This is a genomic window from Aedoeadaptatus urinae (assembly GCF_900155585.1).
GTDB classification, from domain to species: Bacteria; Bacillota; Clostridia; order Tissierellales; family Peptoniphilaceae; genus Aedoeadaptatus; species Aedoeadaptatus urinae.
On sequence record NZ_LT707418.1, the window covers coordinates 456,859 to 572,201 of the forward strand.

The 115,343-nt window shown below is 51.3% G+C and carries 90 protein-coding genes, 1 tRNA gene, 1 pseudogene, 1 riboswitch and 1 other annotated feature (2 of these 94 only partly in view); of the genes and pseudogenes, 14 read left to right on the plus strand and 78 right to left on the minus strand.

The features are described 5' to 3' along the window. The 9 genes from glmU to BQ7397_RS07455 form a co-directional block, all read right to left on the minus strand. Window positions 1-1,099 carry the 5' portion of a bifunctional UDP-N-acetylglucosamine diphosphorylase/glucosamine-1-phosphate N-acetyltransferase GlmU gene (gene glmU, locus BQ7397_RS07415; protein ID WP_077075468.1) on the minus strand. Its footprint begins 275 nt before the window's first position, so 1,099 of the gene's 1,374 nt are visible here — the first part of the coding sequence; the start codon lies at window positions 1,097-1,099; the stop codon falls past the left edge of the window. Between the two features lie 124 nt (window positions 1,100-1,223). Further along, the gene (locus BQ7397_RS07420) at window positions 1,224-2,303 is read right to left on the minus strand and encodes a GTPase (RefSeq protein ID WP_077075469.1); all 1,080 of its coding nucleotides are present in this window, start codon (window positions 2,301-2,303) and stop codon (window positions 1,224-1,226) included. Beyond that, entirely contained in the window at window positions 2,304-3,719 is a 1,416-nt protein-coding gene (hydG, locus tag BQ7397_RS07425; protein ID WP_077075470.1) for a [FeFe] hydrogenase H-cluster radical SAM maturase HydG, read from the minus strand. It lies immediately after the preceding gene. After that, window positions 3,720-4,766: a [FeFe] hydrogenase H-cluster radical SAM maturase HydE gene (gene hydE, locus BQ7397_RS07430; protein WP_200801212.1), complete on the minus strand. Its 1,047-nt coding sequence runs from the start codon at window positions 4,764-4,766 to the stop codon at window positions 3,720-3,722. Next, window positions 4,763-5,017 carry a TM1266 family iron-only hydrogenase system putative regulator gene (locus tag BQ7397_RS07435; protein WP_077075471.1) on the minus strand — a complete coding sequence of 85 codons (255 nt, stop codon included), beginning with the start codon at window positions 5,015-5,017 and terminating at the stop codon, window positions 4,763-4,765. The genes hydE and BQ7397_RS07435 overlap by 4 nt, the downstream gene beginning before the upstream one ends. Before the next feature lie 219 nt (window positions 5,018-5,236). Beyond that, a complete protein-coding gene (locus BQ7397_RS07440) occupies window positions 5,237-5,659 on the minus strand; it encodes a PPC domain-containing DNA-binding protein (protein WP_077075472.1) in 423 nt (140 codons plus the stop codon). Window positions 5,660-5,670: 11 nt separating this feature from the next. Beyond that, window positions 5,671-6,609: an ABC transporter permease gene (locus BQ7397_RS07445; RefSeq protein ID WP_077075473.1), complete on the minus strand. Its 939-nt coding sequence runs from the start codon at window positions 6,607-6,609 to the stop codon at window positions 5,671-5,673. After that, window positions 6,602-7,714, minus strand: coding sequence for an ABC transporter permease (locus BQ7397_RS07450; RefSeq protein WP_077075474.1), 1,113 nt, complete (start codon window positions 7,712-7,714; stop codon window positions 6,602-6,604). Before BQ7397_RS07450 ends, BQ7397_RS07445 begins: the two co-directional genes overlap by 8 nt. Beyond that, window positions 7,707-9,236, minus strand: coding sequence for an ABC transporter ATP-binding protein (locus BQ7397_RS07455; RefSeq protein ID WP_077075475.1), 1,530 nt, complete (start codon window positions 9,234-9,236; stop codon window positions 7,707-7,709). Before BQ7397_RS07455 ends, BQ7397_RS07450 begins: the two co-directional genes overlap by 8 nt. A gap of 149 nt (window positions 9,237-9,385) precedes the next feature. On the opposite strand from BQ7397_RS07455, the pseudogene BQ7397_RS07460 reads away from it, so the two are divergent. After that, window positions 9,386-10,372 (plus strand): annotated as a pseudogene (locus BQ7397_RS07460) (IS30 family transposase). Between the two features lie 53 nt (window positions 10,373-10,425). On the opposite strand, the gene BQ7397_RS07465 reads toward BQ7397_RS07460, so the two are convergent. Together BQ7397_RS07465 and BQ7397_RS07470 are read right to left on the minus strand one after the other, a co-directional pair. Beyond that, on the minus strand, window positions 10,426-11,523 hold the full coding sequence (locus BQ7397_RS07465; protein WP_077075476.1) for a BMP family lipoprotein: 1,098 nt from the start codon (window positions 11,521-11,523) through the stop codon (window positions 10,426-10,428). A 108-nt stretch (window positions 11,524-11,631) separates the two neighbouring features. Continuing rightward, a complete protein-coding gene (locus BQ7397_RS07470; RefSeq protein ID WP_077075477.1) occupies window positions 11,632-12,660 on the minus strand; it encodes a hypothetical protein in 1,029 nt (342 codons plus the stop codon). Between the two features lie 125 nt (window positions 12,661-12,785). Here BQ7397_RS07470 and BQ7397_RS07475 point away from each other — a divergent pair, with 125 nt between their 5' ends. Then, window positions 12,786-13,256, plus strand: coding sequence for a hypothetical protein (locus BQ7397_RS07475; protein ID WP_077075478.1), 471 nt, complete (start codon window positions 12,786-12,788; stop codon window positions 13,254-13,256). A gap of 100 nt (window positions 13,257-13,356) precedes the next feature. Here BQ7397_RS07475 and BQ7397_RS09030 read toward each other — a convergent pair. The 10 genes from BQ7397_RS09030 to BQ7397_RS07530 form a co-directional block, all read right to left on the minus strand. Next, window positions 13,357-14,783 (minus strand): IS3 family transposase gene (locus BQ7397_RS09030; RefSeq protein WP_417874995.1). Its coding sequence is split into 2 segments (ribosomal slippage): window positions 13,357-14,213 and window positions 14,213-14,783, totalling 1,428 coding nucleotides; the frame shifts between segments, so codons are not numbered across the junction. Between the two features lie 80 nt (window positions 14,784-14,863). Further along, a complete protein-coding gene (locus tag BQ7397_RS07490) occupies window positions 14,864-16,057 on the minus strand; it encodes an NAD(P)/FAD-dependent oxidoreductase (RefSeq protein WP_077075479.1) in 1,194 nt (397 codons plus the stop codon). A gap of 29 nt (window positions 16,058-16,086) precedes the next feature. Beyond that, window positions 16,087-17,127, minus strand: a complete 1,041-nt coding sequence (locus BQ7397_RS07495; protein ID WP_077075480.1) for an ABC transporter substrate-binding protein — start codon at window positions 17,125-17,127, stop codon at window positions 16,087-16,089. Between the two features lies 1 nt (window position 17,128). Then, window positions 17,129-17,908 (minus strand): ABC transporter permease, encoded by a 780-nt coding sequence (locus BQ7397_RS07500; RefSeq protein ID WP_417875269.1) that lies wholly within the window; start codon window positions 17,906-17,908, stop codon window positions 17,129-17,131. Beyond that, window positions 17,898-18,731, minus strand: coding sequence for an ABC transporter permease (locus tag BQ7397_RS07505; protein WP_077075481.1), 834 nt, complete (start codon window positions 18,729-18,731; stop codon window positions 17,898-17,900). The genes BQ7397_RS07500 and BQ7397_RS07505 overlap by 11 nt, the downstream gene beginning before the upstream one ends. After that, the gene (locus tag BQ7397_RS07510) at window positions 18,731-19,765 is read right to left on the minus strand and encodes an ABC transporter ATP-binding protein (protein ID WP_077075482.1); all 1,035 of its coding nucleotides are present in this window, start codon (window positions 19,763-19,765) and stop codon (window positions 18,731-18,733) included. The genes BQ7397_RS07505 and BQ7397_RS07510 overlap by 1 nt, the downstream gene beginning before the upstream one ends. A gap of 10 nt (window positions 19,766-19,775) precedes the next feature. After that, the gene (locus BQ7397_RS07515) at window positions 19,776-20,315 is read right to left on the minus strand and encodes a helix-turn-helix domain-containing protein (protein ID WP_077075483.1); all 540 of its coding nucleotides are present in this window, start codon (window positions 20,313-20,315) and stop codon (window positions 19,776-19,778) included. A 128-nt stretch (window positions 20,316-20,443) separates the two neighbouring features. Further along, window positions 20,444-21,373, minus strand: a complete 930-nt coding sequence (locus tag BQ7397_RS07520; protein WP_200801213.1) for a pseudouridine-5'-phosphate glycosidase — start codon at window positions 21,371-21,373, stop codon at window positions 20,444-20,446. After that, on the minus strand, window positions 21,360-22,280 hold the full coding sequence (locus BQ7397_RS07525; protein WP_077075484.1) for a carbohydrate kinase family protein: 921 nt from the start codon (window positions 22,278-22,280) through the stop codon (window positions 21,360-21,362). Before BQ7397_RS07525 ends, BQ7397_RS07520 begins: the two co-directional genes overlap by 14 nt. Next, complete coding sequence (locus BQ7397_RS07530; RefSeq protein ID WP_077075485.1) at window positions 22,277-22,864, minus strand: thymidine kinase; 588 nt, start codon at window positions 22,862-22,864, stop codon at window positions 22,277-22,279. Before BQ7397_RS07530 ends, BQ7397_RS07525 begins: the two co-directional genes overlap by 4 nt. 126 nt (window positions 22,865-22,990) lie before the next feature. Here BQ7397_RS07530 and BQ7397_RS07535 point away from each other — a divergent pair, with 126 nt between their 5' ends. The 5 genes from BQ7397_RS07535 (at window position 22,991) to BQ7397_RS07560 (ending at window position 29,626) form a co-directional block, all read left to right on the plus strand. Further along, window positions 22,991-23,713, plus strand: a complete 723-nt coding sequence (locus BQ7397_RS07535; RefSeq protein ID WP_077075486.1) for an ABC transporter ATP-binding protein — start codon at window positions 22,991-22,993, stop codon at window positions 23,711-23,713. Beyond that, window positions 23,700-25,301 (plus strand): hypothetical protein, encoded by a 1,602-nt coding sequence (locus BQ7397_RS07540; protein ID WP_077075487.1) that lies wholly within the window; start codon window positions 23,700-23,702, stop codon window positions 25,299-25,301. Before BQ7397_RS07535 ends, BQ7397_RS07540 begins: the two co-directional genes overlap by 14 nt. A gap of 14 nt (window positions 25,302-25,315) precedes the next feature. Next, entirely contained in the window at window positions 25,316-26,194 is an 879-nt protein-coding gene (locus BQ7397_RS07545; RefSeq protein WP_077075488.1) for a DMT family transporter, read from the plus strand. Window positions 26,195-26,652: 458 nt separating this feature from the next. Next, window positions 26,653-27,984, plus strand: coding sequence for an IS3 family transposase (locus BQ7397_RS07550; RefSeq protein ID WP_077075489.1), 1,332 nt, complete (start codon window positions 26,653-26,655; stop codon window positions 27,982-27,984). A 488-nt stretch (window positions 27,985-28,472) separates the two neighbouring features. Beyond that, a protein-coding gene (locus tag BQ7397_RS07560; protein ID WP_470207156.1) for an IS3 family transposase occupies window positions 28,473-29,626 on the plus strand; the annotation gives its coding sequence in 2 pieces (ribosomal slippage) (window positions 28,473-28,751 and window positions 28,754-29,626; 1,152 coding nt in all). Window positions 29,627-29,989: 363 nt separating this feature from the next. Here the strand turns inward: BQ7397_RS07560 and tuf are convergent. From tuf to BQ7397_RS07610, 10 genes are all read right to left on the minus strand, one after another. After that, window positions 29,990-31,183 carry an elongation factor Tu gene (gene tuf / locus BQ7397_RS07565; RefSeq protein WP_077074718.1) on the minus strand — a complete coding sequence of 398 codons (1,194 nt, stop codon included), beginning with the start codon at window positions 31,181-31,183 and terminating at the stop codon, window positions 29,990-29,992. A gap of 29 nt (window positions 31,184-31,212) precedes the next feature. After that, window positions 31,213-33,288 carry an elongation factor G gene (gene fusA, locus BQ7397_RS07570; RefSeq protein WP_077075491.1) on the minus strand — a complete coding sequence of 692 codons (2,076 nt, stop codon included), beginning with the start codon at window positions 33,286-33,288 and terminating at the stop codon, window positions 31,213-31,215. 15 nt (window positions 33,289-33,303) lie between these two features. Further along, window positions 33,304-33,774, minus strand: coding sequence for a 30S ribosomal protein S7 (rpsG, locus tag BQ7397_RS07575; protein ID WP_077075492.1), 471 nt, complete (start codon window positions 33,772-33,774; stop codon window positions 33,304-33,306). Window positions 33,775-33,870: 96 nt separating this feature from the next. Further along, complete coding sequence (rpsL, locus tag BQ7397_RS07580; RefSeq protein WP_068457242.1) at window positions 33,871-34,287, minus strand: 30S ribosomal protein S12; 417 nt, start codon at window positions 34,285-34,287, stop codon at window positions 33,871-33,873. A 165-nt stretch (window positions 34,288-34,452) separates the two neighbouring features. Continuing rightward, complete coding sequence (locus BQ7397_RS07585) at window positions 34,453-34,995, minus strand: biotin transporter BioY (protein ID WP_077075493.1); 543 nt, start codon at window positions 34,993-34,995, stop codon at window positions 34,453-34,455. Between the two features lie 95 nt (window positions 34,996-35,090). Further along, a complete protein-coding gene (rpoC, locus tag BQ7397_RS07590; RefSeq protein ID WP_077075494.1) occupies window positions 35,091-38,630 on the minus strand; it encodes a DNA-directed RNA polymerase subunit beta' in 3,540 nt (1,179 codons plus the stop codon). A 46-nt stretch (window positions 38,631-38,676) separates the two neighbouring features. After that, window positions 38,677-42,372 carry a DNA-directed RNA polymerase subunit beta gene (gene rpoB, locus BQ7397_RS07595; RefSeq protein ID WP_077075495.1) on the minus strand — a complete coding sequence of 1,232 codons (3,696 nt, stop codon included), beginning with the start codon at window positions 42,370-42,372 and terminating at the stop codon, window positions 38,677-38,679. A 187-nt stretch (window positions 42,373-42,559) separates the two neighbouring features. Then, window positions 42,560-43,912, minus strand: coding sequence for a VanW family protein (locus BQ7397_RS07600; RefSeq protein WP_077075496.1), 1,353 nt, complete (start codon window positions 43,910-43,912; stop codon window positions 42,560-42,562). Further along, entirely contained in the window at window positions 43,912-44,553 is a 642-nt protein-coding gene (nth, locus tag BQ7397_RS07605; RefSeq protein WP_144019993.1) for an endonuclease III, read from the minus strand. The genes BQ7397_RS07600 and nth overlap by 1 nt, the downstream gene beginning before the upstream one ends. A 1-nt stretch (window position 44,554) precedes the next feature. Next, a complete protein-coding gene (locus BQ7397_RS07610; protein WP_077075498.1) occupies window positions 44,555-45,463 on the minus strand; it encodes an epoxyqueuosine reductase in 909 nt (302 codons plus the stop codon). Window positions 45,464-45,521: 58 nt separating this feature from the next. On the opposite strand from BQ7397_RS07610, the gene rodA reads away from it, so the two are divergent. Continuing rightward, a complete protein-coding gene (gene rodA / locus BQ7397_RS07615; protein WP_083703466.1) occupies window positions 45,522-46,763 on the plus strand; it encodes a rod shape-determining protein RodA in 1,242 nt (413 codons plus the stop codon). A 154-nt stretch (window positions 46,764-46,917) separates the two neighbouring features. Next, window positions 46,918-47,574 (plus strand): 50S ribosomal protein L25, encoded by a 657-nt coding sequence (locus BQ7397_RS07620; protein ID WP_077075499.1) that lies wholly within the window; start codon window positions 46,918-46,920, stop codon window positions 47,572-47,574. Window positions 47,575-47,695: 121 nt separating this feature from the next. Here BQ7397_RS07620 and BQ7397_RS07625 read toward each other — a convergent pair whose 3' ends face one another. The 4 genes from BQ7397_RS07625 to BQ7397_RS07640 form a co-directional block, all read right to left on the minus strand. Beyond that, on the minus strand, window positions 47,696-49,075 hold the full coding sequence (locus BQ7397_RS07625) for a Na+/H+ antiporter NhaC family protein (protein WP_077075500.1): 1,380 nt from the start codon (window positions 49,073-49,075) through the stop codon (window positions 47,696-47,698). Between the two features lie 150 nt (window positions 49,076-49,225). Continuing rightward, window positions 49,226-49,834, minus strand: a complete 609-nt coding sequence (locus BQ7397_RS07630; protein ID WP_077075501.1) for an ECF transporter S component — start codon at window positions 49,832-49,834, stop codon at window positions 49,226-49,228. Window positions 49,835-49,891: 57 nt separating this feature from the next. Beyond that, window positions 49,892-50,006: riboswitch (FMN riboswitch) on the minus strand. A gap of 109 nt (window positions 50,007-50,115) precedes the next feature. Continuing rightward, window positions 50,116-50,799, minus strand: coding sequence for a phosphoribosylaminoimidazolesuccinocarboxamide synthase (locus tag BQ7397_RS07635; RefSeq protein WP_077075502.1), 684 nt, complete (start codon window positions 50,797-50,799; stop codon window positions 50,116-50,118). Window positions 50,800-50,941: 142 nt separating this feature from the next. Next, on the minus strand, window positions 50,942-52,324 hold the full coding sequence (locus tag BQ7397_RS07640) for a L,D-transpeptidase family protein (protein WP_083703468.1): 1,383 nt from the start codon (window positions 52,322-52,324) through the stop codon (window positions 50,942-50,944). A gap of 139 nt (window positions 52,325-52,463) precedes the next feature. Here BQ7397_RS07640 and BQ7397_RS07645 point away from each other — a divergent pair, with 139 nt between their 5' ends. Then, window positions 52,464-53,228 carry an IclR family transcriptional regulator gene (locus tag BQ7397_RS07645; RefSeq protein WP_077075503.1) on the plus strand — a complete coding sequence of 255 codons (765 nt, stop codon included), beginning with the start codon at window positions 52,464-52,466 and terminating at the stop codon, window positions 53,226-53,228. A gap of 40 nt (window positions 53,229-53,268) precedes the next feature. Here BQ7397_RS07645 and BQ7397_RS07650 read toward each other — a convergent pair whose 3' ends face one another. From BQ7397_RS07650 to BQ7397_RS07680, 7 genes are all read right to left on the minus strand, one after another. After that, a complete protein-coding gene (locus BQ7397_RS07650) occupies window positions 53,269-54,003 on the minus strand; it encodes a cyclase family protein (protein ID WP_077075504.1) in 735 nt (244 codons plus the stop codon). Between the two features lie 117 nt (window positions 54,004-54,120). Further along, complete coding sequence (locus BQ7397_RS07655) at window positions 54,121-55,545, minus strand: NCS2 family permease (RefSeq protein ID WP_077075505.1); 1,425 nt, start codon at window positions 55,543-55,545, stop codon at window positions 54,121-54,123. Window positions 55,546-55,592: 47 nt separating this feature from the next. Beyond that, entirely contained in the window at window positions 55,593-55,922 is a 330-nt protein-coding gene (locus tag BQ7397_RS07660) for a branched-chain amino acid transporter permease (protein WP_068457196.1), read from the minus strand. Next, entirely contained in the window at window positions 55,912-56,589 is a 678-nt protein-coding gene (locus BQ7397_RS07665) for an AzlC family ABC transporter permease (RefSeq protein ID WP_077075506.1), read from the minus strand. Before BQ7397_RS07665 ends, BQ7397_RS07660 begins: the two co-directional genes overlap by 11 nt. Before the next feature lie 56 nt (window positions 56,590-56,645). Next, on the minus strand, window positions 56,646-57,038 hold the full coding sequence (gene rplL / locus BQ7397_RS07670) for a 50S ribosomal protein L7/L12 (protein ID WP_077075507.1): 393 nt from the start codon (window positions 57,036-57,038) through the stop codon (window positions 56,646-56,648). Between the two features lie 32 nt (window positions 57,039-57,070). Beyond that, window positions 57,071-57,607: a 50S ribosomal protein L10 gene (gene rplJ / locus BQ7397_RS07675; protein ID WP_077075508.1), complete on the minus strand. Its 537-nt coding sequence runs from the start codon at window positions 57,605-57,607 to the stop codon at window positions 57,071-57,073. A 17-nt stretch (window positions 57,608-57,624) separates the two neighbouring features. Then, window positions 57,625-57,741: a sequence feature (ribosomal protein L10 leader region), on the minus strand. 34 nt (window positions 57,742-57,775) lie between these two features. Next, window positions 57,776-58,987: an aminoacetone oxidase family FAD-binding enzyme gene (locus BQ7397_RS07680; protein WP_077075509.1), complete on the minus strand. Its 1,212-nt coding sequence runs from the start codon at window positions 58,985-58,987 to the stop codon at window positions 57,776-57,778. An 80-nt stretch (window positions 58,988-59,067) separates the two neighbouring features. On the opposite strand from BQ7397_RS07680, the gene pepT reads away from it, so the two are divergent. Further along, entirely contained in the window at window positions 59,068-60,285 is a 1,218-nt protein-coding gene (gene pepT, locus BQ7397_RS07685; RefSeq protein ID WP_077075510.1) for a peptidase T, read from the plus strand. Then, on the plus strand, window positions 60,285-60,641 hold the full coding sequence (crcB, locus tag BQ7397_RS07690) for a fluoride efflux transporter CrcB (RefSeq protein WP_077075511.1): 357 nt from the start codon (window positions 60,285-60,287) through the stop codon (window positions 60,639-60,641). The genes pepT and crcB overlap by 1 nt, the downstream gene beginning before the upstream one ends. Window positions 60,642-60,689: 48 nt before the next feature. Here the strand turns inward: crcB and BQ7397_RS07695 are convergent, their stop codons facing one another. The 30 genes from BQ7397_RS07695 to mgtE form a co-directional block, all read right to left on the minus strand. Further along, window positions 60,690-62,336 (minus strand): amino acid ABC transporter ATP-binding/permease protein, encoded by a 1,647-nt coding sequence (locus BQ7397_RS07695; protein ID WP_200801214.1) that lies wholly within the window; start codon window positions 62,334-62,336, stop codon window positions 60,690-60,692. Next, window positions 62,329-64,068 carry an ABC transporter ATP-binding protein/permease gene (locus tag BQ7397_RS07700; protein ID WP_077075512.1) on the minus strand — a complete coding sequence of 580 codons (1,740 nt, stop codon included), beginning with the start codon at window positions 64,066-64,068 and terminating at the stop codon, window positions 62,329-62,331. The genes BQ7397_RS07695 and BQ7397_RS07700 overlap by 8 nt, the downstream gene beginning before the upstream one ends. 58 nt (window positions 64,069-64,126) lie before the next feature. Beyond that, the gene (locus tag BQ7397_RS07705; RefSeq protein ID WP_077075513.1) at window positions 64,127-64,981 is read right to left on the minus strand and encodes a stalk domain-containing protein; all 855 of its coding nucleotides are present in this window, start codon (window positions 64,979-64,981) and stop codon (window positions 64,127-64,129) included. A gap of 11 nt (window positions 64,982-64,992) precedes the next feature. After that, window positions 64,993-67,272, minus strand: coding sequence for an S-layer homology domain-containing protein (locus BQ7397_RS07710; RefSeq protein ID WP_077075514.1), 2,280 nt, complete (start codon window positions 67,270-67,272; stop codon window positions 64,993-64,995). Next, the gene (locus BQ7397_RS07715; RefSeq protein WP_077075515.1) at window positions 67,269-67,784 is read right to left on the minus strand and encodes a flavodoxin family protein; all 516 of its coding nucleotides are present in this window, start codon (window positions 67,782-67,784) and stop codon (window positions 67,269-67,271) included. The genes BQ7397_RS07710 and BQ7397_RS07715 overlap by 4 nt, the downstream gene beginning before the upstream one ends. After that, on the minus strand, window positions 67,785-68,552 hold the full coding sequence (locus tag BQ7397_RS07720) for an ABC transporter ATP-binding protein (protein ID WP_077075516.1): 768 nt from the start codon (window positions 68,550-68,552) through the stop codon (window positions 67,785-67,787). It lies immediately after the preceding gene. Further along, a complete protein-coding gene (locus tag BQ7397_RS07725; RefSeq protein WP_083703469.1) occupies window positions 68,542-69,558 on the minus strand; it encodes a FecCD family ABC transporter permease in 1,017 nt (338 codons plus the stop codon). Before BQ7397_RS07725 ends, BQ7397_RS07720 begins: the two co-directional genes overlap by 11 nt. Further along, window positions 69,542-70,426, minus strand: coding sequence for a heme ABC transporter substrate-binding protein IsdE (isdE, locus tag BQ7397_RS07730; RefSeq protein WP_077075517.1), 885 nt, complete (start codon window positions 70,424-70,426; stop codon window positions 69,542-69,544). Before isdE ends, BQ7397_RS07725 begins: the two co-directional genes overlap by 17 nt. Beyond that, window positions 70,398-71,378, minus strand: a complete 981-nt coding sequence (locus tag BQ7397_RS07735) for a heme-binding Shp domain-containing protein (protein WP_077075518.1) — start codon at window positions 71,376-71,378, stop codon at window positions 70,398-70,400. The genes isdE and BQ7397_RS07735 overlap by 29 nt, the downstream gene beginning before the upstream one ends. Next, the gene (locus BQ7397_RS07740; protein WP_077075519.1) at window positions 71,375-73,237 is read right to left on the minus strand and encodes an NEAT domain-containing protein; all 1,863 of its coding nucleotides are present in this window, start codon (window positions 73,235-73,237) and stop codon (window positions 71,375-71,377) included. The genes BQ7397_RS07735 and BQ7397_RS07740 overlap by 4 nt, the downstream gene beginning before the upstream one ends. A gap of 20 nt (window positions 73,238-73,257) precedes the next feature. Further along, on the minus strand, window positions 73,258-73,635 hold the full coding sequence (locus BQ7397_RS07745) for a YbaN family protein (protein ID WP_077075520.1): 378 nt from the start codon (window positions 73,633-73,635) through the stop codon (window positions 73,258-73,260). 16 nt (window positions 73,636-73,651) lie between these two features. Further along, a complete protein-coding gene (locus tag BQ7397_RS07750) occupies window positions 73,652-74,485 on the minus strand; it encodes a helix-turn-helix domain-containing protein (RefSeq protein WP_077075521.1) in 834 nt (277 codons plus the stop codon). Between the two features lie 136 nt (window positions 74,486-74,621). After that, window positions 74,622-80,939, minus strand: a complete 6,318-nt coding sequence (locus BQ7397_RS07755) for a S8 family serine peptidase (RefSeq protein ID WP_083703471.1) — start codon at window positions 80,937-80,939, stop codon at window positions 74,622-74,624. Window positions 80,940-80,975: 36 nt separating this feature from the next. Then, window positions 80,976-87,239 (minus strand): S-layer homology domain-containing protein, encoded by a 6,264-nt coding sequence (locus BQ7397_RS07760; RefSeq protein ID WP_083703472.1) that lies wholly within the window; start codon window positions 87,237-87,239, stop codon window positions 80,976-80,978. Window positions 87,240-87,531: 292 nt separating this feature from the next. After that, window positions 87,532-88,248 carry a hypothetical protein gene (locus BQ7397_RS07765; RefSeq protein WP_077075524.1) on the minus strand — a complete coding sequence of 239 codons (717 nt, stop codon included), beginning with the start codon at window positions 88,246-88,248 and terminating at the stop codon, window positions 87,532-87,534. 137 nt (window positions 88,249-88,385) lie between these two features. Next, on the minus strand, window positions 88,386-89,084 hold the full coding sequence (gene rplA, locus BQ7397_RS07770) for a 50S ribosomal protein L1 (protein WP_077075525.1): 699 nt from the start codon (window positions 89,082-89,084) through the stop codon (window positions 88,386-88,388). Window positions 89,085-89,126: 42 nt separating this feature from the next. Beyond that, window positions 89,127-89,552 (minus strand): 50S ribosomal protein L11, encoded by a 426-nt coding sequence (gene rplK, locus BQ7397_RS07775; protein ID WP_077075526.1) that lies wholly within the window; start codon window positions 89,550-89,552, stop codon window positions 89,127-89,129. Between the two features lie 58 nt (window positions 89,553-89,610). After that, window positions 89,611-90,168, minus strand: coding sequence for a transcription termination/antitermination protein NusG (nusG, locus tag BQ7397_RS07780; RefSeq protein ID WP_077075527.1), 558 nt, complete (start codon window positions 90,166-90,168; stop codon window positions 89,611-89,613). A gap of 19 nt (window positions 90,169-90,187) precedes the next feature. Continuing rightward, entirely contained in the window at window positions 90,188-90,409 is a 222-nt protein-coding gene (gene secE / locus BQ7397_RS07785) for a preprotein translocase subunit SecE (RefSeq protein WP_077075528.1), read from the minus strand. A gap of 11 nt (window positions 90,410-90,420) precedes the next feature. After that, on the minus strand, window positions 90,421-90,570 hold the full coding sequence (gene rpmG / locus BQ7397_RS07790; RefSeq protein WP_077075529.1) for a 50S ribosomal protein L33: 150 nt from the start codon (window positions 90,568-90,570) through the stop codon (window positions 90,421-90,423). Window positions 90,571-90,705: 135 nt separating this feature from the next. Then, window positions 90,706-91,269 (minus strand): hemerythrin domain-containing protein, encoded by a 564-nt coding sequence (locus BQ7397_RS07795; RefSeq protein WP_077075530.1) that lies wholly within the window; start codon window positions 91,267-91,269, stop codon window positions 90,706-90,708. Further along, window positions 91,256-92,806, minus strand: coding sequence for an NAD(P)/FAD-dependent oxidoreductase (locus tag BQ7397_RS07800; RefSeq protein ID WP_077075531.1), 1,551 nt, complete (start codon window positions 92,804-92,806; stop codon window positions 91,256-91,258). Before BQ7397_RS07800 ends, BQ7397_RS07795 begins: the two co-directional genes overlap by 14 nt. 114 nt (window positions 92,807-92,920) lie before the next feature. After that, window positions 92,921-97,864 (minus strand): phosphoribosylformylglycinamidine synthase, encoded by a 4,944-nt coding sequence (locus BQ7397_RS07805; protein ID WP_077075532.1) that lies wholly within the window; start codon window positions 97,862-97,864, stop codon window positions 92,921-92,923. A gap of 9 nt (window positions 97,865-97,873) precedes the next feature. Beyond that, the gene (gene purH / locus BQ7397_RS07810) at window positions 97,874-99,400 is read right to left on the minus strand and encodes a bifunctional phosphoribosylaminoimidazolecarboxamide formyltransferase/IMP cyclohydrolase (protein ID WP_077075533.1); all 1,527 of its coding nucleotides are present in this window, start codon (window positions 99,398-99,400) and stop codon (window positions 97,874-97,876) included. Then, window positions 99,397-99,951: a phosphoribosylglycinamide formyltransferase gene (purN, locus tag BQ7397_RS07815; RefSeq protein ID WP_077075534.1), complete on the minus strand. Its 555-nt coding sequence runs from the start codon at window positions 99,949-99,951 to the stop codon at window positions 99,397-99,399. The genes purH and purN overlap by 4 nt, the downstream gene beginning before the upstream one ends. Continuing rightward, entirely contained in the window at window positions 99,948-100,982 is a 1,035-nt protein-coding gene (gene purM / locus BQ7397_RS07820; protein ID WP_077075535.1) for a phosphoribosylformylglycinamidine cyclo-ligase, read from the minus strand. Before purM ends, purN begins: the two co-directional genes overlap by 4 nt. 8 nt (window positions 100,983-100,990) lie before the next feature. Next, complete coding sequence (gene purF / locus BQ7397_RS07825; protein WP_077075536.1) at window positions 100,991-102,337, minus strand: amidophosphoribosyltransferase; 1,347 nt, start codon at window positions 102,335-102,337, stop codon at window positions 100,991-100,993. Between the two features lie 441 nt (window positions 102,338-102,778). After that, window positions 102,779-107,371, minus strand: a complete 4,593-nt coding sequence (locus BQ7397_RS09135; RefSeq protein WP_144019994.1) for an S-layer homology domain-containing protein — start codon at window positions 107,369-107,371, stop codon at window positions 102,779-102,781. Window positions 107,372-107,560: 189 nt separating this feature from the next. Continuing rightward, window positions 107,561-108,181: a hypothetical protein gene (locus tag BQ7397_RS07870; protein WP_077075537.1), complete on the minus strand. Its 621-nt coding sequence runs from the start codon at window positions 108,179-108,181 to the stop codon at window positions 107,561-107,563. A 66-nt stretch (window positions 108,182-108,247) separates the two neighbouring features. Next, window positions 108,248-109,573: a magnesium transporter gene (gene mgtE, locus BQ7397_RS07875; protein WP_077075538.1), complete on the minus strand. Its 1,326-nt coding sequence runs from the start codon at window positions 109,571-109,573 to the stop codon at window positions 108,248-108,250. Window positions 109,574-109,901: 328 nt separating this feature from the next. Between mgtE and BQ7397_RS07880 the strand changes: the two genes are divergently transcribed. Further along, entirely contained in the window at window positions 109,902-110,807 is a 906-nt protein-coding gene (locus BQ7397_RS07880) for a copper amine oxidase N-terminal domain-containing protein (protein WP_077075539.1), read from the plus strand. Window positions 110,808-110,854: 47 nt separating this feature from the next. Here the strand turns inward: BQ7397_RS07880 and BQ7397_RS07885 are convergent. Next, window positions 110,855-110,931: transfer RNA gene (locus BQ7397_RS07885), tRNA-Pro, on the minus strand. Window positions 110,932-111,065: 134 nt separating this feature from the next. On the opposite strand from BQ7397_RS07885, the gene BQ7397_RS07890 reads away from it, so the two are divergent. Beyond that, a complete protein-coding gene (locus tag BQ7397_RS07890) occupies window positions 111,066-111,536 on the plus strand; it encodes a hypothetical protein (RefSeq protein ID WP_077075540.1) in 471 nt (156 codons plus the stop codon). Between the two features lie 53 nt (window positions 111,537-111,589). On the opposite strand, the gene gloB is transcribed toward BQ7397_RS07890, so the two are convergent. The 5 genes from gloB to BQ7397_RS07915 form a co-directional block, all read right to left on the minus strand. Beyond that, window positions 111,590-112,282, minus strand: a complete 693-nt coding sequence (gene gloB / locus BQ7397_RS07895; RefSeq protein ID WP_077075541.1) for a hydroxyacylglutathione hydrolase — start codon at window positions 112,280-112,282, stop codon at window positions 111,590-111,592. An 80-nt stretch (window positions 112,283-112,362) separates the two neighbouring features. Beyond that, window positions 112,363-113,523: a double-cubane-cluster-containing anaerobic reductase gene (locus BQ7397_RS07900; RefSeq protein ID WP_077075542.1), complete on the minus strand. Its 1,161-nt coding sequence runs from the start codon at window positions 113,521-113,523 to the stop codon at window positions 112,363-112,365. Window positions 113,524-113,547: 24 nt separating this feature from the next. Beyond that, a complete protein-coding gene (locus tag BQ7397_RS07905; RefSeq protein WP_077075543.1) occupies window positions 113,548-114,315 on the minus strand; it encodes an acyl-CoA dehydratase activase in 768 nt (255 codons plus the stop codon). Window positions 114,316-114,319: 4 nt separating this feature from the next. Next, window positions 114,320-114,547: a putative Se/S carrier protein gene (locus BQ7397_RS07910; RefSeq protein WP_077075544.1), complete on the minus strand. Its 228-nt coding sequence runs from the start codon at window positions 114,545-114,547 to the stop codon at window positions 114,320-114,322. After that, window positions 114,540-115,343, minus strand: partial view of an aminotransferase class V-fold PLP-dependent enzyme gene (locus BQ7397_RS07915; RefSeq protein ID WP_077075545.1) — the 3' portion only. It continues 336 nt past the right edge of the window; only the last 804 of its 1,140 coding nucleotides appear in the window; the start codon falls outside the window, past its right edge — the gene reads right to left on this strand; it ends in the stop codon at window positions 114,540-114,542. Before BQ7397_RS07915 ends, BQ7397_RS07910 begins: the two co-directional genes overlap by 8 nt.

Genomic DNA, 115,343 nt, shown 5'->3' on the forward strand with positions numbered 1-115,343 from the left:
CCAAATGTCCCGCCTTCGTTCCCTTGCCGATGTGAGAATTTTTGACTTCGACGAAATTGCCGATGTGTACATTCTCTTCCAAGACGCAGTTGGGGCGCAGGTGGGCGAAGGGCCCCATGGTCACGCCGCAGCCCACCTTTGATTGCTCGATTACCGAGGATTCGATGGTCACCCCGTCTGCGACGGTGCTGTCGACGATTCTGGACGCTCCGCGAATCACGCAGCCCTCGCCGATAATCGTCGATCCTTCCAGGTGAACGTTGGGACCTAAAATCGTATCTCTTCCGATTTTCACGTCGAAATCGATTAAAGTGGCGTCTTTGTCCGTAAAGGTGACGCCGTTGTCCATGTGGTATCGGTTGATGCGGCGGCGCATAATTTCTTCGCAGGCAGCCAATTGCACTCGGGAGTTGATTCCCAGCATTTCCTCTTCATCGCACATGGTGACGCCGCCAATTTTCCTGCCCTGGTCATTGAGCATTTGAATGACGTCGGTTAAGTAAAGCTCGCTCTGCTTATTGTTCGCGCTTAAATTGCCGATGTTTTCTTTTAATGCCCGGCCGGTGAAGGCGAAGATCCCGGTATTCACTTCCGTAATGGCCTTTTCCTTGTCCGTAGCATCTTTTTCTTCCACGATGCCTGCAATGGTGGAATCAGTACCCCGAATGATGCGGCCGTAGCCGAAGGGATCGCTGACCACGGCGGTTAAGACGCAAGCGTCGAAATCGTGGCTTTGTGCATAGTCCATAAACTTGGCGATGGTCTTTTCCTTAAACAGCGGCGTATCGCCGGTCAAAATATAAACCATGTCCTCGTCGGAAAATTCATCCAAGGCACATGCCACGGCATAGCCCGTGCCGTAGGGAATGCCCTCTCCTAATTCTTGCTCGATAAACTTCAGCGGCGCATCCTTAAAGTATTCGATGACGTCGTCTTTTTTGTGCCCGACGATGACGATATTTTTGTCCATCGCATTGGCAGTGCAGTTGTCCACCACATAACTCAGTATGGCTTTGCCCGCAACCTTATGCAGCACCTTGGGCATGTCGGATTTCATCCGCGTGCCTTCCCCTGCTGCTAAAATAATTGATACATTCACGCTTACACCTCACTCGTAACGTTCTTCAATCTATTATAACGAACGCGGCAATTTCTCTCAACATTTCTTAGCATAAAGAAGCGGCGAGCACCTCGCTCACCGCCGGTTTTATGATTCAACGTATTTATAAATCGATTTTGTCCAATATACCCTTGGCCTCGGCGATGACCAGGCCGTAATTGGTGACGGGGACGTTTTTTTCCTTGGCCTTCGCCACCCTGGCTTGCACCACCGGCCGCTGAAACATGCAGCTGCCGCACATAATAATTAAATCGTAATCGCCGATATTTTCGGGAAAGCTCAGCCCACGGGTAAAGTCGACGGTGATCCCGTCTCCTAATTTTTTTCGAAGCATGGCGGGAATTTTCACCCGGCCGATATCTTCTTCCTTCGGCGCGTGGGTACAAGCTTCCGCCATAAGAATCTTCGCATCCCCGGACAGACGGCGCAGGGTCTTCGCCCCCTCCATCATGGCGTCCATGTCCCCCTTGGCTCGGGCGAATAAAATGGAGAAGGAGGTGATCTTCGATGCCGCCGGTTTCTTTTCGTAGACTTCCGAAAAGACCTGAGAGTCGGTAACGATCCAATCCGGCGCCTTCGCCAGCTTCGCGAGAGCCGTGTCCATGGTGTTTAAATCGCAAATCGTCGCCGTCAGCCCCTTGTCCAAGACCTCTCTTAAGGCCTGCACCTGGGGCAGAATCAGCCGGCCCTTCGGCGCCGATGCGTCTTGGGGCATGACGAAAAGCAGATGGCCGCCCTGAACGGCCATGCCGTCGAAAAGGCCCGGGGCCTTCTTCTTTTCCTTCAACAAATCGGCGAGGGCTTTTAAAATCTCATCCCGCGGCGGAAAGGGGCGATCCAGTTTCAAGACGGGAATATTTTTCTTCGCCACCGGCTCCTCAATGGCATCTTCCACCTCGCCGATAAAAACGGCGCCGTCGATTTCATCCACCACCTTCATGGTGCGGGCCATGCGGGCACCTCCCAGCTCCGTCTCATCGGCCGTACCCGCCGTGTCGATAAAGGTCACCGGGCCCAGGCCGTCCACCTCCATGTTTTTGTAAACCGGATCCGTGGTGGTGCCCGCCTTGGGCGAAACCATGGAGGTAGCCTGCTCGGTAAGCAGATTCATTAAGGTGCTTTTGCCGCTGTTGGTCTTTCCGAAAATGGCGATGTGCAGTCGAAGTCCTTTTTGCGTATCCATTTAAAACCTGAAGTCCCGCTCGCCGCCTTGAATGCGCTTCACATAGGCGGCGGCCTTTTCCCTTAAATCGTCGCGTTCCACGTCCTTCAAAAAGTCGACGATTTTTTCTTCCCCTAATTTGCGGGTATCGTCGGCGGCGTAGTCGGAGAGATATTCCTGCAGGGTCATAATGGCGTTGGGCTGACAGAATTTGGCGATATGGAAGCTCTTCACCTCTTCCATAAAGGTTTCGCCGGTGCGCCCCGCCCGGTAGCATGCCGTGCAGAAGCTGGGCAGATAACCCAAGTCCAGTAGCCAGTGAATGACCTCATCTAAGCTGCGGCAGTCGTCGGTGTCGAATTGAGCGGAGTTGTCCTCTTCCTTCGATTCGTCGTAGCCGCCCACGGAAGTCTTAGAGCCGCCGCTGATTTGAGAGACGCCGAGCTCCAGGGCTTTTTTCCGCATGGCTTGGCTTTCCCGCGTGGAGATGATCATGCCCGTGTAGGGAACGGCGACGCGGATCAGGGCGATAATGTCTTCGAAAATCTCATCGGGTACGCCGTTTTCAAATTCTCCCGGGTCGATGTCGTCGGCGGGGCGAATCCGCGGCATGGAAATGGTGTGGGGTCCCACGCCCTTATAAGCCTCCAGGTGTTCCGCGTGCATCAATTGGCCTACGAAGTCGTAGGGATAATTGTTCAGGCCGTATAAGACCCCTAAGCCCACGTCGTCGATGCCCCCTTCCATGGCCCGGTCCATGGCCTCCGTATGGTAGGCCCAGTTGGATTTCGGTCCCGTGGGGTGCAGGGCTTCGTAATTTTTCTTGTGATAGGTTTCCTGGAACAGTATATAGGTGCCGATCTCCGCCTCCTTCAGCTTCCGGTAATTTTCCACCGTAGTGGCGGCGATGTTCACATTGACGCGGCGAATGGCGCCGTTTTTATGCTTAATGGAGTAAATGGTCTTAATGCTGTCCAAGACGTATTCGATGGGATTGTTCATCGGATCTTCCCCGAGCTCCAGGGCCAACCGCTTGTGCCCTAAATCCTGCAGGGCGATGACTTCCTTTTTGATTTGTTCCTGAGTCAGCTTCACCCGGTCGATGTGCTTGTTTTTGTAGTGATAGGGGCAATAGACACAGCCGTTAACACAGTAATTGGACAAATACAGAGGCGCGAAGAGCACGATGCGATTGCCGTAATACTTTTTCTTGATCTCCCGCGCCAATTGGCGGAAGCTTTCGCGAATATCATCCAGCTCCGTCATTAAAAGAACCGCCGCTTCCCGGTGGTCCAGGCCCTTCATCTTTCGGCCCTTTTCCAAAATCGCCTCCTGCATGACGCGATTGGTGCGATTGGCCTTTGCCTCTTCCAAGGTGGCCATAATTTCGTCGTGATTTATAAAATCTTCCGCATTGGCGGACATTTTATCGTACATTTATATCTCCCTTCCCTTAAAATCTCCTCGACTCATAACAATTTCATAGCCCAGTTCGGCGATCTGCGCCTTTAAATCCCGTAAATTTTCCGCCGCTTCCAAGGCGAAGGCCGCCTTGTTGTCGTAAAGGGCGTAGCTTTCACGCACCCTCGGCGGCGACAGATTGGGCATAAACACATTGGCGCCGGCTAATATGCCGCGGTTGCGTCCGTCGGCGGCCAAGGTCTGCATGGCCGTGGTGGACGGAATGTTTGCCGTGGGAAAAAGCAGACGCAAGATGGCGATGCACATGGCCGTGATCTCTACGCTGCCGTTTTCGAAATCGCGAAAGGGCGTGGCGTGATGGCGCACATAGGGCCCGATGCCGATCATGGCCGGCTGCAGCTTTTGGAGGAACATAAAATCCTCCACCAAATTTTCCGTGCTCTGGTAAGGGCTGCCCACCATAAAGCCGCTCCCCACCTGATAGCCCAAGGCCTTTAATTCGTAGAGACAGGCCAGGCGCTTGTCCCGATCCATTTCCTTCGGGTGAAGCTTTTTGTAATGCTCCGGGTCATAGGTTTCGTGGCGCAGCAAAAATCGATCGGCTCCCGCTTCCTTTAACCGCGCGTAGCTTTGACGGCTTCGCTCGCCCACGGAGAGGGTAATGGCACAGCCCGGCTGAATCCTTTTGATTCGCCGCAGCCAATCGGCCAGCCGCTCGTCGGTAAAATAGGCGTCCTCGCCCCCTTGAAGAACGAAGGTTTGAAAGCCCGCCTGAGCGCCCACGGCGACCGCCGCCTCCATTTCCTCCGTCGTCAAACGGTAGCGGTCCACCTCGTCGTTTCCCCGACGAATGCCGCAGTAGTAGCAATTGTTATGACAGTAGTTTGTAAATTCGATTAATCCGCGGACGTAGATCTTTTTGTGAAAGTGGCGATCGGCAACGGCTCTCGCCTTTTCAAACACCGCCTCCTCAAGATCCTCGCGGTTTTCGAGCAGATAGCGCAGCTCTTTACGATCCAGCCCTCTGCCTTCGTCGATCCTTTTAAAAATCGTCTCGATCATAGATCGCCGGCAAGAGTGGTGCGGACGTTGACGTCGTCGAGCATGCCGAGCTTCCCTGAAAGGGCGTTGATTTTATCCTGCTCGCCGTCGACGACGATGCTGATCAAGGACAGCCCGCGCTTCGGGTAGGGTATGCCTAATCGTCCCACAATAATGTCCCGTTCCTCGTGTAAAAGCTCGTTAATGCTCTTAATGGTATCACCGGATCCGGTTTCGACGATAATGGCGATGATTCCCAATTTTTCGTTCATAGACACCTCCAACCTCTTCCTCAAGGGCGGACCTTTCGGAAAAGAATCTTCTTTTTTTGTACCACCATATTCTAGCACAACTCGGTTCCTTAGCTGCCGACGGAGAGAAAAAAAGTTAATTTTTTCACCGGTTCTCTTTTCGTCTTCGATTTTGTTTTATAAAACGCTCCAAACAAAAAAAGAGCCGGAGAATTCCGACTCTTTCGAAAGCTTTGCTGTTTAAAAAATCATTTGATTGATGCCGATGGCTTCGTTGGCCTTTCGATCGATGACACCACTCAAGGGGCGAATGAAAATTTCCGCCGTAACGGAAATTACCGCCCGGTTCAAATGGCCGCCCATGACCGTGCCGTCGGTGCGGCCCAGATTAATGTGGGCGTGGAGATAGGCCTCTCCGTCTTTTCGGGAGAGATTGCCCACGAGCATGGTAATCTCCATGGGCTCCTTTAAGGGACGGGTCTTGTACTCCTTGTCCTCTAAATCCATAATGCCGATGACGGCATCGTCGGTGGCGCCGAGGCCGTAGACCGTGGCCGCCTGAATTTTTTCTTTTTCCGCCAGGGCGAGGAGGCTTTCGCAAATTTCTTCACCGGGATCCAGACGCAGGGCGATGGTGCCCTCTTTAAAAGCTTTGTAATCCATTTTCTTCTCCCTTATTTGTTACGCTTATAGGGAATGCCGTTGGCACTGGGGCCGCGGGCTTCGCCGACAAAGACGATCATGGCGAACATAGTGATGATGTAGGGAAGCATGCTCAATAAATCCGGCGCGACCTTTAAGGAGGTGGAGCCCATGTAAATGACCAAGCCTTCCGCCGCCCCGAAGAGGAGGCAGGCCAAAAGGGTGGTGTGGGGCTTCCATCCGCCGAAAATAACCGCCGCCAAAGCGATAAAGCCTTGGCCCGAGATTAAGGTTTCACGGAAGTTGGCCACCACGGCGAGGGACAAGCTGGCGCCGCCGAGTCCGGCTAAAAAGCCCGAGGTCAACACGCCGATGTATTTGATCTTATACACGTCCACGCCCAAGGTTTCCGCTGCGTGAGGGTGCTCGCCTACGGAGCGAATGCGCAGGCCCAGCTTGGTCTTGTAGAGAATAAAGAAGACCAGAGCCACCAAGGCGAAGGCGATGTAGACCGTAATGTATTGGCCGAAAATAATATCCAATGCGCTTCCCGGCTTAAAGACGTGGTTCAACACCCGAGGCATTTTATTTTTTAAAGGGATGGGCTTGGTCATGGCCGCGCCGTCGAAAAACATGCGGGCGATAAAAATCGCAAGGCCCGGTCCCAATAGGTTGATCGCCGTCCCGCTGACCACGTGGTCGGCACCGAAGTGAATGGTGGCGATGCCGTGGAGAAGGGCGATTCCCATGCCGCCGAAGCCGGCGCATAAAAAGGCGATCCAGGGATTGCCCAGGTAGTAGCCCACCGTGGCGCCGACGACGCCGCCGATGGTCATCATTCCTTCGAGACCGATATTGACGACGCCGGTGTTTTCACTGACCACGCCGCCCATGGCCGTGTAGATCAAAGGAGCGGCATAAAGGAGCGTAATGCCTAAAATGCCGGCAAAGCTCATAAGCAAATTATCCAATTTGTTCCCCTCCTTTTTCTTTCTTCGGTACGAAGCGCGTGCGCAGCCAATCCATAAATTGAGGCATGGCGATAAACAGGACGATAATGCCGATGACGATGTTAATGACCTCCGACGGGGTCTTTAAAGCGGAATTCAGCTTGCCGCCGCCGTAGCTTAGGGCCGCAAACAAAATCCCCGAGGGAATACAGGCGATGGGGTGGTTCGCCGCAATTAAGGATACGGCGATGCCGTTAAAGCCGTAGCCCTGTTGTGCCGCCAAGAGGCCGATGTTTTGGGACACGCCCAAGACCTGTACCGCCCCGGCAAGGCCCGCCAGGCCGCCGGAGATGGCCATGGAGATCATGGTGCTTCGCTTAATGTCGATGCCGCCGTATTCTGCCGCAAAGCGGTTAAAGCCCACGGCCTTTAATTGGTAGCCCAGCGTAGTTTTCTTTAAAATAAACCAGACCAGAACCGCCACGATGACGGCGATGAAAATCCCCCAGTGAATGGGCGGATTTAAAATGCCCCGCAAAAACTCGTTGTTTTTTAATACGGCGCGGCCCGCTTCGGAGCGCTTCCACTCGTTTAAAATACGAATGCTCGCCGAGGGTTGAATGTTAAAGGAATAATTGCTGTCCGGCTTTCTTAAAAAAGATTTGGTCAGCATATAGTTGCTTAAATAAAAGGCCACCCAGTTCAGCATAATGGACGAGATAACCTCGTTCACGCCCCGCTTCGCCTTAAACAGGCCCACGAGACCGCCCCACAGTCCGCCGAAGACGATGCCCGTAAGCAAGGCCACGATGCCGTGAAGGATGGGCGGCAGGGTCACGACCACGCCGACGATGGCGGCGGCGAGGCTGCCGATAATAAACTGGCCTTCCGCGCCGATGTTAAAGATCCCCGTTTGAAAGGCGAAGGCCACGGCGATCCCCGTTAAAATAATGGGCACGGCTTCCACAATGGTCCAGGAAACAAACTTCGGCTTGCCGAAGGCACCTAAGACCATGACCTTGTAGGCTTCCAGGGGATTGACGCCGACGACGGCGAAAATCGCGGCACCGACCACCAAGCCCAAGAGGATGGACATGCAGGTGTAATAAAGCATTTTTTTATTCATGATCCACACCTCCCGCCATATAGTAGCCCAGTTCTTTTTGGCCCGCTTCCCCTTCTTTAAAGGTCTTTGTAATGGAACCTTCGTAAATAATGCCGATGCGGTCCGACAGACTCATAATCTCATCCAATTCAAAGCTGACCAAAAGCACGGCGCGGCCATTGTCCCGCTGTTGTACCAAAAATTGGTGAATGTTTTCGATGGCGCCCACGTCCAAGCCCCGCGTCGGTTGTGCGGCGATGAGGACGTCGGGATCGTCGTCGATTTCCCTGGCGAGAATGACCTTTTGCTGATTGCCCCCGGAAAGATCCCCCGCCAGGTAGGTGCTCTTTCTGGGCCGAATGTCGAAGGACTCCATTAGCTTGTCGGCGTGGGCCGTAATGGCCGAATCCTGCAGGATCCCCTTGGAGGAATAGGGCGCCTCGTCGTAACTGTCGAGCACCATATTTTCCGCTACGGAAAATTCCTGTACCAAACCGCGCTTGTTCCGGTCTTCGGGAATATTGTTCATGCCCGCATCGCGAATGGCCCTCGGTGTGGCATGGGTGACATCCTTGCCTTCGATGACCACCTTGCCCGCTTCGATTTTTCTAAGGCCCGTAATGGCTTCTAAAAATTCGCTTTGTCCGTTGCCGTCGACGCCGGCGACGCCGAAGATCTCCCCTTTTCTGACCTCCAGGTTCAATCCCTTCACCACTTCCACGCCGCGAACGTCTTTCACGTGAAGGTTTTCGATGTGAAGAGCCACTTCCCCCGCTTCCATGGGCTTTTTATCCACATTAAATTGAATGGCCCGTCCCACCATCATTTCGGCGAGCTCCGCCTCCGTGATCTTCGCCACGTCTACAGTGTCGATGCGCTTGCCCCGGCGAATAATGGTGCATTTTTCCGCCAAGGCCTTAATTTCCTTGAGCTTGTGCGTAATAATAATGATGCTCTTGCCTTCGGCGGCCAGGGCCTTAATAATATCGATAAGCTCCTCAATTTCCTGCGGCGTCAACACCGCCGTGGGCTCGTCGAAAATTAAAATTTCCGCGTCGCGATAGAGGGCTTTTAGAATTTCCACCCGTTGCTGCATGCCCACGGATATGTCTTCGATCCTTGCATCGGGATCGATTTTCAATCCGTAGCGATTGGATAGGTCCACCACTTTTTCCCTGGCGGTCTTCTTGTCTAAGACGACGCCGTTTGTAGGCTCTTCGCCGAGAATAATATTTTCCACGACGGTAAAGGGCTGAAAGAGCATAAAGTGCTGATGCACCATGCCCAAGCCTTGGCCAATGGCGTCCTTCGGTCCCTGAAAATCTACGACCTCGCCGTGAATCTTGACTTCGCCGAAGGTCGGTTTATATAAGCCGTACAAAACATTCATCAGCGTACTCTTGCCGGCGCCGTTTTCGCCGAGCAGGGCGTGAATTTCGCCTTTTTCCACGACCAAATCGATGCCGTCATTGGCTTTGAAGTCGCCGAATAATTTCGTTATCCCGCGCATCTCAACGGCAGGCGCGAGTTTCTTTTCAACCATTTCCTACCCCCTTCATCATATGGATTCATTATACACTAAAGGCGACAGCTTTTTAAAGTTCTTGAATTTACAATCTAAGTGCAACAAAAAATGATTCACCGTTTTCTGGTAAAATTATGTCGACGAAAACCAATCAACCAGGAGGAACGATGAATCACTATTTTCATTTTACACTAAAAGAGCGTGAGTTGCTAAAGCATTATATGGATATTGGCCTAAATCAATCTGAAATCGCAACAAAGTTAGGACGCAACAAATCCTCAATTTGCCGTGAGATAAAGAGAAACTCTTTACAAGGAAGTTATTTACCTTGTGACGCACAGGCACTTTAGGCCACTAGAAGAAAAGTATGTCGTCCTCGAAAGAAGTTAGACGATACCGTCCTTTTCCAAAAGGTAAAGTCGTTATTCTTAGAGCATCAGTGGTCTCCGGAACAGATTGCTGCCCGTTTAAAATACGAAGAGAGTGTTTATAGTATTAGTTTCACTACGATTTATCGAGCCATTTATTCCGGCCTTTTTGACGAGCCAAATCTCTCTAAGGGCAATAGAGGATGTATTAGAAAACTAAGACATCGCGGAAAAACAAGGCATACCAAATCCTATGAAGAGAGACGCGGTAAAATTCCAATCACCAATCCCATATCCGAACGACCGGATGCAGCTGAAAAAAGGCAGCGCTTAGGCGACTGGAAAGCGGATACGGTGGCAGGTAAAACCGGCAGGGCATGCTTACTCACATTGACTGACCGGAAAAGTCGTTACCTGCTTTGTCGGAAAATTCCAAAGAAGACGTCCCAATGTGTTAAACAAACCATGATTGAACTATTGAAGGATGAGCCCCTTCAAAGCATTACTCCCGACAGAGGGAAAGAATTCTCAAAACATCCTGAGATCTCCCAGCAACTGTCTCTTGTTGACTTCTATTTCCCACTGCCCCATCACCCATGGCAACGAGGGACCAACGAAAATACAAATGGTCTATTAAGAGAATACTTTCCAAAAACGAAAGATATTGACCAATCAGATAGCTATATTGAAGCGAAAATAGAAGAGATCAATCGTCGACCACGTAAATGCTTAAACTGGAAAACGCCCTATGAAGTTTACCATTCAGTAGAGTTGCACTTGACTTGACAATTCAAGGCATAAAAAAAGAGGGACCATGCCCTCTTTTTTTGCGATCAAATTTATTTTGCTTCAAAGCTCTTGTATTCTTCTGCGGAAGCAGGAACCTTGATTTCACCCTTGGTGATCTTTTCCTTGATGGCTTTAACCTTTTCGAGGATTTCCGGTTTCACGTTCTTGTCGCTGGACGGTGCGATATCGACGGTGTCGCCGTCCTTCAAGCCGTAGCTCAGGTTTTGTCCGCCGGGGAATTCTTCGCCCTTGGACAGGCCTTCAAGCACCTTGTATACGGCGCTGTCGGCACGTTTCATAGCCGAGGTGAGTACGTTGTCGGGAGCGATGTCGTTTTGGTCGCGGTCGACGCCGATAGCCCATTTGTCTTGGTCCTTAGCAGCTTCGATCACGCCGTCGCCTGCTCCGCCGGAGGCGTGGAAGACGACGTCGCAGCCTTGTTGATACATATTGGTTGCGATGCTCTTGCCCTTAGCTGCGTCGGAGAAGTTGCCGACGTATTGGCTAACCACTTCGACCTTTTGGCCTTTTTCCTTGGCTGCTTGGTCCACACCGGCCTTGTAGCCGTATTCAAAGACTTGAATAACCGTGGATTCTTGGCCGCCGACGAAACCGACCTTGTTGGTTTCGGTGGTAAGACCTGCGATGTAGCCGACGAGGAAGGAAGGTTCTTCCGCTTTAAATTGAATACCTGCCAGGTTGTCCGGACCGTTTTCATAAGCGTAGTCGACGATTAAGAATTGAACGTCGGGATTGGCTTCGGCCGCTTCGAGCATGGCATCGCCTAAGTTGAAGCCGGCGGCGACGATGACGTCGTTACCTGCTTCGAGCAAGGTTTCGATATTCGGCGCGTAGTCGTTGGCTTCCTTGGATTCTTGGTAAGAAACTTCAAATCCGAAGTCGTCGTGGACCTTTTGCAGACCTTCCCAAACGCCTTGGTTAAAGGATTGGTCGTTGATTCCGCCTTCATCGGTTACAAAGCCGATTTTTAACTTTTTGCCGTCTTTCTTGTCGCCTGCATCAGCTGCGGCATTGTTGTTGGCAGCCTTGTTATCGTTAGCTGCTTTGTTGTCGGACGCGCCGCCACATGCCGTAAGCACAAAAATGGCCAGCATCATCACTGCAAGTAGTAGCGATCTTTTTTTCATAATTTCCCCCTTAATTTGATCTGCCTTTATTATAGTATGAGCCATTGAAAATTTCAATAAGGGAAGGTTTTCAAACAAAACAGCACGCCGAAGCGTGCTGCAATATTTTTATAAATATAATCCTCTGGGGACGGCGAAAAGATAGGTCGCCAAGACGAAGACCGCGATGGCCATGCCCAATGCCTGTCTGAGGTCCACGGATTTTAATTTCAGCCGACCTCTGGACATGAGCTTAAAGAGCAGGTAGCCGACAAAGGCCAGAATAGGCATGCCGATAAAAATACCGACATTGCTCGGCACCTTTAAGCGGGCCACGGGAACAGCGAAGGCAAAAAGCACCATGGCAACGTAAACCACGGGGAATAGCTTGCCCTTGTCCAAAAGCAGGAGGGCCAGTCCGCATACCACGGAAGCAACGACGGCGACTATGGCTATGGTCCTTGCCGTACTCATGTGGCTCATGGCCTTTCCGTCGATAAGCTCCAAGGTATTTGTGTAGATGCCGGATTGGGTCTTGGTGGAGGTTTCCGGGCGAAGACCCTTGTCCTCGATGCCCAAGGCGTCTGAGAATTTTTCCATCTTCACATTGGTCAAAAAGACGCCGATGTCCGCCACGGTCTTTCCCGTATAGGCGGTAATCGTCGCGGGATCGGTGACGATGGTGAAGGCATAATCCTCCACCTCTTCACTCAAGGGGATGCGCATTTCCGATGTAGCTTGGAAGGTGATTTTCTCCTTGTTTAACAATTTTTTCATCTGCAAATTGTCGTAGACCGCGCCGTTGATCTTGTCGTACTCGCCCTTGAGCTTCACCTTGCTCTTGGAGCCGTTGGCTCCCTTGGGCAAATAAACATTTCTTACGGGCACACCTAAAACGCGCACACTGCTGTCTTTTCCCTGATAGTGGAATTTCACATCGTAGCGATACAACGTCCTCGGGCCCTTTTCGATGCGCCGAGTCACTTGTAAGCTGTCGATGGCGGTGGGATCGTCGAAGATCAAACCGTCGAAGGCCGCGTTTTTTGCCTCAGTCGGCGAAAGAACGGCCTTGTCCTTCATCAGGGGTGAAAACGTCAGTAGAAAGCACAGTAATAAAAAAACAACAAATATAATTCCGTTTTTCAATTGTTTCTGCATAGTCATCCCCCTTTGTGCGTACTATTTTTTCTTATCATACCACATACTTTAGCATTTATCACCGCTAAATTGAAAAACCGTTTCACCCTTATGCCCCCTGTGCTATACTTGTAGCGGAGGTTACTATGATTCTGAATAAAATCAAATTTTTGAATATACTGAAAGCCATCGACTACCTGGCTCTGCTCACTATGAGCATTCTGGCCTTTATCCATCCCTTCTTTCCCCTTTACGACAAATCGGGGAAGCTGATGGAAAGCTCGGCCCTTTTGCGAATCGCCGTCGTCGTCGTCGTGCTATTCGTCGGCGTCCCCACGTTCAGTAAAGAAATTACCGCCATTCGCAAAAACAAAAAGCCCTACGACCTGAAGAAGAAAAACAACACCGTGTTCCTACCGAAGGTGAATTTGTTTTTGGCCGTGCTCTTCGCCGTAGCCACCGTGATCTTCGTGCCCCTGGCCATCGTGCATTACGCCGATCAGGGCGCGCAGTGGCAGGCATTCTATGCCATCTTCTATATCTTCGTCTATATTTGCGTCGGCTCCCGCCTGCAATTAAAGCCGGCGGTGGCGATGAAAAGGGAAAAAAGCAAATAAAAAAGCCCGGCAGGTGCCGAGCTCTAGAGTGACCCCATAAAGTTGGACTTAATCGAGTAAGCATTTCGCTTGCTCGATTTTGTTTTACATAGCATTCCTTCTATGCTGCGTTCATTCGTTCACGGTATTGCTTCGGACTCATGCCTCCTAACTTTTCTTTGATTCGATCGTTGTTGTAGTAGCGTATAAAGTGTTCGATGGCCCGCACAAGTTCTTGCCGGCTTCGGTAGACGTAGCCGTCGTAGATTTCTCTTTTCAGCACACTGAAGAAGTTTTCCATGGGTGCGTTGTCGTAGCAGTTGCCTTTTCTGGACATGCTTTGGAAGATGTGATGTTTTTTCAGCATGGCTTGATAGGCGGTCATTTGGTATCCCCAACCGCGATCGGAGTGGAAGGTGCGCCGGTAGGGACAGCCGTTGGTTCGCTCGATGGCTTCTTCTAAGCCTCGTAGCATGGTGACGCCGTTGGGTTGGTCGGAGAGGACGTAGCTGATGATTTCCAGATTGTACATGTCCATGTACGGATCGAGGTAGAGTTTCTTTGTTTGAAGTTTCCCAGTTTGATCTTCGATGTAGTATTTGAATTCCGTGGTGTCGGTAGTAATTTTTTGGTAGGGGATACAGGTGTTGAATCGGCGGTTGATTCGATTTTTCTTGATTTTCCCGACGACGCCTTTGTACGAGTTGTACTTCTTGTACTTTCTGCCATAGGCGCGGACTTGAAGGCCCATGTCTTGAATCAGTCGCTGAACTTTCTTTTTGTTCACCACCCACTCCCGATTCTTCAGCTCCAGATGGATCCTTCGGTAGCCATAGTCTTTGTGTTCGCGCCGGATGGCCAAGATTTCATCTTTTAACGCTTGGTCCTTGTCTTCTTCGCTCCATTTTTTTTGCCAATACATGAAGGTGGATTTTGGGAAGTTGATGGCGGCAAGAATCTTTTTTAGTTGGAATTGTTCTCGGAGTTTGGCGACGATCCTCGCCTTTTGTTCATTGCTTCTTCCCTCGCCAAACTCCTTAGCTCCTCCAGGTATAGCTTTTGAATGGTGAGTATTTCATTCTCCGCTTCTAATTCTTTGATGCGATTTTCCAATGCCTCCCGTGTAGATACATCAAGGGGCTCCTTCTTAGTTGCAGACTTCGGTGGTTGATTGCAGGCGTCTTTCTTCGTCACAGGTCTCCCTCGCTTATGTGATTGCAGCCCCTCAATACCATCCTCTCGATACTGACTGCGCCATTTGGCGATGATGGACGGATTCGTCAAACCGAGTTCAAGGGCCAGTTGTTGGTAGCTGCATTCGCTCGTTTCGTAGCGTGTAATGGCTTCTAACTTAAACTCTACACTGTACTCACGTTTATTTCTAGAGCGCATTAAGCCTTCATCGCCAAAATGTTTGTAATTGTTGACCCAGCGTTCAATTTGTGAGACGCCTATTTGGTATTTCTTAGCCAGGATTTTATGACCTGCGTGTCCATTCAAATATTCCTCAATAATTTCCCTCTTCAATTCATAACTGTATTTTGCCATTAAAAAACCCCCAAAGGTTGGATTTCTTGGTCCAACTTTTGGGGGTCAGTGCACTCAGGTCCCCCGCGGGGGATCTTTTTTTATGCATTTACTTTGTTAAATTCGTAGAAGGCGGAGAGTGCCTCTTCGATAGGCGCACCCTCCTCCACCAATTTGCGGTAGGTGTTCATGGCTTTCGTGTCCCCGTAGAGGATGACGCCGACGACTTTGCCGTCTTTTTCGTAAAGGCGGTGGTGCGCAGGGCCGTCGTCGTAGAAGTAGACGTTGCCCTCGCCGATAATGCCTGCGGAGAAGATTTGGATGGTGCCCAAGTCCAATTTCGTATAGACCTTGGGATCTTCGTAGCTCATATTGCCGCCCGCCATATTGGCGCCGGCGGCTTTGCCCATGGCACGGGCGGCGGGCCAAATGCCCATGCATCGACCTTCCACTTCCGCCACGTCCCCTGCCGCCCAGACCTTTTCTTTATTGGTCTTCAGGCTTCTGTCCACGACGACGCCCCGATTTACTTCGAGACCCGTGTCGGTAAACAGGGCCGTGTTGGGCCGCACGCCGATGGAAACGAGGACCATGTCCAGATCCACTACGGTGCCGTCGTCGAATTCGATGCCCGTCAAGTGATCGTCGCCGATAAAGCCTTTGGTGCTTCGATCGGTGTAGACCATAAAGCCGTGGTCTTTCATTTCCTCGTTCAGGCTCATGCCCAGCTCCCTATCCAGCTGTTTAGAGAGCAGGTATTCTTCCATGTCCACAATGGCCACGAGATTGCCCCGCTTTTGAAGGCTTCTCGCCGCTTCCAGCCCTAACAGGCCGCCGCCGATGACGCCGATGCGCTTTTCGCCTTCCGTGGCGTTTAAATAGCTTTCGATTTCCATTAGGTCGGCCCAGCTTCTCAGGGTAAAGACGCCCTTAACCTCCCGGTTGTTAAAAGGAGGCAGGTTGGCGTGGCTGCCGTTGGCAAGAAGGATTTTTTCGCCTTGATAGCTGTCGCCTTTTTCCGTGGTAACGGTCATGGCGTCGAAATCCACTGCCGATACCTCTGCGTCGAAATTGGTGTCGATATTTAATTTTTCCGCCCAATCTTCTTTGTCCAAATAGGGTATGGCGGGATTTTCTTCACTCAAGCATGCGGTGAGCTCGATGCGAAAATAGGGCCGCTCTTTTTCGTTGCCTAAGAGAAGGATGCTGCCTTCTTTATCCTTTTTGCGGATCTCTTTCGCCGCCGTAACGCCGGCGATGCCGCTTCCCATTATAAGGTAGTCGTATGTTTTCAATGGAACCACCCTCCTGATTTTTTTCTTACTTACCTTGCCGTGACTTCCGTCCATATTCTATCATAAACTTCCACAAAATCGTGGAGATCCCCGTAAACTTCCAAAGGCGGCAGCTTGTCGATGTCGGGATAAGCCACCGGGTCTTCTCTGAGCTCCTTTGGCAAAAGGGCGATGGCCTCGGGGATGGGAGACGCGTAACCCACATTGTGCTCGGCGTTTTTCGCCGCGATATCGGGGCGGGACATGAAGTTAATAAAGGCCATGGCCCCCTTGGGATTTTTCGCGTTCTTGGGCACGGCAAAGGAGTCGTACCAAATATTGGTCCCCTCTTTTGGAATGACGTATTCCAGGGCTTTGTTTTCCTGCCGCATGAGGGCGGCGTCGCCGGAATACATGACGGAGAGGGCGGCGTCGCCTTGGGCCATGACGTCGCGGCCGTCGTCGGCCAGATAGGCGTAGACCAAGGGCTTTTGTGCGATAAGGGCCTCCTTCGCCTCTTCCAATTCCTTCTCGGAGCGGCTGTTCATGGAGTAGCCCAAGTATTTCAAGGCTACGGCGATGGAATCCCGTTGGGAATTGTACATAATGATTTCTTTTTTGTATTTCTTATCCCACAGGGCGCTCCAAGAATCGATGGGCTCCTTCACGTAATCGGTGTTGACCACGATGCCCAGGGTTCCCCAAAAATAGGGCAGAGTAAATTTGTTCCCGGGGTCGTAGTCCATGTCCAGAATCCGCTTGTCCAGCTTTTTCATGTTTGGAATCAAGTCGTAGTCCAAGGGCATAAGCATGTCTTCTCGAATCATGCGCTCTACCATGTACTCCGAGGGCACGATGACGTCGTAGGGATCGTTGGATTTTTTCAGCTTCACGTAAAGGTCTTCGTTGGAGGCGAAGGTGTCGTACATGACGCGGATCCCCGTCTCTTTTTCGAATTGGCGGACGGTGTCCATGTCGATATAGTCGCCCCAGTTATAAACGTGAATGGTTTCTTTCTTGCTCTCGCTTTTCCCGCAGGCCGTCAAAAGGCCCAGGGCCAGGATGCAGATGAGTAGTGTGTATCTTCTCATGCTACACCTCGAAATCCACCAGGTCGATGTCCCGCTTGTTCAAGATGAGCAAAAGGACGAGGACGGCGATAAAGAGTAGGGTGGACAGGGCGTTCATGGATGGATTGATCCCGGTCTTTGCCATGGAGTAAAGGGCGATGGACAGATTGCTCACCCCTTGGCCCGTGGTGAAGAAGGAGATGATAAAGTCGTCGATGGACAGAGTAAATGCCATAAGAGCGCCGGTGGCGATGCCCGGTTTGATTTGCGGCACCACCACGTAGCGCAGCACCTCGTGGCTCTTGGCCCCTAAGTCGTAGGCTGCCTCCACGGTGTTTTTGTCCAGCTGATCCAGCTTCGGCAGCACGGAGAGGATCACATAGGGCAGACAGAAGACGATGTGGGACAGAATCATGGTGAGCATGCCCTGTTCCATGGCCAAGAAGCCGAAGAGGCTCATGAGGGCCACGGCGGTGACGATGTCCGGGTTCAGCACGGGCAGGTAGTTGATGTTTAAGATCAGCCGTTGACGGCCTTTGGAAAAGGCGCGTATGCCGATGGCGGAGACGGTGCCCATGACGGTGGAGATCACCGTCGCCACCAACGCCACGACGATGGTGGTGTAAAAGCTCTTTAAAATAATGGGGTCGGAAAATAAATCCGTGTACCAGTGGGTGGTAAAGCCCGCCCACACGCCGCGAAGCTTCGTGTCGTTAAAGCTGAAGACGATGAGTACCACGATGGGCAGATACAAAAACAAAAGCATGAGCCCGAGATAGGCGTTTCTGATTTTATTTCCCACGGCGTTCTCCTTTCGACTCCTTGTCGCCGATTTGCCTGAAGATAAACAGCATGATCAGTAAAATGGCGATTAAAACGACGGCGATGGCCGAGCCGAAGGGCCAATTGCCCGTCAGCCTGAATTGTTGCTCGATAATATTGCCCACGAGATAGTATTTGTTTCCCCCGAGCAAGGAGGAAATAACGAAGGTGGACAGGGCCGGAATAAAGCACATGAGTATGCCGCTGTAAATCCCGGGCAGGGACAGGGGCAGGGTGACCTTTAAAAAAGCCGTGGCGGGGTTCGCCCCCAAATCCTGCGCCGCTTCCAAATAGGAGCGGTCCGTCTTTTGTAAAATCGTGTAAATGGGCAGCACCATAAAGGGCAGGAAGTTGTAGATCATGCCCATGAGAATGGCGCCCTGATTGTACATCATGTCGAAGGGCCCTAAGCCGATGAGGTGAAAGACCTTGTTTAAGACGCCGTTTCGCCCGAGCAAGGTAATCCACGCGTAGGTCCTTAAGAGAAAGTTCATCCACATGGGAATGACGAAGAGAAGGATCAGCATGGAGCTCGTCTTGGGCTTGGTTTTTGAAATAGCGTAGGCCGCCGGGTAGCCCACCAAGAGGCAGGCCGCCGTGGACATGGTGGCGAGGACGACGGAACGCCACAATATTCTCAGGTACAGCGGCTGAAAGAAGCGGGCGAACTGCTCCGTGGAGAAGCGGTAGTCCCCCATGCTCATGGTGCTCTCGCCGTTAAAGCTCATGAAGAGAACGAGAACCAGAGGCAGGACGATAAATAAGATGGCCCAAACGATGTAGGCCGATGCGTATCTTCTCATCACTCGTCTCCCATGACGTGGAAGTTATCGGGCTCCACGTAGATTCCCAACACGTCGTCGGGCTCCCGGGCCACGGTGGATTGCACCATCCACTTCTCCCCTTCCACCTCCAAAATCATTTCGTAGTGAACGCCTTTAAAGACCGTGGAGATGACCTTGCCCTGAAGGAGATCGTCTCTTCCCGGCTTCAGCTCCACATCCTCCGGTCGAATGACGATTTGCACAGGGGCATTTTTTTCAAAGCCCTTGTCCACACATTGAAATTCTCTGCCGTAGAAGGAAATTAATTTATCCTCCACAAAGCGGCCGCGAATAATATTGCTTTCGCCGATAAAATTGGCGACGAAGGCGTTTTTCGGCTCGTTGTAAATATCCGTCGGCGTGCCGATCTGTTGCACGGCGCCGTCTTTCATGACCACTACCGTGTCGCTCATGCTCAGGGCCTCTTCCTGATCGTGGGTGACGTAGATAAAGGTAATGCCTACCTGCTCCTGAATGCGCTTCAGCTCGAACTGCATTTGCTTTCTCAGCTTTAAGTCCAAGGCGCCTAAGGGCTCGTCTAAGAGCAGAATCTTCGGGTCGTTGACCAGGGCGCGGGCGATGGCGATGCGCTGCTGCTGCCCGCCGGAAAGGGACTGGATGTTTCGCTTCGCCGTGTGGGGCAAATTTACCAGCTCCAGCATTTCCTGCACGTGGTGGTCGATGGTTGCTTTCGGCAGCTTCTTCAGCTTCAAGCCGAAGGCCACATTGTCGTAGACGTTTAAATGTGGAAACAGGGCGTACTTTTGAAACACCGTGTTTACCGGCCGCTCGTAATGCTTCATTTGAAACATATCTTTTCCGTTAAATAAAAGCTCCCCCTCGTCGGCGGTTTCGAAGCCGGCGATGATGCGCAAAAGGGTGGTCTTGCCGCAGCCGCTGGGGCCTAGGAGCGTTAAAAACTCTCCGTCCTTAACATTTAAGTCGATGCCCTCCAGCACCTGCGTGTCGTCGAAGGCTTTTTTGATTCCTTTAATCTCGATTAATCCGCTCACCTGTCACCTCCTAAAAATTCGGCGGGTTGCTAACCCACAGCACCGTGGCCTCGTCCCGGGATAGGTTCCTGAAAAAACAGGGCGCATCGCCGGTGGCGTAGATCGTATCCTTCGCCTCCACGGAATAGACGTCGTCGCCGCGACAGAAATCCAATCGCCCGGAAAGAATATAGGCGAAAAATTCCCCTTCGAAGGGGCTCAACACCTTGGAAGAGCCCATGGGCGCAATGCGCCACAGAGTGGGCTCCATGGAATTTTTTTGGGCATTGGGGACGATGTAGTCCACGCCGTAGCCCCCCTCTTCGTCTTCGAAGGAGAAGGCGTCTTCTTCCGAAAAGACGATCTGCCCCTCTTCTCCGTCTTTAAAAAAATCGTTGGGGGAGACGCCCAGTGCTTCTAAAATATCTAAAAATGTCGCCACGGAGGGGCTGGTCAAGTCCCGCTCCACTTGGGAAATAAATCCCTTGGTGAGCTCGCTGCGTTGGGCCAGCTCTTCCTGGGTCAGCTGTTGCACCTGCCTCAGGCGACGAATCTTTTGTCCTATGCTCATAATCACCACTAAACTTTAAGATTAATTTACTAAACAACAATCGTATTATAGTCGCTCTGCTCACGTGGGTCAATAGATCCGGGAAATAAAAAAAGCCCGCAGACTTTCTGCGAGCCGAAAATTTGTTTTTACTTGTTTTCGCTATAGGCCTTGGCGACGGCCGCGCCCAGCTTCGTGTTGTTGTAAACCAGGGCGATGTTCGCTTCCAAGCTGCTGCCGCCGGTAACCTCCAGCACCCGTTGGAGCAAGAAGGGCGTGGATGCCTTGCCGAAGATGCCTTCTTTTTCCGCATCGACCAATGCCTTTTCGATGGCGGCGTTAATGACCTCTTCGTCCATGGCGTCGGCTTCGGGAATGGGATTGGCCACGACGATGCCGCCGTCGATACCTAAATTCCATTTCGTCTTCATGAGCTTGGCGATGTCCGCGGGATCGTCGTAGCGGTAGTCCAGCTTGTGACCGCTCCTGCGGGTAAAGAAGGCGGGCATCTCTTCCGTTTCATAACCGATCACCGGCACGCCGAAGGTTTCCAAATATTCCAGGGTTAGGCCGATATCCAAAATAGATTTGCAGCCGGCGCAGACCACGGCGATGTCCGTGCCCGCGATTTCCTGCAGGTCGCGGGAGATGTCCATGGTAGTTTGAGCGCCGCGGTGCACGCCGCCGATGCCACCGGTGACGAGAATGGGAATGCCTGCGAGCCGAGCCGTCAGAACGGAGGTGGCCACGGTGGTGGCGCCGTTTAACCCTTGGGCAACGATGTGGGCGTAGTCCCGAGTGGAGCTCTTTACGATGTCGTCGGAGGTGGCCATAAATTCGATTTCTTCTTCCGTGAGGCCTACCTTAATGCGGCCGCCGATAATGGCCGTAGTGGCAGGGGTCACGCCTGCGTCTCTTAAAATGGCTTCGCAGTGCTTGGCCATTTCCACGTTTTTCGGATAGGGCATGCCGTGGGAAATAATGGTGGATTCCAATGCCACCACCGGTTCGTGATTGTCCAGTGCCTTTTGTACTTCCGGGGCGATGTCCATGTACTGCTTCAAATTAGTTTCTTTCATAATGAATCTCCTGTTTCTCTTTTTCCCAATCCTTCTCAATAAAGAAAGGAAGTTCACTTTGATCGCTTTTCAGCACCATCCGCGAGGCGGCCATGGCGCCGACAACGGCATGGTCAATCCTTTTACCTTTCGCCATCTCAGCCGTCAACATGGCGCAAAAGGCATCCCCGGCGCCGGTGGCTCCCCGAATGGTCATGGGGGTGGATGTAAAGTGGGTCATGTCGCCGTCTTTAAACAGATAGGCGCCGTCGGCACCTGCCGTAATCACCACATAGTCCACACCCGCGTCCCTTAGGGCCGCGCCCTGAGTGGCGACATCGTCGCTTCCCCGGCCGCTTAACACCTGCGCTTCCAGAATGTTACATTTTAGCACATGGATCCGATTTAGGAAAGGGGTAAATTTTTTTACCTTCACGGCGCTGACGCCGTCCACCACGGCTCGAATGTTCCAGGAGAAAATTTCCGCCAAGGTGTCTTCCCGCAAATTGGCATCCACTACGACGAAATCCGCCTCCTCCGCGAGGGCGCGGCGATCCTTTATCCGCTCGGGACTCAGCTCTTCCATGACCGCCATATCGTTGACCGCGGCGTGCATCTCCCCTTCCTGATCCAAGAGAACCAAATAGCTACCCGTGGAGGCGCCCTCGAAGGTAAAGGCGTGGGCGAAGGATAAATTTTCAGGTGCTCGTGCCAGAATCATGGCCCGCTTATCGTCGTCGCCGAAGGGCGTCACCAGCTCCGTTTGAATGCCCAAGCGGGCGATAGTGGCGGCGATGTTTCTGCCTACGCCGCCGGGGCTGAGCTCCACGGCCCCGGGAATGGAGTCGTGAAGATCTAAATGCTCGTAGGGCCTTCCGCTAATATCCACATTGCAGCCGCCAAAGACGACCACGTGTTTCACTTTCATTCCTTCCCCCTTTCGCCGCGATTTTTTATCCGCTTAAAGCAGGCGCGGCAAAGCGGCTCGTAGCTTTCCGTGGCGCCGATGACCACCCGGCCCCCTTCTCCCGAGGTGCGGTGGCTGACCCAGGCGTCGCTTCCGCAGTGGGCGCAGACGGCGTGGTGCTTTTCCACGTAATCGGCCACGGCCATAATTTCCTTGACGATCTCGAAGGGATGGGCCTCGTAATCCATGTCAAGCCCGGCGCAGACCACGGTCTTTCCCTCATCTAACAACGTATCGAAGGCCGCCAAAATCTCTTCCGGCGCGCCGCCTAAAAACTGCACCTCGTCGATAGCTACCACGTCGGCCTTGTGCTCGGCCGCCGCTTCCATGACCCCGTCGATATCTTCCACCACCACGGCCTCGAGGGAGGTGTTATCGTGGCTCGTAATGGCGGAGTGAATGAAGCGGGTGTCCAGCGTAGGCTTTAATACCAGCGTGTTGTAGCCGGCGATGCGAAAGCGCTTCACCTCCCGCTCCAAGCTCGATGTCTTCCCCGAAAACATGCTTCCCGTATGTAAAATTAATCGTCCCCTGTACTGATGCATTTCTTCCTCCTCAAAGAGAAATTATAACACAATTCTCGCCATAGCCTCCCCCGCAATTTTTCTTGCAATGTATCTTTCCCTACTATATTCTAATTAAGGATTACCATCACTTTCAAAGGAGGACTTATGCTTCAAATCGAACATTTAATAAAATTTTACGGCAAGAAACAAATTCTTCACGACCTGAGCTTTGAATTGGATCCCGGGGACATTTGCGCCTTTATCGGATCCAACGGCGCCGGAAAAACCACCACCATTAAATCCGCCCTGGGGCTGATCCCCTTCGACGGCGGAAGGATTTTAATCGGCGGCCACGACATCGAGAAGGAACCGCTTGAGGCGAAAAAGCTTTACAGCTACGTGCCGGACAATCCGGAGCTTTATAAATTTATGCGAGGCATCGAGTATTTAAATTTCATCGCAGATATTTTTGAGCTGGATTACGAAACCCGCAGAGACCGCATCGAGTATTACGCCGATCTCTTCGCCATTCGCGACCGCTTAGGCGAGAGCATCGACAATTACAGCCACGGCATGCAGCAAAAGCTGGCCCTTATCGCCGCCTTGATCCACGATCCCAAGCTCATCGTCTTGGACGAGCCCTTCGTAGGCCTGGATCCCATGGCGACGAAATCCATTCGGGAAACCTTTAAGACCATGGCGGCGGAAAAAGGCACCACGATTCTCTTCTCCACCCACGTCTTGGAGGTGGCGGAAAAGCTGTGCAACAAGGTGGCCATTATTCGCGAAGGCCATTTGGTCTTTTTCGGCCCCACAGAAGAGGTGCTTGAAAAGGGCAGCTTGGAGGATCTGTTCATGGAAAGGATGCAAAGCCATGGACAAGCTTAGGCTTTTAAATCGGCTGGAGAGAAAGCGCACCTTTAATCAATTTACCCAGGGGAAAAAGAAAAAGGCCTTCGGTATTTTTATCTACCTTCTCTCCCTTTGGGGCTACTTTTGGATCGGCGGGCTTCTGCCCCTCTTCGGCTCCATGGCGGTTATCGAGGCCAACACCGGCTCCGCCGGCACGATTTCCGTGGCGGAGCTACTAAGCGATGCTGGGATTCTTTCCTCCATGGACGTCATGGCCCTCGCATTTTTTCTCGCCAGCGTGATCATTTCCTTTATTCAAATTCGAAATATCTACTTCAACGACTTCGACCAATCCACCTTGTGGAGTATGCCCGTGGATACGCGGCTCATTCTTATTTCAAAAAACACGGGCCCGGCGGTATTCAGTCTGCCCTTGGTCTTGGCATTTACCCTGCCTTCTATGATTCTCACCAAGGTAGCCACGGGCTCCTTTTTCAAGGCCCTTCTCGTCCTCGTGGTGTTTTTCTGCGCCAATCAATTAGGCGAATGCCTGGGCTGCTTTTTGCGCATCGCCTTGGCGAAAGGCAACAGCCGCCTTCAGCTGTCGAAAGGCGTAAAGACTTTCTTCGGCTTTCTCCTCTTCGTCGTCTTTATGATAGGCTTTTACACGGAGCTGGCACGGGACTTTAAAGACCTTATCGTCTTCATGGGCTTTTACAATCGCCTGCCCGCTGCGGCACGGCCCGTATCCTTTGCCCTGAATCATCATTTGTGGCTTATCTTCGTCTTTATTCTTCTGACGGGGCTCATATACTACGCCTTTCTTAACTACATGGCGAAAAATTTCTTTGCCATCAGCGAAAGCCTGGCCCCTCGCGGCACGGTCAAGGCCGTGAAGAGCGACGACTATAAGGTGCGAAAAAAATATGCCGCCCTCATTCGAAAAGAACGGCGCCTCTTTTTCTCCAACAGTGCCGTGGCCTTTAACAGCTTTTTCGGCACACTGCTCCCGGTCATTCTCGCGGCCATTCTCTTCGTGCCCGCCGTGAAGGAAATGTTTCTGGGCTTTTTAAACAGCCAGAGCTTCGTCTCCCCCGACGCCGCGATCTTTTTAATTCTCACGGGTCTCGCCGGTATGATGAATCTCGGAGGCTTCAGCTTCTCTCTGGAGGGCCTCGGCGCCTACAACACCTATGCCCTGCCCCTAAAGGGCCAATCAATTTTTCTCGGCAAGCTCCTTATGGCCGCAAGCCTCATCGTCCCGGCTTATCTCATCGCCTGGCTGCTCCTCGTCGTCAATCTGAGGCCGGCGCCTGTCTACCTGCCCTTTTATCTCATAGGGCCCTTGGCCTACGCCCTCTTGATCAACGGCATCTCCCTCTTTTTCGACTGGAAGTTTGCCAACTACAACTGGACCAATCCTCAAGAGCTGGCGAAAAATTCAAAACAATCCTTCTTCTCGGGCCTGGGCAGCCTCCTGGTCAGCTTCGCCATTCTGCTCATCGGCGTCGGCGTCATGACCAAGGCACCCCTTCTCTATGCTTCCCTGCTCACCATCATCTTTGTGGCGGGCAATGTGGTACTCTATTTTCTCACCCGAGACATCACCGTCTATCATCAATAACTACGGAGGTATTAATGAGCGAAAAAAGCGCATCTATACTCTTGGCCGCCGTCATCATCGCCCGCGCCACGAGCTACTACTTTATAAAAATCGGCATGCAGGGACTGGACGTCTTCAATCTTCTGTCCGTCCGCTTTACCATCGCCACGATTCTACTCACGACACTGTTTTTTAAAAAGCTTCACCCCATGACGCGAAGCACCTTTGCCCACGGCACCGTTTTAGGCGTGGCATTCTTTGCCGTCATGGCCTTTGAATTTATGGCACTGAAGACGGCAGCGGCATCTACCGTGGCGTTTTTGGAAAATACATCCATCGTCATCGTGCCCATACTAATCGCCATTACCACTCGCAGCCTGCCCACGAAAAGTGCCCTCATCGGCATCGCCGTGACCGTCTTGGGCGTCGGCTTTTTAACCTATAACCCCGGCGGCCTCTCCCTGTCCCGCGGCGAAATTTACGCCCTCTTAGCGGCAGTAAGCTACGCCGTGGTCATCCTCTTGACCGCCCGCTACGCAGCAAGCAGAGACAATTCCTTTCAGCTGGGCTATCTGCAGGTCTTTTGGATCTTTATCTTCTCCACGGCAGCCACCTTTTTACTGGAAACGCCCCAAATGCCTCAAAGCCAAACGGAATGGACGGCCATCCTCGCCCTCGCCGTCGTCTGCACCGGCTTCGGCTTTACCCTGCAGCCCGTGGCGCAACAACACACCACCCCTGAACGAGCGGGCATGTTCTGTGCACTGAACCCCCTCTGCGCCACCATTATGGGCACGACACTGCTAGGCGAAACCATCTCCGTCTATAAACTCCTGGGCATCGCCTGCATCATCGTAGGCCTTACCTTGCCCATTATCCTAAATAGCCTGGAAAAGAAAAGACAAATACAATGACGACAGAAAAAATCCATTGGGAGAAAGATCCCCAATGGATTTTTTAGTGGCTACTTTTTTCTTCTTATAGCCAAGATACTTTTTCGCTCAAAATTCATTCTTACATGGCTTTTAAACCCGGGGACGGGGGAAATCCCGCCGAGACCCGATTTTAATTGCGTAACTGTCTTTTTATAATCAAATTACGTTTTTTCTTAAATATTCATTCTTTCACGGCTTTTAGACCCGGGGAAGGGGCTAGGGCGTTGCGATTCGCCCTCAACCCACAGGGGCCACGAATTTAAATTGCATAGCCAACTTAATGTATTCAGGTTGCTTTTTTTATTTAAAATTCCAATCTTTCATGGCTTTTAAACCCGGGGACGGGGGAAAGGGCTCAGAGCGAAGTAACCCGGTCGCCAAGATTTGGACATTCCCCCTACCTTAAATCGTGTATAATTCAATTAAGGAGGGAAACCATGGGACGAGGAAAACTAACCGCTGAAGAGCAAGCCATCTTACGCACCAATCCAAATGTCAAATCAGTCAACGATCAATGCATTTTCTATACGGCCGAATTTAAAAAACACTTCATTGAAGCGCTAACCAAGGGCAAGCGGCCTAAACAAATCTTCGTTGAAGCCGGCTTTGACCTGGAAATCTTAGGCGACAAACGCATCGAACGAGCCACTGCGCGATGGAAAGAGCGCCACATTCGGGACACCATTCTCGCATCAATTGACCAAGAAGCCGCAAAAGAAGCCCTGCAGGCCATCGATGCCATCGACGACATGAAAAAAGCCAAAGACAAACTGGCAAAGCAAGAAAAAATCATTCAACAACAAGCCGCGGAGATCGAAGCATTAAAAAAAGCTGGCTGGCGAGGAAGGAGGCGATGCGACAAGAAGGTATATGGAACGACTGATCTCTGTAAAATCATCGAAGAAACCGTCGAAACCTACGGAAAAGCCATTAACATCAAAGCCCTTTGCGAAAATCTTCAACTGCCTAGGAGCACCTATTACTACTATAAAGCCAGCAAAGAAAACCGGCAACGAAGAGAAGAAGCAGATCGAGAAGCCCTGTACTTCATACAAAAAGCCTATGACCATAGCGGCAAATACTACCACAAAGGCAGCCGCTCCCTTCGCATGGTTCTGAAAAACGACTACGACATCATCTACAACCGCAAAAAAATTCAACGCATCATGCGGAAATATCAACTCAAGTGCCCTGTGAAAAAAGCACGGCCCTACGACAAGCGGAAAAACGACGGCCAAGAAAGCAAAATCGCCCCGAACCGTGTCAAGCGCGCCTTCAAGCCCGGCAAAGCGAGAAAACTCTTCCTCACCGACATCACCTACATCAAACACCAAGGCCACTTCTCCTACGTCTCCGTCATCATCGACGCCCAAACCAACGAACCCGTCGCCTACAAAACCAGCACAAGCTACAGCCTCGACTTCGTCCTCGAAACCCTCGAGCAACTCAGCGCCTGCGGCTACAGCCAAAACGCCATCATCCACTCCGATCAAGGCGTTCACTACACAGCAAAAAAATTCCGGGACACCGTCCAATCCATGGGCCTCATCCAATCCATGTCAAGAAAAGGCAACTGCTGGGACAATGCACCCTGCGAATCCTTCTTCGGCAAAATGAAACAAGAAGTCCCATTCGACGAAAACGCCGACGACCAAGAGATCGAAGCCGCAGTCAGCGACTACATAAACTACTACCGCTACCGCCGATACCAAGAAGGCCTCGGCGATATGACGCCATACGAATACGGCTCCACACTACTCCACGCATAGGGGTTGACGTGTCCAAATAAGCGGGTCCGCCTTAGAAGGCCGCATTTCCCCCGTCCCCGGGACCCCTTGCCCCCTTTCTGGCCGCGTGTAATTGGTTAGAAAATGCCTGCGGCATTTTCTATTTATTACCTTTTTCTTCGTCGCGATAGGTCGCCCATGTCACAAGGGCTAAGCGGCACTATGCAGGTGACTGGCCTCACTGATAATCCGCAGCCCCTGCCCCTTTGAGCGATCACCTTCCATTTTTCGCTCGCTCACTTACGAATGACGCATGAACTAAACTCATCCGATTAATCGGCCATCTCACATTCTATCTTCCGCAACACATCCCAATAGGAATCAAATGCCGTCAGGCATTTGCACTGCCAAAAGGCGTTTGTGGGTGGAAGGGGATGGGGCCCCGGGGAAGGGGCAGAGGGTGGATAGGCTACAATAATTAGGACAGTTTCCTTAAGGTGTGGTATCTTATGATCAACAAGGAGGATCAAATGGATAAAGCACCTAGAAAAAGAAGAGCCTTTTCAGACGAGTTCAAGCAGCACGTGGTGGATCTTTATGAAGAAGGCATGAGTCGACAAGAAATCATTCAGAAATATTCATTAACCCCTTCAGCCTTTGACCGCTGGGTTAGCCAATTCCGTACCACCGGTACCTTCAAAGAGACGGTGTCGTTAAGTGAATCGGACCAGGAGAAGATTGCCTTACGCAAAGAGATTCAACGGCTCAAGATGGAGAATGATATTTTAAAGCAGGCCGCGCTGATACTTGCGGAGAAAAACGATACGTCATCGATCGTTTGAAACACAAATACCCGGTATCAGCGCTTTGTAGAGTACTAGGCATCAGCCGTTCCGCTTATTACTACCGGCCGAAAGCTCTCTCCGATGATGCAATCGATCTGGAGATCAAGGTCCGTGCCATCTTTCGTGCAAGTCGCAACGTCTATGGCGCACGCAAGATAAAAAGTGAATTAGAAGCGGAAAACATCGTCGCCTCCAGGCGACGAATTCGCGCCATTATGAAGAAACTTCATTTGGTTTCCGTTTACACCAAAGCAAAGTACAGACACCATCCTTCAAAGAAAAACGAAGAGCAAATACACAACGCGCTCAACCGCGAATTCAGTCAACGTCAGCCGTTAGAAGTCATCGTCTCAGATTTGACCTATGTTCGCATCCATCAGCGCTGGGCCTACGTTTGTGCCATCACTGATCTTTTCAATCGTGAAGTCATCGGCTACTCCTGCGGCTTACGTCGCGACTCTGCCCTCATACAACAAGCATTCGACACCATCCCCTATCCGTTAGAAGCCATCGGCTGCTTTCATACCGACCGAGGGAAAGAATTCGATAACAACCATATACGTGCCCTCTTAAAAGCCAACCACATCAAACGCTCACTGAGCCGTCCCGGCAATCCTTACGACAACGCCGTGGCAGAAAACATATTTAAGAGCTTCAAAACAGAATTTTTAGAGAGAGAAACCTTTCAAAGCCTACATGACTTAAGGGAGAAACTCAGCAGTTACATTCAATGGTGGAACAGCGAGCGAAGACATACAAGCCTTGAAAACATGACCCCTCTCGCATACCGAGAAAGAGAGAGTATAAAAAGCAAGCCCGTCGTTCGAGCGACACCTTGACAAAAGTGTCCAAAAAACTGTTGCCATTCCAGGGCGAATCGCAACGCCCTGGGCCCTTCCCCTGGTCTCAAAGCCGTGAAAGAACAGATTTTAAGCGAAAAAAGTATCTTGAAAATATTAAGTCGGCTACGCAATTAAAATCGGACCCCGGCGGGATTTCCCCCGTCCCCGGGTTTAAAAGCCGTGAATGAAGAATTTTTGTGCGAAGAGAAATCACCACGACGTTCTCTTTGGTGTGCCCTTGTTCCGAATGAAGATCTACTTAAAAAAAGAGAAAAGCGGTCTTTTTTTCTTCGAGAAATATGTATTTTTAAATAGAGAAAGGACGTGTTTCCACGTCCTTTTCTCTATTTGTTTTGGTTTTTATTCTACGATTTTGGATACGACCCCGGAGGCGACGGTGCGGCCGCCTTCTCTGATGGCGAAGCGCAGGCCTTCGTCCATGGCGACGGGGGTGATGAGTTCTACTTTAAAGGTGGCGTTGTCGCCGGGCATGACCATTTCGACACCGTCTGCTAAGGTGATGTCGCCGGTTACGTCGGTGGTTCTGAAGTAGAATTGGGGACGGTAGCCGTTAAAGAACGGGGTGTGGCGTCCGCCTTCTTCTTTGCTCAGGACGTAGACTTCGGCTTCGAATTTGGTGTGGGGATGGATGCTGCCGGGGGCTGCGAGGACTTGGCCGCGTTCGATGTCGTCTCTTTGGACGCCACGAAGGAGGAGGCCGACGTTGTCGCCTGCTTCGGCTTGGTCGAGTTGTTTTCTAAACATTTCGACGCCGGTAACGACGACGGTTCTCTTTTCGGTGGTTAAGCCGACGATTTCGACGTTGTCGTTGACTTTGACGGTTCCGCGTTCAACACGACCGGTGGCGACGGTGCCGCGGCCGGTGATGGAGAAGATGTCTTCCACGGGCATGAGGAAGGGGTGGTCGATGTCGCGAACGGGATCGTCGATCCATTCGTCGACGGTGTTCATGAGTTCGACGATTTTGTCGCCCCATTCTCCGTCGGGATCTTCCAATGCTTTTAAGGCGCTGCCTACGGTGATGGGGGTGTTGTCGCCGTCGAATTCGTATTCGCTCAGAAGGTCACGTACTTCCATTTCGACGAGTTCGATGAGCTCGTCGTCATCGACTTGGTCTTGTTTGTTTAAGAAGACGACGATTTTCGGTACACCGACTTGGCGGGCCAAGAGGATGTGTTCGCGGGTTTGGGGCATGGGGCCGTCTGCTGCGGATACGACGAGGATGGCGCCGTCCATTTGGGCTGCACCGGTGATCATGTTTTTAACGTAGTCGGCGTGACCGGGGCAGTCGACGTGTGCGTAGTGACGCTTTTCGGTTTCGTATTCGACGTGAGAGGTGGAGATGGTGATACCACGTTCTCTTTCTTCGGGGGCTTTGTCGATGTTTGCGTAGTCGACGAATTCGCCGCTGCCGTAGCGTTTGTTTAATACGAGGGTGATTGCCGCCGTAAGGGTGGTCTTGCCGTGGTCGACGTGGCCGATGGTGCCGACGTTGACGTGGGGTTTAGTTCTTTCAAATTTTCCTTTTGCCATTGTAAATCCTCCTTTAGAGTAGAATTAACTTATTTATTTTTTCCGTTGAGTACTTCTTCGGACACGTTCTTGGGAACTTGTTCGTAGTGGTCGAACTGCATAGAGTAGTTGGCACGACCTTGGGTGTTGGAACGCAAGCTGGTTGCGTAGCCGAACATTTCTGCCAAGGGCACGTAGCAGGTGACGATTTGAGCGCCGGCTACCAGCTCCATCCCTTCCATACGGCCGCGGCGAGAGTTAATGTCGCCGATAACATCGCCCATGTACTCTTCGGGAGTGACGATTTCAACTTTCATAACCGGTTCTAACAAGACGGGGCTTGCCTTGGACAATGCGTCGCGCAGGGCCATGGAGCCGGCAATCTTAAATGCCATTTCCGAGGAGTCCACGTCGTGGAAGGAGCCGTCGTAGAGGCTGACCTTGACGTCGAGGACTTCGTAGCCGCCCAGAACACCGTTTTGCATCGCTTCTTCGATCCCTTGTTGGGTGGGGCCGATAAATTCCTTGGGAATCGCACCACCGACAATGTTGTTTTCGAATTCGAAGCCCTTGCCGGGTTCCAAGGGTTCGACCTTGATCTTGGCGTGACCGTATTGACCGCGACCACCGGATTGACGAACGAATTTGCCTTCGCCGTCGGCGGAGCTGAGAATCCCTTCGCGATAGGATACCTTCGGGTTACCGATGTTTGCTTCGACTTTAAATTCGCGGAGCAGACGGTCGACGATAATATCCAAGTGCAATTCGCCCATGCCGGCGATAATGGTTTGACCGGTTTCTTCGTCGGTGTAGGTTCTGAAGGTCGGGTCTTCTTCGGCGAGCTTTTGCAGGCCGATGGACATTTTGTCTTGAGAAGCCTTGGTCTTCGGTTCGATGGCGACGGAGATAACGGGTTCCGGGAATTCCATGTTTTCCAAAATGATTTGATCATTTTCGTCACAGAGGGTGTCCCCGGTGGATGTATCTTTTAAACCGACGGCAGCGGCGATTTCACCGGCGTAGATTTCTTCCACTTCTTCACGCTTGTTGGCGTGCATTAAAAGGATACGACCGACGCGTTCTCTCTTGCCCTTGCTGGAGTTGAAGACGTAGCTACCGGCCTTTAAGGTACCGGAGTAAACGCGGAAGTAGGAAAGCTTCCCTACATAGGGGTCGGTAACGATTTTAAATGCCAATGCGGAGAAGGGTTCTTCGTCGCTTGCGTGGCGATCTTCTTCCGCTTCCGTATCGGGATCGATGCCCACGATGGCGGGAATGTCTACCGGCGAGGGCAGGTAGTCGATAATGGCATCCAGCAGCAACTGAACCCCTTTGTTCTTGTAAGAGGAACCGCAGGTCACCGGAGTCATTTCTACGGCCAAGGTTCCCTTACGGATGGCGCGCTTAATAGCTTCTTGGGTTACTTCTTCCCCTTCGAGATAAGCCATCATTAAGTCTTCGTCGAATTCGGAGACCTTTTCGATGAGGTTTTCGCGCCATTCTTCGGCTTGTGCCTTGTATTCTTCCGGCACTTCCGTAATTTCGATTTCGGTTCCCATGTCGTCCTTGTAGATTTCAGCTTCCATGGTGACCAAGTCGATCATGCCGATAAAGGTTTCTTCGGCACCCATGGGAATTTGAATCGGCACGGGATTGCCGTGTAATTTGTCTTCGATGGTCTTAACCGAACGGAAGAAGTCCGCACCGGTTACGTCCATTTTGTTGATGTGCGCAATTCTGGGAACGTGGTAGCGATCAGCTTGACGCCAAACCGTTTCCGATTGGGGTTCAACGCCGCTCTTGGCGTCGAACAGGGAGACGGCACCGTCCAACACGCGAAGGGAACGTTCAACTTCTACGGTAAAGTCAACGTGGCCCGGTGTGTCGATGATGTTCAGGCGGTAACCCTTCCAGTGCGCGGTGGTAGCAGCAGAGGTAATGGTGATGCCACGCTCTTGCTCTTGCTCCATCCAGTCCATTTGGGCGCCACCGTCGTGGGTTTCTCCGATCTTGTGAATCCGACCGGTGTAATACAGAATACGTTCGGTCGTCGTCGTTTTACCGGCGTCGATGTGCGCCATAATTCCGATATTGCGTACTTTATTAAGCGGCACTTCTCTAGCCACGTAATTTCCCCTTTCTTACCATCTGAAATGAGCAAAAGCCTTGTTCGCTTCTGCTGCACGATGCATTTCGTCTTTACGCTTTACAGCGCCGCCTAAGTCGTTGGATGCATCCAAAATTTCTTTGGATAAGCGTTCGACCATGGTTTTTTCACCGCGGGCTCTGGCGTAGCGGACGATCCAGCGAAGTCCCAGGGTTTGACGTCTTTCGGGACGTACTTCCAAGGGCACTTGATAGTTGGCACCGCCGATACGGCGTGCTTTAACTTCCAAAACCGGCATGGCGTTGTTTAACGCTTTGTAGAATACTTCTAAGGGTTCTTCACCGGTTGCTTCTTTTACGGCCTCTAATGCGCCGTAGACGATTCGTTGGGCCGTCCCTCTCTTACCGTCCAGCATGACATTGTTGATTAACTTGGTAATAACAACGTCGCCGTACACGGGATCGGGCATGACCTCTCTTTTAGGAATATGTCCTTTTCTTGGCATTCTCTTCCCTCCTTAACTATTTGGTTGAGAAAAATCAACGGTACTCGACATACGTCGTGTGCCAAGAGCATCTATTAAAAAGATTGTGCTCTTTGATTAGTTACTTTTCGGTTTCTTTGCACCATATTTTGAACGCGCTTGCCTTCTTCCGTCGACGCCGGCAGTATCCAAGCTTCCGCGTACGACGTGATAACGCACACCGGGAAGGTCTTTGACACGACCACCGCGAACTAAGACGACACTGTGTTCTTGTAAGTTATGGCCGATTCCGGGAATGTATGCCATGACTTCATAGCCGTTGGAAAGGCGAACACGGGCAACTTTACGAAGCGCGGAGTTCGGTTTCTTCGGCGTTACAGTACGAACCGCGACGCAAACGCCTCTTTTTTGAGGAGAATTGACGACGGTTTGCTCTTTTAGTAAAGAGTCGTAGTTGAATCCTAAAGCCGGCGATTTCGACTTGGTTTCGGATTTCTTTCTACCCTTCTTTACAAGTTGGTTGATTGTAGGCACTTAGTGCACCTCCTTTAATAATTGGGATTTTCTAACAGCACAAATCGATTTCAATCATGAAAAACTACCCGTATAGCGGGTAGTTCCTAATGCGTTCGATTTACACTCTGGTAGTTTACCATCTTTTCCTTCAATTTTCAAGCATTTTACGGGATTTATCCCCTTTTATCCCCGAATTTCTTTTAAAATACCGCGCTTCGATACGTAAAGGCGTTGAGCCACCCAGGCAACGGCAACGGACTTGACTAAATCGACGGGAATAAAGGTGATCATGGTCTTAAAGGCGGCGGAAAAACTTTCGCTGTTATTGTACAGACCCAAAAGCCCCGAAAAGTTAATGAATAATGCGCCGAAGAGAACGAAGACAATCAAAAAGGTAACATAACTGCGGCTCTTTACCTTTTCAAGGGCGAGACCGACGAAGTAGGGCGAAAGCAGGTAGCCGATAAAATAAGAGCCGGTGGCACCTAAAAAGACAGCGGCACCGCCGCGACCTCCGGGCAGCACGGGAAGACCCAGTGCGATACAGAGCAGGAAGACGAAAACCGTGAGCGTACCGTATTTCTTTCCGAGGACGGCGCCCGCCAAGGCGCAGACCATGTTTTGAAGAACCACGGGCACGCCGAAGGGCGTGGGAATAAATAATAAACCGCTTAGAATAATAAGGGCCAGGTACATGGCCATGGTCGTCAGTTGTTTTGTTTTCATTTGATGAACCTCCATTTACAATGTTATTGTAAATTATCGTCCCTCACGGTTTCTTTGTCAATAGAAAAAACTCCGCCGAAGCGGAGTTTCTTATTTTACAGGCTCATTCCCTCGAGAATGTCCAAATCTTTTTTTCTCTTGTCCTCTTCTTCCCAATAGACCGTGCCGTTGGCACGAACGCCGGTGCCTGCGGGAATCAGTTGACCGATAATAATATTTTCCTTTAAGCCCTTGAGGTAATCTTGTTTCCCTTCAATGGCCGCATCGGTTAAGACGCGAGTGGTTTCTTGGAAGGACGCCGCAGAAAGGAAGGAATCCGTGGCCAGGGAGGCTTTGGTAATCCCAAGCAAGGTGGGGATCGCCGTGGCTTCTTGAAGGCCGGCTTCCGCCGCCTTTTTGTTGGCCCGTTCGAATTCTTTCTTGCTTACCATGCTGCCGGGGAGGAGACTGGTGTCGCCAGCGTCGTCGATGCGCACCTTAGACATCATTTGCTTGACGATGACTTCGATGTGCTTGTCGTCGATGTCGACCCCTTGCAGACGGTAAACCCGTTGAACTTCTCTGACGATGTATTCCTGAACGCCCATGACGCCTTTGACGCGAAGCAGGTCTTGGGGATAGACGGAGCCTTGTGTCAGCTCGTCGCCTTTTTCCACCAGGTCGCCGGGCTTTACCTTGATGCGGGCGCCGTATACCACGGTGTAGGCTTCCGATGTGCCGTCGTCGGCGGTAATGACGATTTCGCGTTTCTTCGCCGTTTCACGGATGTCCACGGTGCCGCTGATCTCTGCGATAATGGCGAGCCCCTTGGGCTTACGCACTTCGAAAAGCTCTTCGACACGAGGCAAACCTTGGGTAATGTCCGCTGCCGCTGCGACCCCGCCGGTGTGGAAGGTACGCATGGTCAACTGAGTCCCGGGCTCGCCGATGGATTGTGCGGCGATAACGCCGACGGCTTCGCCGATGCCCACGGGACGACCCGTGGCCATGTTTTCGCCGTAGCACTTGGCGCAGACGCCGTCTTCGGAATTACAGCCCAAGACGGAACGAATCTTCACCTCTTCGATGCCGGCGGCAATAATGGCTTCGGCTTCTTTGGAACCGATCATTTCTCCCGCCTTGACGAGGAGGGCGCCGGTTTCCGGATGATGCACGTCTTCGTAGGAGGTTCTTCCTTCGATACGGTCGTGCATTTCTTCGATCATTTCGCGGCCGTCCTTAAAGGACTTGGCCACGATGTAGCTATCCGATCCGCAATCCTCCTCGGTGACGGTCACTTGTTGAGACACGTCGACTAAACGACGGGTCAGGTAACCGGAGTCGGCGGTACGCAGTGCCGTATCCGCCAAGCCCTTCCGAGAGCCGTGGGTGGACATAAAGAATTCCAATACGTCCAGACCTTCCCGGAAGTTTGAGGTAATGGGAACCTCGATGGTTCGTCCGGAAGGCGAGGCCATGAGCCCGCGCATGCCGGCCAATTGACGAATTTGGTTCTTGGAACCACGGGCACCGGAGTCGGCGAAAATAAAGATATTGTTTAATTCGCCGAAGCCTTCCATAACCTTGTCCGTTAAATGGTCAGTGGCTTCGTTCCAAATGTCGATAACGTGCTCGTAGCGCTCTTCGTCGCTGATGAGACCCTTGCGGTACGCCTTTTCGTATTTTTCAACGTCCAGATCCGCTTGATGGAGAATCTCCGGTTTTTCCTTGGGAATTTCTACGTCCCCCATGGAGATGGACATAGCGCCGATTGTGGAGTAGTGGTAGCCTAAGCTCTTCACCTCGTCGAGGAAGGCCGCCGTTTCCAGATTGTCGTGCAGCTTATAGCAGCGATCGATGATTTTGCCTAAGAGCTTTTTGTTGATCACCTGATCGATTTCCAGGCCGTAGGGATCTTTTTCCCGGTCCACAAAGCCTAAGTCTTGGGGAATGGCGCGGTTGATCAGGAAGCGACCGATGGTGCTTTCCACGATCTTGCCCCGCTTGTCCTTTTCGTCTTTAAAGCGGCGCACCTTGACGTGGGAATGGAGATGGGCCCAGCCGCTGGCATAGGCATGCATCATTTCCTTTTCGTCCATAAAGGTCATGCCGTCGCCTTTGACGTGGCCTTTTCTGTCCAAGGTCAGGTAGTACATCCCTAAGACCATGTCCTGAGACGGGGTGGTAATGGGCTTGCCATCCTTTAACGCCAAAATATTATTGGTGGAAAGCATTAAGAGGCGGGCTTCCGCTTGGGCTTCCGCCGACAAGGGCAAGTGAACCGCCATTTGGTCCCCGTCGAAGTCGGCGTTGTAAGCCGTACAGGCCAAGGGATGGAGTTTAATGGCTTTTCCTTCTACAAGCACCGGTTCGAAGGCTTGAATCCCCAAACGGTGCAGGGTAGGCGCACGATTTAAGAGAACGGGATGGTCTTTAATGACATCCTCCAGCACGTCCCATACCTCGGGGCGAACCCTCTCTACCATGCGCTTGGCGCTTTTAATGTTGTGGGCCAGCTCCCGTTCCACCAGCTCGCGCATAACGAAGGGCTTAAACAGCTCCAGGGCCATGTTTTTCGGCAGACCGCATTGATAGAATTTCAAAGAGGGCCCGACGACGATAACGGAACGGCCCGAGTAGTCCACCCGCTTGCCCAGCAGGTTTTGACGGAAGCGCCCTTGCTTGCCCTTCAGCATTTCGGAAAGGCTCTTTAAGGGGCGGTTCCCCGCACCGGTAACCGGGCGGCCGCGGCGGCCGTTGTCGATTAAGGCGTCGACGGATTCTTGCAGCATGCGCTTTTCATTGCGCACGATAATTTCCGGCGCGCCGATGTCCATAAGCTTTCTCAGACGGTTGTTACGATTAATGACGCGGCGGTACAGGTCGTTTAAGTCCGACGTGGCGAAACGACCGCCGTCTAATTGCACCATGGGGCGCAGCTCAGGCGGAATGACGGGAATGCAATCCAGGATCATCCACTCGCATTTGTTTCCGGAGCTTCTGAAGGCTTCGATGACTTCCAAGCGACGGGTAATGCGCACGCGCTTTTGCCCGGTGGCATCGTCTAATTGCTCCCTGAGATCCTTGGAGATCTCGTCTAAATCAATTTTGCGCAGTAGATCTCGAACAGCCTCGGCACCCATGCCCGCTTCAAATTTGTCGCCGTATTCCCGCTTAAATTCGCGGTATTCCGTTTCGGATAAGAGTTGCTTTTCGTATAAATCCGGCACCCCTTCGTCCACGCGGGTAACGATGTAGGATGCGAAGTAAAGGACCTTTTCCAGCGCCCGGGGGCTGACGTCCATGACCAGACCCATGCGGGAAGGAATGCCCTTAAAATACCAAATGTGAGAGACCGGTGCGGCCAGCTCGATGTGGCCCATGCGTTCCCGGCGCACCTTGGACTTGGTGACCTCCACGCCGCACTTTTCGCAGACCACGCCTTTGTAGCGCAGGCGCTTGTACTTTCCGCAGGAGCATTCCCAGTCCTTCGTGGGTCCGAAAATCTTTTCGCAGAAAAGACCTTCTTTTTCGGGCTTTAATGTTCTGTAGTTAATGGTTTCCGGCTTCTTGACTTCCCCATAGGACCAAGATCTGATTTTTTCCGAGGATGCTAAGCCGATTTTAATGGAATGAAATAATTCGTTTCTGCTCAAGGAGCAAGACTCCTTTCTTTATATACCTTCAACTGTCGAAAAGGACTTATTCCTCTTCTTCGTCATGTGTAAAGCCTGTCGGAATCGTATCGCCGGAAATTTTGCGAATGCCGGCCAAGGCATCCACCGTCGATTTTCCTTCGATAAGCTCCCCAGCATCTTCTCCGTCAATTTTTCCGTCCATGGAATCCAAGTGGTTGAGATCGTCGTCGTCGGTACTTAGATCCACTTCGTTTTCGTCTTCGTCCAGTACTTGTATTTCAAGAGCCAATGCTTCCAGCTCTTTGATCAGAACCTTAAAGGATTCGGGAATGCCCGGTTGCGGAATGTTTTCGCCCTTGACGATGGCCTCGTAGGTCTTGACACGGCCCACGATGTCGTCGGATTTCACCGTCAGCATTTCCTGTAAGGTGTGGCTTGCCCCGTAAGCTTCCAAAGCCCACACTTCCATTTCCCCGAACCGTTGGCCGCCGAATTGAGCACGACCGCCCAAGGGTTGTTGGGTGACGAGAGAATAGGGACCGGTGGAGCGGGAGTGGATTTTTTCGTCGACCAGGTGGTGAAGCTTGAGCATGTACATATAGCCTACGGTGACCGGGTGGTCGAAATCTTCCCCGGTGCGGCCGTCTCTAAGCTGTACCTTGCCGTCGGCGGAGTAGCCGGCTTGCTTCAGTGTGTCGAAAATATCCTGCTCGTTGGCGCCGTCGAATACGGGAGTGGCTACGTGCCAGCCCAGCTTCTTGGCGGCGAGACCCAAGTGCACTTCCAATACCTGTCCCAGGTTCATACGAGAGGGCACGCCCAAGGGATTCAGCACGATTTGAATGGGACGTCCGTCGGGCATGTAGGGCATGTCTTCCTTGGGAAGGACACGGGAGATAACCCCCTTGTTCCCGTGGCGACCGCACATTTTGTCCCCGACCTGAATCTTGCGCTTCGTGGCGATAAAGACGCGAACCATTTCGTTGACGCCGGGCTGCAGCTCGTCGTCATCGGCGCGGCTGAAGACCTTCACGTCCACGACGATGCCCGCTTCACCGTGGGGCAGGCGGAGGGACGTGTCTCTGACTTCTCTGGCCTTTTCGCCGAAAATGGCGCGCAAAATACGTTCTTCCGCGGAAAGCTCCGTCTCGCCCTTGGGCGTGACCTTGCCGACGAGGATATCGCCGGGATTCACTTCCGCGCCGACGCGGATAATGCCTCTCTCGTCCAAGTCTTTAAGCATGTCGTCGCTGACATTGGAAATGTCCCGGGTGATTTCTTCCGGGCCTAATTTCGTGTCGCGAGCTTCGGCTTCGTATTCCTCGATGTGGAGGGAGGTCAACACGTCGTCGATGACCAGCTCTTCGTTAATGAGCATGGCGTCCTCGTAGTTGTAGCCTTCCCAGTTCATAAAGGCGATGAGAATATTTTTGCCCAAGGCCATTTCCCCTAAGTCCGTGGAGGGGCCGTCGGCGATGACTTCGCCTCGCTTCACCTTTTGACCTTCCGTCACGATGGGGCGTTGGTTAATGGTGGTGCCTTGGTTGGCCTTTTCGAATTTATGGAGACGGAAGACGATGTCGTCTTTGCCGTCATCCGGTGTCAGCACGATTTTATCGCTGGATACTTTTTTAATGGTGCCGTCGTCTGTGGAAATGACGCAGACGCCGGAGTCGCGGGCCGCCTTGTATTCGATCCCCGTGGCCACAATAGGCGCTTCGGTTTTCAACAAGGGCACTGCTTGACGCTGCATGTTCGAGCCCATGAGGGCGCGGTTGGCGTCGTCGTTTTCCAGGAAGGGGATCATACTGGTCCCGACGGCGACGATTTGTTGCGGCGAGACGTCCATGTAGCTGATGTCCTCGCTCTTGTAGACGTCGACGAGGCCGTCGATGCCTCGGGCGATGACTCGGTCGTTAATGAAGTGGCCGCTTTCATCCACTTTTTCGTCCGCTTGGGCGATGATGTTTTCGTCTTCTACATCGGCGGTAATGTATTCGATATCGTCGGTAACCAAGCCTTCGCCTTTGACGACCTTTCTGTAGGGCGCTTCAATGAAGCCGTATTCGTTAATACGGGCAAAGGTGGTTAAGGATGTAATCAAGCCGATGTTCGGACCTTCAGGCGTTTCGATGGGGCACATTCTTCCGTAGTGGGAGTTGTGCACGTCTCGAACCTCCATGCCGGCCCGGTCCCTGGAAAGACCGCCGGGCCCTAAGGCGGAGAGACGACGCTTGTGGGTCAGCTCCGACAGGGGATTGTTTTGGTCCATAAATTGCGACAATTGCGAGGAGCCGAAAAATTCCTTAATGGCCGCCGTCACCGGTCGAATGTTGATTAAGGATTGGGGCGTGGCGGAATCGGGATCTTGCACCGCCATGCGTTCGCGAATCACCCGTTCCATACGAGTTAAGCCGATTCGGAATTGGTTTTGTAAAAGCTCGCCCACGGAACGGATGCGACGATTGCCCAGGTGGTCGATATCGTCGGTTTTACCGATACCGTAGAACAGGTTAAATTCGTAGTTTACCGCCGCCAAAATATCGTCCACCAAAATATGCTTCGGGGACAATTCCTTGTAATGTAATTTTAAGCGCGTAAGAAGCTCTTCCCCTTCGTACTCTTCCATGAGCTCTTTCAGGCGGGGAAGATAGATTTTTTCTCTAAAGCCCAGGGCTTTAAAGTCGATGTCCGTATCCAGAGCATCTGGATCCACGAAGTTGTTCCCGAGTAGGACGATTTTCTTTTGTTCGCCCAATTCGTCGGGATTGTCGACGAGGATTTCCACCCGGTTAATGCCGGCGTTTTCGATGGCGACGGCCTGCTCACGGCTGATGCGTTCGCCGGCGGTGCCCATGACTTCGCCGGTTTCGCCGTCGATGACATCCTCCGCCAAAATTTGATTTTGCAGGCGTTCGCGAAGGGCGAGCTTCTTATTGAATTTGTAGCGGCCCACCTTCGCCATGTCGTAGCGACGGGCGTCGAAAAACATGTTTTCGAAAAGCGACTGGGCGCTTTCTACCGTCGGCGGCTCACCGGGACGCAGCTTCTTGTAAATTTCCAAGAGCGCTTCCTGTTTGTTGGCGGTTTGATCCTTTTCGAAAACCTTTAAGAGCTCTTCCGTTTCGCCCATAAGGCGGGTGATTTCCATATTGCTTTCCACGCCGATGGCACGGAGCAAAATCGTAATGGGAATCTTCCGCGTGCGGTCGATGCGCACATTGACCACACCTTGGGCGTCGGTTTCGAATTCCAGCCAGGCGCCGCGATTGGGGATCAAGGTCGACGAAAACAATTGCTTGCCCGTCTTGTCGAATTCCACCTTATAATATGCGCCGGGGGAGCGAACCAATTGACTGACCACGACACGTTCCGCCCCGTTAATGACGAAGGTACCCGTGGAGCTCATTAGGGGGAGATCCCCCATGAAGACTTCTTGTTCCTTCACTTCTCCGGTTTCCGTATTGATAAGCCGGACCTTGACTTTTAATGGTGCCGAATAATTGGTGTCCTTTTCCTTTGCTTCTTCGAAATCATACTTTTTCTCTTCGGACACGTAGTAATCCACAAATTCCAGTATGAGATTTCCCGCAAAGTCTTCGATCGGCGAAATATCCCGAAACACTTCCTTGAGACCTTCGTCGATGAGCCACTTGAACGAATCGGTTTGGACGCCCAAAAGATTTGGTATTTCCAACACGTCATCGATTCTGGAATAGCTCATTCTCTCCCGTTTACCATATTGAACAGGATGTACCATCTAAATTCCTCACCCCTTACAGTTTCTTCGAAAAACAAAAAATGTATGTGTAAGAATTTCCTCATGCATGAATCGTCAATAACTTACAAATACATCTTCTTTCGTAGCTGCGACCGTCTTTTCCATATAATTTTAGATTATTATGCAATTTATTATATTAACATGACGTTCCTTAAAAAGCAAGGATTTATTTTCTCTTTCCGATTAAAACTTTTCCGTCCACGGGAACGTAGCGGCTCTTCGCCACTAAAAAGCGTCGACTCTCTTTTCCCTCTTGAGAATAGACGGCGTAGGTGTTGTAGATCGATCCGTTCACCTGCTTTTGCAGAACCTTGATTTCCCCGGGGGCCAGATCCGCGGTGTATGTTTCTTCATTAGATGCCGGCAGGTCCCGCACCTTTTCCGGTACCAGTTGTATGGTGTAGGGCTTTTCTTCACCGGGACCGTAGATGATGCAGCTCAGCTTGCCCTCTTTCGCCGTCGTTTCGATATACACGGGCTTGGTGTAAGGGTTGGCGAAGATAAAATCCTTGTAGCCGTCGCTCACGGCGCAGTCCAAGCCCTCCTTGGCATAGGGCACGGGCTTGGAGTGGTTGAATTTCGTGATCACCTCGAGCCCCGCCCGGGCCACGGCATTATACATAGTGGTGGACACCTGACAGACGCCGCCGCCGATGCCTTCGGTCTCCACGCCGTTTGATACGGTCTTTCCCTTGACGAAGCCGTGGGCCTCGTCGATGCCGCCGATGGTGGAAAGAAAGGAAATTTTTTCTCCCGGCGCCAAGACGATGCGGCGGAAAAACCTCGCGCCCACCTCCACATTGGTGGTGCGGTTTTTGTCCTTCACGTCGTATTCGGTGACGGCTGTGGCCATTTTCGCGTCGATCCCCGCCAGAGCCCGGGCCTCGATGGCGGGCTCTACGGTTTTCGTCTGAATCTCTACGGACCCGTCGATGCCGTGAGACAGATCTACGATGGCGCGGGTCGTGTCGGGCACTTCGCCTTGGTTGCCCGGGCGAATGACGACCTTGTCCCCTTCCATGGCCACGGTGGCGGGCTTCGCCGTGGCATAGAGGACGCCGTCCAGGCTCCTGAGCCTGCGGTTAAGCACGGCTTCATCCACCTCCAGGGGCGTGTGCACGGCTTCCCGCTTAAAAGCTTGGGCCATGCGGCCGATAAAGGGACGGCTCCGGCTTTCCTTTAAGGCATCCTTCGCCGCCTGCTCCCCGTTGACGGAGAGGCCCAGTTGGCCGGCCGTCAAGACGGTGGATTTTTTCTTATGGGTCAGGGTAACGGCCTTTTTTTGAAAATCGCCGCGATGCTTATTTATTTTTTTCTCCGCAGCCTTTACCGTCAGAAAACCTAATCCATTGCCGCAGTAACGGGTCCCCGGACTGATGATGCCGAAGGAGGGCAAAAGGCCCATGCAGATGAAACAGGCCAGGACCACGGCGCCCGCCATGGTGGCCATGCGTTTTCTCTTCTGTTTTTTTAACAGGCGCCGCTTCTTGTGGCGGCGGTATAGGTAGTCTTTCTCCATTAGCTCGATGCTCCTTGTACGTGCAGGCAGAGATCCCTCAGCTCGCATTCTTCGCAGAGAGGCCGTTGGGCCTTACAGATTCTTCTGCCTAAAAAGATTAACAGGTGGTGACCCTTCGACCATTTTTCCTTGGGCCATATAGCCATAAGCTGTTTTTCCGTGCCGTCCACATTTTTGCTTTCGGCGAGGCCCAGGCGATTGGACACGCGAAAGACGTGGGTGTCTACGGCGATGGCGGGAATGCCCAGCACATTGGAGGCCACTACATTGGCGGTCTTTCGCCCGACGCCGGGAAGGGTCATTAAAGCCTCGATGGTAGGGGGAATGTCGCCGCCCCAGGAATCTAAAATAATGCGGGATGCCGCCAAAATGTTTTTCGCCTTATTTCGATAGACGCCGCAGCTTTTTATATAGCCTTCAAGCTCCTCTTGAGACAAGGTTACCATTTTTTCCGGGGTATTATGCTCTTGAAAGAGGACCTTCGTTACTTTATTTACCCGCACGTCCGTGCATTGAGCTGACAAAATCGTGGCGATTAAAAGCTCATAGGGCGTGGTGTAGTCCAACTCCGCCCGGGCATCGGGAAACATTTTTTCCAATCGATCGTAGACTTTTAAGGCGTCTTCCTTCGTTAAAGGCATATTACTTCTTCCTCTCATCAAAATAACGACGTATGTAGGCGGCATTTTTCACCCACTGTTTTTTTCCGCGCCAGGACCCACTGAGGCGGCCGTAGCGTTTTTTAAAGGAGCGGTTCGTCTCCTCCTCCAGCCCCTCTAAGGGAATGTGGTGAACGGGGTCTTGCTCCTCGTAAACCACGTCGATCCCCACGTTCTTCGGGCAGACCATTTGGCACACGTCGCAGCCGTAAATCCAATCGGCCATCACCGCCCGCTCTCCATCCGACAGTTCGCCCCGCTTTTGAGTGATCCAGGAGCGGCAGCGGCCGGGATGCAGCACGCCGCTCATGTCGATGGCATGTCCCGGGCAGGCGTCGACACAGGCTCTGCAATCGCCGCAGCTGTCACGAGAGACGCTGACTTCGCCGCCCTCTATATTCGTAAGCAAAAGACCGATGGCCACATAGCTGCCTAAACGGCAATGAATAAAGCTGCCGTTTCTTCCGATAAAGCCCTTGCCCGTCATGGCGGCGAAGCCCCGCTCGTACAAAGGCCCCGTGTCCACTTGGCGGTGAAATTGAATGCCCGGCTCTGTCTCTCGTAAATAATTTTCCAGGCCGGCCATTTTTTCATTTAAGATCAAGTGGTAATCCCTGTCCCGCGAAAAGCCCGCCAAGCGACCGTAGCCTTCCTTCGGCGCCGGCTCGCGATCGGAAAAGGGCACTTGCTCAAAGGCGACGAAAATAGACTTCACCGAAGGCAGAGACTGCGCCGGATCCATGCGCAGGGCCAAGTCCTCTTCTTCGATGGGTAGCATATCTCCCGCCGCTTTTCTTTTCGCGAAAACAGAAGCCATGGCATCCAGCGAACGGGCCGGCACCAAAGCCAAATCGTGAAAATGCAGGCGGTCTTTGATTCTGTCTACTTCCATCCCAAATCCTTTCTATTGTTGTATAATAATACTATCACACTCTGACAAAGGAGATACTATGATTCAGCGAAAGCTTTTTGAAAAAATAAAGCCTTTTTTTACGCGTGAAAATCCGGGCAAGTGGGATGTGGATCGAAGCCTGATCCTCATCGTCGCCGCCATTACGCTTTTGGGCTTCGTGGCCCTGTCCTCGGCGACTCTGTCCTACGGCAACCGCCCCTTTTTAATGAAGCAGGGCATCGCCACCCTGCTGGGCACGGCCATCGCCTGCGGATTGATGCTGGTGGACTACCGCATCTGGCGAAGCTACTACCCCTTTCTTTACGGCCTCAGCGTCGTCCTCTTGGCGGCGACGCTCCTCTTCGGTCACGGGGACACGACCTGGGGATCCAAGAGCTGGCTCGCCATCGGTCCCATTAACTTTCAGCCGGCGGAATTCGTCAAGATCTTTCTCGTCATCTGCTTCGCCTTCTATTTGGAAGCCCACGGCGACAAAATCAACGAGCCGAAGGAACTGGCCAAGGCCCTCGTCTTCGCCGGATTTCCCGTAGGCCTGATTATGCTTCAGCCGGACTTCGGCACGGCCATGGTCTTTCTCTTTTTCATCGCCGTCATGTTGTTTTTTTCGGACGTGGACTGGAAATATATTTTCGGCGCCATGGGGGCAGGCTTTTTATCTCTGCCCATCCTCTATGCCCGCCTGGACGATTACCAAAAGGACCGGATCCTCGACTTTTTAAAGCCCGACGCCAACACATCGGGCAGCGGCTATCAGGCCTACGAGGGTCGCATCGCCATCGGCGACGGCCGCCTCTTCGGCCGCGGCCTTTACAAGGGGCCCCAAACCCAATTTAATTTTATCCCCACGAAGGAAACGGACTTTATCTTTCCCGTCCTCGTAGAGGAATTGGGCTTTCTCGGCGGCGCCTTTCTCTTGCTCCTATATGCTCTGTTGTTTTATCGGCTCCTGTCATTGACGAAGCTGGCGAAGGACAAGAGCGGTCAGCTGATGATTTTCGGCTTTTTAAGTATTCTCTTCATCCACATTTGGGAGAACATGGGCATGACCTTGGGGCTTATGCCCGTCACCGGCATCCCCCTTCCCTTTATCAGCTACGGCGGCACTTTCCAAATGGTGAACCTGGCCATGATCGGTCTGTGCCTCAGCGTACGCTACCACCGCTCTGCTAAAAAAAGAGAGTATCACCTGCCGAGCTTTCTTTCAGGCGTCGTCGATCGAATCGGCGACTTTCAGGAGCGCCAGTGGAGTAAAGAGCGCTTAAATCGTCGAAAGAGATAAACCGACCGACTTTATTATTTTCGCCGCCCATAAATCTTTTCGAAGGCATATTCTTCTTTTCAGAGAGAAAAACCACGACAAAGTGAATGAAAACGTGGAAATGAAGCACAAATTCAGGTATAATATATTGCTGAGTAAACAAAGGAGGAAATGAATGAACACCATTAAATTAAATTTAGTTAATCGCGAACACACGGGCACGGCCGGCGCGAAGAAGACCAGAGCCGAAGGCTACGTCCCCGGCATCTTCTATGCTCAAGACTCCGAGCCCGTCGCCGTTGCCGCCAAGGCCAACGAATTGGAAAAAGTTGTCGATGAAGCCGGTACATCCGCTTTGGTCGACGTCAATGTCAACGGAAAAGATTACAAGATCCTTTTTAAGGAAATCCAATCCCATCCCTACAAGAATCAACTGATGCACTTCGATGCCTACGGCGTAAACCTGAAAGAAAAAATCAAACTGTCCATCCCCGTCGTATTGGAAGGCCGCGAAGACATTCGCGTCCAACCCTCCGTCTTGTTGCAACTGTTGGAAGAAGTCGAAGTCGAATGCTTGCCCACCAGCCTTCCCTCCGAAGGTGTTGCCAATGTCGCTGATATGCAAATCGGCGATACCTTAACCGTCGCCGACTTAGACGTGGCATCCATCGCCGACATCGAAGTTTTGACGGACCTGGAAGAAGCCGTATGCTCCTTACAAGAGCCTCGTGAAGAATCCGTTGAAGACGAGGAAGAAACAAGCGCCGATGCAGCTGACGTACCCACCGTCGGTGAAACCGAATCGAGCGAAGAAGAAGCTGAAGAAGAATAATCGGACCGCCCTTGCGGTTCATGAAAGAATAAGATCGGATAGCCGGTCTTATTTTTTTGCGCCGTAAATTCCCGAGCATAAAAAAGCGCCGAGGAGATTTTCTCTCATCGACGCATTATTTTTACTTCACTGCAGAGGACGACACCGGCATATCCTTTTCAAAATCCCATTTGTCCTTGGGATCGGCGTAGCGAATGAAAATCGACGCCAGGGCAAAGAGAGCCAGCAGGCCTTGGTACCAGAGGAAGGGAATGATTTCCACGGGAGAGACCGCCGCCGCCCCCAGCTCCTTGGTAAGCCCCGCGGCGATTAGAATTTGTGCGCCGTAGGGAATGATCCCCTGCATGACGCAGGAGAAGGCGTCGAGGAGGGATGCGGAGCGCCTGGGATCCACTTGAAAGTCCCTGGAAATTTCCTTCGCCACAGGCCCGTCAATAATAATGGCCACCGTATTGTTCGCCGTGGCGGCGTCGGTAACCAGAGTCAACAGGGCGATGGAAAATTCCGCCGACTTCACGTCCTTAGCAAAGCCGCTGATCCTTTGCACCAACCATTCGATGCCGCCGTTTTGAGAGACCATGTAGGAAAGGCCACCGGTGAGCATGGACAGGAGGAAGATCTCGAACATGCCGCTGAAGCCCTCAAAGATGTTTTGAGCGAAGCTCATCATGGTGAGCCCGCCGGTAGCTATGCCGATGATCCCGGAAAGGACGATGCCGCTGGTGAGGACCAAAAAGACGTTCATGCCGGCCAATGCGGAAATTAACACGAAGAGATAGGGAATGATCAGGACGAAGCTGTAGCTCAAATCGTCCAGCACCACATGGCCTGTGGGCTTGCCGACAAAGAGAAAGATCACGAAGGTTATGATCGCCGCGGGTAGGGCGATTTTTATATTCGCCCGGAACTTATCTCTCATTTCCACATTCTGCGTCCGCGTCGCGGCAATGGTGGTGTCGGAAATAACGGAAAGGTTGTCGCCGAACATGGCGCCGCCTACCAGGGCACCGATCACCAGTGCCAGGGGCAGATTCCCCTTTTGTGCCACGCCTACAGCAATGGGGCCGACGGCGGAGATGGTGCCCACGGACGTTCCCGTGGAAAGAGAAATAAAGCAGCTGATGAGAAAAATTCCCGAGGTAATGTATTGAACGGGAATCAGAGACAGGGCGAAGTTGACCACGGAGTCCACGCCGCCGGAGGATTTCGACACGGTGGCGAAGGCGCCGGCCAATATGTAAATCAAACACATAATGATGATGTTTTCGTCGCCGCAGCCTCGCACGAAGGTGTTGAACTTGTCGTCGATCGAGCCCTTAAACATGACAAAGGCCAAAATAACGGCGGGAAGAATACACACCGGTGCTGCCACTTGGTAAAAGGCCATTTCCACGCCCATGGCATTTAAAATAAGCCCCGTGGCGAGATATACCAACACGAATAGAATAAAGGGTAAAAGCGCCGCGCCGTTGGCTTTCACATGTACTTTTTCATCTCCCATAACGTCCTCCTCATAGTCTCGATACAAATGATGGTTCTCCCCTTTCGAGGCGAACCGGTTCCTCAAGGTCATTATAGTGGAGCACTTACCCTTTGTAAAGAATGGCCGCACGCCACAAAAAAACTCCCGCATCAAAAGCGGGAGCTTTCATCAGTCGTGTAAAAAGCGGGAGACGCGCTTGTATAAGGCCAAGGTCGCCGCCGAAATAATGAGCCCTTTCACGAGATTGAATGGCACGATGCAATAGATCATCAGATCCCACAAGGTCTTCACCCGAGGCGTCACGGCACGGCCCATGTTTATAATGGCATCCATAGGCATGATTTTTCCGTAAAGGGGAAAGACCACGAAGTAATTGCTTAAGGTCGCCACCACGGTCATGCCCACGACGCCGAGCAAGAGGCCGATGACGGCGCCGCGATAGGTTCTGTGGCGGCTGTAAAATTTCGCCGAGAGGCCGACGAATAAGGCGCCGACGATGAAATTCGACAGCTCTCCGACGCCGCCGGTAGTGGTGCCGCGGACGAAGAAGGTGAGGATGCACTTCACCAGCTCGACGGCGATCCCCGCCACGGGACCCATGGCAAAGCCGCCGATAAGGGCGGGGATGTCGGACAGGTCGATCTTTATAAAGGGCGGTGCGATAAAGGCCAAGGGAAATTCGATGTACATAAATAAAAATGCGATGACGGATAAGAGGGAAAGGCGGGTTAAATTCCTCGTGGAATAGCGCGCCTTTGTCCGCTGGATTTGGTTCATGATTCCTCCTTTGACGGGCAATAAAAAAGCCCGCGTCTGTGGGCATAAACATGAAAAAAATATCTTCTTTCATCCGGACTGTCACCGTCGGTATTGGAATTGCACCAATTCAGTCTTTCGACACGTGGACTTTACCACCGATGAGGAATTTCACCTCGCCCTGAAGATTATGATCTTGTTTCATTTTTATTATACCACGTCCTTAGAGAAATAAAGCATTTTTTAAAAAAGGGTTCAAAAAAAGCCCCGAAGGGCTCTTTTCGCGATTTCGAAAACAGTGCTTACTTACCGACGATCATTTCGGAAAGACGCAGGGGTTCGATGTATTCGTCCCCTTTAAAGACGCGCATGTTACCGCCGGAGACTTCGTCGATTAATACGACTTCGTCGCTGCCTTCCAGACGGCCGAATTCCAATTTAATATCGTACATTTCCAGGCCACGTGCCTTTAAGTCGTCGTAGATGACTTGGGAAATGGAGCGAGTGAGTTCCTTAATGCGGTCGTATTCCCCTTCTTTCATAATGCCCAAAAGAATCAAGGCATCTTCGTTGATCAGGGGATCTTGGCGTTCGTCGTCTTTTAAAGTAAATTCCACGTAACGATTTAAATCGTCGCCTTCATTGGCGTATTTGCCGTAGCGGCGAATGAAGCTACCCGTAGCTTTAAAGCGGCAGATAACCTCCAAGCCCTTGCCGAAAACTTTGGCGGGCTTGATTTCCATGAGACGATTGTCCACGTCGGCGGAAATAAAGTGTGTAGGGATTTTTTCTTCTTCGAATTTTTCAAAGAAGTATTTGGTCATGGCGATGCATGCGCGGCCCGAACCTTCGATGGAAAGGCCTACTTGGTTTTCACCGGGATCGAAGACGCCGTCTTTGCCCGTCACGTCGTCCTTGAAATAAAAGTAAGTCTTACCGTCTTCTTGAAGAATGTTCTTCGTCTTTCCTTCGTAAATAGTTTTCAAAAAAAACCCTCCTGTCATACAAGCAAATCGTACAATTTATTTTACAACAAATGACCGCGGGAAAACAGAGCCTAGGGCATATTTTCCCATAATTTTCACGACAAATTTTCCTTCAAACAAAAAAGCGCCCGCAGGCGCTTCGTTAAATGGCGTGTTTGTTTGAATTGTAAACGATGACGGGCATGCCCATAAAGGCATTTTCGTAAAAAGTCGGTGCCTTGGAGGGCGGCGTGTTGACACAGCCGTGGCTGCCGCCGCCTAAATAAATCCTGCCGCCGTAGCTTCCTCGCCAGTTGGAATCGTGAATACCGCAGCCCGTCCAGTTAAAGGGCATCCAGTACTTCACGAAGCTCTTCCAGGTGTCCCCGGTCAGGTAGCGGTTGCGTTCTTTCGCCCAAATTTCATGGGTGCCGGTGGGCGTGCCGTTTCCGGCGTAGGGATTGCCCGTCACGATCGGCGTATCGATGACAAGATTGCCCTCTTTGTACATCCACATATGTTGACGGGCGATGTCGATTTCGATGTAGCTGTTGCCGATGTCGTTCACATTCCGGCTCTGGGCGCGGCGCTTATACACCGGCTCCATGGTTTGAATTTTCTTGTCATTCAAGGCCGTCATCAGCTGCTCTACGGTCTTGGGACGGTCGATTTGCCAGCCGTAAATACCGCCCTGTACGCGCATCATGGCGCCGCCTGTGGCTTGAAAGTCGCGGGTACCCTTAAAGGTGTCGTACTTTTCCGCGAGCCCCGCCACATAAGCCTTGACCTTTTCCTCGTCGGGCTCCAGACTTCCGTCCTCGGCGGATTTATAGAGATTGATTAGGCTTTCCCCTGCCAAGACCTCTTCCCTGTCGGAGAAATTATAGGTCAGCTTGTATCCTTCAATGGTATTTAAACTGGCCACATGCTTTTTCATGTGATCCAAATCCTCCGCCGGTGTGGGCTTCAGATACAGATCGGCTTTCTTCGCGTCCAATTCTTTGTCCTGCTTATGGAAGGAATCCAACACGGCCTTCTTCAGCTTGAGTCCGTCTAATCGGGTGCCTTCCTTGGCATCGGCAATAGAATAGCCTTCCCCTTCCTTGTAGACGATCATCTCGGGGGTCGGGTCCGTAATGTCTTTGTCCGCCACCATGTGCATGTAGGCTAAAGCATATTCAAGCTTTGCGTCGTCGTAGGTAATGGATGTCTTCACCTTATAATCCTTTTGCATAAAGGCGTAGACGGGCCATGCCCAGGGACTGTATTCTTTTACCTTAAAATCGGGCATGGTTTCGCTGTAGTCGATGGCCGACGCTTTAATGGTGTCGGTCTTGTCGTCCTTGCCCACAACCGTTAAGGCGTAATCCTTCCATGACTTTTTAAAATTTTCCCTTAAATTCGCCTTGGGCTCAAGGGATATATCGGCTCCGTTCACCGACGTTTTCGGCATGTAAACTTGTGTAAACAGAACGCCGCCTATAATGTATACAACAGCCAAGACGCCCAGTACGATGGCCATAATTTTTCCGAATCGATTGCTCAAAGTTGCTCTCCTTTTCTAATCACTCGCTCTATTAGTGTACCATAAAATTTTCTCTGTTCAAGGTGATTTTTCCCTTTCTCTTCATGGGAATGTAGTGTAATCTAACTATAGATACGATTTATTACACGAGGAGGTTGTTATGGACAAGACGCCCCGAACCATTCAGTCCCTTGCCAGGGCCTTTGCAATCTTAGATTGCTTCGATGCCGTGCATCCGAAGCTGAGCCTATCGGAAATTTCCAAATTGGTGAATTTAAATGTCAACACCACCCGCGGGCTGGTCAACACATTGGTTCACTTTCAATACCTAAGCCGCGACGAAGCGGAAAACGACTACCACTTGGGCCTCGCTTTTATTCCCAAGGCCAATTTAGTGGAGGATCAATATTTATTTCACGTCAAAAATAAAATTCAGCCCATGCTCAGAATTTGGGCCAACGCATTTGAACTGAGCGCCCGCTTGAATATGGTGGAGGACGGACAGCTTCTCACCGTGTTTACGGAGGTGCCCGACAACACCCGCTACCTGATCATGACTCGCTCCCGCACGCCCTTTCCCCTCCACGCCACGGCGTCGGGGAAGGCGTACCTGGCAAGCCTGCCGGAGTCGGTGATGGACAATTACATCTTCGAGACGCGACTGGTCGTCTACACGGACAAAACCATTACGGATGCCGCCATGCTGAAGGAGGAAATGACCGCCACGAGAAAAAAAGGCTACGCCTTGGAGATCGGCGAGATCAACGACGGCATCGGCTCCATCGCCATTCCCATTTTCGACAAGCGGAAAGATTGCATCGGCACCATTTCCCTTTCCGGCGCCAACGAAAAGATTTTAGAGGAAGAGGCCGAGGCCTTCACCACGGTTCACGATTTTTTAGAAGAACTGAATCCCCTATGGTAAAGAAAAAGCTATTGCCCATGCGAGGACAATAGCTTTATTTTTATGCGTCGAAGACGGCGGTGACCTCCGCGGGGAAAGCCACGGCGCCTTTGATGTGAAGGACATTGATCATAATCACGGCGCCGGTTGCCGGCACCTGATCTAAATTGGCCATGACCTCCACCTGGTATTTGTTTTCGTTGAGCCAGAAGCGTTGGGCGACCAGGTCCCCCGCCACGGCGGCTTCGGGACCGGCGTCGGTGTTCAAGGTTTCGTGACCGATGGCGGCGATCTTTCGCGTGCGGCTCAAATACTCCAGAGCCGCCACGGACCAGCCCGGCGTCACTTCCACGCCGTCGTGGGTGTTGGTAAAGTCCTCTTGGGAGTAGATGCGCTTGTACCAGCCCGATGAGAAGGCCACAAAGGCGCCTTCCGGAATGGGGCCGTGTTCTGCTTCAAAGGCCAAAATATCGTCCACGGTGACGGCATAGCCCGGCTCCTCCTTCACCTTGTCTTCCAGGTGGATGACGTACAGAGGCAGGTAACGCTCCTTCGGCGAAATGTCCGATAAGAGCTTTCCCCCGGCCATAAAGTGAGCCGGCGCGTCCACGTGGGTGCCGTGGGAGGTTCCCAGGGTGTATTCCCGATTGTCCGAGCCCGTTTCCTCCAAGGTGGTGAGCACGCGCTCGCCCAAGGGATTAAAGGCCTGATAGATGGCCATGTCCTTCGTTACTTCGTGGGTCAGACTCAGCCAAGTCTTTTCTTTTAACGCCTGCAGTAATTCTTGAGTCTTCATGTGATCCCCTTTCTATTTTTTCATTACATCCATTATAGCCTTTCTCTCTTCTTTTCTACAGCCCTCTTTGCGGCATAAAAAAAGAGGCCGAAGCCTCTTTTTCCTACATATTTTTTCCTACATAGCCAGATAGGCCATAAGGGCGTAGTTGATTAAGAATAAAACCGTGGAGCCGATGAGAATCGGGTGTAGCTCTTTGGCCTTACCCTTTAGGATCATGACGACGCAGTAGAAAATAAAACCTGCGGCGATGCCGTTGCTGATGGAGTAGCTGAGGCCCATGAAAATCGATGCGAAGAAAGCCGGTACGGCACATTCCAAATCGGTCCATTCGATTTCTCTAAAGCTGGCGCACATCATAATGCCCACGATAATCAAAACGGGAGCCGTAGCTTGTGCGGGGACCAGTCCCGCCACCGGCGCGATGACGATGGCCAATAAAAACATAATCGCCGTTACCACGGAAGTGAGACCCGTGCGTCCGCCGGCACCGATGCCCGCCGCACTTTCCACATAGGTGGTGGTGTTGCTGGTACCGATAAAGGCGCCGATGACCGTGCCGATGGAGTCGGCGAAGAGGGCCTTATCCAGCTTCGATTTAAAGCCGGAGCTGGTTTGCATATTGCGAATGTCGTCTTCGCTGAATATTCCCGAGCGACGACCGGTGCCGATAAAGGTACCCAATGTGTCGAAGGTGTCGCTAAGGGAGAAGGCGAAGATGGTCATGAGGACCAAGGGGATGCGGCCGGGATCGGAAAAGAGGCCCAGGAGCCCTTCCTTGCCCAGGGCTACGCCGAAGACCGTGGACAGGTCTTGGAAGGAGCTTGCCACGGAAGGACTTTCCGAAAGCTTGGACAGATCCACGACGCCCATGGGGATACCGATAATCGTCGTAGCCAAAATACTGATTAAGATGGCACCCTTTACATTTTTAAGCACCAGGACCACGGTGATCAACAGGCCGATCATGGCGAGAAGCACGCCGGCGTTGTTGAAGGTAACCAGGGCGGGAACGGCGGCGGATGAACCGATAATGGTGCCCCCGTCCAGGGCTTGATAGGTGCCCGGGTCCAGGGTGAAGTTCAAGAGACCGCAGTTTTTAATGCCGATGTAGCCGATAAAGACGCCGATGCCGCCGCTAATGGCGTGCTGCAGCGACTCGGGGATGGCCGTGATAATCATCTTCCGAACTTTCGTCACGGTGATCAACACATTGATGACGCCGCACAAAAAGACCATGCCCAGGGCCTCTTTCCACGTAAAGCCCAAACCGAAGACCACGGTATAGGTGAAAAAGGCGTTTAAGCCCATGCCCGGGGCCAAAGCGTAGGGCACATTGGCAAACAGCCCCATGACCAAGGTGGAGACCACCGATGCGATAATCGTCGCCAGGAACACGGCGCCCCAAGGGATGCCCGTTTGAGAAAGGATTGCGGGATTGACGAAAATAATATAGCTCATGGCAAAGAACGTGGTCAAGCCGGCTAAAATTTCCGTTGAAAAATCCGTCTTGTTCTCTTTCAACTTAAAGAATGACTCCATAGACTTCCTCCTTATGAATATTACGGGATTAGTATATCACGATTTCATCAGACGAACACTTGCTGAATGAAAAACATATACACCGCCGTGCCGAGAATAATGGAGACGATGGATTTTCGCTTCCAAAGGTAGCTGAGGGCGGTGACCAGGGTGGCGACGATTAAGGGCACATATTCCCCCGGCGCCGTAAAGCGCATGGTGCGCAAACAGTAGACGATCAAAAGCCCCATCATGGAATAGGGCAAGAGATTCCCCAAGTCGCCGACGACCTTCGGAAGCTGCTTCTTTCCCGAAAAGAAAAACAGAGGAAAGGTGCGTATGGCGAAGGTTATGGCGATGACGATGGCAATAGCCAGATAAACTTCTCTAGTGGACATATTTCCTCCTGTAAATCAAATCGCCGATTAAAATCAAAACCATGGCGGGAAGAATAAATTTCTTGGGCCCCACCAAGAGCAAAGAGAAGAGCGATGCCGCCACACCCAATATAGCGGGGAAATGGTGATCCGTTCCCTTCCACTGCTCCAAAAAGGCGGTGATGAAAAGGGCGGTCATCATAAAGTCGATGCCCGTGGCGTCGATGGGCAGCAAGGTGCCGATCCATCCTCCGAGCACCGTGGCGCCGACCCAGGTAATAAAATTAATCAGTCCCATGGAAAACATGTCGTCGCCGGTAGCCATGTTTCCGTCCTCGCCGCCGGTGACGTAGAGGGAAAAGGTCTCGTCGCTGGAAAAATGAACTACAGCGATGCGCTTCCACATGGGAAGCTCGGACAAGGGGCCCAATAGGGAGAGTGTATAAAATAAATAGCGCAGGTTAATGGAGACGGCCAAGATGGCGAGCTCCAATACATTGAGCGGATTGGAAAATAAACTGACCATGGCAAATTGCATGGCGCCGGCGTAAATGCCTCCACTCATCAGCCCGCCCACGACATTGGACTCGCCAACGGACTTGATGAGGACGCCAAAGCCGATGGCCATAAAAAAGTAGCTGATCACAATGGGAACCGTGCGCGGAAAATCTTTCTTTAATCCGTTCATAAGACCTCCTGAAGGAGAAAATAAAAAACGCCCCGAAGGGGGCGCTCTTCACTGCTTTACTTTACTTCAACAACAGCTCCGACTTCTTCCAGCTTAGCTTTGATTTCGTCGGCTTCTTCCTTGTTTGCGCCTTCCTTAACGGGCTTCGGTGCGCCGTCAACGAGAGCTTTTGCATCCTTTAAGCCGAGGCCGGTAATGTCTTTAACAACCTTGATGACCTTAACTTTTTCTTGGCCTGCGGATTCGAGAATGACGTCGAATTCGGTTTGTTCTTCAGCGGCTGCGCCTGCTGCTGCACCGGCTGCCGGTGCGCCTGCTGCTGCTACAGCGACGGGAGCTTGAGCGCTTACGCCGAATTCTTCTTCTAATGCGCTAACTAAGTCAGCGAGTTCGATAACGGTTAATTCTTTGATCTCTTCGATAAGAGCGGTTACTTTTTCAGATGCCATAATGTGTATACCTCCAAATTTTGTTTTTGCCTTTAAGCAGATTCTTCTTCTTTCTTTTCACGGATTTGGTTAAGCGCAACGGCCAGACCACGGATGTTTCCGGACAGTACAGTTGCCAATCCTTGAATCGGTGCGTTTAAGCCGCCGAGCAATTGTGCGATAAGAACCTCGCGGCTCGGTAATTTTGCCAATGCTTTAACTTCGTCGACGGATACGACGCGGCCGTCTAAGAGACCGCCTTTCACTTCAAGACGATCGTTGTCTTCGGCAAAATCGTTTAAGATCTTGGCCGGTTGAACGGCATCTTCGATACCGAAGGCGACGACGGTGGGGCCTACGAGTAAATCGTTGGCTGCTTCGTTGCCGGTAGCGTCGAAGGCACGTTTCAGCATGGTGTTTTTGTACACCTTGTAGTCAACGCCGTGTTCGCGCAATTCCTTTCTCAATTTGGTAACCTCTTCTACGGTTAAACCGTGGTTGTTGACCAAAATAATGGATTGGGACTGCTCGATCTTTTCCTTGATTTCGTTAACCAAGTTAATTTTTGATTGGAGTAGCTCTTCTTTCACTGATTCACCTCCTCGTTTTCTACATAAAAAAATCACATTGCAGACACAATGCGAGTACCAAAATCTAATTCAGTCACCTCGGCAGGAAATTAAGGCAAGCCACCTGCTGTCTGCGGTTTCGACCCATTAATAATACCAAAGAAAAGCCCCCGTGTAAAGGGACTTTTCCTAAAAACTTTCTTTTTTTATGATGGACCGGGCGATGCGGTGGGCAGATGCCAGTGCCCAATGAATATTATAGCCGCCGCAATCTCCGTCCACGTCCAAAACCTCGCCGACAGCGTAAAGCCCCGGTGCATGAATCGATTCCAAATCGTCGCTGAAGCCGTCGAGGGCCATGCCGCCGCAAGTGACTTGGGCGAAATCGAAGCCCCGCACGCCGATGACGGGCATGGAGAAGTGAAAGAGCAGATTCAACAGGCGGTCCCGATCGTGCCAAGACAGGCCGTCCGTCATCTCGTCTCCTTTCAGGCCGCATTCCTTTAAAACCACGTGAGGCCATTTGTTGGACAGAATGCCGTCGAGAAAATCTTCGACCTTCATAGGCAGATAGCTGCGCCCTTCGAGAACCTCTCGGTATTCTGTCATTTGATTCAGGTGATTCAGCATGGGAAAGGCGACGGTGTAATTTCCCTCTCTTTCGCCCACGGTGCGAGCCAGATCCAAGACCGGCGGGCCGCTGATGCCGTCTTTGGCGAGAAGGATCTCGCCCTCTTCCTCGGCAATCTTTTCGCCGTCGCGGTAAAGGGCCACGCTACCCTGCACTTTCGTGCCGTTTAAATGTTTTAAGTAGGGGCTGTCGCAAAGCAGGGCGGAAATCCCCGGGAAGGTGCGAGTCTTTTTGTGACCCAGAGCCTTTAGCAGGCCGTAGCCCTTGCCGTCGGAGCCCGATTGAGGCATGGCCATGCCCCCGGCGGCGATGATGACCTTATCGGCCGAAAAAGTACGGCCGCCGCCTTCCAAGGCAAAGCCCTTCTTTGTCCTCGTAACGGCGTCGATGCAGGTGTCCACCACCTCTTCCCCGCCGGCGGCAAAAAAGCGCCGCCTGAGAGCATTTAACACGGTGCGGGCCTGAAGGGTGGCGGGATAGAGCTTGCCACGATCCTCCTCCACGAGATCGATGCCCATGGCCTCGAAAAAGACCCGGCGATCCGCCGCGGAAAAATAGGCGCCAGGATCGAAGGGCAGCTTCCCTTCACTGTGCCAGTGGCACGCGGACAGATCCGCATTGCTCACATTGGCCCGGCCGTTTCCCGTGGCCAGTAATTTTTTTCCCACGCGATTCTTTCGCTCGTAAATCGAAACGTGCATGCCCGCCTCGGCCAGTAAACAGCCCGCGCAAAGGCCGCTGACGCCGCCGCCTACAATGGCGATTTCCATAAAAAAACCCCTTTCTTTTCACCGAGTATAGCACGCAAATATGCTACAATACAAGTTAGAAAAATGTGAAAGGAGCCATCATGAATATTACCGAACGACTGAAAAAATACGTACAGGTTTACACCACCAGCGACGAAAATTCCGACACCTTCCCCTCCACGAAGCGCCAATTCGACTTGGCCCACATCCTCGTGGACGAGCTCAAGGAAATGGGCCTCGCCGATGCCAAGGTAGACGAATACGGCTACGTCACCGCCCATCTTAAAAGCAATGTGGACAAGAATCTGCCCACTTTAGGTCTTCTGGCCCACATGGACACCTCCCCCGCCGCCAAAGGCGAAGGCGTGAAGCCCCAAGTGGTCCACTACGAAGGCGGCGATATCGTCTTAAATAAAGAAAAGAACATCGTCCTCTCCGACAAAGACTTCCCCGCCTTAAACGACGTCCACGGCTTGGATCTCATGGTCACCGACGGCACCACCCTTTTAGGCGCCGACGACAAGGCCGGCATCGCCATTATTATGGACAGCCTAAAGACCATTATCGAAAAGGATCTGCCCCACGGCAATCTGGCCATCGGCTTTACTCCCGACGAAGAAATCGGCTGCGGCGTCGATCACTTCGACGTGAAAGGCTTCGGCGCCGACGTAGCCTTTACCTTGGACGGCTCCCGCCTGGGCGAGGTGCAATACGAATGCTTCCACGCCGTCAGCGGCAAGGTGAATATTCAAGGCGTCAGCGTCCACCCGGGCAGCGCGAAAAATCACATGATCAACGCCATCAGCCTGGGCATGGAGCTGGACGGCATGCTTCCAGAGCAAATGCGTCCCCAATACACGGAAGGCTACGAGGGCTTCTACCATCTGGATCAGTTCCGCGGCAATGTGGAAGAGGCGGAAATGATTTACATCCTCCGCGACTTCGACGCCGATAAGGTCAAGAACATGGGTGAAATTTTCCAAGCCGCCGTGGACTTTATGAACAGAAAATACGGCGAGCACATCACCTTGACTTTGGAAGAAAGCTACCGCAATATGCGGGAAAAAATCGAGCCCCACATGGATCTCATCGACCTCTGCGTCGACGTCATGAAAGAAGAAGGCATCGAGCCCATCGTCGAGCCCATTCGCGGCGGCACCGACGGCAGCAAGCTTTCCTGGATGGGACTGCCCACCCCCAATCTCTTCACCGGCGGCATGAACTTCCACGGTCCCTACGAATACATTCCCATCCAACACATGGAAAAGGGTCGTGACTTCCTCACGAAGCTGATTCAGGAAATGGCGACGAGGGCGTAATGCAGGCCCTTTACGTGGCGGCGGGCGGCGCCTTCGGTGCGACCTTCCGCTTCCTGCTCTCCTATCTCCCCGTATCCGATCGAGGAATGCCCCTTCCCACCTTTCTCGCCAATGTCATCGGCTGCTTTCTCATCGGCATCATCGCCGTGAAAGGCGAAGCCCGGGGATGGGACGAGAATGTAGTGCTGTTTTTGAAGACGGGCTTTTGCGGCGGGCTCACCACCTTCTCCACCTTCAGCGCCGAAACCATGGCCATGGCGCAAAAAGGTCATATGACCACCGCCGTAGTCTATGTCACCGCCACCGTGGCGGCTGGATTTATCGCCCTTTATCTCGGCGGACAGCTGGTAAAATAAAAAACACCTCAGGCTTCGGAGTACTCCTCCTCTGCCTGGGGTGTTTTCTTATGATCGACGTTCCGTTTCCAGCTCAATGATTCGGTCCGCCACAGTTAAAGAAGAGGGCCGGTGACTGACCATAAGCACGGTTTTATCCCCGGCAGTCTTTTTCAAAGAACGCAATATCATGGCTTCGTTTAAACTATCCAGATTCGAGGTAGGCTCATCCAGGAGTAAAAACGGTGCGTCGTGTAAAAAGGCGCGGGCAAGACCCAGACGCTGACGCTCGCCCGATGATAGGCGACTGCCCATTTCGCCGATTCGACTGCCATAGCCTTTCGGCAGGGATAGAATAAAATCGTGGACTGCCGCCCGGCGACATGCCTCTTCTATTTCTTCCTCTGTGGCATCCAATCGTGCCAGGCGCAAATTCGACGCAATGGTGTCGTTAAACAGATAGGTTTCCTGAGTCATAAAGCCTTCCGCCTCACGAAGAGAGGCGGTCTTCACCTTTCGAATATCTTCGTCGCCGATGATAATGCGGCCGCCGCTTACGTCCCAAAAACGCATGAGAAGGCGCAGGATCGTGGATTTTCCGGAGCCGGACTTTCCTCTCAGCCCAAGGATTTCGCCCTTTCTTACCTGAAGGTCCATGGATTTTAGAATCGATGTCTCTTCATAGGAGAAGTCCACCTCCTCCAAGGCGGCACCGGTAAAGGAAACCACCGCCCCTGTTTCAACCTCTTCCACTTTCGGCGCCTCGTCTAAAATATCCAGGACCCGATTGCCGGCGGCGAAGGTGGGTTGTAAGGTGTTGCCTAATGCGGCCAGGGCCAAAGTAGGCCCGTAAGAAGAGAGGATATAGGCCACTGCCGTCAGCAGCATGACGGGATCTTCCGTGCCCCGGTAGTAAATGGCTCCCGCAAGAACCACAAGCCCTAAGTGCAAAAGACTCAGGACCATGCCCGTCAGAGCCATGCCGAAAGCCGTTTCGTCTTTCAGGCGGCCGTTCGCCTCAATGCTTTCGCAACTCATATCGTCTAATTTTTTCAGATAAGCGTCTTCAAAGCGGTACTGCAAGATTTCCCTCAGGCCGCGCAAGCCGTCTAAGACAAAACCGCTTAAACGACCGCCGGCGTTTCTCGCTTGAAGGCCCAAGTCTTTGTTTCGCTTGGACAGGTACATGGGAAGCCCGATGCCCATCACCGAATAACCGAAGGCGGCGTAAAGAGCCAAGAGGGGCTCGATCTTGGCGAGAAAGGCCACGGAGATCAGACAAAAAATCAAGGCGATAGCCGCCGGGGAAATGGTGTGGGCATAAAAGACTTCCAAGAGTTCGATATCGGAAGTAATGAGTGTAATGAGATTGCCTTTGTCCCTTCCCTCTAATTTCGCCGGCGCCAATTTTCTCAAAGAAGCGAATACTTGGCTCCGTATAATGGCGAGAATTTTAAAGGCGATGTGATGATTGCAGAGCTGCTCACCGTAGCGCAAGGGGCCCCGAAGAAAGCCGCAAACAAGAATTACCGCCACAAGAAAGGGACTGCTCCATTCTCCGAAATAGGCGGAGGCCAAGCCGTAAGCTGTCAGGGCTGAAATAGCCGTAGCCGAGAAGAAGCCCAGCACCCCTAAAGTAATGGCCAGGACCATCACCGGTGCCAAGGGCTTAATCATTCCTATGAGACGCCCCATGACGGCTAAGGGTTTACGCATTGACTTCACCTCCTCGGTATTGCTCCAATTCCGCCTGTGTTTGCCACAAGCTGCGGTACATGCCCCCACGTTGAATTAACTCATCGTGGCGGCCTTCTTCCACCAAATGTCCTCCGTCGAGAACCAATAATCGTCCCGCCTCTTTCACATTGGCCAGGCGGTGGCTAATAAATAAAACTAACCGCGTCTCGGCCAAGGCGCGAATTTCACCGACGATCTTTTCTTCGCTCTCTACGTCAATGTTCGACGTGACTTCGTCGAAGATATAAATGGGCGTGTCGTGTAAAAGAGCCATGGCGAGGCTGAGCCGCTGCCGCTGACCGCCGGAAAGATTGCTTCCGCCGCTTTGAATCATTGTATTCAGCCCATCTTCCGCGGCGAAATATTCTTTCAAGTTTACTCGCTCCAAGCTGTCCCACATGGCGGCCACCGTGGCCCGGGGATTGGCCATGGCCAGAAGCTCACGAACACTTCCACCCATTAAATAGCTTTCAGCGCCTAAATAGGTGACGTGATCCAAAAGGCTTTTTTCCTTCGTGTCGGAAAGCTCCACGCCGCAAAAGGCCAGGGAGCCTTCGTAGCCCTTCACCTGCTTCGACAAGACGGCGGCCAAAGTAGATTTCCCCGAGCCGGAAGGACCGACGATGCCCACAAGCTGCGGTCCCTTTATTTCAAAGGACAAGTCGTCCAAGGCATTTTTCTCGCCGTCGTAAGACAAAACAAGGTTGTGCGCCGTTAATTCGTCGGCGGCATCTGCCATCGCCATGTGACCGTCTTCTTCCTCTTCCAATGCCAGAAGGCCAAACATTCTGTCCGCTGCCGCCATGCCGTTCATGGCGATATGAAAAAAGGAACCTAATTGCCGCATGGGCAAAAAGTAATCCGCCGATAAGAGCAAAATAAACAGGGCATCGAAAAAATCCAATCGACCGCTCACACAGGCCTTTAAGCAAACCACCAGGGCAATGGCGGCGCCTCCGTAAGCGACGAAGTCCATGACGATAATGGAATTGAGCTGCATGGTTAAGACCCGCATGGTCTGCACGCGAAAGGCCTCGGCGGATTTTTCCATTTTTCGGTGGCGATAGGCGTCGGTGCCGTAAATTTTTAACGTCGTCAGGCCCTGAAGATTTTCCAAAAACTCGTCCCCTACGTCGGTGTACTCCGTCCAATACTTGGCGAAGGTTTTTTTCGCAAAGGTTTGAATCAAAGCAATAGCCAAGGGAATCATGGGCACGCCGATTAAAAGGACGATGGCCACAGTCCATGACATGGAGCCGATGAGAAAAAACAGAAATACCGGCGCAATCATACTGTAAAAAAACTGAGGCAGATAGGCGGAAAAATAAATCTCCAGCTGATCGATCCCTTCTCCGATGATCTGCACCGCCTCCGCAGAGCGCAGGCGCTCTTTATAATGCACGCCGAAGCACATAAGCTTTTGAAATAGCCTGTTGCGCATCGTTTCCTTTACCGACGCCGACGCCTGATAGGCGAGGTGCACTTCTTTTTTTGCGACGAAAAAACGAATCCCGTAGATTAAAAAGCTGCTCAGAAGAACAAGGGACAGCGGTCTTTGCCATTGATTTTCCGTGAAAAACAAGCGCAGGGCATAGACCAAAAGCCCTGTTGCCAAACTATTGAGAACCAGCAGAATGCACTTAAGCCCCACCACCCGGGCAATGGCTTTTTTCGCTTCGCTGAAATATTGGAGTAATCGTTTATCGATCAATCCCTTCCATCCTTTCTGTCAGATAATAAAAAGAGCCGGCGAAGGCGCCGGCCCCCTTCTACTTTTGAATAATTACTTGGCGATTCGCTGCATTCCAGTCCACCTTGGCGCCGGAGAGCTCGCTGATGGCACGAATAGGCACCATGGTGCGACCGTTTTGAATCATAGCGGCCACGTCGATGGCTGTTTTCTTGCCATTTGCACGCACAATCTTCTTTGATCCGATGGCAAGCTTCATGCTGCTTGCCCCTTCACCTACGGTGACCGTGCGGGTTTTTTGATCCCAACCCACTTTCAGGCCCAGAGCTTCGGAGATAAAGCGTACAGGCACCATGGTGCGACCGTCTTTAATGAAGGCCGGGCTGTCCGTTTTGACTTCCTTGCCGTTGACCAAAATGGTAATGGCATTTTTATTACCTTTGGCCTCGGGAGTTTTTTTCGATTCTGCGGCTTGGATCATTTTTGCTTTGGACCAATCGAAAACGAGGCGCGCCTTTTGTTCCCCGGCTCCGGGTGTACCCCCCTGCATTTGGTCCATGACATCCACCCATACGGCCACGTCTACCATGTTTTCTTTTACTCCGCTTACAAAGCTGAAGCTCTTCGTGTGTTCTCCCTTACCCGCGAGGCCGGTGGCCTCTCTGCGGCCTCCCGTGAGGACAAAGAGATTGGTTAAATTTCCTTGTTGGTTCATAAAATTCAGGGGCTTTACATACACTTTGTAGGTGAACTTGCCACCTTCTTCCTTCACTTCCGCGACGGGGCAAAGGGCCTTATTGGCCATGGATTCCTTTTCACTTGTGGCATGTTTCAATGCCACGGGGACTTCATAAGTTTTGCTCGATTCGGCGCGGGCCACATTGGGTGCCAGTAAGCATACAAGGGCCAGTGCTAAAGATAAAAATTTTTTCATCGTCAATCTCCTTATTTCATATCTTTGGTGTCAATGGTGTACAACACTTGAGCGGCTTGGGCGCGGCTGAAACTTTCCTTCGGTGCAAAGTTTCCATTGCCCATGCCCGATAAAAGACCTTGGCGGGCCATCTTGTCAACGGAATCCTTCGCCCAGACTGCAATGGAGCCTCCGTCGGAGAAATTCCCGTAGCCTGTGGCGGCGTAGGATTTATTTTGAGACGCGAGGAATTTATTCAGCATAACCGCCATTTCCTCGCGGGTAATGGTGCGGTTGGGTTCAAAGCGTCCTTGGCCGACACCTGCTACGATGCCTTTCGATTGTGCCCATGCCACATAGCCTGCGTAATAAGCGCCGGAGGAGACGTCTTGGAAAATCGTCGCCGTGTTAGATGCCGAAGCCCCTGCCTTTCTCCCGAGGATCGTGACAAATTCGCCGCGGGTGATGGCGCGGTTCGGTGCGAAGCGGCCTTCCCCTTCGCCTTTAAAGTAACCGCGCGCATAGCTGTGGGCGATGGCATCCAATGCCCAGTGATCGGCGGTGACGTCAGTGAAGGTTCTTAAAGCGACCTGCCGCTCCCGTTCTCTCTGTGCTTTTAAAAATTCCTTCTTCTTTTCTTTCAAGGCCTTTTCGTCGACCTTTTTCTTTTCTTCTTCCTTCTTTTCGTCTTCCTTCTTCTTTTCGGGCTCTTTCACTTCGCCGTCAAAGCGTTTGGTTTCCTTGGCGCGGTACCAATTAAATTGAATATAGGCGTCTTGTTCGCCCTTGCCTGCGCCCCCTGCCATTTCGTCCATTATATCGACCCAAACGGCAATTTTTTGAGAACTTACTCTTTCACTCAAGGTAAAGGACCATAAATCATTACCATGATAACGGGCTTGATACTTTCTTCCGTTTTCGTAATAGAAGAGATTGGTTAAGCGCCCTTCCTTGTCGCCGAATTTCATGGGCTTAAATTGAATGTAGTACGTGTAGTGCCCGTCATACTCATCCACCGTCGCCCAGCTGCTTAATGCAGAGGAGGCCATGGACTTGCTGCCGTCGGATTTGACAAGTTCTACCGGCACGTCGTAACGAACGGTTTGTTTCTTTTCCTTTTCGTCCTTCTTATCTTCTTTCGGCTTTTCATTTTTTATGACACCGTGCCAACCGTTGATGGCAGCTTCCAACTCCCGAACGCGCCCCTTCGTCAGCTTGCCGGCTTTAATTTCTTTCGACGCTTGTTCCAGCAGCTCCTTTAATTCCTTTTGAGATTTTTCCGTATAAGAAGAGAGATCGACTTTTTTCTTTTGCCCGATCAGTTCCTTTAAATTGCCTAGATCCGTCGCATCGGCAGGCTTGGAATTTCCCATAAAGAGGGCGAAGGCATCGCCGGCTTTTTTCAGATCTTCATCTTTTATATTCGTAGCTTTTAATAGGGTGGCATTTTTATCGAGGTTCTTTTTCAGCTCCCCTTTATCGGCAAGCTTTGCATCCTTTAACTCCGAGGCGACGGTTAAAAATCCTTCGTAAGTTTTTTTAGCCGCATCATCCATGCCCTTTGTTTTTTCACCGAGGGCGAGGAGAAAGTTCAATTCGCTTTCCTTTAAAGCCAGATCATCTTCTTTGGCCGATGCATCTTTTAAAAGGGCACCAGCTGATTTTGTAGAATCACTAAGGGCATTTACAACTTTTACATCCCACTTGTCTTTATCCTCATCGTTCGCCTTTTGAACGGCACCCTCTAAAGCTTTTTTCGCCTTTCCAAGACCCGATTCGTCCTTCGGCTTTTGTCCAGGTGTTTCCGGCTCTTGCGATGCCTCGCCTTTTATTTCCTTGTAAGCCGAAATTTCGAGTAAAGCGTCCGGTTCTTCTCCCTTCATGACAGTAATGGCAAATGCCAGCTTAATCGTTTTCTCCGGTTTTGAGTCGAGGGTAAAGGACCAGTCGTTGCCATTTTGTTGAGCCTCAAGCTTAGCTCCGTCCTTGTAGTAGTAAAACTTAGCAATAAATTGACTCGATTCCGGCTTAATCGAAATGGTAAATGTCCACTTCCCGTCTTTTTCGGCAGCCGTTACTTTCTCTATATGGTCTGCCGCCATGGAATCTTTTTCCGGAGCATCCGCCTTCTTTAATTTCCATTCCAGTTCATAATGCTTTTCCTTTGCCGCAGCTTGTTCGCCTTCAGCAAAAGGTTGTGCATAAACACCTTGGGGCGTTTCCGGTGCCTTAGCCAGCACATTAATCGGGGCCGCTAAATAGCCGGCACTCATTGCTGCCGCCAGAGCCAAGCTTGTCGATCGAATTTTCATCGAATTCCTCCTTTTTCTAACTGTTCTGTAAAATACATTGCCGCTTCCTTCAGTTCATCCCCCGTCGCCTCTCTGGAGACCTCGGATGCTTCCTTCATTTGCTCCCGTGCATCCTTGGGCACGAAGACGAGCAGATCGATGCGGGCAGCCAATTTTTCGTCCACTTTGCCGGGACATAAGTAGGTGCCCAAGCTATCTTTCTTGTGATCGGAGAGACATTTCTCGAGGCCTTCCATGGCCCGGCCCCCGTGTTCGGAATCGGGCATGGCGCCTAAGGTCATGAAAAGGCCGAGTTTTTTCGGTGCTCCTTCCAAAGCCTTCATCACCGCCTTGTCGGGCAAGGCCCGATCGCACCAGCCGCCGAGAAGGCCGTAGTCGTAGCCCGACAGATCCGGTTTGTCCTTTAAATCTAAAAGGGTCAAATCCCGATTTTCTTTCAGCGCGTCGTGCAGATACTGTGCCATGCGCTTCGTGTTTCCCGTCTTCGACGAGTAGGCTATAAATCCTTTCATCTAATCCTCCTTGGGTTTTACAATGGACGCATCGCCTGCGTGAAACAATTCCAGCTCCGTGCCGTATAATTTACTGATGACCCGACTGTTCAGCACCTCCTTGGGATCGCCTTGGTAGACGATTTTACCGTGGTACATGCCGATAACTTCATCGGAATAATTTATCGCCTGCATAATATCGTGGAGCACCATGACGATGGTGGTGTTGCGCTCTTCATTGATTTTTTTTACGAGCCGCAAAATTTCCAGCTGATACTTTATGTCCAAATAAGTCGTGGGCTCGTCCAGCAAGAGAATGTCGGAGCATTGTGCCACTGCCATGGCGATAAACACACGTTGCTTCTGTCCGCCGGACAGGGTTCTGATTTCTCTCTGGGCCAATTCCGTAATGCCGGTCATGTCCATGGCACGTTCGATTTCTTCCATGTCCTCCGCCGAATATTTTTGCAGCGGTTTTAAATAGGGATTCCGCCCGTAGGATACATAATCTTTAACCTTTAAATCGCCGATGATTCGGTTTTGTTGGTGAACGATGCCCAGTTCCCGCGCGTAGTCTTTTGGCGGATAGGAGAAAACATCTTTCCCATGCAAAAGTACCCGGCCGCGGCTCGGCTTCATTTGTCGGCTCAGTATTTTCAGTAGAGTGGATTTCCCCGAGCCGTTGGCGCCCATTAGTGTGGTAATGGCGCCGGGGGTCACTTTTAAATTGAGCTTGTTTAAAATCAAATGTCCCTTGGTATAGGCGTAGCTTAGGTTTTTAATCTCCATAGTTTTCGCCTCCCAGTTTCAACAATGCGATAAAGAAGGGCCCGCCGAAGACGGACATAATGACCGCCGCCGGTATTTCGTAGGGATAGGCTGCGATGCGCCCCACCGTGTCCGACAGCAGTAGGATCAAACTGCCGAGAAGCATGTTAAAGGGCAACAGATGCTTGTGGTCGCCTCCTACGAGAACGCGGCCGATGTGGGGGACGATAAGGCCCAAAAAGCCGATAACGCCCGCTACCGCCGTGGTGACCGACGCCAATATAATGGCGATAAGGGCCACGATAAAGCGGTCCCGGTCCACGCGCACACCCAAGGCACGGGCGGTTTTGTCTTCCAGGCTCAATAAATTCAGAGAGCGAATAGTAAATAACGCCGCCACTAAAAAGATTATTACGTAGAGGCAGAGAATATGCACATCGCTCCAGGTTTTCTGTGCCACATTCCCTTCGATAATGGCTTGAGTGGTACTTAAATTTCTTCCCATCAGAGATTTAATGCCTTCGCCAATGCCAATAAAGGTCATGTTCAACGCCACGCCCACGAGAATCAGTCGCGTGGGTCGCACACCGCCGTCCCATGCCAGGGTGTAGATCAAAAAGTAGGCCAGCAGGCCGCCGGCAATGGAGAACAGGGGCGAGAAGCCCATTAGCGCCGGCGATAAGGCGAGAACCATGGAATTGACGAAGTTGGCCGCCGCAGAAATGCCGATGATCCCCGGGTCTGTTAAGGGATTTTTCATCACCGCCTGCAAAAGCGTTCCCGATGTGGCGAGGGATGCGCCGGCTAAGATGGCGATAAAGACGCGGGGGAAGCGCAAATCGTAAATTCTCGCCACTTCCCCGTCATAGGAGAAGAGCAGGCCGCGCAAAATTTGTCCCACGCCTAATTTTAATGAGCCCTCCGTCAGGGAGAAGAAAAAGACCACGACCAGGAGGACGGCGACGGCGGCGAAGGAAATCCATCGCCTGCGTACTTTTTGTTTTAATTCGTCAGTTCCCTTGTCCATAAAACACCTTTTCTAAATCTCCCAGTGCCTCTTTGTAGGAAAAATTGGCACTCATACCAAATATCTTCGTATTAAGGTCATACACTTTATTTTCTTTTACGGCTCGGAAATGTTTCCAGACGTCGTTGTTTTTAAATTCATCTTGAAACATTTGATGCACCTTGTCGGGCATGGCGTGTGCCGTTCTCAGAATAATATCCGGATCTTTTTCCAGCATATCTTCCGTGTTGACCGTTAAAAACTGCTGATCGTCGTCGGTATAGACATTTTCTCCGCCGGCCAATTTGACCAAACTGCCCACATAGGACTTGTCCGTTGCCGCCACATAGGAGCCGGGCAGACCCATAAGGATCAAGACGCGTGGCGCCGGTCCTTTGTTTTTTGATTTGAAATCCTTCATAAAGTCTTCGTAATCTTTTACGAGGGCTTCCGCTTCTTTTTCCCGATTTAAGAGATGACCCATGTCCTCGATGGAACGATACATCCCCGGCACATTGGAAAGATTCACAAAGCCGAAGTGAATGCCCGCCGCCTTGTATTTCGGAAGCAGATCGGGCATAAGGCTTGCCGGTGAAAAGACCATATCCGGATTCATGGAGGAAATTTTTTCCATGTCCGGGTTCATGGCCAGGCCGATGGTGGGAAGATGCTCGTATCGCTTCGGCGGGGGCTGCAATTTGGAATCGGCAATGGCAACCAGATCCACATCCAGCTTGTCCAAAATATCGGCGCAGGCCGCCGAGGTCGCAATGATGCGGGCATGGTCTCCGTCAATGGTTTTTCGGGGCTTGGTTTTTTGATCCACGCAGCCTGTCAGACACAGGAGCGTGAGGGCGAAACTAAAAATCTTCAAAATCGAAGTCTTCATTGTCTTCTTCCTCACTTAGTTCATTAAGTGTGCGCTTTCGCTGCGCCAGAACGTAAAAGACGGCAGCTGAGGCAAGAGCGCCGCAGGTCACAAAGACCAAGACGGCCATCATGGACGCGAAGACAATCCGCGTCGCCGGGCCCCAAGGAGCTTTTTTCTCACGAGCCTTGTCTTTGTCTTCATGGGCATCCTCTCCATTTTCAAGGGATTGAATCTCCGGTGAGTCTTCCGTTAAAAGACCGTGCTCGTAGCCGATGTCGCTTTCCGTATCGCCGAGGCCCGAATCGCCTCCGTGGGTCGTGGTGTCGGCATTTTCATCCGGTGCCGACGCATCCTGAGAGGCGTCCGCTACAGGAGAGGGACTCGCCGGCGTCGCCGCAGGGGTTTTGCCGGGCGAGGCGCTGTTCACTTTGGGTTGGGAAGCCGAAGGGCTTTTCGCCGGAGCCGCCGCCTTTTGTGCCGAGTCACCGCCAGCAGATAAAACGAAATCCGTATTCCCCGGCGTCATCTTACCCATGTCGCCATAGAAGATGACTTCTCTGCCCATGGCGTCGATGAAAAGACTTAGTCGAATCACACATTCCCTCGCCGGCAGCTGAAAGCGAAAATCTTTCCATTCGCCGGCGCCTTGAGGTGTGTCGTAGCTCGCATTGCTAAAGCCGCTCGCCCCCTTTCTCTGTACGGCGATGCCGACCTTGGACACATTGTCCATCATATGGAGGCGAATGGTTAACAGGCGCTTGCCGCCCACTTCCTCGTAAAGGGCCTGTGGATGCAAGACGCCTTCCGCCATGCCCTGACCGATGCCTTCGTTTTTTCCCGAATCTTCAATGACCCCTGTGGCGGGATGGCGATAGGAAGCCCGCATATCTACAATGCACGGTCCATTGGCAAAGGCACGAGACGGCAACAACAGAAGCAGAGCCAAAAGAAAAGAGAGAATTTTTTTCATCGTTCCTCCTTCTTTCTGTCTGCTTCATAAATAAGCTCGTCCATGTACATGAGGTAATACTTTCGCGTCATGTATAGACCGCCTGCGAGGGCGGCAAAGATAATCATTAAACAGAAAATAATCAGACCCGGCCTCTCTTTCTCTTGCAAAGCTTCATTGTTCGTCGGATGCAGGTCCGCGGTATCGCCCGCTTCATCGGCGAGGTGGCTGTCTCCCGGTGCGTCCCCTTCCGGGATATCCCCCGCCTCCCAATCATCGGCCCCGTCATAGCCGTCCTCCCCTTTGGGGGCTGGGGCTTCGGGAGCACTGGATGAGACAGCTGCCGCTGCAGGAGCGCTTGCCGCCGCTATGGTTGAGGGTTGAACAGCCGCGGGGGCGACAGGCGTAGCGGCTTTTGCCGGGGGTCTTGCCGTAAAGCCGCTGCTCTTGCCAACTTGTTTCGGCAAAGCTGTCTGGGACTTAATAAAAAAGACGCCCAGGCTTTTCGTTTCGAAGGAAATTTTTCCGTCACTCGCCTTCGATTTCAGCTTTTCGCCTTTTTCGTTATAAATCTCCCCCGATCCGCTGAAGGGAAGGGCGACGGTCACCGGCTTTAGCGGCTCCAGTCTTTTTCCCAGTGTCTGCACCGAATCCTTGTAATCCTTCGGAATCGACTCAATGGGCCGACGTGCTTCGATGCGATAGGCTTTTGTTCCGGGGGGAAGCTGAAGCTTTTGTAGCTGATTTTGTAGTTCGCCTCCCACAAGGGCATTGGCGTAAAACTCAAAAGCCTCGTCAAAACCGTCGGCCGGCACCGAAAGCACGACGCCTTTATCAGCGTAGTCGTGGGCTTTCTTGAAGGAAGGCCTCTTTGCGCCGCTTTTTGCCTGCAGGGCCAATGTCGTCTCATCGGCATGGATCGCCTTCAGGCTTTTAAAATCTAATTTCAATCGGGCATTTAAAGGCTCGTCCCCCATAGGCGCCACCTTCGGATCTACCTTCACCTTCATCATGTCGGTTTTTTCTTTTAAGGGCAGGGCGAAAATCCTCGGCCGCGGCAGCTCTTCTCCCTCTACTTTTAAGTCGTAGCAGAGAGGGACTGCGGCGGAAAAGCCTTCATCGGTTTCATAAAACACCCGACACAGGGACGCCTGAATGTTTGAAACACTTAAGGCCTTCGTTCCCAAAAACAAGGTGGCTACGCCGTCTTTTACGAAAAGCTCCGCCTTATGATCCAGGGCACCGTTACCCATAGAGGGTTTGTTTTCCGTTTCGTGCCATAACGACACGTCGATGGCATAAAGGCCGTCCTTTAAATTCAAAGGGGCCGAGGCCTTTTGTAAAGGCGCCCTTTGGGAGGGCAAAGAATTTTTTTCCTCTCCGGATGCCCCTCCCTTATCGGCGTCGGGCCATTCAATTTTCAGTCGCGCCTCTTGCTCGCCAAAGCCCATTTCGCCCATAACCGGGACGTAAAATTTCAAATCACAAAGAGATGTGTTGGGGCTCACGGAAAATTCCACAGTTTTTGGATAGAGCTTCCCCTTCATGCGTATATCTTTTCCGTTTTTCGGATGATTGTAACTGTCATACTCTTTGTAGTAGCTCGTCACACGACACGAATGCCCCGCCACGGTGACTTCGCCTAAATAGCCACGGGCGCCCATAAAATCCAAGGGCAAAAATTCCAAAGTGAGCAGGCGTTCGTTGCCCTTTTCAATCCATTTCGCCTCCGGCTTTAGTGCCTTTTGCGCCATGGAAGGGGCGTCTTCTGTTTTCTTTAGAAGCATCACTTTCACTGCGCCTCCGCTCGCCCATGCGCCGCCGGGAATAAGTAAAATGGCGAGGACAAGCAAAAGTATGAAGTTATATCGTCGTTTCATGTCCCCATCCTTTGTAATCATTATTCGCTTGCAGTTGACGCAGGCTGAGTCGGTATGCGCTTCAGGAAAATATAGTAGTGGAGCGCCAGTACGAAGACGATGGCCATGCGGGCGTGTTTCACGGGAATCACGAAAAAGCAAATGGCCAGAAGCAAAGTAATGAGTGCGAGCACTTTATACTTTTTCTCTTTCGTCATGCCCTTGCCTTCCAACAGGGGCGCCACATTATTTTGATACATGGGCAATTGGGTGAGCCAGGTATGGAATCTTTTGGAGCCCCGCGCAAAACACGCCGCCGCCAAAATCAGAAAGGGCGTCGTGGGAAGCAACGGCAGATACACGCCGATCAGCCCGATTCCCGTAAAGAGAAAGCCCAAGACCATAAAGAGTATTTTCAAAAATCTGCTCCTTTAACTAACACTGTGCAAGATTTAAAACCAAAAGATAATTCGCCTCGGCCCGGTGGCCGGAAAAGTTCACCGCCGCATGGGAGCGGAACCAGGTGTAAGACACCAGGACGCCGCCACCCAAATAGGTCCACTCGCCGAAAACATCCAGAGGAATTTCCACTCGCCGATCCTTAAAGGGGATGGCGTGGCATTCGCCGTCTTTTTGGTAAGCCAGCTCTTTGATGGCACCGTGTTTCATATGCCCTTTGTGTTCTTTTTTTAAAGAACGGGTGGCAAACACCACATGGGGCGATGCGTCGATGACCAGCTCCGCCTTGTGTTCAAAGACCTTGTTGGCCATGGAGGCGCGAATCACCGCTTCCTTTTCGTCGATATGTTGTTGGAAAATAGTGAGATACACAGGATAAGTCTTCTTTTCCATAATTTGCAGCAGAAATTCCCCGGGCACCTTCTGCCCCGGCTCCGGCAAATGTTCGAATAGCTTCGATTTTTGCGACAGGAAGCAGGCGATGCAATCCTCTCCCTTGCTGATAAGCTGCGAGGAGAAGCTCGTGGCCCGATCTTCTTCAAGGCCGAAAATGCCTTGCATGGTTAGGGCAAGCAATTGCTTTTCCCGCTCCAATTTATCTTTAATCAACATGCCGATCTCGGTGACGTAGTAATCATTTTTTTGTTTGTATAAAATCCCGGCCTTAACCATTCGGTCCAGCATTTTCTTTGCATTGGGCCGAGAGCACGAAAAGATTTGACTTAAGTCGATAATCGTGCGGCTCGGGTACTCGTCGGTAAAGCACAGTAGGTATTTTTGTTGTTGTTCTGTTAAACGTAAATCCGTCATAGCGTCATCCTTCCAATGAATTCGTTGATATGGTTTATCATTAATCACTGCTTTTCATTGTAAGATTTTACTGCCTATCATTCAACTGTTTTTTTATCATGGAAAGGAATGCGGAATGATCCGCACTCCTTCATGATTAATTGGCTGCCTTCTGAATTTCTTTACAGGCCCAGTGGTTGGCGGGAACATCTTTAAATTGCATCGTGCCGGGTCGGCCGACCACTTTAAAGGCGCGGTTTACGATGACGATAAGTTCCGCGCGGGTTACCGTACGCTCGCCGCCAAAGGATCCGTCGGGATAGCCGCTGATAATGCCGGCAGCTTGCACAGCACCGACGTAGCCGTTGTACCATGCACCGGGCGTCACATCATTGAATCGCGCATTTTCCATTTTGAGATTTAAAATGCGGGTCATGATCGTGGCCACTTCGGCGCGGGTCATGGCGCCTTGCGGACGCACACTTCCGTCTCCAAAGCCGTTTAAAATCGACAGGCCGTAAAGGCGTGCCATGCTTTTGCCGTACCATGCGCCGGCATCCACGTCCGTGGGAAGACGGTAGGCTTGGCTGTTTTGAATGAATTGATTCAAAATTTGTGCCACTTCTGCACGGGTAACTTCCTTATTCGGCTTAAAGCTGCCGTCGGGGAAGCCTTTCACGTAGGCTTTTTCAGGTGCTTTTATCGTAAAGCTGTGGGCTTTTTGTTCCGCAACTTTCGGCGCTTCCTTCTTCACCTCAGGTTGTTTTACCGCAGGTGCCGATGCTTGATGGCTCGGACGGTAAGAAGGCGCAGGCGATTCGCCTCGCGGCTCTTGGCGAGGCCAGGGATCCGGTTTCGGAACGGGTTTCGGCTCCGGTCTCGGTGTCGGACTCGGCTCCGGCTTTGGCTTCGGCACATCCGGTGTCGGACTCGGCTCCGGCTTCGGTGTTTCTTTTACCAATTGATCCATGGCATTGTATATAGAGGTTACCGCTTGATTGATGTCGGTTGCGTCGTTGCCTTCTAAAGCCGCCTTGGCCGAGTGAATGGCTGCTTCAAGCTTGGCTTTCGATTCCGCCGTGTAAGATGCGGCGGCAAGTTTTTCTTTCGCTTTTGCAATGGCCTCTTTCAATGCAATTTTCGCTTTTTCAAGGCCGTCGTCCACCTTCGGCGGTTTTTCGCCGGATTCTCCGACCTTTTTCATCTTGTCGATATCGTAGCTTAGGCGCAGAACATCTTCATGGAATCCGGGTCCGTTGCCGATGACGTATTTCACTTTTACAAAATGCACCGGACGAAGGTCTTTGCCCATATCAATGGTGACGGAGGTTAAGTCACCCATGGCATCGGTCACCTTGTCGATGACGGGCATGGCTTCCACTTTGCCTTCTGTGTCGGAAGAAGCAAACAGGATATCTTTTAAATGACCTTGGCTGCCGGCTATTTCCAGAACCTTGCAGTTGACGACGACACGGTAATTAACCTTGCCTTCTTTGTCCGTTGTCTTAATCACCTTCGCAGGCGATTGGAAGACACCGGCCGCCATCGATTCCTGATCCTTGCTTTCGTGAAGTGCCCTAAAGGGAAGTTCGAAAATTTCTGTTTTCGCCGCTTCTTCTTGAGACGGTTTTTCCAGAAGATCAATGGCTTCTTTTAAGGTCCTACGTCCGTATTTCAAACTGTCTAAACTGGAGTTTTCATCATCGGCAATTTTTTGCACAGAGGCGATGCGCTCTTGTAAACGCAGCCAGCTTTGTGGCGTATAATCACTTTCTTTTAACTCGCGAGCCGCCAGAAGTTCTTGTTTCAGAGCTTCGCGTTCAGCTTCCCGCTCTTTCTTGCCCGTAATGGAATGAAGCTTTGCCATGGCGTCATTTAATTCCGCGGCCGCTTCGTTGACTTCTTCTCGGGAGGGGAAGGGGCGGGCCATGAGTTCTTCGGCCGCTTCCACGGCCAATTCCAAGCGATGGAAGGATTCCGGCGTATAGTCGTTCCTATTGTATTGAGCGTCTTTGTAGGCCTTCAGGGCTTCTTCCAACACTTTTTTGTCGACTAGATCGCCGCCGTCCTTTCGCACCAATCCGTCCAAGGCTTCGTTGAGGTCGTCGGTGGCAATGTCCACCATGTCTTGATTTTTTTCCTCGTCGGATTTTTGAAGCAGGGCTTTCGCTTTCTCTAAAGCTTCTTGTACTTCATGCCACGTTTTATCGGTGTAGTCTGCCGCCTTTAAACCTTCCGCATGTTCAATGGCCTTCTCTAATTTCGATTGATCGTAACGAGATTCGCCTTTCTTGCGGATCTTGCTGAGACCTTCGTATAAGTTGTTGTAAACTTTGTCCACTTCGTCTTGGCTTGCCTTGTCGTTGGCTATGGTTTGTTCCGCCATGGGCAAGTAAATGTCGATGTATTGCCAGTGACGTAGATCCTCCTTCGTTTCCATGGCGTATTCCGATTTATGGGCCAAGGCTTCGCGTGCCTTGGCAACTAATGCGCGGAGTTTACTCTTGTCGACATAATTGGGATCTTTTTCCTCAAGGGGTGTGAGAGTGACGGTCCAAGCACTTGCATTCTTAATAGCACGCCATGTTTTGGAACGATTACTTAGTCCGTAATAGCCGTCTTCCATGTCTTGGAGTTCCACAGTGGAAGGAATGAAGTTAAGGCTTACCTTCTTTTCACTTTGTCCCGGTGCAAATTCTATGTTTTGCTCTGTTCGGTACACGTCTTGACCGATTAATTTCAAGCGGAGGGCACCGTCATAACCTTTGCGGTTTAAACGGACAGTTATTTCTTTGCTTTCGATTTTGTTAACTTTAACGGTCTTCGTCAACAGCTTTTGACTGTCGACGGTGAAATCTTCCCCGCCGTCGACCATGGCGTAATAGCCGTTTTGAATGCCGCTGACGTCGATGGTGTAATTGCCTAAGGGCAACTTAATGGTTTGAAGGCCGGGGTTGACGATGGTCGGTACATATTCCTGACCTTCCACGTCTTTATTTTTTACCACGAGGGACACGTTCACCTTGTCGGGATTGTTCATGGTAATGTGAACATCTGCCGTATCAACGGAGTCGAAGCGTACTTCCAGTTCTTTCACCAGTTCGTCTTGTCCGATTTCAAATTCCCTGGTTTTCTCGCCGATTAATTTGTAGTTTCCGTCTTTCACGTTGACCACAAGTACGTGTTTACCGGAGGAAAGATTGTTGGGGTCTTCGATTTTTCCCTCCGGACTTTGTACCGTCCAGGTAAAGGCTTCTGCAGGCACGGGATCATTGCCGGCCAATGCCTTAATGCGCACGCTCCGTTCGTTGCCGGTGCGTTCGCCGCTCGCCAGCGGATAGTGTACATCGTTGCGGGCTTGGTCGTTGATTTCCACTTCGTAGTCTTCGATCTTAATGTTTTTTAAATCGAAAATATATTTCCCGTTTTCCACCTTGGGTTCGATGGTGTCTTTGCCTTTTTTCAGCAGCACGGATAAAATGCCGGAGCCCTCTTCATCGATGGATTCGATGGTGTAGGTGGTCTTGTCGGCGTTAAAGTATGCCTTCGTCACGCGGGGATATACCCTGTCCATAGTAATGGGAAATTCCATAACTTGGCTGTCCTCGCCGATAGACTTTCCGGCGGCGGCTACTTTTACCGTCATGTAGTATTTTCCGTCGGGAAGGGGTTTGCCCGATAAATCGTTGCCGTTCCATTGCCAGTGAGGCTTGGTGGTCATCATATTGTTGGCAAACATGTTACCCATTCTCGGATCCACGAAGAAGTTTTTCACGCCGCGGTCTTCCGGATTTTTGCTGTAGTAAACTTGCTTGCCTTGATGCGTTTTAATGGAGATTTCGACACCGCCAAAATTTCGCAGGAAGGTGGCCATGAAAATAGCTTTGTCTGCCCTTCCGTCGCCGTTGGGCGAGAAGGCGATCTTTTCTTTTTCAAAAATCGGATTGGCCTTCGTCGATTTTGCTTGCGTTCCCAATACGATAAGGTTTTTGTCGATTTCGCCGCCGATATTGGTGCCGTAGTAATCGTCTTTGCCGCCTTTGTCGTAGTAGTAGGAGCGCTTCCCTGCCTTCACTAAATCGTAAAGGGGCGTTTCCGCTATTTCTAACTTGTCGAAGCTTCCGTGGAATCCGACAAAGGGAGCCGACAAATTCACGCCGCCTTGTTCTTCGCAGAAGACAAAACCTTCCAGGAAGAAGCCGTTAGGCATGGTTTGTTCCAGCTTATTCAATCCCGTTACGGGAAGTTCAACTGTTAATTCTAGCGATTGATGGGGTTCAACCGTGACAGTTTTCTTTTCACTTTCGGAAATTTTCTCGGGACGCAAGACGATCTTGCCCCCTTCGACCTTATCCGTATTTAACACGCCGTAGTAGGTGTAGGTCTTCGCCTCATTGCCCATATTGACGATTTTAAAGGGCACGGTGACCTTGTCGCCCTTTAAATTTTTGCCTAGATTGATGGAAGTTAAGCCGTGCGATCCTTCGATAAAGGCGGTGGTCGTAATGGCTTTATCCACTTGCATCAGGCCCGAGCCTTGTTGGCGAGGCGATGCATAGGCTCCGGAGTCCTTGTATTTGTAAGGTTGGGCCGTAGACATTAAAAGTTTTTTAATGAGATCATACTTCTTATCGCCGCGCATACCGGGGAAGTCTTTCTCTACCCGTTGTTTCACGAGAGCCACGCCGCCTGCCACGTGAGGCGCCGCCATGGACGTGCCGTCCATCACGCCGTATTGATTGTCGTTTAATGAAGAAAGAATGCCGCCGCCCGGCGCCGCAATATCCGGCTTCAAATTGCCGTTAGGCGTCAAGCCCCAGGATGAGAATTCCGACGGTTGACCGCCGTCATCACTTGAACTGTAAACATATTCATCGTTAAAACGAATTTGTGCTCGGGGATTTCTTGAGATGATGTCCTTTAAATAAAGGCCATCTTTCCGGTTGACGAAGGCGGCGGGAATGGTCGTCCCCGGCGCTTCCACTTGGATTAGAGGCATATCCGGCTCATTATCGTAAATAATAACGCCTGCATACCCCTTGTCCCGGGCATTGTTAATCTTATCTGTAAAAGAAAGGGGATCGCCGGTAATAGGGCCCGGCTCTCCACGCTCGATTAGAGCGTAGGTACTCCCGTCACCCTGTTCTTTAAAATCATTGGGCCGTCCGTAACCGCAATCTTTTAGGGAAACCCATTGATCCGTCACCTTGGCGTTGGCCGTCGGTTGGAAACTTAATACGCGGTCATCATTCTTAATCTGAATGCCTTTTTTGGCCACCTGCATGTTTTGAATGGAGGCCACGGAAAGGGAGTTGGGGCTCACGGAAGGATCGGCCAACATGCCGATGTCCGGATTTTCCGCTTTCGGCTTGGCATTTGAGCCGGGAGAGTAGCCGAAGAAGCCGTTGTTCCCTGCCGCAATGGCCACGAGAATCCCCGCTTGCTTTGCATTTTCAAGGGCGCGCACCGTGTTGGGGAAGACATAATCTTCCGTCCCGGCAGGGGAGCCGATGCTGATGTTCATGGAATCCACGCCCAGTTTTATGGCATCGTCAATGGCCTTGGTGTAAATTTCCGCCGAGGTGCCGTTTCCGAACATTCCGCCACCGAAGACACGCATAAAGACGATTTGTGCTTCCGGCGCCACCCCTTGAATTTTTTTGCTGTTCCCTGCCACAATGCCCGAGACGTGCATGCCGTGGCTCATGGGATCAAATTCTTTGATGGAGGTGGACTTGTTGGCGTAGTTATAACCGAAGGGAATCTTCGAGTTGAAATACTCGCCGCGGGCAATGTCCAAGTCGTCGATCATTTTCTTGACTTCGCGTTGGCTTTTGATGCGACCGCTGTTTGAATCACTAAGCTTCATGGCTTCGTGGTAAGGATCCACGCCGGAGTCGATGACGGCGATGACGCTGCCTTTTCCGGCGTAGCTTTTTTTCCACGCCTTGTCTGCTTCCACCATGTTGTTGGACGAGGTGTCCGTCTTTCCGAAGGATCGGGGCATGATGGACTTTTTCGGCGCCTTAAACTCTTGGGAGATTTCCACCGAAGCGACGTCCGCCATTTTTTCAATGACGGGAATTTCTTTTCGTTGCACTTTCAGGGCGACGCCGGTGTAGGCCACGTCGTAGGTTTCCACCACTTCGTAATGAATCTTGGCCGCCTTTAAGCTATTATAAAAAGTTTCCCGCGCCGCACGGGCATAGGCCACTTGCGCGCGAATATTTTCTCTTGTGTTTAAATCTTCGGCATCCACCGACGGTAATCCCGTTCTTTTTTCTCGCTTGCGCTCTTTCAGCGCCACGAGCAAGGTGATTTTTTCCGATGGATCTTTATCGCCAAAGGAGGCAGCTTTGGCCGCCCCATTGGGGGCGGCTGCAAAGCTCGGACTCATCATCCCTGTAAAGAGCATTAAGAAACTTAATACCACAGGTATGACAAATCGTTTGATACAAACTCCTTGTTTACTCATTGGATGAGCATCCTCTCTTTCTTACTTTTTCCGCATTTAGTTGGCGGCTTTTTGAATGTCCTCGTAAGCCCAGTGGTTTTCCGGCAAATCGCTGAACGCTTTGCGGGATTCCTTCTTGGGAATATTGAATGCGCGGTTAATCATGGCGATAATTTCCGCACGGGTAATAACCCGGTCTCCGCCAAAGGATCCGTCCTCGTAGCCGACGACGATGCCCGCTTCTTTCAGGGCGCCGGCATAGCCTGCATACCACGCGTTTGCGGGAACATCTTTAAATCCGCCCTGTTTCGGTTGAAGGCCTTTTAATCTGGCGATCATGGTAACCGCTTGGGCTCTGGTTACCCCTTCATCGGGATGGTAATTGCCGTCGCCGTAGCCGGTGATAATGCCTGCATTGATTAAAGTTTTAAAGCTATCGAAATACCAATCCGTGGGGCGAATGTCTGTGAGGGCTTTTTGCAAATCGCCGCTTACGCTTACAAAACGCGCCAGCATGGTGGCAAGTTCCGAACGAACCACTTGTTGATTCGGTTTAAAGCTTCCGTCGGGATAGCCTTTGACGAAGGCTTCTTTCGGCACATTCAGCGTAAAGTTCGCCTTGGTTTCCGTCGTCTTCGGTTTTTCAACCGGTTTACTTTCCTGAGGTTTCGACGGGGTGGATTGCGTATTTGAGCCGGATTTGTTGCTTGCGCCGCCGGAATAGGAGCCGCCGGGCCTGTTTTTATTTTCATTGGAAGGCTTCGGTGTCGGCTTCGGTTGCGGATTCGGCTTCGGTTGCGGTTGCGGTTGAGGCGTCGGTTTTTGTGCTTCTTTTAAGCCGGCGACCGCTTTTTCTAAAACGTCTTTCGCCTTGTTTATAGCCTCTTTATCGCTTCCCGCTAAATCTTTTTTCGCCCGGGCGATAGCCTTTTCTGCCGCTGCTTTCGTTTCAGCTGTGTAGACCTTGCCGTCTTTCAGCTTGGCTTCTGCGGCTGCGATGGCCTTGGTTAAAGCCGCTTTCGCTTCTTTAAGCTTGGCGTCTTCTTGTGGAACAACTTCCTTTTCTTTAAGGGCCTTCACGGCATTTTCAAGATTAGCTTTCGCCGCGTTCATGGCTTCGGCATTGTTTCCTTTTAATGCTTCGTTAGCAGCTGCCAGTTTTTCTTCTACCGCTTTCTTACTGTCAGCAGTATAGTCTTTGCCGTCTTTAAGCTTGGCTTCTGCCGCCGCGATGGCTGCCCTTAACGCATCCTTTGCCTTGGCAAGGTCCTCATCAACCGCCGTTCCGGGGGTCTTGAAGTCTACTGAGTAGTTAAATTCCGTTTGGAAACTACTCTTCGAAAGCATGAGGCGCCGGGTCAGTTTGTAATTTGCACCGGGGTCTAAAGCAGCCTTAATTTCCATCGTCAAGCTGTCTACCGGATCGATTTCCGAATCGATATCGTTGTGGCCCTTGTTCTTTACATAACCGTTATAGACGATGGTGGCCTTGTCGCCGTCGATCTTTTCAATGATGTTTTGAATCTTCCAGTCCCATCCGGCTTTATCCAAAACCTGTGCAATGCCCAGTTGGGCGTTGCCTGTGCGAATGCTGTACTTATTGTAAATGGTGCTTTCCACAAAAGCTTTGTATTCGCCAGGGTTCTTGAAGAATTTCCAATCGTTAATATCTCCAATATTCCAGTAGAACATTTGAAGGAGATCCAAATCTTGGCTTACCTTTACTTTGCCCTCTGCATAGTTCACTTGTGCGTTGATGGCACTGCGTTGGGGTTGGTAATAGTTGTCGTGGGTGTCTTTAATGGTCACGCCGGCTTTTTTAATGGTAGCTAATTCAGAGTCCGTTAAGGTGGATTTCAAGTAGTTGCAGGATACGTCGAATTTGTTGAACCGCACCCGTTGACCGCTCGCCTTTTTCGCAATTGTATCGAAGGGAATGTCTTTTAAGAGATTGCCCTTGACGATTAAATTCGGATTCTTCGTTGCATATTGGTTGGCATTATCCGCAAGTCTCAACCATAGACTTTCCGGTAATGATTCAATTTTATTGTTTTCCAAATCGAGGATGACCAGTCGGCTTAATTGATCCATGGCTCCCGGAAGCGCCTTCAGCTTGTTGTTGTTGGCTCGAAGGTCTTCCAGAGATTTATACTTTCCGAATGCTTCCGGCAAGGACGTCAGTTGATTGCCATTGACATTAATGACTCTTAAACGTTGATAGTTGTCTGCTAAAACGCCGTTCAGGGTGGTTAATTCGTTTTCGGAAGCATAGAAGGTTTCCAAGCGACGCGCATCTTTCAAGAAGCCTTCCGGTAATTTTTCAATGCCGTTGTTGGACAGGTCGATCTCTTTGATTTTTTTATTTTTCGCCAGTAAATCTTTGTCCAAGTCCTTCAACTTATTCCCGGACATCCATAAAGTGGAGAGGTCTTCGTTGTTATCGAAAATGCCCTTGGGAAGGGTTTTGATCTTGTTGCCGTAAATATTAATATGGGTAATGTTCGTCATCTTGTCGAAAAGCCCGGCGGGGATTTCGGTAATGTCGTTGCTGGAAAGCTCGATGCCCGTGACGCCGGGGCCGAGGTCTTTCAACATGGAAATATCCGGTGTCTTCGCAATTTTTTCTCCGGAAAGATCCAATTTGCCTTTGGCATTATGCAACTCTTCAGGGGAAAGCTTGCCGTCATTATTTAAATCTTTCACGCCTGCATCTAAAAGTTTCAAGGTAAGATTCTCGTCGTTTCTCTTCTTTTGGACTTCGGGATCCGTGGGATCGTCGTAGCCTGTAAAGCCTTTTTTAATGGGGGCTTTAAAGTGGAGGTCGGCCTTCGTATACTTATCGAATTGACCGATTTTATCGGCACTTCCTCCCATGGCTTTTACAAGAACAGCGAGCTTTTGAATTTGATTCAAGTCCTTAACTTCGCAGGTATAGATGGCTTGATCTTGTTTTAAACCATTGGTTGTTTTTACGCCGGATTTAAATTGACCGTCGATCTTCATGCCTAAGTCCAGTATTTGATCCGCCATTGTGCCTACTCGCAAGGACAACATCATTTTGCCGTTCTCTACAACAAGCTTGGCGCGATTTCCGATAATACCGCTTACCATGGGAAGGTCTTTGGTTTCGCCCTCTTTCGATGCGGTAAATTGAATGGTGTATTCGCCGTTGGGAAGCTTGTCCGTTAAATCGAAGTTGTCGGTCTTGGCAGGTGCTTCACCGGCTTTTCTGTTTTCCCATTCGCTTCCGTCGGAGAAGACTACTTTAATGTGGGGGTTTTCACCCGCTTTTTCCATGGCTTCTTGTAAACTTTCGCTAATGACGTCAAAGGCGTTGGCACTGCCGTAGGAACAGTAGCCTTCCACATTCTTAATGGGCTCGCCGCCGTTGACGATAAAGGTGGCTTCCTTGATCGCCTTGGCTAAAGCCTTTTGTGCTTCTCGTTCACCTTGCTTCGGATAATTTTTAAAGTAAATCTTTAGCGATTTCGAGCCGTAGCTTGAGGTTTCAGCCTTCACCGCTTCAATGGCGAAGCGTTCATTAAGCTTTCTCGTATCCCCCGGTTCTTCTTTTACGCCGGAAGTTACAAAGTAATAGCTGAACTTGTCCGCTTCAAAGACGATATTTCGGCCTTCGACCTTCACGCCTTTTACAAGTTCGGGAGCCGCTGCGGCCGATTTATCGTAATGGTAAACCTTCACGCTGTCTTTATCGTGGTTTCCGAGGGGAAGGGTCACTTCTACCTTGCGATTCGGTTGTTGTTTCGCATTATTAAGCAAGAAGCTGATGTCATAAGCCGTAACAGTCTTGGCTTTTTCGGCAACAGATTTTACTGCCGCATTGTCTTTTACAAATTGACCGCCTGCCTCATTGACGACTTTGAGTTCCGTTCCGTCTTTGAAGGCGCCCTTGGGGTATTCAACGGATACCTTCGTAGTGTCGTCGGTCTCAGTAATCATCTTGTCGCTTGTTATGGCGTAGGTGGTAAAAGTGTTGGTGGAGTAGGTGATAAAGTCGCCTTCCACTTTCGGTTTCACTTTGTAGGTTCCCGTTTGCAATTGATCGTCGTCATCTTCGTAAGCATAGGCTTGGTACAAAGCGACGCTTGTTTTATTGTGATCGCCGATGGGGAAGAAAAGCTTCACATTCTTAATCGTGCCTTGGGTTGCTCCGTTCTTTACGAAGGACACGTCGTAGGCGGTAAAGTTCCCTGCTTTGTCGATATCCTTGTCCGCGTTTTGGTAGGTTTCAAAGAATTTCGCCTTATCGACTTTTTTTACTTTTAATTCCGTTCCCTCTTCAAAAACATCGGACATGTATTCCGCTTTAACACCTGTGGCTGCATCGACTTTGGTGACGAGCTTCGGCGTTTCCGGTTGCGGTTTCGGCGCATTGGGATCTTCCACCGGCGTAATGGTTACTGTTTTTGTCGCCGTGGTGCCGTCATTGTAGGTGATTTCCACTTTGATTTCGCTCTTGCCGTAAAGGGCTTTGCCGATTTCTTCGTCGTTGGAAATGTAGTGATCGGTGACCATACTAAAACCGAAGGTGGATTTATCGTAAGCTTTTCCGTTGATTTTAATGGTCTTAATTTCGTTACCGACTTCTTTTGCCTTTTGAGCCGAACCGAAATCCAATTCCAATTGAGGCGAGGATCCATTGATTTTAAAGATGATGTTTTTAATGGGGTACTCGTCTTTCTTTCCGGTTTCAGGTGCCGGCGTTTCGTGGCCGCTTTCACCAGGTTTGTTATCCCAGACGGAACCGTCGGAGAAGGTAACCACAATATGGGGATCTTCCCCTGCTGCCTTTAACGCCTTTGCCAATGCCGGTCCACCATAAGGTGCGAAGGTATGGGGCTCAAAACATTCCGTCAAGCCGCGAGAAATACCACCTTGGACATTGGTAATCTTTTCGCCACCATTGATTTGGAACGTGGCGTCCTTCATGGCAGCTTCCAATGCATTGCTTTCCGCTATATCCGATTTAGGCGGAAGGTTTTTAAAGAAAATTTTAGGAGAATCATAATCGAATTCGCCGTTCCATTTTTTAATGAAACCGATGTGGTCGATTTGGAAGCGCTTCGCCAAGGTATTTTCATTGCCCGGTTGCGGCTCTTGTTTTTTGTCTTGCTCGGCGATGTATTTTTTTACATCGAATTTAATTTCTTGGGGTGCAACATAGCCTGCTTGGGTGTAGGTAATGGTGTTGCCGTCTTTAAAGCCGATTTCGATTTTGTGTGCCTTGTTGTCTAAAAGCTTTAAGCCAAACATGGCAAATTCAAGTTGATTATCTTGAAGGCTTAGGTCGCCGGAATTTTTCTTCGCATCGACAAAGAAGTTTGAAAAACCCGGTCTTAAATCATTGCCTTGGTTGTCGTCGACGAGAATATAGCGAATGTTTTGGAAATACTTAGTAGGCCATTCTTCTCTCAGCGTATCGCTTGCAAGCTCCAGCGCATTGCCCAATACTTTAGGTGTGCCCACACCAGTAATTTCTAAACCTTTCGCCATGCCGCCGGTGTTCACTTGGCTGAGTTTTTCATTGGGCGCAGGTTCTTTGTTCTCATCCACATAACCATCATCCGTCTTCACGACTTCCGAGCCGTCTTTCATGATAATTTTAAATTGATGGGCGGTTTTATTGCCGAAGTTCTCTACAATGGCCTTCGCGTCATTTATCTTATCCCATGTGCGGAAAATTCCGTCCTGCCACATAAGATTGGGGTAATGGTCGCTTCCTATGCGGTTCAGAGTCTTTCCGTCGATGACGACTTTTTCCACATTATTTTTTAATAAGTAAGTTAGTGCGCCGCCATCATTAGAATTGTGTTCGTATTTCAATCGAACGCCGACATAGGTTCCCACGGGATCCGTGGAAGATTTTCCCGTTTCGATGGATGTGATCGTCAGGCCGTCTGCCATCTTCTTTATGTTTTCATTTTTGATTACGCCCTTATAAAATTTATAACCTTGGGCTGTGATCTCGATGGTATTTTCCGGTAGGACGAGGACGTGGTTGTCGATGATGATCTTTCCTTCCCTCTCATCGTAAGCAAATTTGTAATTCGCCTCGCCTGTCGAAGTACCTTGCTTGTAGTAAGATTGATTATTTAACTTAATGGATTCAATACTTTGCATCCAATCGCTTTGCGCTTGGCTTGGCTTACCGTCGCCAAATCCTATTTTCAAATCCCCTTCCGATGTGTCGAATACAATGCCCTGAGGCACTTCCTTCGCCCCATTGGCGTGGACACTCCTTACAGGAAAACTTGTCAGCAACATACATAAAGCCAACAAGAGTGCTATCGGTCGTTTCATTTATGTTCCTCCTTCTGTCTATGGTTATGTGAGAACTAACTGATTGTTACTATCATTATGTTAATTGAGCCGATAGACTTTATCAATGGATTCGGTATAATTTTTTACGTTACCCATGGTTAACTCAGAGGGAGTGATATCTCCTCTCATCATCCATTTATCCCGATGATTTCAAGGTTTTGCCCACCGTAAACAGGGGGTTATTGTAATTTTAAATTTTACTTTTCAATGGCACAAAAAAAAGCACCTCCGTGGAGATGCTTTCGCTCTTCGTCATGTACTTGTTTTAATTCTACATCTTTACCGAGGTCAAGACGGACATGATCCCATCGATGGCATAGGAGCGGCGGCTCGGTACCTCTCCCTTTTTTCTCGGTTCTTTTTCTTTCACCGTGGCCACCAAATAGTTTCCGTCCTTCGCGCCTAAAAGGAGCTGATCTTTTTGCGGAAAGTCTTTGGGGTTCTCTTCAATGGTGCCCAAGATTTCGCCGGTGGCTTTAAAGACAAAGGTGATCCGTCCCTTTTCCTTTACCGGTTCCACCCCTTCGATGCCGTCTTCCGGCCAGTCCCAACTGATGTCGGGATCGGTCAGATTTTCTTTTTCCGTAATGTCGCTGTAGGCCAGGTCCTGCCGGTCGAAGGTGCCCAGGACGAGGAGGTGCTTCTCTTTATCATAGCAGACGGTTTTTTTCTGCGACTCAAAGACCTCTTCCATGTTCACATAGCGCTTGTCATCTTGTCGGACGACGGTGTCTTTACGAATGGGGATTTGAATAATCGTCTCTTGCGTCGTTTTAAAGGACACATTGTCCTCATCTTTCACGGGCAGATAGCATGCCTTTTCCATGACCACGCCTTCGTCGATAAAGACCTTGCCGTCCTTTTCCATGTAATCCGATCCATCCAAGAGCTGTCCGCAAAAGATGACGTGATCCACGGTACGCGATGCCGGCGCCGTACAGCCTACCAAAAAAAGCAAGAAAAGCGCGGCGAAAAATCCCTTTTTCATTTCATTTCCCCCTTTTTTCTTATTATAGCAAAGGGTGCCGAGGAAAAAGAGTCAGCGAATCTAAGCTTTTGCTAAGATTCAATGCTTTGTTTGCAAAAGAAAAGCGCCCGCCGAAGCGAGCGCCATCTTTTATTTTGTTAATCCATTAATTTAGAGCCGTTTACGCGGATCCCCGGGCCCATGGTAGAGGCCAGGGTAACGGAGCGCAAATAGCGTCCCTTGGCTGCTGCCGGTTTCGAACGAATAATGGCAGACATTAAGGTCTTAAAGTTTTCGGTGAGCTTTTCCGTACCGAAGGATTTCTTGCCGATGGGTACGTTGATGATGGCCGCTTTGTCGACGCGGTATTCAACCTTACCTGCTTTGATTTCTTGGACGGCTTGTCCGACATCAAAGGTAACGGTGCCGGCCTTCGGGTTCGGCATGAGGCCCTTGGGACCTAACACGCGACCGATACGACCGACGACGCCCATCATGTCGGGCGTAGCGACGACGACGTCGAATTCGAACCAGTTTTCGTCTTGAATTTTCTTCATGAGCTCTTCGCCACCGACGTAATCTGCGCCGGCATCTTCCGCTTCTTTTACCTTGTCGCCCTTAGCGAAAACCAAGATGCGTTCCGTACGGCCGGTCCCGTGGGGTAATACGACGGTGCCGCGTACTTGTTGGTCGGCGTGACGGGGGTCGACGCCGAGACGAACGGCGAGCTCGATGGTTTCATCGAAATTAGCGACGGCGGTCTTTTGTACCAATTCAATGGCTTCGTTCACATCGTAAAGATTGGAACGATCGACAAGTTTAAGACTGTCTTGATATTTTTTACCTCTCTTAGGCATGTTTAACCTCCTTGTGGTTCAAACGAAATGGAATTTCTCCCACTAACCTTCTACTTCGACGCCCATGCTGCGTGCCGTACCGGCGATCATGCGCATGGCCGATTCGACATTGGCTGCGTTTAAGTCGGGCATTTTTGTTTCAGCGATTTCGCGGCATTGATCCTTGGTGATCTTCGCAACTTTTTTCTTGTTGGGTTCGCCGCTTGCCTTGTCGATGCCTGCCGCTTTTTTAATTAAGACGGCTGCCGGCGGGGTCTTGGTAATGAAGGTAAAGGAACGATCTTGGTAGACGGTCATGACTACCGGAATAATCATACCGGCTTGGTCTTGAGTCTTGGCGTTAAATGCTTTGGTAAATTCCATAATGTTAACGCCGTGGGGCCCGAGGGCGGTACCTACCGGCGGTGCCGGCGTTGCCTTGCCTGCGGGGATTTGTAATTTAACGATTGCTATGACTTTCTTTGCCATAGTACACCTCCTAATGTGGTTTGGCGGGGTTTCCCTCCCACTCTTAATGTGCTTACGTTTATGCCTCGGTTAATTGGTTGACATCCAATTCTACCAAGGTGTCGCGGCCGAACATGGAAATGGTGACCTTCACCTTCCGGTTTTCCTCGTCCAGCTCTTTGACAATGCCGACGAAATCTTCGAAGGGTCCTGTCAGGACTTTGACGCGATCGCCCACGGCATAAGTATCCGACAGGGCTTCTTTTTTCGTCACGCCTAAGTGCTTGACCTCTTCGTCGGAAAGGGGAATCGGTTTGCTTCCCGGACCGACGAAGCCGGTGACGCCTCGTGTATTTCTGACGACATACCAGGATTTATCGTTCATAATCATTTTTACCAGGACGTAGGAAGGGAACATTTTGCGTTCCTTTAATTTCTTTACGCCGTCTTTTTCTTCGACGTAATCTTCCATGGGAACCTGGACATCAAAGATCATATCGCCGAGATCCTGATTTTTCACCATGGATTCCATATTGTCTTTGACTTTGTTTTCGTGGCCGGAATAGGTATGGATAACATACCAATGGGCTTCTTCCTGACCGGCTTCGCCATTGGTGCGATTTAAATCATCTGTCAATTGAAATCCTCCATACCGCTTACACGCCGAAAATCAAGCCCATAATGTGGCTGAAGACAAAGTCAACGGCGTAGATAAACAAAGCCGTGACGATGCTGACGAAAATAACGATTAAGCTATATTGGAATAATTGTTTCTTCGTCGGCCATACGACCCGTTTAAATTCCCTTCTGACACCGCGAAAATATTTCGTTAAGGATTCTTTTTCCTCAACCTTCGGCGTTGTGGATTTTTGCGCCATCGTATCTCTCCTTACTTCGTCTCCTTATGAAGCGTATGGGTCTTGCAGAATTTGCAATACTTTTTGATTTCCATACGTTCCGGCGTATTCTTCTTGTTCTTGTAGGTTACGTAGTTTCTTTGCTTGCACTCTGTGCATTCCAATGATACGCGATCTGCCATCGCACACCTCCTCTGACTCTAATAATTAATGGAAATAAACTCAATAAAAAAGGGCTTGTATCAAGCCGCTTTTTCCGGCACTCCGGATTGGTTTACGGAGTAATCCTATCAAATATCCGGCTTCCTGTCAATTGTTTAGGCGTTTTTATTTTTTAAAAGCCCTTCCCAGCGGTCCAATTCCCTTAAATATTTTTCTCTGCGCTCGGCGTGCTCTTTTTCAAACACAGCCGTCTCCCGATCCACGGCCTCTAAACGCTCTGGACTCAGGTTTCTTTCGGCAAAGGGATAGACCACGGCGTTTTCGCGATCGGCGTGGGCCTCCAGCAAAAAGGCGTAGTTATACATCAGGCCGAAGACGTCCAAGAGATGCTCATCCGTCGGTTCTTTTTCCCACGCTTTCCGCGCCTCGTCTAAATTCCTGACGATGTTTCGCGCCTGATCGTGCTCGGCGAACATGCCCTGACGCACGATTTTTTCCGCCACCGGACCCAGGTCCTCAAGCATGTAGTGAAAGAGAATGTCCTCTTCCTTGCCGTGGTGATGGGCGTCGGAGTAGTGGCGAATAAATTCGATCATGGGAAGCACTTCGTCTTGAAACAAGACCTCGCCTTCCAAAGCCTTAATCAGATAGCGGCGAATAATGCCGGTGAAGCGCAGGATCTGCTCGTGTTCTTTCATGAGTACATCAATTCCGTACATGGTCTTTCTCCTTTTCGATGATTTTTTCCGCCACGCGCATGCCGTCCATGGCCGAGGAGACGATGCCCCCGGCATAGCCCGCCCCTTCACCGGCGGGATAGATGTTTTCGTGGCTGACGGATTCCAATGTGGTCAGGTCTCTGGTGATGCGCACCGGCGAGGAGGAGCGGGTCTCCGGCGCCGTCAAGAGTGCCTTTTCGATAAGGGCGGGGAAGCGGCGGCCCATGTCTTTGAGCCCTTCCGTCAAGGCCCGGTCCAGCTCCTCGGGATAGATGGTGTGCAGATCCGCCTCGAAGGTACCGGGCTTATAGGTCGGCGCCACGGCATCACCTTCCTCGCCGTAAAGATAGCTGCTCGCGCTTTCAACCGGCGCCATGTAGCTCTTGGTCATGGCGAAAACTTTCCTCTCGATCTTTCGCTGAAATTCCACGCCGGCCAAGGTGCCTTCGCCATAGGTTTCATGATCGATGGTGACGAGGACGGCGGCATTGGCATTTTCCCCGTCACGAGCCTTGTAGCTCATGCCGTTAGTCACGACGCCGCCTGCCTCCGATGCGGCGGCCACCACTTTTCCTCCGGGGCACATGCAGAAGGTATAGACGCCCTTATCCCCCACCTTGGCGGTGACACTGTAATCGGCGGCGGGCAGAAAGCGGCGCATCTCCCCGTACTGGCTCTCGTCGATGGCGGCCTGGGGCTCTTCGATGCGAAAGCCCACGGCAAAGGGCTTCTGCTCCATGAAGATGCCCTTCTCGTGAAGCATGGTAAAGCTGTCGCGGGCGGAGTGGCCGAGGGCGAGGACCACGTACCTGGCGTGAAAATCGCCCTTGCTCGTGGCCAGGGTGTAGCCGTCCTTTTCCTTCGCAATGGATTTTAATGCCGTGCGGAAATGGATCTCCGCCCCCATGTCCGTGAGCTCTTTTCTCAAGAGGACTAGGACCCTTCTCAGGGCGTCGGTGCCCACGTGGGGCTTTTTCCTGTAGAGAATGCTCTCGTCCTCCGCTAAACGGCTGAACAGCTCCAGCACCGTGCGGCCGCGGGGATCCTTGGAGCGGCTGGTGAGCTTGCCGTCGGAGAAGGTGCCGGCGCCCCCTTCGCCGAACTGCACGTTGCTCTCGGGATCCAGCTCTCCCGTCTCCCAAAAGGCCTCCACCTTCTTCACCCGCTCTTCCACGGCGTCGCCCCGCTCGATGAGGATCGGTGTCATGCCCCGCTTGGCGAGAACCCAGGCGCAGAAAAGCCCCGCCGGTCCCGCGCCGACCACCACGGGCCGCTCCGTCGTTTCGATGGGCGACAGCTCGTAGGCTTCCTCTTTTACGGGGAGGATCTGTTTGTTTTTGCGTATTTTTTTGTTTGTCGTAATGTCCACGGCGGCGATGAAGCGCATGGTGCGCCCCTTCCTTGCGTCCACGGACTCCCGGTGGCGGCGCCAGCTGTATTCGCCGCGCTTTAAGCCGGTGATTTTTTCGATTTCGGCCTCGTATGCCTCGGGCTTCGAGTCGATAGGCCGATGTAAATGATTGATTCTGTAGTTCATAGGCTCAATTATCCTTCGTCTTTAAAAAAAGGTCAAGTTCAGTCTACGTCTTTTCCTCTGAAAAATCCGTACCCTATGTAACGAAAAGACCTTCCCGCAGGAAGGCCTTCGCGTTTATTTATTTTTCTTTCCCAAAATATAATCCACGCCCGCCTGAATCACCGGCATGACTTTCATATTCGGAATGTTTTTAAAGAGATTGTCTTCCACCCGTTCGATGTGGCCCATCTTTCCTAAGATGTGGCCGTCCGGGCTGATGAGCCCTTCGATATTGAACTCACTGCCGTTGGGATTGTCCACGTAGGTGAAGGCCACTTGATTGTTTTCGACCAGTGCCTTCGCCTGTTCCTCGGAAAGAACCAGTCGACCTTCCCCGTGACTGATGGGCACGGCGTATTCGTCGCCGGCGTTCAGGTACATGAGCCAGGGCGAATCGTCGGTCATGACTTGGGTGGTGACCATGCGTGCCACGTGGCGGGAGTTGTCGTTAAAGGTCAGGGTGGGGGAGTCGGCCTCTTGCACACGGGCTTCGCCGTAGGGCAGATAGCCCGACTTGATCAAGGCTTGGAAGCCGTTGCAAATGCCAAGCACCAGACCCTTCTTTTCCTTCACCAGATAATCCATCGCGGATTTCACCTCATCGGTGCGAAGGATGTTGGCGATAAATTTCGCCGAGCCGTCCGGTTCGTCGCTGAAACTGAAGCCGCCGGGAATGGCAAAAATGTCAGCCTCTTTAATCTTTTCGGCCAGCTCCGAAATGCTTTCGACGGTTTCTTTCGCCGTTTGATTTTTAAAGATATAGACCTCGGCATCGGCGCCTGCCTTGGTGAACACGTCTTTCGTGTCGTACTCGCTGTTGGTGCCCGGGAAGCAGGCGATGAGCACGCGGCAGCTGTCCTTCGCCGCGGCGTTTGACCTGCGGGTGCTTGCGATTTGCACCGTGGCCAGGGCTTTCTTTTGATCGTGAATTTCCGGCGGGAAGACCTTGTCCAGTCCCGTGGTGTAGGCTTTCACGATAGATTCTACATCGAGCTTTTCGCCGTTGACCACATAGCCGGATTCTGTCAGCGCGCCGACGGCTTTCACGCCGTCGAAGGCGCTCTTGTATTCCACGATGATGTCGCCGTAGCAGGCGTTGTAAAGGTCGTCGAGTTCCACATCGAAGCCGAGATCGTTGCCCATGGCGGAGATGATCATCCCCGGCAAGGTGCCCTTGTGGGTTACGGCCGCGGCGGAAAGAATATTTCCCGATGCCATTTCTTTTTTCAGCACCTTGGACGCTGCCTTAAAGGCGTCCATGTCGATCTTGCCGTCTTCCGTGCGCACCGCTTCCACGATGCCCAGCTTGTTCCCCGCAGACGTGAAGACATTGCTCACGACGTCCTTCGCCGCCATGGGGGCGATGGCGAAGGACACCAAGGTGGGCGGTACGTCCTTGTCGCGGAAGGTGCCGCTCATGGAGTCCTTTCCGCCGATGGGAGGAATTTCCAGATCCATGCAGGCGTCGAAGGCGCCTAAGAGGGCCTTCAAAGGCTTTTGCCAACGCAATTCGTCTTCGCCGAGCTTTTCGAAATACTCTTGGAAGGTGAAGTACATGTCTTCGATTTCAGCGCCGGTGGCCACCAGCTTCGCCACGGATTCAACCACGGCGTAGTAGGCGCCCAGGTATTGATTTTCCGAAAGGAAATGAGGATTGCAGCCATAGCTCATGACGCTGGCCGTTTGACTCTTCTTGCCTTCCACGGGAATGAGCCCCGCCATGGCTTGGGTGGGCGTCAGTTGCTTCTTGCCGCCTAAGGGCATAAGCACCGTGCCGCGGCCCACGCTGTTGTCGAATTTTTCGATTAAATTCTTTTGGCTCACCACATTTAAATCGCCCATGACTTTTAAAATATCCGACGCCTTCAGGTCGTCGCGGCGATTCAGATAGTGGCAGATGAGATCTTTTTCCACCTTTACCTTTTGGCTCCGGTCCACGCCGGCGGTGTCGATAAAGGCGCGGTCCAAATCCACGATGAGTTTATCTTCGTAGTAGAGGCGCATGGCGGCTTCTTCCGTCACTTCCGCCACGACGGTCATTTCAAGATTTTCTTCCCGGCTCATTTCTTCGAAGAGGGGCAGATCTTCTTTCTCGATGACCACGGCCATGCGTTCCTGAGATTCGGAGATGGCGATTTCTTTCGGCTTCAGGCCCGCGTATTTCAAAGGCACTTTGTCCAGTTGCACGCGGATGCCGGGGGCCAATTCGCCGATGGCGACGGAGACGCCGCCGGCACCGAAGTCGTTGCAGCGCTTAATGCGAGAGGCGATTTCCGGACGGCGGAACAGGCGCAGGAGCTTCCGCTCTTGAGGCGCATTACCCTTTTGCACTTCCGCACCGGCCGTGGCCAGGGAGGCCGCCGTGTGCTTCTTGCTGCTGCCCGTGGCGCCGCCGACGCCGTCGCGGCCCGTGCGACCGCCCATTAAGAGGATCAAATCCCCGGGCATGGGTTCGCCGCGCCAAACATTGCTTTGAGGTGCGGCACCGACTACGGCGCCCACTTCCATGCGCTTGGCCATGTAGCCGTCGTGGTAGAGCTCTTCCACGAGGCCCGCGGGAATGCCGATTTGATTGCCGTAAGAGGCGTAGCCGTTGGCGGCTTCCGTGGTGATCTTCTTTTGAGGCAGCTTGCTTTCCCACGTGTCTTCGATGGGCATGGTGGGATCGCCGCTTCCCGTGAGGCGCATAGCCTGATAGACAAAGGCTCTACCGGAAAGGGGGTCGCGAATGCAGCCGCCCAAGCAGGTGGATGCGCCGCCGTAGGGCTCGATTTCCGTGGGGTGGTTGTGGGTTTCGTTTTTAAACATGAGAAGATAGGGAATGGTCTCTTCCTTCCCCGTCCGCAGGTCTTCCGCCACCACGTCCACGCAAATGGAGCAGGCGTTGATCTCTTCGGACACTTCCATATTGGTCTTCACGCCCTCGGCCTTTAGGTGTTTCGCCACCAAGGTGCCGAGGTCCATTAGGCTTACGGGCTTTTTGCGATTTAATTCTTTCCGCGTTTTCATGTAGCGGTCGTAGGCGGCGGTGATTGTTTCGTCCACGTCGTCGTCGAATTCGATCTCCAGCGCCGTGTTAAAGGTGGTGTGGCGACAGTGGTCGGACCAGTAGGTGTCCAAGATCGCCAGTTCCGTTTCGTTAATGTCCCGGCCCACTTCTTTAAAGTGATCTTGAATAAAGGCAAAGTCTTCAAAGCTCATGGCCAGGTCCATGGCATCGAAGCGGCGCTTCAATTCTCCTTCGTCCCAGGAGATAAAGCCTTCGATGACGGCGTTGTCCGTGTTTTTTTCCAGGTCCTTTTTAATGGTGGTGGGCACACCGAAGAGGCCGCCGATTTTTTGATCCACCGGGTTTACCAAATGCTTCACGATGGCGGCGTAATCTTTTTCGTCGATGTCGCCGATAAAATCGTACACCGTGGCGCAGGCCGCATCTAAATTGGTGTGGCCGAAGATGGCCGTCGCCGTATCCAAGACCCCGGCTTGCCGTTGATCGTATTGACCCGGTTGGTATTCCACCACGAGGCCGTGATCCATGGCGGCTTGAAGCTTAAAGGCATCTGCCCCGGCGAAGACTTTGTCGCTGGGCGCTTCGGAAAGCACTTCCGTGGTGAGGCGCTTTACCTCATCCTCCGTCAGGCCTTCCAAATCGTAGCGAGCGTAGATCTTCACGTCGTCCAGGTGAATGCCCAGCTCTTCGTTTAACTGCGCCGCAAGGCCCTTGGCCGCATTGTCGAAGCCGGGCTTTCTGCCGACATAGACGCGGCTGATCATGGGGCCGATGTCTCGGCGAATTTGTTTATGTTCGAATTGAATCTTATCCGCACCGGCGTAAGCTTTGGCTATTGCTTCTTCGAAAGTATCTGCCGTGGCGGTGACGGTGAGCACCCGTCCCCCGTCGGTGACGAGCTTGCCGTCTTGGATTTTCGTGCCGGCGTGAAAGACGGTGACGTCTTTTAAATCGTCGGGAATGGTAATTTCCACGCCCTTTTCCGAGGACTCGGGATAACCGCCGCTTGCCAAGGTAAGGGATACGACCTTCTTGTCGTTTTCTTTGACGGATACTTTATCCAGCTCGCCCTTGGCCGTGGCCATCATAATTTCCAAGAGATCGCCGTCCAAGCGTTCCAGCACCGATTGGGTTTCCGGATCGCCGAAGCGGCAATTGTATTCGAGAATTTCCGGGCCGGCATCGGTAATCATAATGCCCATAAAGATCAGGCCGCGGAAATCCATGGCGTCTTTTTTCAGGCCCGCCATAAAGGGGCGCACCAATTTTTCGTCGATGGCATCCAAGAGGGGCAAGGCCTCCACATTGGGGGCGTAGCTGCCCATGCCGCCGGTGTTCGGTCCCCGTCCCCCTTCGTAAATGGACTTGTGGTCCTTGGCCGTGGAGAGGGGCACGATGGTTTTGCCGTCGCAGAAGGCGAGGAGGCTCATTTCAAAGCCTTCCAAAAATTCTTCCACGACGACGCGATCGGTATGGAAGCGATTCTTTTCGTAAACGTCGATTAAAAAGGCTTCCACTTCTTCTTCCGTATAGGCGATGACCACGCCTTTGCCTGCGGCCAAGCCGTCGGCCTTTAAGACGCAAACGCCCTTTTCAGCCAAGAGATTGACGGCTCCTTGGCGCACGGCATCCCGATCCGTGGATTCAAAATAGCCCGCCGTGGGGATATTGTGGCGCACGCAGAATTCCTTCGTAAAGAGCTTGGAGCCTTCCAGCTGTGCCGCTTCTTTTCTCGGGCCGAAAATGGCGAGGCCCGCCTCTTCAAAGGCGTCGGCAATGCCGTCGACCAAGGGCGCCTCGGGACCGACCACGGTGAAATCCACCGCCATGTCCTTGGCAAATTTCAAAAGGCCTTCAATGTCGCCGCTTGAAATCGCGATGTTTTCGCCTACATCTTCCGTGCCGCCGTTACCCGGTGCAAAGTAAATCTTCTCTACCTCTTTGTTTTTCGCGATGGCATGGCCGATAGCGTGCTCGCGACCGCCGCCGCCGACAATTAGTACCTTCACAATGCCTCCTTAATGTTTAAAGTGACGGACGCCCGTAAATACCATGGACAGTCCTTTTTCGTTACATACCTTAATGGAATCCTCGTCGCGGATGGAGCCGCCCGGTTGAATAATGGCGCTGACACCTTTTTCCGCCGCCGCTTTGACACAGTCGTCGAAGGGGAAGAAGGCGTCGCTCGCCATGACCGAGCCTTCGAAGTCGCGTTCGGGGTTGTGGTTAAAGATATTTTCAAGGGCCCAGATACGGCTGGTTTCGCCGCCGCCGACGCCTAAGGTCATGCCGTCTTTAATGAGGACCACGGCGTTGGAGCGCACGTATTTAACCACCTTCATGCCGAAGAGGAGATCCCGCTTTTCGGCATCCGTCGGCGCATTGTCCGTGACCACCTTGTAGTCTTCGTCCGCATCGAGATCCGCATCTTGTACCAAGACTTTTCCGCTGGCGAAGCGCATTTCTTTTTTCAACGGGCCGGCAGCGTAGTCCACTTGAATGACGCGGAGGTTTTTCTTTTGCTTAAAGACTTCCAAGGCCTCCTCGGTAAAATCTTTTGCCGCAACCACTTCCAGGAAGATCTTCACCATTTCTTCGGCGCAGGCCTTGTCCACCGTGGTGTTTAAGGCGACGATGCCGCCGAAAATAGACAGACTGTCCGCTTCAAACATCTTCTTGTAAGCGTCCACGTCGCTTTCGCCTAAGGCGACGCCGCAGGGCGTGGCGTGCTTCAAGCCGACGCAGATAATGCCGTCCTTTTCTTCGTCGAATTCACCGGCGAGACTGACCGCCGTGTTGAAGTCGTTGTAGTTGTTGTAGGAAAGGTCCTTGCCTTGGAACTGTTTCAAGTGGCTGAAGTAGCTGTTCACCATGGGATCGGAATAGACCGCCGCCTTTTGATGGGGATTTTCCCCGTAGCGCAGGTCTCCGTCTTTTTTCAGGCCGATGGTCAGGAGCTCGTCCTCTTCCCCGGTGACTTCCTTAAAGTAGCGGGCGATCATGGAGTCGTAGTAGGCGGTCTTGCTGAAAGCCTTCATGGCCAGCTTGCGGCGGAAGGCGAGATCGTCCTTCCCCTCTTTTAATACGCCGAGCACGTCGTCGTAGTCCGAAGGATCGGTGACGATGAGCACGTCCTTGTGGTTCTTCGCCGCAGAACGCACCATGGAGGGGCCGCCGATGTCGATGTTTTCGATCATGTCCGCTTCGGATTTATGTTGCTTGTAGCTTTCTTCAAAGGCGTAGAGATTGACGCAGACCAAGTCGATATTGCCGATGCCGTGTTCCTTCACCGTGTCCACGTGGCCCTTTTCGTCGCGCTTATATAAAATACCGCCGTGTACCTTCGGGTGCAGGGTCTTTACCCGGCCGTCAAGCATTTCGGGAAAGCCCGTGTAGGCGTCGATGGGCGTGACATCTACGCCGCCTTCGGCAATGGTTCTTAAAGTGCCGCCGGTGGACAGTAGGGTGAAGCCCAAGTCCACAAGGCCCTTGGCGAAGCTCACAATATTTGTCTTGTCCGTTACGGATAACAGTGCGTATTTCATAGTATGCCCTCCTCGCAAAATCGAATGGCTGTTTTAAGTAATTGGTGCTCCAGGACGAGCACCGTTTGTTGAATGGCTTCCGGCGAATCCAGCTTCTGTATATCCACGGAGGATTGGAGCAAAATGGCGCCGCCGTCCACGGTTTCGGTGACGTAGTGCACCGTGGCGCCGCTTCTCTTTTCCCCGTCGGCAAACACCGCCTCGTGGACGTGCATGCCGTACATGCCCTTGCCGCCGTATTTCGGCAGCAGGGCCGGATGGATATTGATCATGCGTCCGGCGTAGCGCGTCAAAAGCTCCTTGCCCAGGATTTTTAAATAGCCCGCCAGGACGATAAAGTCGATCTTATTTTCCTCAAGCACCTCTAAGAGATCGCCGTCAGCTTCCACGAAGGTGGCCTTTCCCGCCTCTTGCGCCCGCACGAGGCCGTAGGCGTCGCGGCGATTGGAGACGACCAGAGCGATCTCCGATTGAAAAAATCCTTCCCTTTCGGCATCTAAGAGGGACTGTAAATTGGTCCCGGAGCCGGAAATAAATACGGCGATTTTCATTTCAGCACAGTCTTGCCTTCGCCCTTGGTGATTTTTCCGATCACCGTGGCTTTCTCGTCGGTCTTTTCGTTGAGGTAAGCCAGGGCTTTTTCCGCCTCGTCCGCGCCTACGATAACGATCATGCCGATGCCCATGTTAAAGGAGCGGTAGAGCTCTTCTTCCGCAATGGCGCCGGTGTTTTCGATAAAGGTAAAGAGATCGCCCTTGTCCCAGCTGCCCTTTTCGATGGTGCAGTTTAAATCGTCGGACAAGATACGGGGAATGTTTTCGATAAAGCCGCCGCCGGTAATGTTGGAGACGCCCTTCACCTCCACCTCGTCCATTAAACCCAGCACGGGCTTCACGTAGAGGCGTGTGGGACGCAGTAGGGCTTCCCCGACGGTGCCTTTAAGGCCTTCGGCGGTATCATTAATGCCCAACTTCAAGTGATCGAAGAAAAGCTTCCGCGCCAAGCTGTAGCCGTTGGAGTGGAGGCCGCTGGATGCGAGTCCGATGACCACGTCCCCATCCTTCACCTTGCTTCCGTCGATGATTTTATTTTTATCACAAAGACCCACGGCAAAGCCCGCCAGATCGTACTCGTCTTCGGCGTAAAGGCCCGGCATTTCCGCCGTCTCCCCGCCGATTAAAGCGCAACCCGATTGGCGACAGCCCTCCGCCACACCTTCCACGATCTTTTGCATCTTTTCCGCGGACACGTGACCCGTGGCCACGTAGTCCAAGAAGAACAGGGGCTTGGCACCTTGGCAGATCAAATCGTTGACGCTCATGGCCACGAGATCGATGCCCACCGTGTCGTGGATATCCATCATCTGTGCCACCATAAGCTTCGTGCCCACGCCGTCGGTGGCACCTAAAAGCACCGGGTGCTCCATGTCCTTGGCGGCGGAAAGATCGTAGCCGCCGGAGAACAATCCGATGTCCCCTAAGACATTCTTGTCGTAAGTGGATGCGACGGCCTTCTTCATTAGCTCGACGGCACGATTGCCTTCGGTAATGTCGACGCCGGCGTCTTTGTAAGATAAAGTCATAATGCCTCCTATATCACCGTGGGGTCTACCGGGTAGTCCCCGTCAAAACAAGCGGTACAGTATTGGTCGATCCCTTTCTTGCCGGCCCGAGCCAAGCCTTCCATGGAGATAAAGGCCAGAGAATCGGCGCCGATATTTTCTTCGATTTCCTTAATCGATTGATTGGCGGCGATTAAATGCTTCCGATTGGGCGTGTCGATGCCGTAGTAGCAGGAATATTTTACCGGCGGCGAGGTGATGCGCATGTGCACTTCCTTGGCACCGGCATCCCGCAGGCGATGGATCAAATTGCGGCTCGTGGTTCCCCGGACGATGGAGTCGTCCAGGAGGACGATGGACTTGCCCTTCACCACGTCGGTCAGCGGATTCAGCTTCAGCTTCACCGCCATGTCCCTTTCCTTTTGCGTCGGCTTAATAAAGGTACGGCCCATGTAGCGATTCTTTACCAGACCTTCGCCGAAGGGAATTTGCGATGCTTGAGCGTAGCCGATGGCCGAGGGAATGCCGCTGTCGGGCACCGGTACGACCAGGTCCACGTCACAGGGCGCTTCTTCCCACAGGATTTCGCCGCAGCGACGGCGGAAGGTGTAGGCGTTGATGTCGTCTAAATTGGCGTCGTTACGTGCAAAGTACACGTACTCGAAAATACAATTCTTCGGCGTGGCATCCGATTCGTAGTGATCGGAATGAATCCCCGTTTCGTCGACGACGAGAATTTCGCCGGCTTCGATGTCACGGGTCATGCGGCCGCCGATAATTTCAATGGCGGCGTTTTCGCTGGCCACGATAACGTCGTCTTCGTCCCGGCCCAAGACCAGAGGACGGAAGCCGTTGGGATCTCTAAAGGCCACCACCTTGCCCTTGACCAGTGCCGTGACCGAATAAGCGCCTTCGATAACGCCCATAGTCTTTTTAATGGCCTCGACGATGTCCCCGTCGTAGTAGCGGGTAATTAAGTATAAAATCACTTCCGTGTCGTTGGTGGTTTGGAACATCATCCCTTCCTCTTCCAAACGCTCACGCAGAATATGATAGTTTACCAAATTGCCGTCGTTGGCGATGGCGATGGTTTCCCCGCCGATGAAACCCATAATCGGCTGAATATTATAATCGTGGGAGCCTTCCGCCGTGGAATAGCGCACGTGACCGATGCCGATATTCCCTTCCAAATCCCGTAAGCTTTCTTCCGTGTAGGCGTCGATAACCAAGCCCATGGACCGCTTTCTTAAAATTTCTTCCCCGTTGTAAATGGCCATACCCGTGGCTTCCTGTCCCCGGTGTTGCAGCGAGTTCATACCGTAAAACAGACTGGTTGCCACTTTCGATTTACTATAAATTCCAATAACTCCACACATTGTTTGCGTTAGATCCTTTCTATCAAATACGATGTCTCAATCTTGGGTGCTACTTTCATCTCGTATAAGGATACTTTTTATTGGCCTCGCGAACGAAGCCCCGCACAAAACCTCCTAAAAATTAAAAAAAGAGATACAGGTATCGTATCTCTTTATAAGCCTACACTGAGAGCGTGGCTTGGCCATTTTTTAACGCAAGAAAATACAAGCGCACAAAGAGCCAAGTGCTTTAAATGCAATTGAACGAAGTTAAATCGGATCAACCCCAAGCCCCCCTTTTGTCAAAAGTATTGTACCATATTTTTTTGGACGGAACAATCGACCGGGAAAAAATACGGGACGTGTTGGGAAAATTTTTCCAAAACAGTATAGAAAAATCGGCACGAAATCAATCGTGCCGATTTCTATTTCGGGATCAACCCTTGTGAAAATGCTCCGCCTCTATTCAGCGATTTTAATATCGAGGGGAAGAATGCGCAGCCAGGTTTCGGCTTGCGTTCCCTTTTCACGTTGGTAATCGTGATTGTTGGCAGCTTCCATCACTTCACAATAAGCCCAGTGGTTCGGAGTAATGTCGGTGAATTGGATCAAATCCTTTTTCACGCCGGCCATGCCTTCCAAGGTCGTGCCACGGTTAGCGTATTGATTCAAAATGCGCGCCACTTCAGCCCGTTGAATCTTGGCGTCGGGACGGAAGGTGCCGTCGGGATAGCCGTTAATGCGGCCGTTGCCGTAGGCTTGATTAATGGCATCCTCGTAAACGTGACCCTTCACGTCGGCGAAGGGAGCCACCTTGTCGTTCTTCTTGTCCACGAAGTACAGGGCCCGTGCAAATTCGGCGCGGGTAATGGCTTCGTTGGGGCGGAAATTGCCGTCTTTGTCGGCAAGCATCAAGTTCATCTTGACCGTAATGTTAATGGCCGAGTTGTACCATCTGGAAGGCGTGTCCGCAAAATTCGGTTTCGACTTGTCGCTCATATCCAAGCCGGCCAAGCGGGCGATAAGAGCCGCCGCTTCGGCGCGGGTAATATTGCCTTCGGGACGTACGGTCTTGTCGGTGTAACCATAGAGGTATCTGTAGTGACGACCGGTTTCCATTTCCTTCGCCGGCTCTACCGGTTCAGGTGCCCTGTTCGGCATAATCAAGGTGCTTCCCATGTAGAAAGTACCATTGCCGGGTTGAGAGGGATCTTGCGACGTTATATCTTTCCAGATAGCTTTGACTTCTATATTGCCATTGACTGTAACCATTGTTCCCGGAGCAAATACCTTGTTGGGTGCTTGGGCAATTTGCCAGCCGGCAAATACTTTTCCTTTAGGAGCGGTAAAGCCGTTCTTCGGCAATTCAAACTGTTGACCCTTCTTCACGGTTATGGGGTCCATCTTGTCGGTCCCGCCATTGCCGTTAAAGGTAACTTTGAATTCTTTAACTGCCGGAGCCTTATCTTTCCATTTTGCAGTAACGGTCGTGTTGTCAGTGACGGTGATTTCGTCGCCAACTTTTTTGTCTTCGCCGTTGACTGTCCAACCGTCAAACTCTTTGTTTTCCGGTGCGGTAAATTTGTTGTCAGGTAGTTTGTAGGTTGAACCTTTTTTGACGGTTGCTTTGTCCATACTTCCGCCGCCGCCGTTGCCTGCAAAGGTGACATCTACCATGCTGTCTTTCCATTTTGCGGTAACGGTCGTGTTGTCAGTGACGGTGATTTCGTCGCCAACTTTTTTGTCTTCGCCGTTGACTGTCCAACCGTCAAACTCTTTGTTTTCCGGTGCAGTAAATTTGTTGTCAGGTAGTTTGTAGGTTGAACCTTTTTTGACGGTTGCTTTGTCCATACTTCCGCCGCCGCCGTTGCCTGCAAAGGTGACATCTACCATGCTGTCTTTCCATTTTGCGGTAACGGTCGTGTTGTCGGTGACGGTGNCAGTGACGGTGATTTCGTCGCCAACTTTTTTGTCTTCGCCGTTGACTGTCCAACCGTCAAACTCTTTGTTTTCCGGTGCAGTAAATTTGTTGTCAGGTAGTTTGTAGGTTGAACCTTTTTTGACGGTTGCTTTGTCCATACTTCCGCCGCCGCCGTTGCCTGCAAAGGTGACATCTACCATGCTGTCTTTCCATTTTGCGGTAACGGTCGTGTTGTCAGTGACGGTGATTTCGTCGCCAACTTTTTTGTCTTCGCCGTTGACTGTCCAACCGTCAAACTCTTTGTTTTCCGGTGCAGTAAATTTGTTGTCAGGTAGTTTGTAGGTTGAACCTTTTTTGACGGTTGCTTTGTCCATACTTCCGCCGCCGCCGTTGCCTGCAAAGGTGACATCTACCATGCTGTCTTTCCAAGTTGCTGTTAGTGTTACGTTGTCTGTTATTTTTATCGTATCTCCGGCTTTTTTAACACCATCCTCATTACCAACTTTCCAGCCGGCGAATTCTTGATTTGTTGGTGCTTTAAATGTTGGTTCAGGAAGTTTATAATCGCTGCCTTTATTAACAGGAACATCTTTCATCTCTCCGGATGCACCTGTTCCCGGTAGGAAGTTTACTTTAAGTTCGATTGGCTTCCAAATAGCTTTTACTACTGTATCTCCGGTAATTGTTATTTTTGCTCCCGGTTGTTTTAGATTTGTAGAGTCATCTCCGATTTGCCAACCTGAAAATTGTTTGTTTTCTGGAGCTGTGAACGTATTTGCTGCAGGTAATTCATATTCCGTATTTACTTTTTGAGTTACTTTTTCTTTCGTTCCACTACCGGAATTTGCATCAAAAGTTATATCGTAGGTTTTTGTTGCTGTGGCTGTGAAGACATTGTTATCAGCAGTTGCCACGAAGTTCGTGCCGTTCTTGCTGTCTCTCCATACCGGTTCTGTATATCCTTCTTGTGGAGTAACTTTTATTGAGTCAATGACTGATGCATTGATGATTGGAAGTGTATATTCTTTTACATTGGTTCCCGGTTTTACCTTGTAGCTTTGATAAGAAGTAGGATTTTCTTTATCACCGGTAATTGCAGTACCATCTGTATTGTTGACTTTTGTTCCTTCACCTAATTTAAATTCTACATCTAAGGCATCTGTTGGAACCTTATCTTTTCTTTTCATGCTAGTCACATGGTTACTAACGTATAGGATTTGTTTTTCAACTACAAGTTCTGACTTATCATCAAAAGTAATTTTAATTTTACCTTCGAAGTCACCTTCTTTAGAAGTGCTTCTCTTTTCCTCAGTTACATCTTCAAATTTTGCTCCTTTAAGAAGTTCATTTATTTTGCCTTTATTTTCTTCTGTTGCGGAGTCTTTAGCTTTTACGCCGTCTTTCCAGTCAACTGTATCTCCGACCCATTTTTTGAGTTCAACCGGGTCGAGACCGCCAAGGGCTTCAACTTTTTCAGCTTTTGTTTCTTTTACAGTAAAAGTTCCGGGTTCTGAGGTGAGTGGTTTTTTATCGTCATCCGCTATTCCACCCTTATCCGTTACTGTAGCTGTTACTGTTGTATCGCCTTTTACCTTGTCTTTAGGAAGGGTTACAACGCCATTAGCATCAACACTGCCTTCGCCTTTAGTAATTGACCAAGTTCCATTATCAGCTTTTGTTGCTGTAGTTGTTTGATCATTACCGTCTTTATCCTTATAGGAAACAGTAATAGTCTTAGCATCTGTATCTTTTTCATTTGGAGTGATTGTGATGTTTTTCTTATCTTTACTTAACTCAACCGTAGGTGCGTCCGGTTTGATATTTTTTAAAAGGTCTTTGGCCGGAATTGTTATTTTTGGTTGAGCTCCATCTTTTATCTTAACTGAACCATCTTCATTTTTTACAGGTACCGGATTGTAGTTACTATCATAAGTAACTTCCACATCATTACCGCTAAATATCTTAACATTTCCGCTGTCATCAATTTGTATGACTGCCGGTACTCCATCCCAGTCTCCGGTTCCGTTTGGTAATTTAGATACACCATCTACTGTATATGCTTTTCTTATAGCAGCATCAATTGTTTTTTTGTCATCAGCAGTTAATTTTCTAGGGTCTTTAACTTCCGTTTTTTCAGGTATTACCGGTTTAACAGTGGTTGTAGAACAAGATACAAATTTATGGGGTTCTTTTACAGAAACGCCGACTATTTGGTCGAGAGTTAAACTTTCCCCTGCTTTTAAATCATAGGAAAAAGTTCCATCATTTTGTAAAGTTACAGGTACCGGGTCAGATGAGTCTTTGTCAACTGTACACTTATTTTTATTACAATACTTATCTGCTTTCTCCTTATTAACTCTAAGGATTAATTGTACTTTTATGCCGTCAAAAGGTCCCGGTCCTGCCAGTTTTCCCTTAACTACATTGTCTACAATTGTAATACTGCCAATCTCAGGTGATCTTGAGGTTTCTGTAACTTGTTTTATTTGTAAATTTGTAGCTTCAACTTGGCCTGATGTCGAACCATCAGTATAAGTTACTTCATAATAAGCATGGGCAGTACTATCAATAGAAAACTTAACAGATTTAATATCACCGGCTATTGCAGTGTTTGCATCTTTCAACATTTTAACAGCTTCTGCTTGTTCATCTTCATTAACTATGTTAGAACTTGTTTGCTCTATCCAAATTTCGCCACTTGGCATTGTCAGAGTAACTGTAGATGCCTTAGATGGTTGTGCAGTTTTAGTTACCTCAGGTGATTTATCTTCACCAATTTGTTGGTAGACTGTTACCGTATCGCCTTCTTCAACTTTTTTTCCTTCAGGTAAGTCTACCTTCCATGTCGTTCCGCTTGTAGGTGTAACGGAAAGGTTGGCTTTTTCAGTCCCGCTACTATCTTTTAAGCTTACATGGACTGTTGCTATTACAGTCTTTTTATTAACTCTAGCTTTTGCTAAATTGGCTCCCGAAATCGTGGTGGCATCGTATAATACATCGTTAACGGTCGGTGCCTTTACAGCAGCCGCATGTACTTCCACCGCACCCAACACATTGGTCAGGATCATGACGAAAGCTAAAAAGCAGGCGCCCAAGGATTGGAACAGCTTTTTCCTCGCATCGTGTCGTGTCATTTCTTACTCCCTTTCTCTTCTATCTTCAACTTCCATACCGTTTACGGCATTTTACAAGCATCTTAACGTATTCATGATATCGAATTTTCCCTCTTTAATCAAGGCTCGGAGCCCTTTTCGCGGCATCTTTTTATTACAATGCCGTGACGCTTACATATAAGAGGCGCGCCGCGAAATCCCGCCCCGTTTTTATTCCGGTTCCACCGGCGCAGGCAGCTCTTCGTTTTCAAAGAAGCTCGTGCCCTCTTCCGAATTGCTTTGGAAGGTGCCGAAGGTGGAGATGTAGTTTTCCCCGTCCACGGTGTAGCGGACTTCCACCTGCAGGTATTCCAGGAAGTATTTTTCGTATTGGCGGCTGTAGCGCTTGGTGGTGTAGCTGTAGCCCAGATCCCCTTCGTCTTTCAGCTCCCCTGTAATGACCCGCGTCTTTTGGGGATCGTCATCGTGGGACGCGTGGGCGATAATTTTAATCGTCGCCTTTTCGGGCTTCACGGGCTTTTCGTCTTTTTCGAATTGAAAAAACATTTTCGGGTCTTTATTTAATTTGATACAGGGGATGTCCCCTTCGATCTTCCCCTCGACGGTATCCCGCAACTTGGCCAACTCGCCTTCCGTCAGGGCAAGATAGTCTTTTTCTTTATAGGTTCTGATAATGGGCTTGCGCTCGTCCCACGCCACGACGGCATCCATGCGCAGGCCGTCTACGGTTTCGTTGCGCATAAAATTCGGCGTCGGCGAGAAGGCGTAGGCGATGAAGGCCGCCCCTGCCGCGATGAAAATAGCTAAAGCGATCAATATTTTCTTTCTCATAGCACACCTCCTTTTCTTTATTTTACCCTTTTTCGCGCAATAAAAAACCGGCCCGAGGCCGGTGTTTTACAGATTGATTAAATGGGTGGCCACTTCGAAGTAGATCAACAGGGCGAAGGTATCCACCAGTGTGGTGATGATGGGCCCCGCCATGACCGTCGGGTCCACGTGGACTTTGTCGGCGATCAGGGGCAGGACGCCGCCGATGATTTTCGACAGGGTCACGGTTAAAAGCAGGGTGGCCGAGACGGTAAGGCTGATGGACAGGCCGTGGTCCCCTAAAAGGGTCATGCGGACGAAGTTCACCGCCACCAAGATGGTGCCCGTAATCAGGCCCACCTTCAGCTCTTTGCTCATGACGGAGAAGATATTTCTGAAGTGGACTTTCCCCGTGTACAGGGCGCGAATCACCGTGGTGGAAGATTGGGTCCCGGCGTTTCCGCCGCTGTCCATGAGCATGGGGATGTAGGCGGCGAGGGCCACGCTGGATGCCAATAAGGACTCGTAGCGCTGAATGATGAAGCCCGTCATGGTCGCCGTAATCAAACAGATAATGAGCCAGGTGGTGCGGTCTTTGGCAATGGCAAAGCTGGAGCGCTCCAAGTAGTCTTCGTCGGAGGTGTCCTGTACCCCGTGGATATTGGACAAGTCTTCTTCGTACTCTTCGTGCATGATGTCGATGGCATCTTCCAAGGGGACCGTACCGATGAGGCGCCCTTCGGAGTCGGTGACGGGAATTTCCGACAGGTCGTAGCGATAGGCGAGCTTCGCGACGAGTTCCTGGTCGTCCAATGCCTCCACGGTGCGGGGCAAGGGATTGAGCAACTCTTCCACGGATTGCTCTTTGAAGCGCATGACGTCGGCTAAATAGACGTAGCCCAAGAGCACCAGGGAGTCGTCGGTGATCCAAATCTGCTCCAGCTTGTCCCCGTCCAGGGGCGAGCGCAGCACCCGTTCCAAGATGTACTCCGCGCCGGAGGAGGCTTTGATGGAGAGAAACTCCACGGTCATAATGGCGCCGACGCTGTCTTCCGGATAGCCTAAGAGTTTGTTGACGATGACGCGGCGCTCCCCGGTGACGAATTCGTCCATGAGGCGGCGCACCATATTGGCGGGAAGCTCCTGCAGTGTGTCTACCAACTCGTCTTCGTCGAGCTCTTTAATCAGGGAGCGAATGGCGTCGTCGGTGTAGCTGTCGATGAGCTCGCGCTTGGTATCGGCGTCCAATTCGGCAAAGGTATCCGCCGCCTTGTCTTTCTCCAAAAGCTTCAGCCACAGGGCCACGGACACCGGGTCCATGCCCCGGAGCCGATCCGCCAAGTCCACCGGATCCATTTGATTGATTTCATTTTTTAAGGATTTAATTGCATCCACGTCGTAATTTCGTGTCACGCCATCCCCCCTCTTCTCAAGAAAAAAGGACCGAGCACACTCAATCCTTTTGAATACATCTTTCTTTTCAGTCTATGATGAGTATAACACAGAACGAATGCTTTCCATAATCTTACCGATAAAAAACGGACCGAGCGAATCGATCCGTATCAGGTCACATTCAACGGAGTTTTTTCAATTTGACATTGTAGTCTTTTCAAAATAATATAACATTTGAAAAAGGAAATATCGTAATTGTACCGGGCGCCATCTTCTCCTGAAAAAATAGCGCTTCGCGCTTTGACATAGATGCACGCTTTTACTTGCCGAATTACATAAGGAGGACCTCATGAAAAAAAGATTCCTATTGCCTGTTTTTCTCACATTGATACTTCTTTTTTCCAACTGCTCAAGCGCCCAAGCACAGCAAGCGATTAAGTTGTGGATCAACGGTTCTTACGTCCAAACCGATGTTGCGCCGCTTATCCAAAATAATCGCACCCTCGTTCCTCTGCGGGTTATTTCCGAAAACTTAGGTTTGCAAGTGGAATGGGATGCAAAAACAAAATCCGTTATGACTTATAAGTTGATCGACGGACGCCCCGACTTCAAAGAATCGCTTCTTTTGACCATTGGCGACAAACAGGTACCGAAGGCGGCGGAAGAAGCCGCGGCCACAGGCTCCTTATATTACGAATTGGAGGCGGCGCCGGTTATCATCAATAACAGAACCATGGTGCCTATTCGATTTATTGCAGAAGCTTACAAAATGCCCGTGGATTGGGACGGCACCAATCGCACGGTGATCGTGGGCAAAGGCTATACGGCACCCAAGGCAAAGCCGCAAACGAAAAAACCTGTGGCAAGCACTAAACCTTTAAATGCTACCGCAGTTGCCGAGAATCTCGCAAAAAAGGGATTGCCCATCTCCAATATCATAAGCTATAACGAAAAAAATGATGTAAACAATCTTATGGGAAAACCCGGCCAGTACATCGGCAAAGTTAATTTTGCCGATAACCGCATCGAACAATATGATCCAACCGATCCGTTAGGCGGAAGTATCGAGGTCTTCAGAAATTATAAGGATGCAGTGAAGCGACAAAAATACATTAATACCATCGGTAATGCCGCACCCATTTTAAGTGAGTCCAACTACGTTCACAAGAACTATCTTTTGAGAATTGAGCGTTCGCTGTCCCGTGATGAATTTAATCAATATAAAAACAGCTTTATCGAAATTATTGGCCGATAATAAAACAAAAAGAGCCGAACCGTAATCACGATTCAGCTCTTTTTCATTGGTCGAGATGACAGGATTTGAACCTGCGACCCCATGTCCCCCAGACATGTACGCTACCAAACTGCGCCACATCTCGATGTAACAACAGTATTATAACAACTTTACCTTGTCTTTGCAAGAGGGCTTGTCTATATTTTTATTTTTTCGCCGAAGGGCTTCTATAATGCACGCTTGTGATGTACAATATGAAAGTCATTTAGAGGAGGGTATATGAGTTTACGTGTAGATGGAAAAGCTATTTTAGAATCATTGGCCGAGAATAAATCGGTGTCGGCACAGCTGTATCGTCGCTTTGCCGACGACGGAGAGCTCGGCGATTCTTATTTTGAAACCATGGCAAGGGACAGCGACGAGCAGCACGCTATCTTTTTAGATTTGGCGAAGCAGGCCGAGGCCGACGGCGGTTGGGCGGTGGATAAAGAAGACTACCACTACTTCCGTCTGCGTCTGGGGCGCACGCTTTTGTCCGATCCCGAAAAGCTTTCGGACAGGGCAAAAAAGGTGAAGAGCCAAATGGACGTGTTGGAGCTTGCGGAGCGCGTGGAATGCGGCACGCTGGAGATCCTGCGGGAGCTGGAGGACATGGTCCCCCGCTTTGCGCCGAAGGAGCTGAAGGCTATGCAAGAGCAGGCCAAGGCTCATTTAAAAAACATCACCGAAGGCATCCGCGAGCTGTCTTAAATGCAGCGCATGTCGTCTGTAAAGCAAAAGCGAAGGATTTTTCCTTCGCTTTTTTACGTGCGGTCCCTTAGCTCGCGATAGGCTTTAAAGCTTTTCACATCGTCGAAGTTCAGAAAGGGATTCACGGCTTTTTCTTTTTTTATGGTGGTGGGCAAGGTAACTTTCCCCGCCTCCCGCAGCTTCCGCACACGCTCCAGCTCTTCTTTCACGGCCTCGGTGGGATAGGCCTTCACCGTTTGCTCCAAATTGGACAGGGAGTATTCGTGAGCGGGATAGACGATGGTGTCCTCGTCCAGTTTTTTTATTTCCTCGAGGGTGTTAAACATGGCGTCGTAATCGCCGCTGAAGACGCGGCCGCAGCTTGAAAGAAAGAGAGTGTCGCCGATAAAGAGATGCTCTTTCATTTGATAGGCCACGTGCCCTTCCGTGTGACCCGGCGTGGCCATGACCTTCACTTCTTCGCCGAGAAGGGCGAGGGTCTCGCCGCCTGAGACGATTTCCGCGATGGCGCCCGTTTCCTTGGGGCCGTAGACCGGCGCCGGGTGTGCGGCGATAAGCTTTCTCACGCCGCCGATATGGTCTTGGTGCTTGTGGGTCAGGAGCACGGCCTCGAGCTCGTAGCCTCTTGTTTTTATGACCTCAAGAAGCAGATCCGATTCCGAGGGGTCCACGACGACGATGCGATTATTTTTTTCGATGATCCAAATGTAATTGTCCGACAGTGCCGGCAGGGGCATGATATTCATTTTATTCACCTCGTTGAATTCATACCCTTCGAAGGCTTTTCCCTACAATAAAAAACGCCGCCGAAGCGACGTTTTTATTTTTACAGCATTTCGATAAATGCGGTTAAGCGGGTGTTCAATTGGCCGACGTCTGCTTGAGAGTAGTCGGTTTCTACAGCGATGTAGGGAATGTTCTTTTCTTCGTTGCAGAATTTTTGAATCGCAGAGGATTCGATATTGTAGGTGTGGCATGCGGTTAAGACGATTTCGACGACGCCGTCCACCTTGTATTTGTCGATGAGGTAGCTCAACAGTTCGAAGCGATTCGGGTTCGGCGTCATAACGGAGCAGCCGATGTTGATGTAGCGGTTGGAGAGTGCGTCGAGCAGGTCGTCGATGGTTTCGCCGCTTTCGTCGACGAAGTATTGGGATTGTTTTTCGCCGATGCAGTTTTCGAAGCTGACGACGACGGCGCCGTTGTCTTCCAACGCTTTAATAACTTTTTGCGGAGCGCCGCCGGAGGGGCAACCGGTAATTAAGATTCTCGGTTTCTTTTCCCGTTTGGACGGATCGTATTCGCTCATGATCTTTTCTCTTAATTTATCTAATTCCTCGGGAATGGCTTCTTTGTTGAAGTTATAGAAGTTGGAGTTTAACACGGTGTGAATGTCGAAGCCGTTGACGGGAGTCGGTTCGTTTTCCATAACTCCGCAAAGATCTTGTCTTGCGCGACGAATGTCGTTGGTCATGACGATGGCTTTTTTCAAATCGTCGTAGGTGAGCTTTCTGTCGAAGCGTTTTTCAAGGAAGTCGACGACTTTGTAAATTTCTTTTTTCCACAGCTCACGGGCGTCGGCGGATTGGGAGTTGGGAAGCTCCATAACGTAGACGTCTTTAAAGTCGCTCATCATTTCGTACATTTTTTTCTTGCCGTCGCAAGTGGTTTCGCCGATGACCACGTCGGAGAAGTGGAAGAAGGGGCATTTGTCGGTTTTGCCGAAGCCGTAGCTGGATTTAATCAAGGGGCACAGGTTCTTCGGAAGGTCTTTTTCCGCTTCGGCAATGGGTTCGTCGTTGGTGGAGCAGAGGCCCACGGTGGCAAGGCCCATGGCGTTGGCGAGCTCTTGGGGGAAGTAAGTACAGTAGGTGCCTACGACGGGGATGTCTTGGTCTTTGATCTTTTTCACGTTCATGAAGCCGGTTTTTCTTGCGTCGGCAAATTCGTCAAAAATTTCCGGTAAGTCCTTAATAATTTCTTTCATGTTTTCCTCCTATATTCCCAATGTTTAGTTTCTGATTTTCTTTTCCTTCGCCAACAGGGCCGCGCCGATGGCGCCGGCGAATTGACCCTTTTCGTTTCCTATGACTTGGCGATCCAATTTTTTCGACAGTATCTCTGAAAAGTAAGGTACTTGGCTTAAACCGCCGGTCAGGATGACTTTTTCGGGAAAATCCATGCGCCCTGTTAGGGCCACGACTTTGTTGGCTACCGAGTCGACGACACCTGCGGCGATGTCTTCGCGATCCCGGCCTTCGCCGATGTAGCTGATGATTTCCGATTCGGCAAAGACGGTGCAGAGGGAGCTGATGGCGATCTCTTCCCCTTCTTTCGCCATTTCGAAAAGTTCGGTGATATCCACGGCCAAACGGTTCGCCATCACTTCCAAAAATTTACCCGTACCGGCGGAGCACTTGTCATTCATGATGAAGTCTTTGACCATGCCGTTTTCCACGAGGATCACCTTCGTGTCCTGACCGCCGACGTCGATCACGCCTACATCTCCACCGGCGAGCTCTCTGGCGCCCCGGCCGTGGCAGGTAATTTCGGTGATGACGAAATCGGCGAAGTCGACGGAGATGCGTCCGTAGCCCGTGGCCACGACGCGCACGTCGTCGCTTCTGACGTCGATTCCCTGGCGCAGGAGATGATTTTCAATTCCCCGCGCCGTTTCCACCGAACTCCAACCTGTGGGCTGAACGAAGTGGATGTCTTTGTCGCCAAAGCCCCACACCTTCGCAGCCGTCGATCCGATGTCGATTCCGATAAATTCCAAGGCATTACTCCTTCCAGTGCAGGATCTTGGTGTAATCCAATTGTTTTTCTTCGATTAAGGCAGTGAGAGCCGCCTCTTCCTCTAAGGCGTGTTTCCAAGCATAACCACAGCCGGCGGAAAGGGCATCGGGCAGGGGAATGAGCTTCCCGTCGAGACCCGCCGCCTCTACGGCCTCTTCCATGGCCATGGCGTCGGTTACATTTTCAAAGGTGACGATAAGCGTCTCACTCATGGACGGACTCCTTTCTGATTTCATCCAGGGCGCGAAGGGCCGCGTCGACTTCTTCTTCCGTGGTGAAGTAGGAAAAAGAAAATCGTACCGCTCCCGTATCTCGGGTACCCATGGCCTCGTGAATCAAGGGGGCGCAATGAGCGCCGGTGCGAACGACGATGCCGTAGCGGGACTCCAACTTCTCCCCGACCACGGAGGACGGCATGCCCTGAATGTTCAAGCTGACGACGGCGGTCTTCTTCTTCGGATCTTTGGAGCCGTAGACGGTGACATTGTCCATGGCGGAAAGTCCTTCCAAAAAGCGGATCAGCAAGGCCTCTTCGTGGGCATGGATCGTTTCAATTCTCACGCCCTTTAAAAAGGTCAGCGCGCCGTGGAGCCCGGCAATGCCGTGGCCGTTTTGCGTTCCCGCTTCTAAACGGGTGGGCATGGCATCGGGATGATGCTTGTTGTAGGAGTCGATTCCGCTTCCACCCACCTTAAAGGGCTTGACGTCCACGCCTTCTCTGACGTAAATGCCGCCGGTCCCTTGGGGCCCTAATAGGGATTTGTGTCCCGTAAAGGCCAGGATATCGATGTGGCATTTCTCCACGTCGATGGGAACGACCCCCGCCGTTTGGCTGGCATCGACGATGAAGAGGAGGCCGTGGGCGCGGCAAAATTCGCCGAGTCGCTCGATGTCCAGGACATTGCCCGTGACATTGGAGGCGTGATTGGCGACGACCGCCTTCGTGTTGGGCTTGAGGAGCCCTTCGAGGCCGGACAGATCCACTTCTTCCTCGCCTGCGACGGGCAA

Coding starts and splice junctions, on each gene's coding strand:
- BQ7397_RS07420 (WP_077075469.1), bottom strand. CDS start 2,303: ATGGATACGCAAAAAGGACTTCGACTGCACATCGCCATTTTCGGAAAG.
- hydG (WP_077075470.1), bottom strand. CDS start 3,719: ATGTACGATAAAATGTCCGCCAATGCGGAAGATTTTATAAATCACGAC.
- hydE (WP_200801212.1), bottom strand. CDS start 4,766: ATGATCGAGACGATTTTTAAAAGGATCGACGAAGGCAGAGGGCTGGAT.
- BQ7397_RS07435 (WP_077075471.1), bottom strand. CDS start 5,017: ATGAACGAAAAATTGGGAATCATCGCCATTATCGTCGAAACCGGATCC.
- BQ7397_RS07440 (WP_077075472.1), bottom strand. CDS start 5,659: ATGGATTACAAAGCTTTTAAAGAGGGCACCATCGCCCTGCGTCTGGAT.
- BQ7397_RS07450 (WP_077075474.1), bottom strand. CDS start 7,714: ATGAATAAAAAAATGCTTTATTACACCTGCATGTCCATCCTCTTGGGC.
- BQ7397_RS07455 (WP_077075475.1), bottom strand. CDS start 9,236: ATGGTTGAAAAGAAACTCGCGCCTGCCGTTGAGATGCGCGGGATAACG.
- BQ7397_RS07465 (WP_077075476.1), bottom strand. CDS start 11,523: ATGAAAAAAAGATCGCTACTACTTGCAGTGATGATGCTGGCCATTTTT.
- BQ7397_RS07470 (WP_077075477.1), bottom strand. CDS start 12,660: ATGCAGAAACAATTGAAAAACGGAATTATATTTGTTGTTTTTTTATTA.
- BQ7397_RS07475 (WP_077075478.1), top strand. CDS start 12,786: ATGATTCTGAATAAAATCAAATTTTTGAATATACTGAAAGCCATCGAC.
- BQ7397_RS07495 (WP_077075480.1), bottom strand. CDS start 17,127: ATGAGAAGATACACACTACTCATCTGCATCCTGGCCCTGGGCCTTTTG.
- BQ7397_RS07505 (WP_077075481.1), bottom strand. CDS start 18,731: ATGAGAAGATACGCATCGGCCTACATCGTTTGGGCCATCTTATTTATC.
- BQ7397_RS07515 (WP_077075483.1), bottom strand. CDS start 20,315: ATGAGCATAGGACAAAAGATTCGTCGCCTGAGGCAGGTGCAACAGCTG.
- BQ7397_RS07520 (WP_200801213.1), bottom strand. CDS start 21,373: ATGAAAGAAACTAATTTGAAGCAGTACATGGACATCGCCCCGGAAGTA.
- BQ7397_RS07525 (WP_077075484.1), bottom strand. CDS start 22,280: ATGAAAGTGAAACACGTGGTCGTCTTTGGCGGCTGCAATGTGGATATT.
- BQ7397_RS07530 (WP_077075485.1), bottom strand. CDS start 22,864: ATGCATCAGTACAGGGGACGATTAATTTTACATACGGGAAGCATGTTT.
- BQ7397_RS07535 (WP_077075486.1), top strand. CDS start 22,991: ATGCTTCAAATCGAACATTTAATAAAATTTTACGGCAAGAAACAAATT.
- BQ7397_RS07540 (WP_077075487.1), top strand. CDS start 23,700: ATGGACAAGCTTAGGCTTTTAAATCGGCTGGAGAGAAAGCGCACCTTT.
- BQ7397_RS07545 (WP_077075488.1), top strand. CDS start 25,316: ATGAGCGAAAAAAGCGCATCTATACTCTTGGCCGCCGTCATCATCGCC.
- BQ7397_RS07550 (WP_077075489.1), top strand. CDS start 26,653: ATGGGACGAGGAAAACTAACCGCTGAAGAGCAAGCCATCTTACGCACC.
- tuf (WP_077074718.1), bottom strand. CDS start 31,183: ATGGCAAAAGGAAAATTTGAAAGAACTAAACCCCACGTCAACGTCGGC.
- rpsG (WP_077075492.1), bottom strand. CDS start 33,774: ATGCCAAGAAAAGGACATATTCCTAAAAGAGAGGTCATGCCCGATCCC.
- BQ7397_RS07585 (WP_077075493.1), bottom strand. CDS start 34,995: ATGAAAACAAAACAACTGACGACCATGGCCATGTACCTGGCCCTTATT.
- rpoB (WP_077075495.1), bottom strand. CDS start 42,372: ATGGTACATCCTGTTCAATATGGTAAACGGGAGAGAATGAGCTATTCC.
- BQ7397_RS07600 (WP_077075496.1), bottom strand. CDS start 43,912: ATGGAGAAAGACTACCTATACCGCCGCCACAAGAAGCGGCGCCTGTTA.
- nth (WP_144019993.1), bottom strand. CDS start 44,553: ATGCCTTTAACGAAGGAAGACGCCTTAAAAGTCTACGATCGATTGGAA.
- BQ7397_RS07610 (WP_077075498.1), bottom strand. CDS start 45,463: ATGGAAGTAGACAGAATCAAAGACCGCCTGCATTTTCACGATTTGGCT.
- rodA (WP_083703466.1), top strand. CDS start 45,522: ATGATTCAGCGAAAGCTTTTTGAAAAAATAAAGCCTTTTTTTACGCGT.
- BQ7397_RS07620 (WP_077075499.1), top strand. CDS start 46,918: ATGAACACCATTAAATTAAATTTAGTTAATCGCGAACACACGGGCACG.
- BQ7397_RS07625 (WP_077075500.1), bottom strand. CDS start 49,075: ATGGGAGATGAAAAAGTACATGTGAAAGCCAACGGCGCGGCGCTTTTA.
- BQ7397_RS07630 (WP_077075501.1), bottom strand. CDS start 49,834: ATGAACCAAATCCAGCGGACAAAGGCGCGCTATTCCACGAGGAATTTA.
- BQ7397_RS07645 (WP_077075503.1), top strand. CDS start 52,464: ATGGACAAGACGCCCCGAACCATTCAGTCCCTTGCCAGGGCCTTTGCA.
- BQ7397_RS07650 (WP_077075504.1), bottom strand. CDS start 54,003: ATGAAGACTCAAGAATTACTGCAGGCGTTAAAAGAAAAGACTTGGCTG.
- BQ7397_RS07655 (WP_077075505.1), bottom strand. CDS start 55,545: ATGGAGTCATTCTTTAAGTTGAAAGAGAACAAGACGGATTTTTCAACG.
- BQ7397_RS07660 (WP_068457196.1), bottom strand. CDS start 55,922: ATGTCCACTAGAGAAGTTTATCTGGCTATTGCCATCGTCATCGCCATA.
- BQ7397_RS07665 (WP_077075506.1), bottom strand. CDS start 56,589: ATGAACGGATTAAAGAAAGATTTTCCGCGCACGGTTCCCATTGTGATC.
- rplL (WP_077075507.1), bottom strand. CDS start 57,038: ATGGCATCTGAAAAAGTAACCGCTCTTATCGAAGAGATCAAAGAATTA.
- BQ7397_RS07680 (WP_077075509.1), bottom strand. CDS start 58,987: ATGGAAATCGCCATTGTAGGCGGCGGCGTCAGCGGCCTTTGCGCGGGC.
- pepT (WP_077075510.1), top strand. CDS start 59,068: ATGAATATTACCGAACGACTGAAAAAATACGTACAGGTTTACACCACC.
- crcB (WP_077075511.1), top strand. CDS start 60,285: ATGCAGGCCCTTTACGTGGCGGCGGGCGGCGCCTTCGGTGCGACCTTC.
- BQ7397_RS07695 (WP_200801214.1), bottom strand. CDS start 62,336: ATGCGTAAACCCTTAGCCGTCATGGGGCGTCTCATAGGAATGATTAAG.
- BQ7397_RS07705 (WP_077075513.1), bottom strand. CDS start 64,981: ATGAAAAAATTTTTATCTTTAGCACTGGCCCTTGTATGCTTACTGGCA.
- BQ7397_RS07710 (WP_077075514.1), bottom strand. CDS start 67,272: ATGAAAATTCGATCGACAAGCTTGGCTCTGGCGGCAGCAATGAGTGCC.
- BQ7397_RS07715 (WP_077075515.1), bottom strand. CDS start 67,784: ATGAAAGGATTTATAGCCTACTCGTCGAAGACGGGAAACACGAAGCGC.
- BQ7397_RS07720 (WP_077075516.1), bottom strand. CDS start 68,552: ATGGAGATTAAAAACCTAAGCTACGCCTATACCAAGGGACATTTGATT.
- BQ7397_RS07725 (WP_083703469.1), bottom strand. CDS start 69,558: ATGGACAAGGGAACTGACGAATTAAAACAAAAAGTACGCAGGCGATGG.
- isdE (WP_077075517.1), bottom strand. CDS start 70,426: ATGAAGACTTCGATTTTGAAGATTTTTAGTTTCGCCCTCACGCTCCTG.
- BQ7397_RS07735 (WP_077075518.1), bottom strand. CDS start 71,378: ATGAAAAAAATTCTCTCTTTTCTTTTGGCTCTGCTTCTGTTGTTGCCG.
- BQ7397_RS07740 (WP_077075519.1), bottom strand. CDS start 73,237: ATGAAACGACGATATAACTTCATACTTTTGCTTGTCCTCGCCATTTTA.
- BQ7397_RS07750 (WP_077075521.1), bottom strand. CDS start 74,485: ATGACGGATTTACGTTTAACAGAACAACAACAAAAATACCTACTGTGC.
- BQ7397_RS07755 (WP_083703471.1), bottom strand. CDS start 80,939: ATGAGTAAACAAGGAGTTTGTATCAAACGATTTGTCATACCTGTGGTA.
- BQ7397_RS07760 (WP_083703472.1), bottom strand. CDS start 87,239: ATGAAACGACCGATAGCACTCTTGTTGGCTTTATGTATGTTGCTGACA.
- BQ7397_RS07765 (WP_077075524.1), bottom strand. CDS start 88,248: ATGAAAAAGGGATTTTTCGCCGCGCTTTTCTTGCTTTTTTTGGTAGGC.
- rplA (WP_077075525.1), bottom strand. CDS start 89,084: ATGCCTAAGAGAGGTAAAAAATATCAAGACAGTCTTAAACTTGTCGAT.
- rplK (WP_077075526.1), bottom strand. CDS start 89,552: ATGGCAAAGAAAGTCATAGCAATCGTTAAATTACAAATCCCCGCAGGC.
- secE (WP_077075528.1), bottom strand. CDS start 90,409: ATGGCGCAAAAATCCACAACGCCGAAGGTTGAGGAAAAAGAATCCTTA.
- rpmG (WP_077075529.1), bottom strand. CDS start 90,570: ATGGCAGATCGCGTATCATTGGAATGCACAGAGTGCAAGCAAAGAAAC.
- BQ7397_RS07795 (WP_077075530.1), bottom strand. CDS start 91,269: ATGTACGGAATTGATGTACTCATGAAAGAACACGAGCAGATCCTGCGC.
- BQ7397_RS07800 (WP_077075531.1), bottom strand. CDS start 92,806: ATGAACTACAGAATCAATCATTTACATCGGCCTATCGACTCGAAGCCC.
- purH (WP_077075533.1), bottom strand. CDS start 99,400: ATGAAATACGCACTGTTATCCGTAACGGACAAGACAAATATTGTGAGC.
- purN (WP_077075534.1), bottom strand. CDS start 99,951: ATGAAAATCGCCGTATTTATTTCCGGCTCCGGGACCAATTTACAGTCC.
- purM (WP_077075535.1), bottom strand. CDS start 100,982: ATGACTTTATCTTACAAAGACGCCGGCGTCGACATTACCGAAGGCAAT.
- purF (WP_077075536.1), bottom strand. CDS start 102,337: ATGTGTGGAGTTATTGGAATTTATAGTAAATCGAAAGTGGCAACCAGT.
- BQ7397_RS07870 (WP_077075537.1), bottom strand. CDS start 108,181: ATGAGAAAGAAAATATTGATCGCTTTAGCTATTTTCATCGCGGCAGGG.
- BQ7397_RS07880 (WP_077075539.1), top strand. CDS start 109,902: ATGAAAAAAAGATTCCTATTGCCTGTTTTTCTCACATTGATACTTCTT.
- BQ7397_RS07890 (WP_077075540.1), top strand. CDS start 111,066: ATGAGTTTACGTGTAGATGGAAAAGCTATTTTAGAATCATTGGCCGAG.
- gloB (WP_077075541.1), bottom strand. CDS start 112,282: ATGAATATCATGCCCCTGCCGGCACTGTCGGACAATTACATTTGGATC.
- BQ7397_RS07900 (WP_077075542.1), bottom strand. CDS start 113,523: ATGAAAGAAATTATTAAGGACTTACCGGAAATTTTTGACGAATTTGCC.
- BQ7397_RS07910 (WP_077075544.1), bottom strand. CDS start 114,547: ATGAGTGAGACGCTTATCGTCACCTTTGAAAATGTAACCGACGCCATG.